Origin of the sequence: Bacteroides sp. Phil13 (genome assembly GCF_001940965.1) — a bacterium.
GTDB lineage: Bacteria > Bacteroidota > Bacteroidia > Bacteroidales > Bacteroidaceae > Bacteroides > Bacteroides intestinalis.
Map to the genome: position 1 here is coordinate 1 of NZ_MSHA01000042.1, position 115,343 is coordinate 115,343.

115 protein-coding genes, 1 tRNA gene and 1 pseudogene (1 of these 117 running past the window's edge) are annotated in these 115,343 nt (G+C 43.3%); 56 read left to right on the forward strand and 61 right to left on the reverse strand.

Going from position 1 to position 115,343, the window contains the following annotated elements; all coding sequences use genetic code 11:
* The first annotated feature begins 470 nt into the window (after positions 1 to 470).
* Genes BWI44_RS07105 through BWI44_RS07115 form a run of 3 tightly spaced genes read left to right on the forward strand, consistent with a single transcriptional unit; the run spans position 471 to position 2,396 of the window.
* Entirely contained in the window at positions 471 to 1,055 is a 585-nt protein-coding gene (locus tag BWI44_RS07105; protein WP_195209981.1) for a metallophosphoesterase, read from the forward strand.
* A gap of 15 nt (positions 1,056 to 1,070) precedes the next feature.
* A complete protein-coding gene (locus BWI44_RS07110) occupies positions 1,071 to 1,613 on the forward strand; it encodes a hypothetical protein (protein ID WP_195209980.1) in 543 nt (180 codons plus the stop codon).
* A gap of 15 nt (positions 1,614 to 1,628) precedes the next feature.
* Complete coding sequence (locus BWI44_RS07115; protein WP_195209979.1) at positions 1,629 to 2,396, forward strand: metallophosphoesterase; 768 nt, start codon at positions 1,629 to 1,631, stop codon at positions 2,394 to 2,396.
* 858 nt (positions 2,397 to 3,254) lie between these two features.
* Here BWI44_RS07115 and BWI44_RS07120 read toward each other — a convergent pair.
* From BWI44_RS07120 to BWI44_RS07155, 8 genes are all read right to left on the reverse strand, one after another.
* On the reverse strand, positions 3,255 to 4,058 hold the full coding sequence (locus tag BWI44_RS07120) for a TrmH family RNA methyltransferase (protein ID WP_195209978.1): 804 nt from the start codon (positions 4,056 to 4,058) through the stop codon (positions 3,255 to 3,257).
* A 141-nt stretch (positions 4,059 to 4,199) separates the two neighbouring features.
* A complete protein-coding gene (locus BWI44_RS07125; RefSeq protein ID WP_286812611.1) occupies positions 4,200 to 5,249 on the reverse strand; it encodes an alcohol dehydrogenase in 1,050 nt (349 codons plus the stop codon).
* 14 nt (positions 5,250 to 5,263) lie between these two features.
* On the reverse strand, positions 5,264 to 7,315 hold the full coding sequence (locus tag BWI44_RS07130) for a DUF3352 domain-containing protein (protein WP_195209976.1): 2,052 nt from the start codon (positions 7,313 to 7,315) through the stop codon (positions 5,264 to 5,266).
* Positions 7,312 to 8,544, reverse strand: a complete 1,233-nt coding sequence (locus BWI44_RS07135) for a Cof-type HAD-IIB family hydrolase (RefSeq protein WP_195209975.1) — start codon at positions 8,542 to 8,544, stop codon at positions 7,312 to 7,314. The genes BWI44_RS07130 and BWI44_RS07135 overlap by 4 nt, the downstream gene beginning before the upstream one ends.
* 225 nt (positions 8,545 to 8,769) lie before the next feature.
* On the reverse strand, positions 8,770 to 9,177 hold the full coding sequence (locus BWI44_RS07140; RefSeq protein WP_007665862.1) for a hypothetical protein: 408 nt from the start codon (positions 9,175 to 9,177) through the stop codon (positions 8,770 to 8,772).
* Between the two features lie 79 nt (positions 9,178 to 9,256).
* Positions 9,257 to 9,439, reverse strand: coding sequence for a type II toxin-antitoxin system HicA family toxin (locus BWI44_RS07145; protein WP_021967148.1), 183 nt, complete (start codon positions 9,437 to 9,439; stop codon positions 9,257 to 9,259).
* Between the two features lie 241 nt (positions 9,440 to 9,680).
* A complete protein-coding gene (locus BWI44_RS07150; protein ID WP_021967149.1) occupies positions 9,681 to 9,773 on the reverse strand; it encodes a smalltalk protein in 93 nt (30 codons plus the stop codon).
* 70 nt (positions 9,774 to 9,843) lie between these two features.
* Complete coding sequence (locus tag BWI44_RS07155; protein ID WP_117706916.1) at positions 9,844 to 10,332, reverse strand: HU family DNA-binding protein; 489 nt, start codon at positions 10,330 to 10,332, stop codon at positions 9,844 to 9,846.
* Between the two features lie 361 nt (positions 10,333 to 10,693).
* Here BWI44_RS07155 and BWI44_RS07160 point away from each other — a divergent pair, with 361 nt between their 5' ends.
* Positions 10,694 to 11,125, forward strand: a complete 432-nt coding sequence (locus BWI44_RS07160) for a HipA domain-containing protein (protein WP_249929270.1) — start codon at positions 10,694 to 10,696, stop codon at positions 11,123 to 11,125.
* Positions 11,126 to 11,487: 362 nt separating this feature from the next.
* Here the strand turns inward: BWI44_RS07160 and BWI44_RS07165 are convergent, their stop codons facing one another.
* Entirely contained in the window at positions 11,488 to 12,522 is a 1,035-nt protein-coding gene (locus tag BWI44_RS07165; protein WP_195209974.1) for a hypothetical protein, read from the reverse strand.
* A 402-nt stretch (positions 12,523 to 12,924) separates the two neighbouring features.
* On the opposite strand from BWI44_RS07165, the gene BWI44_RS07170 reads away from it, so the two are divergent.
* On the forward strand, positions 12,925 to 14,067 hold the full coding sequence (locus BWI44_RS07170) for an OmpA family protein (protein ID WP_118216017.1): 1,143 nt from the start codon (positions 12,925 to 12,927) through the stop codon (positions 14,065 to 14,067).
* Between the two features lie 120 nt (positions 14,068 to 14,187).
* A complete protein-coding gene (locus tag BWI44_RS07175) occupies positions 14,188 to 15,411 on the forward strand; it encodes an NAD(P)/FAD-dependent oxidoreductase (protein ID WP_195210049.1) in 1,224 nt (407 codons plus the stop codon).
* A 247-nt stretch (positions 15,412 to 15,658) separates the two neighbouring features.
* On the opposite strand, the gene BWI44_RS07180 is transcribed toward BWI44_RS07175, so the two are convergent.
* Positions 15,659 to 15,865 (reverse strand): hypothetical protein, encoded by a 207-nt coding sequence (locus BWI44_RS07180; protein WP_286812628.1) that lies wholly within the window; start codon positions 15,863 to 15,865, stop codon positions 15,659 to 15,661.
* Between the two features lie 63 nt (positions 15,866 to 15,928).
* A complete protein-coding gene (locus BWI44_RS07185) occupies positions 15,929 to 16,279 on the reverse strand; it encodes a YtxH domain-containing protein (RefSeq protein ID WP_118216014.1) in 351 nt (116 codons plus the stop codon).
* A 682-nt stretch (positions 16,280 to 16,961) separates the two neighbouring features.
* Between BWI44_RS07185 and BWI44_RS07190 the strand changes: the two genes are divergently transcribed.
* Positions 16,962 to 17,477, forward strand: coding sequence for an outer membrane protein (locus tag BWI44_RS07190; protein ID WP_007665883.1), 516 nt, complete (start codon positions 16,962 to 16,964; stop codon positions 17,475 to 17,477).
* 238 nt (positions 17,478 to 17,715) lie between these two features.
* Here the strand turns inward: BWI44_RS07190 and BWI44_RS07195 are convergent, their stop codons facing one another.
* Positions 17,716 to 18,639, reverse strand: coding sequence for a YihY/virulence factor BrkB family protein (locus BWI44_RS07195; protein WP_118216013.1), 924 nt, complete (start codon positions 18,637 to 18,639; stop codon positions 17,716 to 17,718).
* A 1-nt stretch (position 18,640) separates the two neighbouring features.
* The gene (locus tag BWI44_RS07200) at positions 18,641 to 20,086 is read right to left on the reverse strand and encodes an alpha-amylase (RefSeq protein ID WP_118216012.1); all 1,446 of its coding nucleotides are present in this window, start codon (positions 20,084 to 20,086) and stop codon (positions 18,641 to 18,643) included.
* A 300-nt stretch (positions 20,087 to 20,386) separates the two neighbouring features.
* Between BWI44_RS07200 and BWI44_RS07205 the strand changes: the two genes are divergently transcribed.
* Complete coding sequence (locus BWI44_RS07205) at positions 20,387 to 21,460, forward strand: mechanosensitive ion channel family protein (RefSeq protein WP_016272765.1); 1,074 nt, start codon at positions 20,387 to 20,389, stop codon at positions 21,458 to 21,460.
* A 158-nt stretch (positions 21,461 to 21,618) separates the two neighbouring features.
* On the opposite strand, the gene BWI44_RS07210 is transcribed toward BWI44_RS07205, so the two are convergent.
* Positions 21,619 to 22,905: a histidine-type phosphatase gene (locus BWI44_RS07210; RefSeq protein ID WP_195210052.1), complete on the reverse strand. Its 1,287-nt coding sequence runs from the start codon at positions 22,903 to 22,905 to the stop codon at positions 21,619 to 21,621.
* Between the two features lie 454 nt (positions 22,906 to 23,359).
* On the opposite strand from BWI44_RS07210, the gene BWI44_RS07215 reads away from it, so the two are divergent.
* The 6 genes from BWI44_RS07215 to BWI44_RS07240 all read left to right on the forward strand — a co-directional run bounded on the left by BWI44_RS07215 (position 23,360) and on the right by BWI44_RS07240 (position 26,239).
* Positions 23,360 to 23,617 (forward strand): GlsB/YeaQ/YmgE family stress response membrane protein, encoded by a 258-nt coding sequence (locus tag BWI44_RS07215; RefSeq protein ID WP_016278377.1) that lies wholly within the window; start codon positions 23,360 to 23,362, stop codon positions 23,615 to 23,617.
* Between the two features lie 29 nt (positions 23,618 to 23,646).
* Positions 23,647 to 23,943 (forward strand): YtxH domain-containing protein, encoded by a 297-nt coding sequence (locus BWI44_RS07220; protein ID WP_120129981.1) that lies wholly within the window; start codon positions 23,647 to 23,649, stop codon positions 23,941 to 23,943.
* 83 nt (positions 23,944 to 24,026) lie between these two features.
* A complete protein-coding gene (locus BWI44_RS07225; protein ID WP_016272768.1) occupies positions 24,027 to 24,299 on the forward strand; it encodes a hypothetical protein in 273 nt (90 codons plus the stop codon).
* Positions 24,300 to 24,477: 178 nt separating this feature from the next.
* Complete coding sequence (locus BWI44_RS07230; protein ID WP_044534897.1) at positions 24,478 to 25,431, forward strand: manganese catalase family protein; 954 nt, start codon at positions 24,478 to 24,480, stop codon at positions 25,429 to 25,431.
* Positions 25,432 to 25,698: 267 nt separating this feature from the next.
* Complete coding sequence (locus BWI44_RS07235; RefSeq protein ID WP_195210053.1) at positions 25,699 to 25,989, forward strand: YtxH domain-containing protein; 291 nt, start codon at positions 25,699 to 25,701, stop codon at positions 25,987 to 25,989.
* A 58-nt stretch (positions 25,990 to 26,047) separates the two neighbouring features.
* Positions 26,048 to 26,239: a hypothetical protein gene (locus BWI44_RS07240; RefSeq protein WP_016278380.1), complete on the forward strand. Its 192-nt coding sequence runs from the start codon at positions 26,048 to 26,050 to the stop codon at positions 26,237 to 26,239.
* A gap of 184 nt (positions 26,240 to 26,423) precedes the next feature.
* Here BWI44_RS07240 and BWI44_RS07245 read toward each other — a convergent pair whose 3' ends face one another.
* The 7 genes from BWI44_RS07245 to BWI44_RS07275 form a co-directional block, all read right to left on the reverse strand.
* Positions 26,424 to 28,754, reverse strand: a complete 2,331-nt coding sequence (locus BWI44_RS07245; RefSeq protein ID WP_195209853.1) for a DUF4906 domain-containing protein — start codon at positions 28,752 to 28,754, stop codon at positions 26,424 to 26,426.
* Positions 28,755 to 28,765: 11 nt separating this feature from the next.
* Complete coding sequence (locus BWI44_RS07250; RefSeq protein WP_195209899.1) at positions 28,766 to 29,572, reverse strand: FimB/Mfa2 family fimbrial subunit; 807 nt, start codon at positions 29,570 to 29,572, stop codon at positions 28,766 to 28,768.
* Between the two features lie 121 nt (positions 29,573 to 29,693).
* Positions 29,694 to 30,827, reverse strand: a complete 1,134-nt coding sequence (locus BWI44_RS07255) for a fimbrial protein (RefSeq protein ID WP_195209854.1) — start codon at positions 30,825 to 30,827, stop codon at positions 29,694 to 29,696.
* Positions 30,828 to 30,866: 39 nt separating this feature from the next.
* Positions 30,867 to 32,384, reverse strand: a complete 1,518-nt coding sequence (locus tag BWI44_RS07260; protein ID WP_195209855.1) for a DUF3868 domain-containing protein — start codon at positions 32,382 to 32,384, stop codon at positions 30,867 to 30,869.
* An 82-nt stretch (positions 32,385 to 32,466) separates the two neighbouring features.
* Positions 32,467 to 33,042: a DUF3575 domain-containing protein gene (locus BWI44_RS07265; protein ID WP_195209856.1), complete on the reverse strand. Its 576-nt coding sequence runs from the start codon at positions 33,040 to 33,042 to the stop codon at positions 32,467 to 32,469.
* Between the two features lie 19 nt (positions 33,043 to 33,061).
* A complete protein-coding gene (locus BWI44_RS07270; protein WP_195209857.1) occupies positions 33,062 to 33,436 on the reverse strand; it encodes a hypothetical protein in 375 nt (124 codons plus the stop codon).
* A gap of 451 nt (positions 33,437 to 33,887) precedes the next feature.
* Complete coding sequence (locus BWI44_RS07275; RefSeq protein WP_195209858.1) at positions 33,888 to 34,823, reverse strand: tyrosine-type recombinase/integrase; 936 nt, start codon at positions 34,821 to 34,823, stop codon at positions 33,888 to 33,890.
* Between the two features lie 380 nt (positions 34,824 to 35,203).
* On the opposite strand from BWI44_RS07275, the gene BWI44_RS07280 reads away from it, so the two are divergent.
* The 8 genes from BWI44_RS07280 to BWI44_RS07315 all read left to right on the forward strand — a co-directional run bounded on the left by BWI44_RS07280 (position 35,204) and on the right by BWI44_RS07315 (position 45,471).
* Entirely contained in the window at positions 35,204 to 35,656 is a 453-nt protein-coding gene (locus BWI44_RS07280; RefSeq protein ID WP_044532340.1) for a hypothetical protein, read from the forward strand.
* A gap of 354 nt (positions 35,657 to 36,010) precedes the next feature.
* The gene (rhuM, locus tag BWI44_RS07285) at positions 36,011 to 37,408 is read left to right on the forward strand and encodes a RhuM family protein (RefSeq protein WP_115502989.1); all 1,398 of its coding nucleotides are present in this window, start codon (positions 36,011 to 36,013) and stop codon (positions 37,406 to 37,408) included.
* A gap of 157 nt (positions 37,409 to 37,565) precedes the next feature.
* Positions 37,566 to 38,483 (forward strand): helix-turn-helix transcriptional regulator, encoded by a 918-nt coding sequence (locus BWI44_RS07290; protein ID WP_117691524.1) that lies wholly within the window; start codon positions 37,566 to 37,568, stop codon positions 38,481 to 38,483.
* Positions 38,484 to 38,556: 73 nt separating this feature from the next.
* Positions 38,557 to 38,886 carry an HIRAN domain-containing protein gene (locus BWI44_RS07295; RefSeq protein WP_044532394.1) on the forward strand — a complete coding sequence of 110 codons (330 nt, stop codon included), beginning with the start codon at positions 38,557 to 38,559 and terminating at the stop codon, positions 38,884 to 38,886.
* 39 nt (positions 38,887 to 38,925) lie between these two features.
* Positions 38,926 to 40,365, forward strand: coding sequence for a DUF3375 domain-containing protein (locus BWI44_RS07300; RefSeq protein ID WP_044532395.1), 1,440 nt, complete (start codon positions 38,926 to 38,928; stop codon positions 40,363 to 40,365).
* The gene (locus tag BWI44_RS07305; protein WP_044532396.1) at positions 40,365 to 40,955 is read left to right on the forward strand and encodes a DUF4194 domain-containing protein; all 591 of its coding nucleotides are present in this window, start codon (positions 40,365 to 40,367) and stop codon (positions 40,953 to 40,955) included. Before BWI44_RS07300 ends, BWI44_RS07305 begins: the two co-directional genes overlap by 1 nt.
* Entirely contained in the window at positions 40,952 to 44,326 is a 3,375-nt protein-coding gene (locus BWI44_RS07310; protein WP_195209859.1) for an ATP-binding protein, read from the forward strand. Before BWI44_RS07305 ends, BWI44_RS07310 begins: the two co-directional genes overlap by 4 nt.
* Complete coding sequence (locus tag BWI44_RS07315) at positions 44,323 to 45,471, forward strand: Wadjet anti-phage system protein JetD domain-containing protein (protein WP_044532398.1); 1,149 nt, start codon at positions 44,323 to 44,325, stop codon at positions 45,469 to 45,471. The genes BWI44_RS07310 and BWI44_RS07315 overlap by 4 nt, the downstream gene beginning before the upstream one ends.
* Positions 45,472 to 45,533: 62 nt before the next feature.
* Here BWI44_RS07315 and BWI44_RS07320 read toward each other — a convergent pair whose 3' ends face one another.
* Genes BWI44_RS07320 through BWI44_RS07340 form a run of 5 tightly spaced genes read right to left on the reverse strand, consistent with a single transcriptional unit; the run spans position 45,534 to position 53,603 of the window.
* The gene (locus tag BWI44_RS07320) at positions 45,534 to 47,282 is read right to left on the reverse strand and encodes an SWIM zinc finger family protein (RefSeq protein WP_044532399.1); all 1,749 of its coding nucleotides are present in this window, start codon (positions 47,280 to 47,282) and stop codon (positions 45,534 to 45,536) included.
* Between the two features lie 48 nt (positions 47,283 to 47,330).
* Positions 47,331 to 48,200, reverse strand: a complete 870-nt coding sequence (locus BWI44_RS07325; protein WP_044532400.1) for a hypothetical protein — start codon at positions 48,198 to 48,200, stop codon at positions 47,331 to 47,333.
* Positions 48,197 to 51,859 (reverse strand): ATP-binding protein, encoded by a 3,663-nt coding sequence (locus tag BWI44_RS07330; RefSeq protein ID WP_195209860.1) that lies wholly within the window; start codon positions 51,857 to 51,859, stop codon positions 48,197 to 48,199. Before BWI44_RS07330 ends, BWI44_RS07325 begins: the two co-directional genes overlap by 4 nt.
* Entirely contained in the window at positions 51,843 to 52,394 is a 552-nt protein-coding gene (locus BWI44_RS07335) for a condensin complex protein MksE (protein WP_195209861.1), read from the reverse strand. Before BWI44_RS07335 ends, BWI44_RS07330 begins: the two co-directional genes overlap by 17 nt.
* 12 nt (positions 52,395 to 52,406) lie before the next feature.
* Entirely contained in the window at positions 52,407 to 53,603 is a 1,197-nt protein-coding gene (locus tag BWI44_RS07340; protein WP_195209862.1) for a hypothetical protein, read from the reverse strand.
* 199 nt (positions 53,604 to 53,802) lie between these two features.
* Between BWI44_RS07340 and BWI44_RS07345 the strand changes: the two genes are divergently transcribed.
* Positions 53,803 to 54,495 carry a COG1361 family protein gene (locus BWI44_RS07345; protein WP_195209863.1) on the forward strand — a complete coding sequence of 231 codons (693 nt, stop codon included), beginning with the start codon at positions 53,803 to 53,805 and terminating at the stop codon, positions 54,493 to 54,495.
* A 27-nt stretch (positions 54,496 to 54,522) separates the two neighbouring features.
* Positions 54,523 to 54,702 carry a hypothetical protein gene (locus BWI44_RS07350; protein ID WP_007665972.1) on the forward strand — a complete coding sequence of 60 codons (180 nt, stop codon included), beginning with the start codon at positions 54,523 to 54,525 and terminating at the stop codon, positions 54,700 to 54,702.
* Here the strand turns inward: BWI44_RS07350 and BWI44_RS07355 are convergent.
* The 3 genes from BWI44_RS07355 to BWI44_RS07365 form a co-directional block, all read right to left on the reverse strand.
* On the reverse strand, positions 54,695 to 55,552 hold the full coding sequence (locus BWI44_RS07355; protein ID WP_195209864.1) for an MBL fold metallo-hydrolase: 858 nt from the start codon (positions 55,550 to 55,552) through the stop codon (positions 54,695 to 54,697). The genes BWI44_RS07350 and BWI44_RS07355 overlap by 8 nt on opposite strands.
* 39 nt (positions 55,553 to 55,591) lie before the next feature.
* Positions 55,592 to 57,196, reverse strand: a complete 1,605-nt coding sequence (locus tag BWI44_RS07360; RefSeq protein ID WP_195209865.1) for a sensor histidine kinase — start codon at positions 57,194 to 57,196, stop codon at positions 55,592 to 55,594.
* A 206-nt stretch (positions 57,197 to 57,402) separates the two neighbouring features.
* Complete coding sequence (locus BWI44_RS07365; RefSeq protein ID WP_195209900.1) at positions 57,403 to 58,848, reverse strand: DEAD/DEAH box helicase; 1,446 nt, start codon at positions 58,846 to 58,848, stop codon at positions 57,403 to 57,405.
* A gap of 73 nt (positions 58,849 to 58,921) precedes the next feature.
* On the opposite strand from BWI44_RS07365, the gene BWI44_RS07370 reads away from it, so the two are divergent.
* The 5 genes from BWI44_RS07370 (at position 58,922) to BWI44_RS07390 (ending at position 65,739) form a co-directional block, all read left to right on the forward strand.
* Positions 58,922 to 59,863 (forward strand): VOC family protein, encoded by a 942-nt coding sequence (locus BWI44_RS07370; protein ID WP_195209866.1) that lies wholly within the window; start codon positions 58,922 to 58,924, stop codon positions 59,861 to 59,863.
* A gap of 229 nt (positions 59,864 to 60,092) precedes the next feature.
* A complete protein-coding gene (locus tag BWI44_RS07375) occupies positions 60,093 to 61,427 on the forward strand; it encodes a sensor histidine kinase (RefSeq protein ID WP_195209867.1) in 1,335 nt (444 codons plus the stop codon).
* Positions 61,428 to 61,446: 19 nt separating this feature from the next.
* On the forward strand, positions 61,447 to 61,863 hold the full coding sequence (locus tag BWI44_RS07380) for a DUF3788 family protein (protein ID WP_138292018.1): 417 nt from the start codon (positions 61,447 to 61,449) through the stop codon (positions 61,861 to 61,863).
* A 62-nt stretch (positions 61,864 to 61,925) separates the two neighbouring features.
* Positions 61,926 to 63,551 (forward strand): RluA family pseudouridine synthase, encoded by a 1,626-nt coding sequence (locus tag BWI44_RS07385; protein WP_195209868.1) that lies wholly within the window; start codon positions 61,926 to 61,928, stop codon positions 63,549 to 63,551.
* An 889-nt stretch (positions 63,552 to 64,440) separates the two neighbouring features.
* A complete protein-coding gene (locus BWI44_RS07390; protein WP_195209869.1) occupies positions 64,441 to 65,739 on the forward strand; it encodes a rhamnogalacturonidase in 1,299 nt (432 codons plus the stop codon).
* Between the two features lie 114 nt (positions 65,740 to 65,853).
* On the opposite strand, the gene nfo is transcribed toward BWI44_RS07390, so the two are convergent.
* Entirely contained in the window at positions 65,854 to 66,690 is an 837-nt protein-coding gene (gene nfo / locus BWI44_RS07395; protein WP_007665986.1) for a deoxyribonuclease IV, read from the reverse strand.
* A 69-nt stretch (positions 66,691 to 66,759) separates the two neighbouring features.
* Positions 66,760 to 67,062 (reverse strand): GNAT family N-acetyltransferase, encoded by a 303-nt coding sequence (locus tag BWI44_RS07400; RefSeq protein WP_195209870.1) that lies wholly within the window; start codon positions 67,060 to 67,062, stop codon positions 66,760 to 66,762.
* A gap of 101 nt (positions 67,063 to 67,163) precedes the next feature.
* Here BWI44_RS07400 and BWI44_RS07405 point away from each other — a divergent pair, with 101 nt between their 5' ends.
* Positions 67,164 to 67,607 carry an HD domain-containing protein gene (locus BWI44_RS07405; RefSeq protein ID WP_009128806.1) on the forward strand — a complete coding sequence of 148 codons (444 nt, stop codon included), beginning with the start codon at positions 67,164 to 67,166 and terminating at the stop codon, positions 67,605 to 67,607.
* A gap of 43 nt (positions 67,608 to 67,650) precedes the next feature.
* On the forward strand, positions 67,651 to 68,826 hold the full coding sequence (locus BWI44_RS07410) for an MFS transporter (protein WP_195209871.1): 1,176 nt from the start codon (positions 67,651 to 67,653) through the stop codon (positions 68,824 to 68,826).
* Here the strand turns inward: BWI44_RS07410 and BWI44_RS07415 are convergent.
* The 3 genes from BWI44_RS07415 to BWI44_RS07425 form a co-directional block, all read right to left on the reverse strand.
* Positions 68,816 to 69,133, reverse strand: coding sequence for an MGMT family protein (locus tag BWI44_RS07415; RefSeq protein WP_009128808.1), 318 nt, complete (start codon positions 69,131 to 69,133; stop codon positions 68,816 to 68,818). The two genes, BWI44_RS07410 and BWI44_RS07415, sit on opposite strands and share 11 nt — an antisense overlap.
* A 9-nt stretch (positions 69,134 to 69,142) precedes the next feature.
* Positions 69,143 to 70,903 (reverse strand): AAA family ATPase, encoded by a 1,761-nt coding sequence (locus BWI44_RS07420; RefSeq protein WP_138292010.1) that lies wholly within the window; start codon positions 70,901 to 70,903, stop codon positions 69,143 to 69,145.
* Positions 70,904 to 71,001: 98 nt separating this feature from the next.
* Positions 71,002 to 71,190, reverse strand: a complete 189-nt coding sequence (locus BWI44_RS07425; RefSeq protein WP_007665993.1) for a hypothetical protein — start codon at positions 71,188 to 71,190, stop codon at positions 71,002 to 71,004.
* 167 nt (positions 71,191 to 71,357) lie between these two features.
* Between BWI44_RS07425 and BWI44_RS07430 the strand changes: the two genes are divergently transcribed.
* Complete coding sequence (locus tag BWI44_RS07430) at positions 71,358 to 72,050, forward strand: hypothetical protein (RefSeq protein WP_229036249.1); 693 nt, start codon at positions 71,358 to 71,360, stop codon at positions 72,048 to 72,050.
* A 605-nt stretch (positions 72,051 to 72,655) separates the two neighbouring features.
* Here the strand turns inward: BWI44_RS07430 and BWI44_RS22365 are convergent.
* A complete protein-coding gene (locus tag BWI44_RS22365) occupies positions 72,656 to 74,149 on the reverse strand; it encodes a leucine-rich repeat domain-containing protein (protein WP_394368931.1) in 1,494 nt (497 codons plus the stop codon).
* A 7-nt stretch (positions 74,150 to 74,156) separates the two neighbouring features.
* Complete coding sequence (locus BWI44_RS07440; RefSeq protein ID WP_195209872.1) at positions 74,157 to 74,369, reverse strand: hypothetical protein; 213 nt, start codon at positions 74,367 to 74,369, stop codon at positions 74,157 to 74,159.
* A gap of 290 nt (positions 74,370 to 74,659) precedes the next feature.
* Between BWI44_RS07440 and BWI44_RS07445 the strand changes: the two genes are divergently transcribed.
* The 5 genes from BWI44_RS07445 (at position 74,660) to BWI44_RS07465 (ending at position 77,416) form a co-directional block, all read left to right on the forward strand.
* Positions 74,660 to 75,112, forward strand: a complete 453-nt coding sequence (locus BWI44_RS07445; RefSeq protein ID WP_138292005.1) for a GNAT family N-acetyltransferase — start codon at positions 74,660 to 74,662, stop codon at positions 75,110 to 75,112.
* A 33-nt stretch (positions 75,113 to 75,145) separates the two neighbouring features.
* Positions 75,146 to 75,892 (forward strand): GNAT family N-acetyltransferase, encoded by a 747-nt coding sequence (locus BWI44_RS07450; RefSeq protein ID WP_195209873.1) that lies wholly within the window; start codon positions 75,146 to 75,148, stop codon positions 75,890 to 75,892.
* A 38-nt stretch (positions 75,893 to 75,930) separates the two neighbouring features.
* Entirely contained in the window at positions 75,931 to 76,203 is a 273-nt protein-coding gene (locus tag BWI44_RS07455) for a zinc ribbon domain-containing protein (protein WP_007666010.1), read from the forward strand.
* 158 nt (positions 76,204 to 76,361) lie between these two features.
* Positions 76,362 to 77,105, forward strand: a complete 744-nt coding sequence (locus BWI44_RS07460) for a GrpB family protein (protein ID WP_195209874.1) — start codon at positions 76,362 to 76,364, stop codon at positions 77,103 to 77,105.
* A complete protein-coding gene (locus BWI44_RS07465) occupies positions 77,102 to 77,416 on the forward strand; it encodes a nitrous oxide-stimulated promoter family protein (RefSeq protein WP_195209875.1) in 315 nt (104 codons plus the stop codon). Before BWI44_RS07460 ends, BWI44_RS07465 begins: the two co-directional genes overlap by 4 nt.
* Positions 77,417 to 77,599: 183 nt before the next feature.
* Here the strand turns inward: BWI44_RS07465 and BWI44_RS07470 are convergent, their stop codons facing one another.
* Positions 77,600 to 78,064: a MaoC family dehydratase gene (locus BWI44_RS07470; RefSeq protein ID WP_007666016.1), complete on the reverse strand. Its 465-nt coding sequence runs from the start codon at positions 78,062 to 78,064 to the stop codon at positions 77,600 to 77,602.
* Between the two features lie 26 nt (positions 78,065 to 78,090).
* On the reverse strand, positions 78,091 to 78,861 hold the full coding sequence (locus BWI44_RS07475; RefSeq protein ID WP_138292001.1) for an SDR family oxidoreductase: 771 nt from the start codon (positions 78,859 to 78,861) through the stop codon (positions 78,091 to 78,093).
* 191 nt (positions 78,862 to 79,052) lie between these two features.
* Between BWI44_RS07475 and BWI44_RS07480 the strand changes: the two genes are divergently transcribed.
* The 6 genes and pseudogenes from BWI44_RS07480 to BWI44_RS07505 all read left to right on the forward strand — a co-directional run bounded on the left by BWI44_RS07480 (position 79,053) and on the right by BWI44_RS07505 (position 83,193).
* Entirely contained in the window at positions 79,053 to 79,910 is an 858-nt protein-coding gene (locus tag BWI44_RS07480) for an ion transporter (protein ID WP_195209876.1), read from the forward strand.
* A gap of 55 nt (positions 79,911 to 79,965) precedes the next feature.
* The gene (locus tag BWI44_RS07485) at positions 79,966 to 80,391 is read left to right on the forward strand and encodes a secondary thiamine-phosphate synthase enzyme YjbQ (protein WP_138291999.1); all 426 of its coding nucleotides are present in this window, start codon (positions 79,966 to 79,968) and stop codon (positions 80,389 to 80,391) included.
* 9 nt (positions 80,392 to 80,400) lie between these two features.
* Positions 80,401 to 80,553 (forward strand): annotated as a pseudogene (locus BWI44_RS07490) (GNAT family N-acetyltransferase); the annotation flags it as partial.
* A gap of 10 nt (positions 80,554 to 80,563) precedes the next feature.
* Positions 80,564 to 81,289 carry an SDR family NAD(P)-dependent oxidoreductase gene (locus BWI44_RS07495; RefSeq protein WP_007666028.1) on the forward strand — a complete coding sequence of 242 codons (726 nt, stop codon included), beginning with the start codon at positions 80,564 to 80,566 and terminating at the stop codon, positions 81,287 to 81,289.
* 83 nt (positions 81,290 to 81,372) lie between these two features.
* Positions 81,373 to 82,353: a lytic transglycosylase domain-containing protein gene (locus BWI44_RS07500; protein WP_007666030.1), complete on the forward strand. Its 981-nt coding sequence runs from the start codon at positions 81,373 to 81,375 to the stop codon at positions 82,351 to 82,353.
* Between the two features lie 171 nt (positions 82,354 to 82,524).
* On the forward strand, positions 82,525 to 83,193 hold the full coding sequence (locus tag BWI44_RS07505; protein ID WP_007666033.1) for an MgtC/SapB family protein: 669 nt from the start codon (positions 82,525 to 82,527) through the stop codon (positions 83,191 to 83,193).
* Between the two features lie 5 nt (positions 83,194 to 83,198).
* Here the strand turns inward: BWI44_RS07505 and BWI44_RS07510 are convergent, their stop codons facing one another.
* From BWI44_RS07510 to BWI44_RS07520, 3 genes are all read right to left on the reverse strand, one after another.
* On the reverse strand, positions 83,199 to 83,969 hold the full coding sequence (locus BWI44_RS07510) for a TIGR03915 family putative DNA repair protein (RefSeq protein ID WP_007666035.1): 771 nt from the start codon (positions 83,967 to 83,969) through the stop codon (positions 83,199 to 83,201).
* A 14-nt stretch (positions 83,970 to 83,983) separates the two neighbouring features.
* Positions 83,984 to 85,249, reverse strand: a complete 1,266-nt coding sequence (locus BWI44_RS07515) for a putative DNA modification/repair radical SAM protein (protein WP_007666037.1) — start codon at positions 85,247 to 85,249, stop codon at positions 83,984 to 83,986.
* 169 nt (positions 85,250 to 85,418) lie between these two features.
* Positions 85,419 to 85,592 (reverse strand): BF3379 family histone-like protein, encoded by a 174-nt coding sequence (locus BWI44_RS07520; protein WP_007213067.1) that lies wholly within the window; start codon positions 85,590 to 85,592, stop codon positions 85,419 to 85,421.
* A 155-nt stretch (positions 85,593 to 85,747) separates the two neighbouring features.
* Here BWI44_RS07520 and BWI44_RS07525 point away from each other — a divergent pair, with 155 nt between their 5' ends.
* From BWI44_RS07525 to BWI44_RS07550, 6 genes are all read left to right on the forward strand, one after another.
* Complete coding sequence (locus tag BWI44_RS07525) at positions 85,748 to 86,389, forward strand: AlbA family DNA-binding domain-containing protein (RefSeq protein WP_007213065.1); 642 nt, start codon at positions 85,748 to 85,750, stop codon at positions 86,387 to 86,389.
* A gap of 285 nt (positions 86,390 to 86,674) precedes the next feature.
* Positions 86,675 to 88,066, forward strand: a complete 1,392-nt coding sequence (locus BWI44_RS07530; RefSeq protein WP_130069769.1) for an alanine/glycine:cation symporter family protein — start codon at positions 86,675 to 86,677, stop codon at positions 88,064 to 88,066.
* 121 nt (positions 88,067 to 88,187) lie between these two features.
* Positions 88,188 to 88,814, forward strand: a complete 627-nt coding sequence (locus tag BWI44_RS07535; RefSeq protein ID WP_007213063.1) for a DUF8491 family protein — start codon at positions 88,188 to 88,190, stop codon at positions 88,812 to 88,814.
* 497 nt (positions 88,815 to 89,311) lie between these two features.
* Entirely contained in the window at positions 89,312 to 91,405 is a 2,094-nt protein-coding gene (locus tag BWI44_RS07540) for a KamA family radical SAM protein (protein WP_130069770.1), read from the forward strand.
* 108 nt (positions 91,406 to 91,513) lie between these two features.
* Entirely contained in the window at positions 91,514 to 92,089 is a 576-nt protein-coding gene (locus BWI44_RS07545; protein WP_195209877.1) for a uracil-DNA glycosylase family protein, read from the forward strand.
* A 75-nt stretch (positions 92,090 to 92,164) separates the two neighbouring features.
* Positions 92,165 to 92,237 (forward strand) — tRNA-Trp (locus BWI44_RS07550).
* A gap of 81 nt (positions 92,238 to 92,318) precedes the next feature.
* Here the strand turns inward: BWI44_RS07550 and BWI44_RS07555 are convergent.
* From BWI44_RS07555 to BWI44_RS07565, 3 genes are all read right to left on the reverse strand, one after another.
* Entirely contained in the window at positions 92,319 to 92,864 is a 546-nt protein-coding gene (locus BWI44_RS07555) for a 7-carboxy-7-deazaguanine synthase QueE (RefSeq protein ID WP_007666059.1), read from the reverse strand.
* A 30-nt stretch (positions 92,865 to 92,894) separates the two neighbouring features.
* Positions 92,895 to 93,227 (reverse strand): 6-carboxytetrahydropterin synthase QueD, encoded by a 333-nt coding sequence (gene queD / locus BWI44_RS07560; RefSeq protein WP_007213057.1) that lies wholly within the window; start codon positions 93,225 to 93,227, stop codon positions 92,895 to 92,897.
* Positions 93,228 to 93,342: 115 nt separating this feature from the next.
* A complete protein-coding gene (locus BWI44_RS07565; RefSeq protein WP_195209878.1) occupies positions 93,343 to 94,200 on the reverse strand; it encodes a phosphodiester glycosidase family protein in 858 nt (285 codons plus the stop codon).
* A gap of 109 nt (positions 94,201 to 94,309) precedes the next feature.
* Between BWI44_RS07565 and BWI44_RS07570 the strand changes: the two genes are divergently transcribed.
* A complete protein-coding gene (locus BWI44_RS07570; protein ID WP_007666073.1) occupies positions 94,310 to 94,669 on the forward strand; it encodes a YbaN family protein in 360 nt (119 codons plus the stop codon).
* 4 nt (positions 94,670 to 94,673) lie between these two features.
* Here the strand turns inward: BWI44_RS07570 and BWI44_RS07575 are convergent, their stop codons facing one another.
* The 10 genes from BWI44_RS07575 to BWI44_RS07620 all read right to left on the reverse strand — a co-directional run bounded on the left by BWI44_RS07575 (position 94,674) and on the right by BWI44_RS07620 (position 100,443).
* The gene (locus BWI44_RS07575) at positions 94,674 to 95,258 is read right to left on the reverse strand and encodes a 5'-methylthioadenosine/S-adenosylhomocysteine nucleosidase family protein (protein WP_044533874.1); all 585 of its coding nucleotides are present in this window, start codon (positions 95,256 to 95,258) and stop codon (positions 94,674 to 94,676) included.
* 50 nt (positions 95,259 to 95,308) lie between these two features.
* On the reverse strand, positions 95,309 to 95,902 hold the full coding sequence (locus BWI44_RS07580; RefSeq protein ID WP_007666079.1) for a hypothetical protein: 594 nt from the start codon (positions 95,900 to 95,902) through the stop codon (positions 95,309 to 95,311).
* Positions 95,892 to 96,362, reverse strand: coding sequence for an RNA polymerase sigma factor (locus tag BWI44_RS07585; RefSeq protein ID WP_007666083.1), 471 nt, complete (start codon positions 96,360 to 96,362; stop codon positions 95,892 to 95,894). The genes BWI44_RS07580 and BWI44_RS07585 overlap by 11 nt, the downstream gene beginning before the upstream one ends.
* On the reverse strand, positions 96,363 to 97,205 hold the full coding sequence (locus BWI44_RS07590; protein WP_195209879.1) for an alpha/beta fold hydrolase: 843 nt from the start codon (positions 97,203 to 97,205) through the stop codon (positions 96,363 to 96,365).
* 96 nt (positions 97,206 to 97,301) lie between these two features.
* Entirely contained in the window at positions 97,302 to 97,796 is a 495-nt protein-coding gene (locus BWI44_RS07595) for a GNAT family N-acetyltransferase (protein WP_138291991.1), read from the reverse strand.
* Positions 97,796 to 98,080, reverse strand: a complete 285-nt coding sequence (locus BWI44_RS07600; protein WP_007213050.1) for a winged helix-turn-helix domain-containing protein — start codon at positions 98,078 to 98,080, stop codon at positions 97,796 to 97,798. The genes BWI44_RS07595 and BWI44_RS07600 overlap by 1 nt, the downstream gene beginning before the upstream one ends.
* 36 nt (positions 98,081 to 98,116) lie before the next feature.
* Positions 98,117 to 98,698, reverse strand: a complete 582-nt coding sequence (locus BWI44_RS07605; RefSeq protein WP_115502688.1) for a hypothetical protein — start codon at positions 98,696 to 98,698, stop codon at positions 98,117 to 98,119.
* Between the two features lie 185 nt (positions 98,699 to 98,883).
* The gene (locus BWI44_RS07610; protein WP_115502435.1) at positions 98,884 to 99,441 is read right to left on the reverse strand and encodes a hypothetical protein; all 558 of its coding nucleotides are present in this window, start codon (positions 99,439 to 99,441) and stop codon (positions 98,884 to 98,886) included.
* On the reverse strand, positions 99,438 to 100,064 hold the full coding sequence (locus BWI44_RS07615) for a hypothetical protein (RefSeq protein WP_007213046.1): 627 nt from the start codon (positions 100,062 to 100,064) through the stop codon (positions 99,438 to 99,440). The genes BWI44_RS07610 and BWI44_RS07615 overlap by 4 nt, the downstream gene beginning before the upstream one ends.
* A gap of 4 nt (positions 100,065 to 100,068) precedes the next feature.
* Positions 100,069 to 100,443: a DUF2141 domain-containing protein gene (locus BWI44_RS07620; protein WP_195209880.1), complete on the reverse strand. Its 375-nt coding sequence runs from the start codon at positions 100,441 to 100,443 to the stop codon at positions 100,069 to 100,071.
* Between the two features lie 804 nt (positions 100,444 to 101,247).
* Between BWI44_RS07620 and BWI44_RS07625 the strand changes: the two genes are divergently transcribed.
* The 5 genes from BWI44_RS07625 (at position 101,248) to BWI44_RS07645 (ending at position 105,401) form a co-directional block, all read left to right on the forward strand.
* Positions 101,248 to 101,541, forward strand: coding sequence for a coiled-coil domain-containing protein (locus BWI44_RS07625; protein WP_115502689.1), 294 nt, complete (start codon positions 101,248 to 101,250; stop codon positions 101,539 to 101,541).
* 8 nt (positions 101,542 to 101,549) lie between these two features.
* A complete protein-coding gene (locus BWI44_RS07630) occupies positions 101,550 to 101,840 on the forward strand; it encodes a cell division protein ZapA (protein ID WP_115502437.1) in 291 nt (96 codons plus the stop codon).
* A 144-nt stretch (positions 101,841 to 101,984) separates the two neighbouring features.
* Positions 101,985 to 103,520, forward strand: coding sequence for a ribonuclease Y (gene rny, locus BWI44_RS07635; protein ID WP_007215675.1), 1,536 nt, complete (start codon positions 101,985 to 101,987; stop codon positions 103,518 to 103,520).
* A 132-nt stretch (positions 103,521 to 103,652) separates the two neighbouring features.
* Positions 103,653 to 104,414 carry a copper homeostasis protein CutC gene (locus BWI44_RS07640; protein ID WP_195209881.1) on the forward strand — a complete coding sequence of 254 codons (762 nt, stop codon included), beginning with the start codon at positions 103,653 to 103,655 and terminating at the stop codon, positions 104,412 to 104,414.
* Positions 104,415 to 104,429: 15 nt separating this feature from the next.
* A complete protein-coding gene (locus BWI44_RS07645) occupies positions 104,430 to 105,401 on the forward strand; it encodes a hypothetical protein (protein WP_278706487.1) in 972 nt (323 codons plus the stop codon).
* A gap of 50 nt (positions 105,402 to 105,451) precedes the next feature.
* Here BWI44_RS07645 and BWI44_RS07650 read toward each other — a convergent pair whose 3' ends face one another.
* From BWI44_RS07650 to BWI44_RS07665, 4 genes are all read right to left on the reverse strand, one after another.
* On the reverse strand, positions 105,452 to 108,115 hold the full coding sequence (locus tag BWI44_RS07650) for a transglutaminase-like domain-containing protein (protein ID WP_195209883.1): 2,664 nt from the start codon (positions 108,113 to 108,115) through the stop codon (positions 105,452 to 105,454).
* A gap of 53 nt (positions 108,116 to 108,168) precedes the next feature.
* Complete coding sequence (locus BWI44_RS07655; RefSeq protein WP_022209559.1) at positions 108,169 to 108,582, reverse strand: DUF2141 domain-containing protein; 414 nt, start codon at positions 108,580 to 108,582, stop codon at positions 108,169 to 108,171.
* An 85-nt stretch (positions 108,583 to 108,667) separates the two neighbouring features.
* Positions 108,668 to 110,608: a TonB-dependent receptor plug domain-containing protein gene (locus BWI44_RS07660; RefSeq protein WP_195209884.1), complete on the reverse strand. Its 1,941-nt coding sequence runs from the start codon at positions 110,606 to 110,608 to the stop codon at positions 108,668 to 108,670.
* A gap of 149 nt (positions 110,609 to 110,757) precedes the next feature.
* The gene (locus BWI44_RS07665) at positions 110,758 to 111,708 is read right to left on the reverse strand and encodes a LytTR family DNA-binding domain-containing protein (protein WP_195209885.1); all 951 of its coding nucleotides are present in this window, start codon (positions 111,706 to 111,708) and stop codon (positions 110,758 to 110,760) included.
* Between the two features lie 286 nt (positions 111,709 to 111,994).
* Between BWI44_RS07665 and BWI44_RS07670 the strand changes: the two genes are divergently transcribed.
* The gene (locus tag BWI44_RS07670) at positions 111,995 to 112,129 is read left to right on the forward strand and encodes a hypothetical protein (protein ID WP_007215668.1); all 135 of its coding nucleotides are present in this window, start codon (positions 111,995 to 111,997) and stop codon (positions 112,127 to 112,129) included.
* Between the two features lie 65 nt (positions 112,130 to 112,194).
* On the opposite strand, the gene BWI44_RS07675 is transcribed toward BWI44_RS07670, so the two are convergent.
* From BWI44_RS07675 to dinB, 3 genes are all read right to left on the reverse strand, one after another.
* The gene (locus BWI44_RS07675; RefSeq protein ID WP_138291985.1) at positions 112,195 to 112,569 is read right to left on the reverse strand and encodes a YccF domain-containing protein; all 375 of its coding nucleotides are present in this window, start codon (positions 112,567 to 112,569) and stop codon (positions 112,195 to 112,197) included.
* A gap of 42 nt (positions 112,570 to 112,611) precedes the next feature.
* Positions 112,612 to 114,540 carry a heparinase II/III family protein gene (locus BWI44_RS07680; protein WP_195209886.1) on the reverse strand — a complete coding sequence of 643 codons (1,929 nt, stop codon included), beginning with the start codon at positions 114,538 to 114,540 and terminating at the stop codon, positions 112,612 to 112,614.
* 130 nt (positions 114,541 to 114,670) lie between these two features.
* On the reverse strand, positions 114,671 to 115,343 hold the 3' portion of the coding sequence (gene dinB / locus BWI44_RS07685; RefSeq protein WP_138291983.1) for a DNA polymerase IV. Its footprint extends 431 nt past the window's final position; the window shows 673 of its 1,104 coding nt (coding positions 432–1,104); the start codon falls outside the window, past its right edge — the gene reads right to left on this strand; it ends in the stop codon at positions 114,671 to 114,673.

Consider the following 115,343-nt stretch of genomic DNA (forward strand, 5'->3'; position numbering starts at 1 on the left):
GGGCAATGGTGAGTGAATTTTCCACATAATCGAAAAAATAAAATCCTATATCATAGTGTTTTGGCAAAAGAATTTAATGAAAAGTGATGCGAGAATGGGATTTATTTGCTAATTTTGCATTGTTTTTGAGACAATAAAACATTAACAATGCAAAGAAACAGAATGAACATATTACCAACAACAACCATAATTCAGAGCAACAAACGCACTGAATCTGTGTCGAGTGTTCTTGTTTCACGCATTGAACCTCGTATAGTAAACACTTTCCAACGAACATAGCGAGTACATTATTGTACTATGAGAGAATAGAAACTGAATAGTTGGAGGGTCCTTACCAAACTTTCCAACTATTTTGTTTGTATGCCCATTTGTGACAGTCGCCTTCATGATGCTCTTCTGCCATTTCCGTCTGATGGGCTGTTGGTAACCAGATTATTAACGTGCAGTGATACACATAAATTAAGAAGAAAATGAACTACAAATTTGATGGCAGTAAGGTGCTCTTTACATCCGATACCCATTTTTATCATGGGAATATCATTCGTTTCTGCAACAGACCGTTTAAGGATGTGGAAGTGATGAATGAAACTATAATCTCCAATTGGAATAATACAGTCGGGCAGGATGACATCATCTTTCATTTGGGCGATTTCTGTCTTGGCGGTTCAGCCGAATGGACTAAAATCCTTGACAGGTTGAACGGAAAGATATATCTGATTATGGGTAATCACGATTTGAAGAATATACGCCAAGGCTACATTGACAGATTTGAATATGTGGCAATGCAGATGCACATAGAGATTAGCAAACAGAGGATATATTTGAATCATTATCCCTTTCTATGCTTTGATGGCGGATATAAAGATGTGTGGCAACTATTCGGACACGTTCACACAAGAAAGAACAACACCGGAATAGACGCTGCCCGGCTTCAGTATCTTTATCCAACGCAATATGATGTAGGAGTAGATAACAACAACTTTACCCCTGTTTCATTTCAACAAGTGAAGAGAATAATTGAAAATCAAGTGGGACAATTTAATAAGAATAAATGATAAGGAGGATTAACAATGAGTGAATATACTACCATTTATTTAAGATGCAAGGAGATACCTTTGTTGAAGTACAAAGAGCATCCTTCGTATGAGGAATATCAAAAGTTATCTAAGGAAGATTTAATGAAAGTCAATCGTGAGATTGATGAATATAACAAACAAGTCACCAAGTCTTTGGGATGTAAATTGTTTTATCTTAGCACTACTCCAAGCCGAGAGTTGACGATGCTTCCATGGAGTCCTTCTCCGAGTATACTAACCAAAGGCCTGCTTGATGAGATTCTTTATTTCTACCGAGAAGAGATTGATAATTACAAAAATGCTATTGCTAAAAATAAAGAAGATATAGCCAAGTTGGAAGTCCGTATATCCAAAGCAAATGTCAATTTGTACGGTAGAATCAGCAAGGAGATAGATGAATGCTATGAAAAGATAAACTTTGAGGAAGAAGAACTCGAACACTACCAATACTTGTACAACAAATTTGCTTTCTGTAGCAGTATCATAAACAACGAATCAAATTCAGAGTATTATGAACTGATTTACACAAAAAGTTAATAACATAAAGAGATTATGAAGATACAATATATGAGTGACCTGCATTTGGAGTTCAGCGATAACAGCAGATGGATGAAACATAATGAATTACCGGTAACGGGCGATGTTCTAGTTCTTGCCGGAGATATATTCTATTTGAAAAACAAGGTCGCACCTTTGGCTAACTTTTGGAAATGGACATCTGCGAATTATCGTCAGGTGCTCATTGTGCCCGGGAACCATGAGTATTACAATTATTGTGATGTGATGGATAAGGGACTGCAATGGAATTGGATGTTCAAAAACAATGTAGGATATTATCAAAATCAAGTAGTGCGGATTGATGATACCGACTTTATCATGAGCACTTTGTGGTCTCGAATATCTCCATCTGACGAGTATTTTGTGTGGAAGGGCATGAACGACTTTCGGCAGATAATGTATAATGGCAAATTGCTCCAAACAGAGGAATTCAATCAGATGCACAACTTCTGTTTGGATTTCATCAAGCAAAGTCTGGTGGAAACCACCGCCAAACACATTGTGGTAATAACGCATCATCTTCCCACATTGGAGGTTGTTGCATCTCACCATAAAGGTTCTGTGTTGAATAGTGCATTTGCAACTGAACTGAGTAGGCTTATTGCCGACAGTCGCATTGATGCATGGATTTATGGGCATTCACATACCAACATTGATGCTGAGATAAACGGAACAAAGGTAGTTTGCAATCAGATGGGATATGTTTTTGAGAACGAACATATCGCCAATGGTTTTAATCCGGGCAAGTGCCTTGTCTTGTAAAAGGCATGAACTCGTCAGCAATACGCTAAAGCCTCAATATATCATATAGTAACTAAAAACGCTCCTTTTTGTATATTATATGATATGTTGGGGCTTTAAAAATTCAGTTATTCGAAAATTTCCAATAACTGAATTTTTGCTTACCAAAAGAAAAAGATATGTCTCCACTCTCAACTTGACTTTAATGACCGTTATTATATACACGGGCAATAAAGTTAAGTCAAATAGAGAGAGAGAAGAAAATTAGCCTACTGGGTATTTTTTCTTTTCGCCAGCAATCAATATCAGTCACTCCGTGTTCAATCTTGGAGGAGCAACCAGCAATATAGACATAGGCATAACACTAGATGAAATGCTATGCAAAATCTTCCGAAAACCTCATAGTACAGCTGGCAAATTTGCCCCCAAAACCACCTTTTTTATCAAAGTCTTTTCATTTGTTTTCCTGTACCGGAAAAACGCATTATCTTTGCATCAGTTCAGCGAAGAATAAAGAGTAAAATAAGACTTTCCTACCGTTTAATTTTCAAAACATTGGTAGACAATTAGTCCAATATGCTGCATCGTCGTAAGTAATCTGTAATAAATTATCAATTAAAAAACAAGAATTCTCAACATTACGCACTGAATAACAAAATACCATTTCACGCTTATAGAAAGAGCGAGGAATGGTATTTTAATCTATTGGCTCATTCTTTGATAATGCACCAAGTTTCTCTTTTATATTCCTTACGGTCATACTCTTCCTCTCTACACATCCAACAGCCACATGGAATTCCTTCCTTAGAAATATTTATCCGCAAGTAATTCTTTATACATCTGAAGATTATCCATATCGAAATTAAAACAAGAATAGTTTTAATCCATAATCCTAAGTTGCCAAAACGCCACGGCCGCCGCCACCGCCACATTGAGCGAATCGACCCCATGCGCCATCGGAATACGGACTACATAGTCCGCCGCGGCAATCGTATCGGGTGGAAGCCCCTCTCCCTCCGTTCCCATCACAATGGCTAGCCGGGGTTCGGACGTCAAGACAGGATCGGCAATGGAGATAGAATCGTCCGTAAGTGCCATGGCGGCGGTGCGGAAGCCGTGGCAGGCCAGATCACTGAGAGTGCCGTCCAGCCACGTCCAGGGAACCAAAAAAACCGAACCCATGGACACCCTGACCGCACGACGGTTCAACGGATCGCAAGAGTTACGCGTCAGCAACACGGCATCCATCCCGAGAGCAGCCGCCGAACGAAAAATGGCACCAATGTTCGTAGTGTCCACCACACCGTCGATGACGACGATGCGCCGGGCATCCCGACATGTGTCTTCCACCGTGCGGGGCGCGGGGCGACGCATGGCACACAACACTCCGCGCGTCAGGACATAGCCCGTCAGCGTAGCGAGCAACTCCCGCCCGCCCGTATAGACGGGCACGTCGCCGCAACGACTGATGATGTCGGCGGCATCACCGGTGATATGTTTTTGCTCGCACAAGAGGGCCAGAGGTTCATATCCGGCATCCAATGCTACACGGATCACTTTCGGGCTTTCGGCTATGAACAGGCCTTTATCGGGCTCGATGCGGTTGCGCAACTGGGCCTCGGTGAGGGTGGAGAACACCTCGATTCCGGGGTGCGACAAGGAGGATATTTCAATAATGGGCATAAGGTTGTATTCTTTTTAATATGGTTATGAACAAAGCGTGGTAAAAGTGGTAAGGTGATAGTGGAATAACGCTCTGTGATATATAGCGCAGCTACTTTATCGCCCTATCACCTTTACCACTTTTACCACCCTATCACTCTCTTATTCCTTTCTTTCTCTTTCAGACACCGCAACTTTCATCACCCCGTCCAGTTTATTTTCAAAAATCCGGTAAGCCTCCTCAATCTCATTCAACGGGAAGCGGTGTGTGATAAGCGGCGTGGTGTCTATCTTGCCTTCTTCGATCAGGCGAAGTATCTCGGCGCAATCGCACCCGTCCACGCCACCGGTCTTGAAGGTCAGGTTTTTTCCGTACATATCGGGCAAGGGAAGCACCTGGGGATGATCGTAGAGGGCCACCACGGTGACGATGGCATTGGGGCGTGCACACTCCCACGCCAGACGGAAGGTGTCGTTGGTTCCTGCCACTTCGAGCACGACGTCGGCTCCGCCATGATCGCTACTCCGCAACACAATCTCCCGGCAATCCTCCGGTTCCACCACCTGTACGTCCGGATAATGTTTACGCACAAGGCGTATTCTTTCAGGAGATTTCTCGCAAACAATGATGCGGCGGGGGTGCTTGAGCATCACGCAAAGCAGGGTGCAGATTCCGGTAGGGCCGGCGCCGATGATGAGCACCGTATCCTTTTCGGTAATCTCCGATATGCGAGCCGCCCAAAAGCCCGTGGCAAGCACGTCGCCCACAAAGAGCGCTTTTTCGTCGCTCACCGCATCCGGAATACGGTTCAGTCCCTGGTCGGCATAAGGCACGCGGACGTACTCGGCCTGACCTCCGTCGATACGGCAACCCAGTGCCCAACCGCCATTGGCATCGGTGCAATTGTTCACATATCCGTGTCGGCAAAAGAAGCATTCTCCACAAAAGGTTTCTACGTTCACCGTAACCCTGTCGCCGGGCCTGATGGAAGTGACGTCCGCGCCCACTTGCTCCACGATGCCTACCATTTCGTGCCCCACCGTGGTTCCGGGCAAGGCACGCGGCACGCTACCGTGCTTGATGTGCAAATCGCTGGTGCAGATGCTACCGAGCGTCACGCGGACAATGGCGTCTCGGGGGGCTTTCAACCCGGGTTTCGGTTTTTCTATAAGTTCAAATTTTCCGTGTTCAATATAGGTATATGCAAGCATTGTTTTTCTCTTTTTTAATACTTCTCTTTCCGTTCAAACTCTCCCTCCTCCGTATAGTACTTCCATGTGCCCTTGGGTATGTTATCTCCGTATTTTCCGCGGAGTTTCAGTTTGCCGTTCTCATAATATTCGCGATAGCGTCCGTGGCGCTTTCCATCCTTCACTTCCGCTTCACTCTTCAGCGCTCCTTCGGGATAAAACTCCCGCAAGACGTTGCCCTCAAATTTCTCAACATAGAAACGTTGCAACTCATTCATTTGCTCCTTCTCCGTTTCGGCATCTTCGTTCATTACTTCGTCGGCTTCATCATCCACTACCACCGCTACGGCCGCTTCTTCCGGTTGATAAAGTTTATAGTCCATCACGCATTGCAACGAGGCGGACTGACCGTCTCCCGTAATCTGCATGGTCCAATAGGGAAATGAGTAGACAATGTCCTTGTCTGATTGTATCTCTCCCCACGTAACGGCATTCATCATAGGCTTCAACTGGTAATAAAACTTATGCACATCCGTATATAAGAAAACGGTAGAACTCGAATTCAGGTACGAGAAGGCATTTTTAAAGCCCGGATTATCCTTCAACAGGTTCTTCTGATCGTAATCTTCTATAAATGAGAGCAGAGACGAGGCTTTGTTGCTAAACACCACATAATCGTCCACGTACGTGTAATAGGGTTTTTCGAACTTGTCGAACAGCCCTCCAAAGAACAAACGAAAGAAGCCTTTCATTTCCACATAGTTGATTTCAAATCCCTTATAATCAACCGTCTTTATCCGGAGCGGGGTGCGCCGCCTGAGCTTTTTTTCTATAAACTCCATATTCTTACGGGCGTCCTTGATGCTTTTGGTGCCGATGGCCAGAATCAGTTCCGGATCGTGCCCCAACAGCCCCGGTTCGGATTGGGTGATGGCAAATTCTCCCGACATCCAGCTCAGGAAGTTTTCTTCCAGAGAGATGTCGAACAGGCTTTCAATCTTCTTCCGGGAACTCCTATAAGATTCGCACCATTGCGGATCGTGGACCGCGAGTGCATTCTCCAGTTCCTTTACAAAAGTCACCGGATTGCTGAAACCGATGTTGGTATAGAGTGCCGTCCGGCTGGACAGGATTTCGTGTGCTTTCATCCGGTGCTTACCCGAGTTCAGCAAGGCCATGATGTACGGATCGACGGTGTCTTTCCGCAAGGTATATCCTTTCACCTCCATCCGTTTGTGGTCGGTATTGAAATAGAGTCCGGCAAAATCCATGGAATTGCTGAACATATCGATGTACTCGTTCCCGGTTCCCAGATAAATATTCAGGAATTGGGGCAGGCGTGCATAATTGATAAAAACGCGGACAAGTCCTTTGCCGGACACCAGTTTTTCGGCTTCGATAAAAGAATGATCGAGACCGATTTTGGGCTTGTTGCGTGAGTCGATGGCCGATTCTACAAGTTTGGAGGTATAGGAACCTACAAAATGGTTGTCCACGAAGGCGCAATAAAAAATATCGCGTGTATCCGGATCGCGCATTTCGAGGATGTTAATCCCGTTGTGCATCCGGTTGGTTACGGAACTGCCCGCCATGGTGAGCACCGTTTCAAGCTGATCCTTCAACAAGTCCATCTTGGAGGCCTTTTGCATGTCCAGCACAATCAGGAAATCCCAATCGCGGGCACGGACTTTATGGATCGAGATGAGCATATCCCGCTTGCCCACAAGCGATAACAACATTTTATTGCTTCGGACCACAGTGTCGAGCGTTTCCACATTCCGGGTAACGTCCTCGAAGGCTTTCGCCCGCTTCAGGCATTGCCAGGTTGCGCTTCCGCTGAACTTTGCCCAATCGTCGATGGGCGCCGAGGACTGGATGATAAATGCCGCGTCTTCGGGCACCAGGTAGATTTGCTGAATGTTGCGGTCGGGCGAAACAAACAGGTGAACAATGGAGTACAAAAAATATACAACCAAGGCTAAACCGGCAATCGCAAGTGTTCTTTTTACGAGGGTCCGGGTATTGTTCTTCTTAACGGATTCAACGGGTAGTTCTTGTGGCCCGTTGTCCAATTCATTTTCGATCATCCCTTTTTCAGTATGCTATTGACTACACGCACCGAAGACACCAGCTTGGCCGTGGAAGTAAACACATCCACATTCCACACATGCGAGGAGCGGCCTTTATGCACGATAGTTGCAACAGCCCTTACCGTATCCCCCTCATGGGCGGAGGAGATATGGTTTCCGCTGACCTGCATGCCGACCACTATTTCGTCCGGATTGCAAAGTATCATGGAACCCAGTCCGGCCACGGTTTCGGCCAATGCCAGGCTGGCACCTCCGTGCAGGATGCCGAAAGGTTGGCGCGTACGTTCGTCCACGGGCATGGTGGCCTCTACCCTATCTTCGGAGGCGTAAGTGTATTGTATGCCCAGATTTCCCATCAATGCATGGCGGGCACGCTGGTTGAGTTGCTCCAGGGGCACGTCGGCGGGGCGGATTTCGGCAAGTATCGCTTTCTCCACGGCTTCGGCCACGCCGTCTTCATCGTTGGAGGCGGTGATGCGGTCGGCACAGACCTTCACCGAGTCTTGGGCGTTTCCCATAGCGATACCCAGTCCGGCGGATTGTATCATGGAGACATCGCAAACTCCGTCGCCGATGGCGATGACTTCTTCAGAGTTGATGCCTAACTTCTCAAGCAAGGCGCCCAGCGTATTGGATTTATCAATGGAGCAGGGCACCACTTCCAGGAAATAGGGTTCTGAACGAAATACATCCAGCGCTCCGTTCAACCTCCGGCGCCAGTGGTCTTCCAGTCCCACGAGGGCTTCTTCGTCATCGCTTACCAGCATGCACTTGCAAGGGGCAAAGTCCACCGCTATCGAGAATTCGGTTTCGGCAATTATCTTCAAGCCATTCAGCTCGGCTTCGCGGCGTATGTGCTCGTTTTCAGGCGAGTCGGTGATAATGGTATCTTCGTGATACGTAAAAATAGCAAACCCGTTCTTACGGGATTTCTTTTCAAGATAGGGCAGCATTTCGGGGTTTATCCTACGCTCAAAGAGTAGTTCGCCACTTTGCGCATTGATAATTTGCCCGCCATTGTAGGAGAGGATGAAGCCTCCGTAATTGCCCAGTTCCAGAGTTTTGGCAATAGGCATCAGGCCATACGTCGGTCTGCCGGAAGCCAACACGATACGCACGCCCATCTGTTGCACCTTCAACAAGGCGGCCAGCGTGCGCTTACTGATTTTCTTTTCACTATCGAGCAGGGTTCCGTCCACATCAAGAACTAATAATTTGTATTTCATGACTTACCGGTTTTTGAGTTAATGAAACAAAGGTAAAGTTATTCGAGAGAAAACACAATAAGTGACGGGGTTTTTCTCGTGCATTTTTATTTATTATTTACATAGGGGGACTTTAGTATAATTGCTCAGGTATCTAAAGAGTGTAGGTAGTAAATATTTTCCTTCAAAAGAAAACCCGTGCAAGAATAATCCTACACGGGCAAAGCTTTGTCTAAAAGTCTTTGATTATAGTGAGGCTGAACTTAATTCAGTCCCCATTTTCTTTATAGCTGTTAATATTTTGTTAGTGGTTCTTTCTCCCGCAAAGGCTACACCGCTTTTATATTGCCTCATTTTGCTTTCATTGATACCTGCATACTGGGCAAACTTACTAACATTAATCCAATCAAAGTAATTAAAGAAAGAGGCTATATCAAATTTGAAAGTTACCTGTAAATCGGTAAATTCATTTGGTAATGTGCCTGTTTCTTCTTTTACCATTTCTTTAGCCTCATCTATACTTAGCATAAAATCAGCCTTTGCAGCTTCAACGCTTTCGCCATACCCACCAAAGCTATGATTATTTATTTCCTGCTCTGAATAGATGGAATAAAGCCCGTCACTGCCTTTTTCTACAATAGCCGTTACTTTCATATCCTTTGCTTTTTATTTGGGTTAAAACTAAAAGTTCTTATTGATATTAGAATACAGAATATAAGGAAGTGCAGGGGGATTATACCCCTGCTTTCTTCCTGATACTTTTTTCTGTGCCTTTGGGTATTTCTTGGCTATCATGTCGTGGAACTACAAAGGTTTTACCTGTTATAGGTGAAAACCACTGGTCGTGCCTACCTCCATGACTGACAAAATAACAGCCGTTTGCACTTAGCACCCTTTTCAGTTCTGATGTTTTCATATCTCAAAGAACTTTTAGACGCTACAAAAGTAACATATTTGTTACTTTATGCCAAATAAAAGAGTAACAATTTCGCTACTTTAACATAGATAAGGCTTCCAGATACAAGTTAGTAATCTACAAAAGAAAAGAGGCTCACCGCTTCTCTGTAGCAAGGAAAGTCCCGTAAAAGTAAAGGGAAGTGCCTGAATTCCGACACTTCCCTTTCTCTTAGTTTAACTCGGCCTTTACATCCTCGCTATCATTTCATCGCACCGCCTCCCAGTGCTCCCAGTGCGGCCGAAACAATAGCCATCACCACTTTCAGGATTTTCTTCCAAACAGACTTCTTCATAAATACAATTGTTTAATTATTAATTCTTTAATTGTTAATTGTTAATTTTCAACGTCTTCGGCTTTAAACCCTATCCCAGTGGATTTTCTTCTATTCCTCCGTCACCTGACGACGAGCCGCCTTCTTCGGTCGGAAGTTCATCATTGATGCGGTCCACATCCTTGAGGCTAAGTCCTTCGGAACGGGTGCTTCCGTTAGCCGTAATACGGATTTCCTTATTGGCACGAAAACAGACGCGCAAACCGGTGATATCATTCGCCGTAAACGCTTCTGCCGTCTCCGTACCCTTGCTACGGGCGGCAAGATAAAAATATCCCAGTCCGTCAATGTTTACCGACCTTCCAAAGAGTAGTTCTTCTTTCAACTCCGTGCGGAAATCTTTCAACACAGAGTTCACCACACCTTCACTCACACCGGAAAGTCGGCTGATCTTTTTCGCAATCTGCTTCAGATCCATCGCCACACCATATTTATAGGTGATTACCGGATATACTTTCTTTATCGACTTCTTGTCCAGCGGATTCAGAAACCGCCAAACCTTCTTGTACAAAATACTCATAGTTGTTCTACTTTTTAAATTAAATAAATCATGTTCAAAATCTCTTCGCTAACGTTAACGTTGCAAAGATGCGGCAACTTCTATAAAGCTCAAATGAACACTTACTATGGCATTTTCATACTTATATTTTTCTCGTATAACAGGCTACATACCTTGCAGGAATGAATCATCATTTACCCATATACACCATATCGTAAATTTACCCACAAAAAAAGGAAGAAAACACAGTAGTATATCCGGAGAATTCGGAGTATAAAATGACGAGGACGACAAAAGAGGCAATTCGCAATGTGGGACGTATCTCTCTGTCGAGTGTACAACCCCAATTTGCTATAGTGGTAGATACGGAGAGTTTATATTTGTGCTTTGTTTTTTCAAGAATGATGAAGCAACTTACATTACTCGCCATTTTGACTTTATCACTCTCAATGGCGATGCTCATCTAAAGAATTTTTCGCTGATTGATAGAAATGAGGAATATGGTCTTTCGCCAGCTTACGATTTGATAAACATTTCCTTACATTTAGTAGAGCCCCGCATTTTTGCCCTTGACAAAGATTCGTTCCGCAAAGGCATGAAACTTTCGGATAAGTATCAAGTGAGTAGAACCGATTTCGAAGAATTCGGTTGCCGTATTGGACTTCCAGAGCGGGTTGTAAAACGAGAATTAGATGCATTTGCAAAAGAAAATCAGATGGTAAAGGCGTTGATTGAGCGTTCTTTCTTGTCGGATACATTAAAACGTCAATATTGGCTATCCGTGGATTATAGGCGGAAGATGTTAGTGTGGTGATTTCAAAAAAGTTATTTACTCATCAAGGCGTTTCTTTTACGCAACGCACCGGAAATTCCATGTACTCTCCATGAAGTACCATTGGTGCAAAATACTTCCGTGAAGTACTTAAGAAATATTACAATGTAAGCCCAAGCAAATTTAATAAATTTGCCAGAAGATTGATGGATAATAAAAATCCCACTAACCTACCCCCAGTGTCTTGACCAGTTCATTCCTCCTTAGTTCTAATCTTTCCGGTTTTCCTGACTGGAACGATGTGCAAGACATACCGGGATTTTTTAAGGAGTAGTCTAGCCAAGACACATAGGGATAATTCAGATAAGACTATAAGAGATATTCTACCTAATTCTTTCCAATTATCAGATATCGACTCTTTCCTGTGTTTTTCTGCTACCATAAGCACCAGTGGCGCAACACAATACAGCCCCGAACAAAATAGCGAAGAATGAAATCAGGGCAGACCGCGCGGCTGCGTCCGTTGCTTTATCAGCAGCCACCAGCGCTTTGTGTTTAATCTCTTTCCATTCTTGTACGGCTTTCTGCAAATTTGCTTCCAAGTTGTCCATCTGTTTTCCTGCTTCTATACGTGCATTATCTATCAGATTCATATACTGTTCGACTGTCTTATCCGCTTCCGTCTTAGACATATTAGTATTGTTAGCTATAGCCTTAGCCAAATCATTCCGGTCTATATTTTGGCTAAGATTTTCCGCACGTTGTTTCAAACGTTCCAAAAAATCATTAACCGCCTCGTCCGTATCCTGAGGAGAAGCAACAATTGTCTTGACGGATTTGCTTAAGTCATCTTTTACCTCCTCCAATTGCTTCTTGAGATAGTCCGGGTGTAATTCTTTCACATTGCTCTTGACAAGTGCAGCACGTATATTCTGTGGTATGTTTTCTTCTTTCAGAGTTGCATTGAAATGAATCTTTCCAAATACTTCTTCCGCTTCTTCAGACAATGCAGAAATACCACTTCCGACAACGTTACCTGTTCCGGACAAGACACTGCCCGTAACTGATGAAACAGCCCCAAGTGCATTTGCAGTCATTTTTACCGCACCAGCTGCCAAAAAAACACCTAATACGACGGCAACAATCAGTGTGGTAGCCCAAACTAAAAATCCATGTATCATTCCATCCATACCGGCCAGTTTTCCAGCAACAAAACCACCTGCAGCCATGCCAGTAATCAGAATGACGGCGGAACCAATCCCTACAGCAGTACCTATGCCTGAAGCCGGATGTCCAGACAAAGGATCAAACATAAACAATCCGATACTTGAATTTAGAATAGACAACAACACGGATATTGCCAATACAGTCATGACACCGCCAAAAACACTGCCCCAGGACACTCTGCCCTTCAGTTCTGCGAAACTTAATTTTTTCATAATTGTCAGGTTTTTAATTAATACTATGATTTGTATCTCTATAAAAAAACAGTATTGAAAGAATATTTGTTTGATAAATATTTGTCATTTAAACAGACATTTGTGTTAAAAAACGCATGTATATATAAAGTTGTATTTGATACCGTTATATATAAATCCAAGAATTTGCACCTTATATATCTATGATGTACTTTCACTGCCAATACAGGTTTCTGGCACCCTCCGACTTCTTAAATAGATGTTAAATCCATTTCTATTTTTCGAACCATCCTTTTTAACGGGCTGTTTTTTAAACAAAGGTTATGACAAAGTAATTCATTAGATTATGCACAGTCATAACTACACAACAGACAGTACAACGTGTGTGACATATTTATTGTATTACTATTAATTTATTTAATTATGAAAAAATCTATCTTTGTTTTAGCACTAAGCATGAGTATTCTTACCATGCATGCGCAAAATGACCGTACGGCCCTTGAAGGCACACGCCCTGGTGATAACTGGTCTATTGAACTGAAAGCTGGTGCTGTAACCCCTTTGACTCACAGCTCCTTCTTAAAAAATGCCCGACCGGCCTTCGGATTCGGAATCGGAAAACAACTTACTCCTATATTCGGTCTAGGTATTCAAGGTATGGGATATGTAAATACCTCAGCCAGCAAAACTGCATTTGATGCTTCCGAAGTGAGCTTACTCGGTAAAGTCAACCTGATGAATCTCTTTGGAGGTTATATGGGCGAACCACGCATTTTTGAAATCGAGACTCTGACAGGTATCGGCTGGCTACATTACTATCAGAATGGCCCCGGTGATACAAATTCCTGGTCTACACGCCTTGGTCTAAACTTGAACTTCAACCTAGGCGAGGAAAAAGCATGGACACTCGGTATCAAACCAGCTATCGTATATGATATGCAAGGAGACTTCAGCAAAACTAAAAGCCGTTTCAACGCCAACAATGCCACTTTTGAACTGACTGCCGGACTGACCTACCATTTCATGTGCAGCAACGGCTCACATCATTTCACAACAGTGAAGCCTTACGACCCAGTAGAAGTAGGCGAGCTAAATGATGCAGTCAACCGCCTGCGGTCGCAACTGAACGACAAGGACATGCAACTGAGCAATGCCGTACAACAGGCCAACAACTTACAAAAGGAATTGGCAGATTGCAGAACCCAAGCTGCCAACATAGAAACCGTGGTAAAAACCAACCGCATTCCAGAATCCATCATTACCTTCAGACAAGGAAAGTCTGTGGTTGATGCTTCCCAACTGCCTAATGTGGAACGTGTAGCCATTTACATGAAAAAACATCCCGAAGCTAAAGTCGTCATCAAAGGATATGCCTCTCCCGAAGGTAACCTCGCTTTCAATGAGAAACTGGCAAAAGCACGTGCTCAAGCTGTGAAGTCTATACTTGTAAAAAAATACAAGATTAACGACACCCGCATTACCGCCGAAGGACAAGGAATCGGTGATATGTTCTCCGAACCGGACTGGAACCGTGTCAGCATCTGTACTATCGAAGAAGGCAAATAATCTACTACCGTAAACGGAAAGCAAATTTCAATAAAACGGCTTTCCCATTTCTCACTCCCCCCTTACTTCACTCCTGTTTCTCAACAGGAAGAAAGTAAGGGGGAATTAACAAAATATATTATGGACTTACATTCAGGTTTACCCTATTGGATCGTCAGAAATTCCCTATTGGACTATTTCCACCCTTTGGAGGATGATCTGTCAACAGATATCGTCATCGTAGGTTCGGGTATAACAGGCGCTTTGATGGCACACGAATTGTGTCGTGCCGGAATAGAATGTTGCGTGATTGACAAACGCAGCATCGCAACCGGAAGCTCTGCTGCAAGTACCGCTTTACTACAATATGAAATAGACGTACCTCTCTGCCGGATGGCAAAAATCATCAGCGAAGAAAATGCAGCAACCGCCTATCATGCATGCCTGCAATCCATTTCTGATATAAAGAAAGTACTAAAGGAAACAGGTGTCGATGCCGGATTTGAGCAATTGTCCAGCGTCTTTTATGCCAGCTGCTCGGCAGACAACAAACTTCTGGAACAAGAATACGAAATACGGCAAAAGCATGAATTGCCGGTCAATCTGCTCAAAAAACAAGAAATCAGAAAACGATATAAGGTGAAAGTGCCCGGCAATGCCCTGGTGAATGAAACATCCGCACAGATGGATGCCTACAGAGCTGCAACCGGACTGCTCACCTATCATATGAAGGAGAACGGTCTGAAGGTCTTTACCCATACCAACATAAAAAAGTGCACTGAAACATCTGATGGCTGTATCATGATAACAGACAAAGGAAATAAAATTAAGTGCGGATATGTAATCGTAGCCACCGGATTTGAGGCCGGACAATTCCTTCCCCAAAAAATTATGGATTTGACTTCTACTTATGCACTCATATCACATCCGGTAGCCCCCGAATATCTCTGGCCGGAACATTACCTGATTTGGGAAACAGCCGATCCATATCTTTATATCCGTACCACCGACGGAAACCGTATTATTGTAGGTGGTGAGGATGAAAAGTTCAGCGATCCAGAACACCGTGACTCACTACTCAGAAAGAAAATCCGTATCTTGGAGAGAAAAATCAGAAAACTATTCCCCGATATCCCTTTCAAAACAGAAATGGCATGGTGCGGTACCTTCAGTAGCACCAAAGACGGGCTACCTTTCATCGGCAATTGGCCCGGCAAGGAACGAATATTTTTCGATCTGGGATATGGCGGAAATGGAATCACTTTCAGCATGATCGGAGCGCAAATAATTTGTCATAAGCTGCAAGATATCAAAGATGAACGTAGTCACGTTTTCGGCTATGATAGAATCGAAAAATATTGGTAAGACAGACAAGAAGAAAATACCTCTCTCTGTGCATTCTTTTAGGTACGGATTTCACGGTTTTAATTTACCCCGCGTAATCCGTACCTAAAATATTATCATAATGACAAGTCTCATATACTTTTGACATTACCTTTGTATACTCCTATACAAACATCCCAAAACAAAAATAAATCGGTCACTTCTATCAACCAACACATTTTTATTTTGGGATATTCCTATCTATTCAACATAAACAGCTATGTGACCATCAATACCTTTCAAGACCGGTGCCCAGCCACTGTGCCATACGAAGCTTACCATAAAAGTAATAGAACAACAATCCTACCCAACTGGTCAAAACTACCAGGATAATGGCTATTAACCTTCTTTTCGCCGGCGCATGAATACACCATATTTCTAGAGTAGCTTTGATAGTTAAGACCAATCCTATAATCCATATTACAAATCCAATCATAATTCTTCTTTATATAAGATATTACTACTAACAGAATGATATATAAAAAAATCAATTAAGTTTTCACTTGCTTCTTTTTTTTACATCTTCATACCCTTCCTTTATTTCTGTCTTGGCCTTTTCAGCTCCTTGTTTGACATCTTTCTTCGCATCTTTCAATGCGTCCTTTACAGCATCAGCGCCATCTTGAACTTTATCGGCTGCCTTATCCACTACAACTTTTCCGGTATCCGCCACTTTTTCCTTAGCTTCATCTAACAGGTCTTCCGTCTGACCGGTTATCTTATGAAAAGCGTTAAATACTTTTTCCTTCAATTTCTTGGCTTTTGAAGTACGTGAGAAACGATAAGCCAGAGTACCGATGACCGTACCTATTCCCAGGCCGATCCATAAACTAGAATTTCTATTTTCCATAATTAAGTTGGTTTTAAACGATTAAAATAATTAAAGTTCAATTTTCTTTCTGTTATAAGTCCCGATAATAATGTACCATAAAAAATACATAAACTATTTTTTAAAGTAACACACTCAGTTCTGAAATTTACATGTAAATATATAGATAGATATATCATCCGCTTATTTCCAATATAAAGGCATATCCTGCGATCCTTTATTTTATTATCACTTTACCTACCTGCGGGAACTTGAAAAGAAATAAACGATTGCCCCGATGACAGAACTGGCTATTAGCCTGATCCGCAAATCAAAACTTAGACTTTTCATGGCTGTAGATTTTAATAATGAAACAATCCTGATATTTTATCCTTTCGTAACAATGCAGGTTCAGTCAGTTACGACAATGTAATATACCACTTGCTCCTTTCTCTACAAACTGGCAATTCAAATGTAACCAACTTTAATCCCTGCCATATACTAAAAACACAGCATTAAAAAAAATGGTTCGGGGCATAAAAACGGAATTAACATCATTTTTTGCTTTATAAAAAATTGAGAAAAGCGCTCGTATCTTAACATCAAAAATCTTTGTATATGTAACAATATATAGCAAACAAATGTAAGCAAACGTTTGTTATTTCCATTAAAAGGAGATCATTCTTCTTTTAAATAAATATTTTATTAACTAAATGCCTTAATTATGAAAAAATTATTCTTGCTGGCCATGATTGCATTGGCATCTGTGGGCATAAATGCCCAAACAGTTAAAGGTGAAGGCTCTTTGATGGGCAACATCGGTTATCAAACGAACTATGAGAGGTTCGGTTTGGGAGTACAAGGACGTTACGCGATAGCGAATAATCTCCGGATTGCTCCGGATGTAACTTTCTATTTTCCTAAAGACAAGATTACCGGATTGGATGTGAGCGTGAATTTCCATTATGTATTCAATTTCAAGAAAGACGGTCAGGGATTTTCCGTATACCCTCTTGCAGGCATCGGCATGCAAAATAATTTCTATGGGAAAAAGAGTATGGAAGTAGACGGTAAAGAAATAGAAATAGACCGAAGCAACTCCACCAAATTCGCCTTTAATCTGGGAGGGGGTATTACACTACCTATCTCCGAACGTAGTTATCTGAATGCCGAGGCTAGGTTTATGTTTGCCAAGGATGACAATGTAGCTATCATGCTGGGATATGGGTACAGATTCTAATGAACTACCCCAAAAAGTTTGACAGTAAATTGTTTACTCATTTGAGAAAGAGTCCGATATTGCATTGGGCTCTTTCTCTTTTACCCCAAAAAGAAATTCTTAACCACGGTATTATTTAGATGATTACTTTTACGGGGGTATACTTTGTATGACATGATATTCTTTAAGTCGTTTATGATATCCCCCAGTACTAATATTACTATTATTGACCGGAATGCAAAACAAGGGCCTCCACTTGTCAAGGCTCACGTACTTCAACCATTTTCGTTGCTACCGCATATTCATCCGGGAAAATTTTGCTTCCCATTTCATTAGCCCATGCTTTAGTGAACTCTGCACCTGCGTAGACAATAATGGCAGAATAATAAATCCATGTAATAAAAACAACCATGAATGCCGCTGCACCATAGATAGTTCCTACATTCGCAATTCCGATGTAAAAGGATATTCCCCATTGCCCTACCAACAATAATAGCGTTGTCACTACAGCTCCAATAAAAACATCCTTACTTTTTATTTTTGCATCAGGCAGAACCTTAAAAATCAATACAAAAATAATAACTGTAACACCTATGTTTAATACTTGTCCCACAACTTTCACAATAAACCCTGCCACTTCCGGATAGCTGGCCATAAACTTATTGCTCAAGTCTCCAATAATATTGGTTATACTAAATGTTATCAGAAGCACGAAAGCAAATACTAAAATTATCGAGAATGAAAGTAACCGATTCTGAATATATTTCAGCCAACTCTTCTTTGGCACGGCCTTTATTCCCCAAATCGAATTTAAGGAACTTTGTATTTCTGCAAAAATGGTAGTAGCACCAAATATAGAAATTCCCAGGCTAACAATAGCTGCAGATGCGGAAGAGTCCGTTCTTTCTGCATTTTCTATAATTAAGCGAAGTGCCCCAATTACCTCCGCTCCCACTATCGGTTCCAACTGAATATACAACTGATTAGCCAAATCCATATGCAAAGCTACCCCAATAGTAACTAAAAGAGAAAGAAAGGGGATAATTGAAAATAGTGTCGCATAAGCTAACGATCCGCTTAATCTAGTGACACTATCATCAATAAACCCTTGTCCGGTATCCTTTACAATCTTGATTAATAAGGATAGGCTTAACTTTTTCTTTCCTATGAATTGTTCCGTCATCTCATGCTTTTTTTACCCAAACAGCAAGATTACGCGCATCCACAGAGAACTCTCCATTTCCTTCTTTATCCAAAGTTACTTCATCCGGAATACTTCCGGTAATTTCGCACCACACTTCACCTGCATGTTCTTTCCCTAAACACATCGTTTTACTTCCCGCTTCATCATTCGAGATTAAAAATACCAAGCCTGAATTAACATGTTCCCCATCTCCTGTACGAATAAAGCCTACGGTTGATGGATGGTCGAAATAATCAACTTGATCACCATACGCATACTTTTTCCTTGCATTCAATAGAATATCTATAATTTTAGTATGTGGCGATTTCTCTCCTTTCACCCCATAATAATCACCATAGAACAAACATGGATAACCATCCTTCATCATAAAAATAAGACCATATGCCAATGGCTTGAACCAATCTTCAACCTGTGATTCCAAAGAACTTCCATGCTGCGAATCATGATTATCAACAAAAGTCACAGCAAGTTCACAATGGTGCTCCACTAAAGTATTCTTCAGAATATTCCGCAAATCATAATCTTTTCCTTCTTGTGATGCCTGAAACATATTATAATGTAACGGAACATCAAACAAGTTAACTTTATGCCCTACTGCTTCCAGATAATTATCCAATCTTTCCAAGTCACCGTTCCAATATTCTCCCACAGCATAGAAGTCATCACCTCTCTCACTTCTTACCGTATCCAGAAACTGTACAACGAACTGATCTTTCATATGCTTAATTGCATCCAAACGCATTCCATCAAGATCAAGTTCATTTGAAACCCATTTGCCCCAACGATTCAGTTCGGCGACAACCTCAGGGTGATCTAGGTCAATATCATTACATAAAAGAAAATCGTAATTGCCATTCTCTCCATCTACACCATCACTCCAGGCTTTTCCTTCTCCTTGAATCTGAAATATACCACTTCGCTTTCGAGCATCATCAAATCCAGTCCCGGAAAAATGATAATAATGCCACTTAAAATCCGAATATTTATCTTTACGTCCATGAAAGCTATATCCGGTCCATCCTTGTATTTCATAAGGTTTCCCCAAAGCTTTATTTCTTTGATCAGGATCTACTTCCACCACCATAAACTTTTCCGTAAAATCACCACCTGCTTTATGATTCAAAACGACATCCAGATATACAGCAATCTTATTTTTGTGAAGTTCATCAATCATCTCCTTCAATTCATCTTTCGTTCCGTATTTAGTCCTCACAGTTCCTTTTTGTTCAAACTCACCCAAATCATACAAATCATAAGTAGCATATCCTTCATCCTGCTGTTCATCTGCTTTATATGCAGGTGGTATCCAGATCGCTGTCACACCTATTTCATGTAGATGCGACGCATCCTCTCTCAACTGTTTCCACAACTTTCCGTCATTCGGAAGATTCCACTCAAAATACTGCATCATTACTCCATTTTCCATAACTATTTAATTTAAAATTGATGAGTAACTTAACAAAATAAATAATAAGATAGTTCCCACTATAAATGTAAATTATAGTTTAGTAAGAAAAAAGTATAACACAACATCACATTAAGCATTATAAAAACGCCTCCAATGTTTTTAACCATCTCCAATGGAGTAATGCAAATTATCTTAATATTTCTTTTCATATACATAATTTACTTGATTATGAATAGGAATTTTTCTTTATCCGTTTGTTTTTACATAATCCAAAATCAAGGATATTCCATAAAATGTTTAATTAAAAAATTTCCAGCTATGTTAGAAAGAGAAATCTGGGGAAATACTTTAGAAGACTGGGGTATTTCCATACTTATTATTTTAGGAACAATTGTTTTGATGAAGTTAATATCATTCTTCAGCAGAAAAGTACTCAATCCATTTATCACCCGTACCAATAATCGGCTGGATGATATAATTTATTATTCTTTAGAATCGCCCGTCAAGTTTGCAATTATGTTATTAGGTATTTGGATAGCTATTCACAGGCTTGTTTCTCCGGATAGTTTTGTAAAAGTAATAGATAATGCTTACAAGATACTGATTATTCTGGATATCACATGGATATTTGCCCGATTATCCAGTAGTTTATTGCAAATCTACTGGGGACGACAATCGGATGGACAAAACAACAAAATGATGCCCATTATCAGACGGACAATACTGGTCATTGTGTGGATAATCGGTCTTGTAATGGCCTTAAGTAATATTGGAGTCAATATTGGTGCATTATTAGGTACTCTGGGTATTGGAGGTATCGCATTTGCCTTAGCAGCCCAAGACACTGTAAAAAATGTGTTCGGCGCTTTCACTATATTGACAGATAAGCCTTTCAACATAGGTGATACGATTCGCGTGGATAATATCGAAGGTACTGTGATTGATGTTGGAGTTCGAAGTACAAAAATCATGGACTACAATAAACGTATCATCACTTTCCCTAATTATAAAGTTACAGATGCTTCTATCATAAATATCTCTTCCGAACCGATGCGTCGAGTCGTCTTGAAACTTGGATTGACATACAACACAACATCTGAAAAAATGAAAGAAGCTTTAAATATACTGAAAGCCATTCCTAAAAGAATAGAAAATGTATCTTCCAAACCATCAGATACCACAGCTGTTTTTACAGAATACACAGACTCTGCACTGAACATCATGTACATATATTTTATAGAAAAACAGGGAGATATTTTAATGGTAACTTCAAATGTAAATATGGAGATTCTAGACTCATTCAATAAAGCAGGCATTGATTTCGCATTCCCAACACGAACGATTTACGTTGAGAAGGATGAATTGGCTGATTTGGCAAAAGAGAAAAAATAGTACGCACACTTTATCCTCAAATCACCCCACTAATATAAATCCAATGTAACAAAAAAAATCCCGACGGTATATAATGATTTCTATACCGCCGGGATAATACAGATACTTTTTCAATTCTATCACAATCATACCACACCAATACTCAACCCATATCTACCTTATTTACAATCATCTGAAAAAGATTCAAGTACCTTTTTCGCCATTTCAACCCGTTTCTTTAAATACATGCAGACAGTTTCCCATCGATAATAAGGAAAACGGGAAGTTGAAACAGGAAGTGTCATTTCTTTTTCATTCAAAAGAAATTTCACCCATATTTCTCGAGCCTTGTCATGATAAAAAATCCACTGTACATTAGCAGCCATCGGAGCAATCTCATAATCTTTCCAATATTTAGATACAGAATCAAGAACAACAACTTTAACATCCGTTCCTTCTATACCCATTAATGCTACAAAAGGAATAACTGTCTCTGCATGAGCAAAACGAAAGTTCGCCCTGGTATCCGACTTGCCCTTTATCACTTCATCAGCTGAATGAATAAATTCTGATAGCAGAGGCCATGCAATTGCAACAGGCAACATTCGCCCAACCGGCGAAGAACTTTTACTCATATATTGTCGCAAATTCTGAGTCTGCCAGTAATTATCCCATTCACCTATTGTGAAAAGACCATCCAAATTTATCGGAGTACCTGTATCTGGTAGTATGGCAGCAATGGAGAATAAAGCCATGACAAATTCCTCTGCCTCCTTATCTGTTTCCTGCCCTGATTCCAGAAAGAAGTTTTTCATAACAGAAGCAGGAGAAATCTTTCGTCGCATAAAAGTCTCGTATATAGGACGCCAATCACCATTTTCTTTATAATCAACATAAGATTGGTTTAAATCGAAGAAACGAAGAATATCATTATATTGCTTCCCTTCATTGCGTTGTATGTGTAAAGAAGAATTAAACTCCACCATACAAGCAAGAAATGCATCCATACTATGTATGCAACGGGGAACATTTGTCGCAATTGCCTGCACTTTGGCAGAATCACTGAATAACTGTGGATAGCGTTCTATCATACGTCTGGCAATACCCCGTTGTTCCTCCTCTCCCACCACTGATAACTTCCCCCATTGTCCGTCAAAAGTTTCCGATAGATTCTGTATTGTAGAAAGCAAGGTTACCCCTCCTGATGTTAGCCTATTTTCTCGCTGAGCCAATTCCAAAATCTCCTTCACTCTATTCAAAGCCTTTCCTGAAGTTGGAAAACGCGCTCCATGTCTTCCCAGATGATTAATATAAAACGGAACCATACTATCCTGAAAAAAGCCAAACGAGTCTTTCACAACAGGATACGGCATGGCTGTCCCTGCGTATTGCTTTATCCTATCCTGTCCCCATAAGATGGAAACGGGGCAAAACATAAAAATTCCAATTAACAATAATCCTTTCATATCATAAATTTTATATGTGTAGATTATAACGATGAAAGAAGGATTATGTTTACTTATAAACAACTCTGAGAGAATTCAATACCATAGTATCAAGGCATCTTCGGTTGTTATACATCTTCAGCCAACGGCCATCAGAAAGAACGACATATGGAGTTATATCATTTATTATCAAAATATTAAGCCACAACTTTTATCTATTACAAGTTTGAAATATTGACTGCATGACATAGTTACCTGGCAATAAAACACTACAGAGGATAAACATATAAACAGTACTAATATGGCCAGCCAGCCTATTATTAAAATGAAAATTGTTGTTAAATCCTTTTTTACACCCAAACCATTTTCTTACACAGCATGTTTTTTTTTCAAAACGGGACCGATGGTTTTCCGTCTAATATGATTCCTCAAGCCATCTGTTCCAACAGTATTATTTTAACTAAAACTTAATATTATGTATTTTATTTGGTACATTATCATTGGAATCGTTGCCGGACTCATAGCCGGCAAGATTATGAGAGGAGGCGGTTTCGGACTTCTCATTAACCTACTCGTAGGTATTGTAGGTGGCGTATTGGGTGGCTGGGTATTCGGCTTGTTGGGAATTACTACCACAGGCCTTCTGGGTAGCCTTTTCACCTCTGTTATCGGTGCAGTTCTATTATTGTGGATCATATCCTTCTTTCGTCATCCCAGAAGAACTGATATTTAATTTTTTATTAACCTAAACCCTTTTTAATTATGGAAACTAGTAAATCTAACTTTTTGATTGGGCTGGCAATAGGTTCGGCTATCGGAGCACTTGCTCAACGTTTTTCACGTACGGCAAAAGCCAAGATGCTAAAAAAGAAAATTCACAATGCCATGGCAAAGATTGCCGATCGTGCTGAAAGCCTTGCAGAAACCGTGAGAGACAAAGCACTGGATGCAGGGACCAAAACCGCCGATAAGGTTGCAGATGCGACCTTTGACGTTGCCGAAAAGGCTGACACCCTGAAAAGTAAAGTCCATGCAGCTGCTTTAGAAGCCAAAAAATAGGCTACTATAACAAGCAACTAAAATTACGGGATGTATTTTCAATGCTTCCCGATCCATTTCACCTGAATTAATGATTAATGAATATGAAATGGAACAATAAATGCCAATATACTCCCGCATCCCTGCGGGAAAAGAGTTATGAAGAATTGTACACGCTATGCCTGTCCGCCTATACAGAGGGCCGTACGGATGAGAGGAATAAAAGCTTGGAAGCGTATAGACTCAGGTGCAGCTGTCTGTTCGGAAACAAATGTATGGACTCTTCCCTTTCCGTGGGAGTGCGGAAAAGGATATGCGACGGAAATTGTCATTATATAAAGAAATATATGTCTGAACTGGACAAACTGGAGGAATAAAATTTATTTTCTCCGATCCTTTCTCATTTATATCTCTACCGACAACTTTACCCTCTTGACTTGATTGGACAAACCTCTTCCGGTCTGTATATACGGCCCGGCAAGGATATTCCTATCTTTAATATACAGATGTACATCTAAAATTAACCTGAATTATTAACTTAAAAATGAATCTGTTATGTTTTACCATGTAAAAGATCTTCAGTTCAATGCCCGTGTATCACAGCCGGATCCTCGTTTTGCTCGTGTGATGCTTGAGGCATTCGGAGGGGCCAACGGTGAGTTGAAATCCGCTCTACAGTATTTTGTACAGGCATTCAGTTGCCATAACCCCTACCCTGACAAATATGACATGCTCATGGATATTGCCACTGAGGAGTTCGGTCATCTTGAAATCGTAGGTGCAACCATCCAGATGCTCCTCGGACCAGTAAACGGAGAAATGAAGGATGTGTTGGAAGATACTCCTCTGCGTACCATGATGGAAGGAAAAGCAGGCAAAGAGGATCTTATCCACCAAGCCTTCACCAATCCTGCCTTTCTGGTAACAGCTCCCGGCAGTCCCGTACTGACCGATAGCAACGGGAACCCATGGTGTGCCACCTATGTATCGGCCAATGCTGACCTGACAGTGGACCTGCGTTCCAACATGGCGGGTGAAGCACGTGCCAAAATAGGTTACGAAAACCTTATCCCACTTACGGATGACCCACTTGTAAAAGAAACGCTCACGTTCCTTATGACTCGCGAAGTGACCCATTTTCAACAGTTTGAGGCCGCTCTGGAAACTATTCAGCCTAACTTTCCTCCGGGAGTATTCCAAACATCCCCCCGATACAGCAACCTTTATTTTAATGATTCCAAAGGAAAGGAAACCCGCGGACCATGGAACGAAGGCAAAAGTACGAGGCTCAAAGAAGAATGGCAATATATTGAGAATCCACTGGAGGAAGTCAGAAGTACCGACGGATTACTCCAACGTAAACCTGAAGGCACCAAACGTACGGAAAAGGAAGTACGCCAAACAGATGAAAAACTAGCCAAGGAACGGAGCAGCGAGATACTCTCCCATATCCCTAAAGGAGAAATGCGTTGGTGTGAATATGGAAATGCTAAGAACGGAAACAAATAAGACTTCCGGTTCTACTATTGTTTAACTTAAAAACTAAATTTTATGACAACAAAGAACGAAAAAAAACAGATGGAAGCAAAGGGTAGCAAAAAGTGTACCCAAAGCAAAGCTAAAGAAAGTAAGCCTGCTGCTTCAAACAAAAAATCGGAGAAGAAATAACTTGATCTTCCGACAGTATGAAGTCTAAATCTTCATCCCGGTGGAGAACTGGTTTCTCCACCGGAAATCCTAAAGCATATTGTATAACAAGCAAAAATAGAGAACTATATGAAAAAGATAATGTTTATCACACTAACAATTTTATTTGCACTGTCCGCGCCATCCTGTCGGGACAAAAAAGAACAGAACCGGACAGAACAGCAGATTGAAAATGCAAAAGAAAACGTAAATGACGCATTAGACAAGGCCTCTAACAAAATAGAGGATGGTGCCGACAAAGTCAAAGATGCCTGGAAAGAAACCAAGAAAGACGTGCAACAAGGTACGGAAAAGGTAAAAAAAGAAGTAAAAAAGGATTATAATAAAGCTAAAGATGAAGTAAAAAAGCAGCTTGATTAAGACTGTCATATAAACCTTTATATCTCGATTTACTATCTCTCATTTAATTTATACAGGTATGAATATTCTTGCTATTTGGGTCGTTGGAATAGTTCTGACTATAAGATGCGCCTGGGAAATAGGTTGCCTGAGAATACCGAAAGAAAAAAAACTTATGGCAATCCTGCTGGTAGTCCTTACAAGCTGGATAGGAGCATTCCTCTATACTTTCTTCTTTAAAGAGAAGGTAGGAGCATGGCTAGACAGGTAATGACGAAAACCAAATTGGTAAGATATTCGGGTGTTTAAAGTTCTAATAAGAAAAGGACAGTGCGTGATGCATAGTCCTTTTGAATTAGATAATTACTTATCTATAATAAGGCTATGTTTATTAAAGTATACAAAAGCCACATTCCTATCCACATCTTTATAGTCATCCGCTTGAACGTATTTACTTATAAAGATGTTTTTTTGACACAACGCACAGGAAATGCGCTCGCCCTGCCAACAAAGTTAACAGGCAATACAGCTTCATTATTTGATAGAAAAAAAGTGCTGTGAGGCAATGAATTAGCTCGTGTAGGAGCTGATGACCATGCTGAACAGAAATAACCAACATTGTATAGTTTTCCATCCAAACCATATCGATAGCCAGCAGCCGGATAGAAAGCTAATGCTCCTGAAGTTCCGGATATATAAAAACGGCGGCCGAAAACCGGAGCACTCTTAAAACCATTTTGAGGCACAACACTCCAATTCTTCTTATCCTCTGTTGGAGAGTTGTAAAAAGAGGCATCTTCTGTAGAATAATCGCTGGTGGCACTCTCTGAGATTGTAGTTGTGAAATTAGTCCAAGTATCCTGAGGGGGAACACACCAACCCAAAGGACAGGGATCATAAATTGTCTTACCTGTGAATTTAGTGTCAAATAGTAGCGTTGTTGTAGCACTATTAAAGTCACTCCCCCATAACTTATCGGAAGCCTCACATACCGATGTTGTTAATAGAGCACCATATATCCAGTTTCCAGTTCCATCCGTATATGTAACAAAGGTCAATGGATGATTGATTGTATAATTTATCATAGTTGTCATTACACTATATGATGGTATTTCATTATTCTTTACGCAATTGCCAATAATCTCGTCAGTACCAATACATGTCCCGTTTGTGTCATATATTTCTATGTTCCCAGCTTTATCCTTAAGAGGAGGAAATGGATCTTTACGACCAAATTGATAATAAAGACCAAATGTTTTCGCAACAGCATCTGCATTAGAAGCAGTATTATCCGCCGCACCTATATCACGATCCATCATAATCAAATTACGGGAAGTCAAACTATTGTAATAGAGAAAAGGATTCATTATTCTTGGATTCGTCTTATACGTTTGTGTAGGCATTTCCGCCAAATTAAAATGAGTTTTCCAGATATGCCAGCTCCACAATACGTTGCCACTTCTGTCTTTTACTGCAATCACCGCATTCCCTTCAGCTGTCGGACCGGTTTTGAAATAGACATATCCGTCTTTTAAAATCACTCCTTGAATGATTTTCCCATGGCCATTCGTTTCCCAAACGAGCTCTGTACTTGCAGGGCTGATTGCAGCATTAGCCGCCAAAGCACTTCCGGTTGGAGAAATCAGTGCTGCGGTGGCAGCTCCATTTCCTCTCACCGTAGCTTTAAACTTATACCATGTGTTTACCTTTTTAGCAAGATAACAATTTGCCGTACCTGCACTACTCAAATCTTCTGTCCCCGCAAAATCGACAACAACCCTTGTATCTGTTGCCGCAACGTCATTCAAAGTAATGTCATACCTATAATTACCATTCCGTTTGATATTAAAGTCACTCGTATTGTTCTCGCCAAGATACACGGTCCACGTCACGGTTACAGCACCCACCAATCCATGAATGACTACGTAAGTAGCTTTGGCAGGTGCATTGGCAGTCGTTTTATCCTTCTGGGCGGAAATGGATTTAGTCCCCCTACGGTTCTCAAACATATAAAAAGTCTTGTTCACCGAAGTTGCTCCGGACGTAGTGATAACACCGCTTTCTTTCCAATGTGCGGCAGTAGCAGTCTGAACGGCATCTTCCGATGCGCGGGCAATATAATAGGAAAGTGAAGGGGTATTCTTTACGGAATAATCCGTAATGGTAATCCCACTGCTTTCTTTCACCTTGATTTTCAACTCAACTCGTGCAACCATGCGGGTCAATACCAGTCGTGTTGATAAAGTCTGCGCTCCCGCCCTGATATTCACACTCTTCATGCTTCCGGTCATTAGCAAATTAGTACCTTTACCCAGGTCGTCCCAATTGGTAAGACTATATACCATACTTTTCAGATATGACTCCTTATGTATGGCATATCCCTTGAACAAGTCAGCCTTACCCGTATTAGCAACGGCATAGATGGTACATCCGGTAGCACTACGGGTATTCATGGTAACCGTAGAACTACCCGTCTGATATTTCTGACCGATCAGTTCTCCCGAACTGTTATACACCAGAATATGAAGATTACTGACCACACTCTCATTAATATCACGGGTAGCGATATTCACCAGTTCCTCACCCTGCACTTCCAGCCGGATGGTAGCAGGCTGGTCTTCCTCCACACCTATAGCCTCCATATCCTCTTCCGGTTGGCAGGAACTGCACACGGCCGCCATCGCCAGTAGCGTGCCCAGCATGAACAGCACGAAAAGCACTTTCCAGCAGAATGGAACAGGCTCTTCCTGCCTACGGTATACTCTGTATTCAAATAACCTGATCATTGTATTCTTGCTTACATTTCCACATCCTGACTGACCGTACCCCAGGGAACCACACTCGCAACGACCTGAACCTCCGCATAGCGGAAGTCAATATCTATATTGGTCTGTTTGCCCACAGGAGCATACAAAGGGCGGAATTCATTGTCTTCGGTGATAGTCAACAATTTCTCCCCTTTCCGGCAGATGTCAATTTCCAACGGCCTCCCCTCTCCGGTAGGGAAGATATGGAAAGGCGGCGCATAGACATCCCCTTTAGCGTCGGTAACGGAAGCCGGTTCATATCCGGCCCCGCTCCCGGCAGCCTCACCCGTGAAATCCATTTCCGTACTGGTGCAGTGCACTATGAAGCGGTACGCTTCACCCTTGTAAGGATAACGTTCGGAAAGATAACGCGTGCGTATGCTGAGACCCGCCACCATACGTTCCATTACAACCGTAATATCCGTTCCTTCCACACTCCGGGTCTCCGCCTCACCTATTTCCCTGCGGCAATAAAACAAGTCCGTGAGCGGAATATGCGTGCCGTGAGCATGCTGCCTAAGTTGAAGTTTTGCCTCCTTCAAGGGTGTGTCTGGCGCTATCTCCGTAGTAATCAGGGTATCTTCTTTCAGATTTCCCCAGGCTACCAGCGTGAGACGTTCGCCTTTGTCCTCTCCAAAATAAAAGTCCGAGAAGCCATCGGAGGGAATCATCCTGACGAACCCCTGCTCATTAAAGAGGTAGATATCCGATTTCTGCAAGGCCCCGCTTCCGGTGAGATCGTTCCCGTCAGCATCCACCGCGCGGACATGCAGTTCGTAACGGGCACAACCTTCCATATCCTCACGCACGCACGAGGTACAGCAGAGGAGAAAAAGAAGGAACAGAAAGACAGGGGAGATTCCGGATACTCGCATAGCTGCTACGGATTGGTTTATAATGTCAGTCTCGTATAAATTATCACTCGAAAGTTACATTTTGACTGATGGTGAGTGCCCAATCAGCAACAGTGACCGTGAGTTGCAGGGTGGCGGGGTCTATATCCGTGTTATCGTCGGGGGCGCCTTCACCCTTGATGACAGCGGTAAGCACGTAACGGGTATTAGCAGCTATACTGCCTTTGTCCGTACCCGCTCCTCCTGAAATGGTGGTGTTCGCCTGTTTCTTGTTAATAGTAATAGGATAATAACGGGCTATGGGAGCACTGGTAGAACCGCTCCCATCCGCATCAAACAATCCTTTAATGATAAGTTTAGTCGGCTTACTTGAGTCAACATTCGGAAATGTGTAGAAGTAGTACGGGGTAGTAAGCTCTGCATTGGCTGTATGGCCGGTCACCGCCTCGTACAGGTATTGGGTAACGACTGCACCCTCATGTCCCCCGTTAATGGGGGCACCGCCTGTCTTGTCCGCATTGACGGAACTGTCGACATTCTTCAGGTAAATCGCATCCACCTTGAACGTCGCGTCCTTGAACCGTCCCACCGGATCGAAAGCCGTCTTGACGCTGCTGATAGATACCCTCGCCACAAGACGGGACAGGGCTATGTTCGCCTCGGTTTCCGTTCCCGCCGTGAAATCCTTTCCGGTGGTACTTCCCAGCATCGGGAGGTTGTTGGCCTTTTGCGTATCCGTTGCCGCACCGGCTCCCGCAGCCTTGGTGGTTTCCGAAAGTAGCATCAGCTTGGCTTTGAAACCGGCAAGGTTGGTAACTCCCGCAAAAAGTCCTGTAGAGGCATTGGCCACCACGTAAATGGTCTGTCCGTTGCCGGGTTCGCAAAGCATCGTAATCTTCTTGCCGGTACCACCTGTTGCAGCCTTGATGTCATCGCCCGTGAATTCCCGCAGGGCATTGACAGGGTTGCCCGATGCTCCGGTGAATACAGCCACCGTCAGGCGGTTGATCTGGGATTCATCCGTGGTAGGCAAAGTCCCCGTAGCGCGGCTGTCAGCAGGGGTACCCACCAAGGTCAGTTCAAGTTTCGCAGTCTTTTCCTTCGGCTGAATTACATTCTCGTTTTCATCGCTGCCGCATGCGGACAGTGAAAGGGTGGCCGTTGCCAGCACCGCCCATAGGTAGTTACTCGTTTTCATATATTATACCGTTTATGGTTATTTTGTATTACCCATCTCTTAATTCTCTGCTTTTAATTTCTCCAATGCCTTAACCGCCTGTTCCACTCCGGCCGCGGCAGCCATCGTAAGGTACACCTCTGCCTTGTCACGGTTACCTTCGAGCAGGCAGAGGATGCCCATATTGTTATAAGCCATCGGGAGGGTGGCGAAACGTTCCAGATACCCGCGTGCCCTGGACAGTTCCTTTTTGCTCAAGGCAACCGCAGCGGCATTGATGTTGGCTTCCGGACTGTCCGGGAAAAGTCGGGCAGCAAGGTCAAGGACGTCATTATATTCGGTGGAGCCTGCCGGATAGCTGCCGGCTACGGCGAAGAACTCGTTCAGGCGCAGGGCGCGCTGCTTTCCGCTGCGCAGCAGTTGGAGGCTTTCGGTAGCATCCAGAGGCTTACGCGTATATTCTATCCGGTAGTCCACGCGCATCACCGCCGGGAATATCTTCTCCGAGAGATACCTGTAAGGCTTGCCGTCAGCAAGAGACATCAGCATACGTTCGCGGCCTTTGGAGATCTCCACATTATCAATAAGGTCGAGGGTGGCATCTTTCAGCATCATATCGCTTCCCCGAACCAGGCTGGTGATCGAGTCCCAGTCTTCAGGAATCCAGTCCACTTCCAGCAGGGCTTTGCCCGACAGACGGTTTTCACGCAGGTATTCCTTCAGCTTAAGAGCACGTATCAGGGCGTTGGTCTCGTTCTTCTTCAGGTTACCCACGGGCGCGCCATAGCCCGTTACGCGGACTTTAGCCAGTTCCGTGCCCGTCTCCTGACGTACATCACGAAGAGCGTCACGAAGACGGTAGTAAATCTCGAAGTTCTGCTTTTCCTCGGAGAGTTCACCCAGTTGCTTGCCGTCCTTCCGGTCTTCCTCCCGTTCAAAGTACGGGATAGAACCTGTGATGCAGTGCAGCGTGTCCTTGTCCGGTGCGGGCTGGATGAAATTCACCAATGAAAGGAAACCGACGTCGGTGCCCGCATCCCACGGGGATGTCCTCAGCTTCGGCAGGCGGAGGCCGTCCGCTATCTTATCCTCGTAAATATCCCCTTTCTTCCCGTGGCAGGCACATTCCTGAGAGCGAAGCAGGAGGACGGCCTGTTCCATCCACTCTTCGTAAGGGATAGAAACCTTATAGGTAAACGCGCGGGAGACCGCAGCGTCGTCACGGATTACGACTGCCGGAATGGGCGAAGTACGCGCCTTGCCGTTACGTTTGCCCGCGGACAATGCCTGTGTACGCTGATACACTTTCTGTTTCTCCGCACCGTTGATGAGGACGGAGGGGAGTTCCTGTTCGGATTCACCGCTTTTAAGCACGGGAGTCACGGTCAGGGATTCGTCAGAAGGCATTTGCAGGCTTTCGAAGTCTACGGAAAGTTCCACGTTCAGGTGTCCGTCAGTCAGCGAGAAATGCTGTCCGGTGACAAACAGTTCTCCCCGGTAGAACTCCTGCCCGGGGCAGAAGCTGCATATGGCGAACAGAAGTGCCAATGTAAGAGGAATACGGATTAAGTTTTTCATGCTCTATGTTCAATTACAAATTACTAATTATAAACCGCTTTCAATTTTCATCTTCCAGCTCTCAACTCTCAATTCCCAACTCTCAATTTATCAGGTATACCAGCGATACCGAGGCACGGGTCGGAGCCATGAAGTTTTTATGACCGCCGCCGGTCTGCTCGCCGCAATGCAGGCAGCGGTAGCGTTCATAGCCCGAGTGCAGGAATCCGACACCGAGGCTTGCCTCGATGCTCCAACGGGGTGAGAGGATGAAGTGGTAGCCGTATGATACGCCCAGTCCCAGGAAGTCACCCTCGTATCTTGAAGAGCGGATGCCCTTGAAGAGTCCAAGCGGGAGTTTCAGGCCGCCTACATTATATACCCCGTACATCAGGTGCGCGCCGAAGAAGTGGCCACCGAAGGGCTGGCACATCCAGTAACGAAGTTCAGGCTGTACGAACCAGTGTTTCCAGCGCTTGTCCCCACCTGCCGGAAAAGGGTTGTAGTGAAAACCCGCTTCCAGCGTGAACTGCTCGGAGAATTTGACTTCCACGGAAAGGTTGGGCGAGGAAAGCGTTCCCGTCAGCAGGTCGCTCTTCACGGCAAAGGTTTGGGAATGCAGGTCTGCAAGGCAGGACAGCAGCAGGAACAAGGGCAGTATGTAAGCGATGCTTTTCAAAGGATTCTTCGGATTACGTCTACAACTCAAACAGCTTGATTTCCTTCAGATATTCACGCGTGATATAGTTTACTATACCGAGTTTCTGCGCGGCTTTACCGTAGCGCATGTGGAACTCTTCAGTAGTGGGATGGTTGCAGTTCAGATGCTCGCCAGTGGCTTCGAGGATGTCGAGAAGGGAGACATCGGAGGATTCACGCGCGGGACTGTACGACCGTATACTACGGGGTTCTCCCTGGTCGGACAATTTGATAAGTCCGGCTCTTAGAAGCTTCGACAGCAGGATATCCAGGTCTTGCTCCATAAGACGGCAGGCGTCCGTACGGGCTGTGTCGCCTCCCGCATAGATGTCGTTGAGTACTGCAATGGCAGCTTGTGTCATGGGTGTTATCATGATATTTGTTGGGTTTTATCCATTACACACACCGACATTACCTTGTAGGTAACAGATACGCACAGATACGATAAGAAACAAGGCTCATAAAATCCCGGTATATATAAGAATTTATACGTACATACGGCTCACGGTGTACAATATCCTTTTCCCGTCTCCGAATTTCGGAAACGGGTAAGGGAATTTATATACGGATTTGAACGAACAAGTCGAAAAAACTCCTTTCCATCCCATATGCTGAAAAAGAAACTTGTAGAACCTGTAGTATTTGTTTCCTAATATAAATCGCCGGTTAATTAATCCATGTAAACAGGCAAATAAAACATCTTTCTCTTGGGAGTTAGAAATATATTATCTACTTTTGCGCCATAATCACATCTCCGTTACCTACAAGGTAATTTCCTGACATTACACTACATATCAACGAATTACCATTCATACCCGTATTAAGTCACCCCTTATATATGTAATTCATTATAACCTTATTCGCCCGGTCCATCCGGCTGTTTCCGAAGCCTTTCATATACCCCTCGGTAGTGGTTACGGAAGCGTGTCCAAGCCCTTCGGAAATGACCTCGATGGGAATGTGGCAATACCTGCCCACCGTAGCCCATGTATGCCTTGCACTGTACGAAGTCACTTTGCCCTGTACCTTCTTCCATAAGGCAAGCGCGCGCAGTTTACTGTTAAGCAGGCGCAATATCCGCTGGTAATCCCTGTAAGCGGCCATACCCTTCAGGTTCCCGTCCAGGAAACAAAGCAGGTAGGGCGAAGTGTCGTCCCGGTTCCGGTAGCGTTCCAGCAATTGCATGGCACGGCCGTCCACACGGGCGGATAGCGGCATACCCGTCTTCCGGCGGCGCAAGGTCAGATAGCCATCCTTCAGATCGGACTTCCGCAAGTGGGCAAGATCCACAAAGGGCATGCCGTGGAAACGGAACATCAGTTCCAGGCACGCGCGTGCCCATGCCATGCCGGGGGAAGTGATGTCAGGCTCCCTGTCCAACAGTAACTTCTGCATATCGTCCCGTTCCAGCACACGCCGGTGATCCACCTTACGCCCGGTGAACACGTCACGGAACTGGTGGGGGATGAAAGCCGCCAGTTTACGGACCACAGCCCGGTTATAAACCGCCTGGAGCATACGCATATAGGTCGAGACGGTATTCCACGCCAGACCCTTCCCACCCTTATGGAGCAGGTAACCCTCATAGGCCTTCAGCCACAAGGGCGTGATGCCGGACACGGGCAGCCCCTCGCCGTCGAAAGCCATCACCGACCGCAGCACGCTACCGCATACATGGGCGGTGCCATACTGCCCGTTCATTTCGAGTTCAGTGACCACCGAACTCATAAATTTGTTTAAATAGACTGTTTTCATATTCATTCATTTTTTCGCACGTTGTCGCACGCGAATATACTACGTCACAAACAGGCGGTAAAGACAAATGTTTCATTACAATACCATCTTTAAACACCGCCTTCCTATTTTGCCTGAGATGTTAATTTGACAGATATTTGCACCAAAGGTCAGAGGCGGATACTTTGACCCGTAGAGGAACCGTGCGTTCCTCTACGGGCAAGACACCCTTCCTCGTAGAGAAACGACCCGCAGGTCGTAGAGCAACATCGACATACCGTAATCATTGGATTTTCCATCGTTTGCCGGAGTAACACATCTGCCTTTTTCCACTGCTCCGAGGAACAATCCCCGCCACAGGGACACAAACGTATGGAAATATTTTTCACTTCAAAACAATATACAAAATGATTACAGTTACCATTCAGGTGAAGCCCTATCTCGCGGCTTACCTGCAAAGTGCATACGCGCACTGCACAGTGGAGGGTGCCATCCGTTTCACCAAAAATCAGAATCTTTACAGTTGCCTGCTACAGCTCACCACTCCCCGCCCAAAGGGCGTGTCATGGCGGGACCGGGGGAATGTCACCCTCTCTCTGCCCTGCCCCAGCGTGGGGAAAGATCCGAGGACTTATAATTATCTGGGAGAGGAGGCCGTGAAGGTTCTGGAGCAGGAAATCAACTATGAAATGAGAATGGATTATTACCGCTTCCTGCGCAGAAACAAGTTTAAGAACGGGATGATGTTCACAAGGGCCACGGAGCTGTATCTGGAAGAGCACGGGATGAGGGAACTTATACCGGAAGAGACATTGTTGAAGAGTTATTTCCTGTGGGTGAAGAAGGTGGAAAGAAAATAGAGCAGCAAGCCTTTGTTGTATAATACAGAATATGACAGATGCGAACATATTAAAAACATCTCCGAAAAGAAAAGATTCATTACTGTGTTAGATCATAGGTTAAAGAAAAAAGGAGGAGAACAGAGTATTACATAGTGAGGATGCAATAAGATAAACTATATCTATTGAAAACAGATAAATTCTTTTTCTTCCTTCATATAGTAAATTCTTTTTCTTAACTTTGTAGCATTATGTACACAAGTAAGTTGTACTAAATTTCGTTTCAAAATATGCGATTATCAATGATTCGTGATACATTATTGCCAAACTCATGTCTGGTGAGTTAAAAGTTAATGATTTAAATAGTTAACACATATGGGAGAGAACAAGATACCTGAAATGAAGCCTCAACTTGAGCTAATAAAGAAGTACAGTCAAAATGGAAAGGAATATTGGACTTCGCGTGATTTATGTGGAGCTATGGGTTATACGACCTATTACAGATTTGCTTCTGTAGTAAAGAAAGCTATTGCGATTGCTCAAGCAAAAGGAATGGATATAAACGACCATTTTCACCTTACTGTAGAAATGGTTAAACTTGGTTCCGGAGCATACAGAAATGTAGAAAACTTCCATTTATCAAGAATGGCTTGTCTTATCATTGCCGAAAATGCAGACTCCAAGAAAGCATTAGTACAACAAGCGCGTATCTTTTTCAAAAATCAGACAAGTTTATTTGAGCTAACCTCCAATAATCTATCCTCCAATATCTTACTCTATAAAACAAGTCAGGGAGAAGTAAAAATAGAAGTGATATTCAATAATGAAACCTTCTGGATGTCTCAAAAGCGGATGGCTGCTCTTTTTGGAGTAGATGTAAAGACAATCAATTATCATTTAGGACAAATATACGAGTCTGGAGAATTGCAAGAAGAAGCAACTATCCGAAAAATTCAGATAGTTCAGCAAGAAGGAGAAAGAGAAGTTGAACGTTCTCCTATGTTCTATAATCTTGATGCAATCATTGCTGTAGGGTACCGGGTAAATAGTTACCAAGCCACTCAATTCAGAATTTGGGCTACCGGAGTTCTAAAGGAATTTATCGTCAAAGGCTTTGCTATGGATGATGAACGCTTAAAACAAGGCCGCCATTTCGGAAAAGATTATTTCGATGATTTACTGCAACGTATCCGTGAAATCCGCACTTCCGAACGCAGGTATTACCAGAAAATAACAGATGTATATGCTGAATGTAGTGCAGATTACGATGCTAAATCAGAAATAACCAAACTGTTTTTCAAAATGGTACAAAATATGATGCATTGGGCAGTAACCCACCATACAGCAGCAGAATTAATCTACAATCGTGCTGATGCTGAAATGCCCCACATGGGGTTGACTACGTGGAAGAAAGCCCCTGATGGAAGAATACAAAAGTCAGATACAATAGTTGCCAAAAATTATCTGTCAGACAAAGAGGTATCACAGTTAGAACGTTTGTCATCCGCTTTTCTCGATTTTGCAGAGCTAAGAGCAGAGCAACAGCTCATCACGACCATGAATGATTGGAAAAACAAATTAAGCAATTTCCTAGCAATAAGCGACTATGAGGTTCTAAAACATTCCGGCACAATATCTAATGAGGAAGCACAAACGAAAGCTTTCTGTGAATATGAGAAATTTAAACTCATACAAGATCGTGAATATTTGTCAGACTTTGACAAGGAGCTAAAACGTCTGAAGGATAAAGGGCTTTTTAATGACGAAAATTAGCAATTTGAACCGCTAAATCCTCACCTTTACGCTTCTTCTTACGAGTATAAAGTTTCTGCGACAAATATAATAGTTTATTCTAAAAATCAGAGAAATAATATCTACATTTACGCATTAAAAGGATCTATCATCCAACAACTTAAAACAAAAAAACACAATGGACCAACCCAAACTCGAACGACTGCTGCATCTCATGATGCTACTAACAGCCAACACCCGATATACAGTAGATGAACTGGCCGAACGTATGGAAACATCTCCTCGTTCCATCTATCGCTATCTTGATACATTCAAAGCTGCCGGATTTGCTATTTACAAAGAAGGATCTCATATACGAATGGGTAAAGAATCACCCTTCTTTAAAGATATTTCCCAACTCATTCACTTCAGTAAGGAAGAGGCATACATGATTCATCAAGTGATTGAAGCTATTGATAACAATAATTTAATAAAACAAAACTTAAAACGGAAATTGGCGTCCGTCTATAATAGTAAAATCATTGCAGATTCTGTCATTAAAGGAAGAGATGCTGATAATATTCGAAACCTGATTGATGCTCATGAACAGAAAAGGATGGTTATTCTACACAATTACTCATCCGCTCACGGTCAAACCATTACGGACAGATATGTGGAGCCTTTTGCTTTCACCACCAATTATGTAGAAATATGGTGTTATGAACCGGATAGTCAACGCAATAAACTATTCCGCATTTCACGTATTGAATCCGTCGAAGTCACCACCACCACTTGGAAATATGAAGAATCACATCTGGAAGGTTTCACGGATATATTCCGCATGAGCAGTTACAAAGGAGACAAATTCCCCATTACATTACAACTAACCCGAAGGGCTTATAATCTGCTTATCGAAGAATACCCATTAGCAGAGCAAGACACACAACAAATATCACCCGACCATTGGTTGCTGAAAACACAAGTCAGTAATTTTATCGGCGTCACACGCTTTGTCCTTGGTTTGGCTGCCGATATTCAACTAATAGACTCACCGGAATTGAAAGAATACATTAAAAAATATGCTTCTAAGTATATAAATTCACTCATACAAGCCTAAAAAAATAGATTTGTGACAGAACCTGTCAAAACAAGTCCGTTCCTTTGTACCATCATACTCAAAATACAAAGTTATGGAAAGAAGACATTTCATTAATTTCGACATTGCCGGTTTCACCTATTGGGATGGAACATTGGCTTTTCAGGAACTCATTATCGGAACTAAACTGCAACTGAGAAGAGAAGAAGACAACAAATTTGCCCCCTATGCAGTAGCTATCTATTACAAAGATTACAAGTTAGGTTTTATCCCCCGTGATAAAAACAAGGAAATCAGTAAACTTTGCGAACAGGGATATACAGGTATATTCGAAGCGCGAATTAACCGGATTTCGCAGGACGAGCATCCGGAAAACCAAATTGGAGTCATTATATATATTAAAAAATGTAACGATAACAAGTAGAGAAGCTCCATATTGTTCCACCATAAAAAGCCATCGTATATGACTTATGAATATATAAGCCAACTGCTTAAAAACCATACTTCTATCCGATTATTGAAAGCTGATAATGCCCCACTTATTATCAGCTTTCTATTCTCTACCTTCAAGGAGGAGTTCTCCAATCAGGAGGAAGGTGGCATTCTTGAAAAAGAACTGTCTAGCCGCCTTTCAGATATTCTCTATGTACTGAATGAACCGAATAAAACCTATCCCAAACCGCCGACTGAATATCTGACCGACTGGAGTAACGCAGGCTTTCTTCGCAAATATCCAGGAAAAACAGACGAATTTATTTATGAATTGACACCAGCTACGGAACTGATATTCAAGTGGATTGACAGTCTGGAGAAACGAGAATTTATCGGTACTGAGTCACGCCTGAAATATCTTTTCGAACGAATGCAAAGGTTGGTAGGTAAAACTCAAATGAATGCTTCGGAAAGATTAGCCCAACTAGAAGCACAGAAGCGGATTTTAGAACAGGATATTGAGGATATCAAGGCTGGCAAACTGGAAATGCTGAACGAACGACAAATAAAGGAGGAGTATTTCTTGATAGAAGATACAGCGAAGTCATTGCTTGCAGATTTCAGGGAAGTAGAACAGAACTTCAGGGACCTGAACCGTAATTTCAGAAGACAAATCATTACCACCAGCCAGTCGAAAGGAGAAGTTCTATCAGACTTGTTTGAACAACAAGACTTTCTGACACAAACCGACCAAGGTAAGAGTTTCACTGCCTTCTGGGAATTTTTGCTATCACAATCCAAGCAAGTTGAACTTGAAAAGTTAATTGAACTCATGCTCAATATACCTGTTGTGCAAAAGATGAGAAATGATAATTTCCGTATGGAATTATTAAGAAATAGCCTGATAGAAGCGGGAGATCGCACCAACAAAACAACGAATTCACTTTGGAATCAGTTGCGTAAATATCTGGAACATAAGTCTTTTTTCGAGAACAAGCGAATTCACGAACAGATAGACGAAGGACTCAAATTAATCTTCGAACATCCGGAGATTGACTTTACCAGACTCCCGGCATTGGAAGTTGAAGATATCATCCGCATCAATCTTATATGTGACCGACCACTTTTCTCACCTCCCGAACAAGTCAAATTCAAAAAGCAACAGTTACAAGAAGGGCAAGCATCCGGTGATAATGAATTGTTGTACGAACAATTTGAGATAAATATTCCTAAGCTAAAAGAAAATATCAGGCAATTGCTCAGATATCAACCTCAAGTCTCTTTACAGGAATTAATAAAGGTGCATCCAATTGAAAAAGGAGTGGCAGAAGTAGTAGCCTATCTGGACATTGCAACTAAAAACGGAGAACGACATTCGGTTTCTACAAGCGAACAAGAAGAAATACAAATCTGCAATTCACAAACCGGACAAATATTTAAAGTAAAAATCCCTAAAATCATATTCAGCTAATGAGAAAGACTTATTCCAACGTACTGATAGCCTTATTAAAAGGTATTGTATATAGCCATCAAGAAGAAATATGGAACACGTTGATGCAACCCGAACATGAACGGGATGTGCGAAATTATTTTGCCGATATCCATCTGGATGTCATTATCGACAAGGCAGAAGGCTATGCTTATCTAAAACAGCAACAGTTGCAGACAACCTGTGAGGAAGAATCTCCGGAACAGGAAACTGCCCCAAAGTTAATCAGACGACGACCGCTCACTTTTCACGTTTCACTCCTTTGCTTGTTGCTACGCAAACATCTGATAGAAAATGACCAGGAAGGAGAATCTACCAAGGCCATACTGAGCCGCGAAGAGATTGACAATCTGATGAAGTTGCACTTGAAAGAGAACACCAATGAAGTAAATACCCAAAAGCAGATAGACAGTGCCGTCAGAAAAGTGATAGACGAAGGATTTTTACGCCAAATGAAAACAGACCAAGAACAATACGAAGTCAATCGTATTATTAAAGCATTTATTAATGCAGACCAAGTCAGTGAGTGGTTAGAACGATATAAAGAATATGTAAAACAGTCAAAGAAATGAAGAATAAAATCGAGCAAGTAGGCCATCGCCTGCAATACATGGAATTATTAAACTGGGGAACCTTTAATAACAAGATATGGAAAATCACTCCAGAAGGTGAAAACTCATTGCTAACCGGTGCTGTAGGATCGGGGAAATCGACCGTTGTTGATGCTCTGACTTGCCTCTTGGTACCATATAACCGCATCACATTCAACAAAGCAGCCGGTGCCGAAAGCAAAGAGCGTAATCTGGCCTCATACATCAAAGGAAACTACAGTTCCAAAAGTGACGAACTGACCAATGGCAGTAAAGCCGTTTCTCTGCGATATATAAAAGCTGGTGAAGCTACATTTACAGTAATCATCGCCAATTTTTATAATGAAGGATACAACATACACACTTCCTTAGCGCAACTCTTTTGGATTGAAAACAACAGTAATGTTCGCAAATTATTACTGATTGGAAGCGAGCCGCTCAGTATCAAAGAGCATTTCTCTGGATTTACGGACATTAAAGAACTGAAGAGAAGACTGCGTACCAATAACCACATCGAAATATTTGATGATAACTTCTCACGATACAGCCAGCGGTTCCGCCAGTTATTCGGCATGAATTCCGACAAAGCAATCGAACTATTTTATCAAACAGTTTCTATGAAATCTGTAAGTAGCCTTACTAGCTTTGTGCGCGAACAAATGCTGGAACCAACCAATATACAAGAACAGATAGAAGAACTGAAAAAACGGTTCGATAACTTACATCAAGCACATGCAGCCGTAATGGAAGCCCGCAAGCAACGGGATATTCTAAATCCTTTGACCGAACTGGACCATGACTACTCTCAGACAGAAGAACTGTTGCACGAAATTGAGGTATTATTATCGGATGTTATACCATCCTACTTTGCCGATAAAAAAATAAATCTATTGCAAAAAGAGATTGCCAATTGCAAGCGCAAACTCGTGCAGTTGGAAAGTCAAATCAAACAAGCAGAGGCTGAACTTGATACATGTCGCAATACGATCAATGAACTTCGGCAGGCCATCCGTGATAACGGAGGCGCACGCCTGGATCAGATAAAAGTAGAAATAGCGCAAGCCACTAAAGCTCGACAAGATAAAAAGAAGCAACACGAAGATTATCTCCAACTAACCCTGCAATGCGGACTCCCCACAGCCAACACTGAACAAACCTTCTATCGCAATTTAAAAAGTACCGAAGAAAAGCAGGAGGAGATGCGGAAAGAGAGGGAAAAACTGACCACTTTGCAAGGTTCAAGGATAGCTGAGCATCTCAATACCGAACAAGAAATAGAAATACAAAAGTCAGAAATAGAGTCTCTTCAAACACGCTCCAACCAATTACCCTCCGGCATATTGGAGATAAGAAAACAATTGGTTGAACATTTGGGCATCTGCGAAGAAGAACTTCCTTTTGTGGGCGAACTGTTACAAGTTCGCTCTGAAGATAAAGAATGGGAAGGAGCTTTGGAACGATTATTGCGAGGATTTGGCATCAGCATGTTAGTCCCCGACAGATATTATCACATTGTATCAGGGTTCATAAACGCCAATAAGCTGCAGGATAATCGACATAAAGGAATCCGTCTGGAATATTTCCGCATTCCCGAAGAGAGCAAACAATACAACACGCTCGTTGAAGATTTATCACCCTCATCAGCAGTCAACAAAATCAATATAAAGTCAAATACTCCATTCTACAACTGGCTGGAAAAAGAATTGGTACGTCGTTTCAATCTACAATGCGTATCTTTAAATGAGTTTCAAAATGTCAGCGATGGAATCACGAAAGAAGGACAAATAAAAACCGGCCGCTTGCGACATGTGAAAGATGACCGCCGAGACCTCTGGGATCGCAGAAATTTCATATTGGGCTGGAGCAACAAGGAGAAAATACAGGCCATTCAAGCCTACTTGAAATCGCTTCTATCTCGATATGAAATAGAAAAAAACGAAATTAAAGAGAAATCAAAGGCAATTGATTTGTGCAATGCCACCTTGTCATCACTAATGCAAATAAAAAGATTTCAAGATTGGAATGAGCTGAACTGGCAGCAAGAAACAGAACATATATCCCACCTACAAAAGGAAAAACAAGAGTTATCAGAAAGCAATAATCTGATAAAAACACTGGCAGAACAACAGAAACAAATGGAATACAAAGAAAGTGAATTAAGGAATCACATAGATAAACTAAAAGATAACCGCGGACGGTTGAATAATCAAATAGAAACAGCCCATAATCAATTACCGGAACTACAGCTGCAATCAATTGTTTGTTCGCCGGAGGACAAAAGCATCTTTTATTCTAAAATAGAATCAGCACAGCCTGACACTTCTTATACACTCGGCAACATAGACAATTTAAAAGCGGAGCTATCTAAAAGTCTATCAGGCAAGCGATTGAACATACAGAAAAAGCGAGATACGACACGAGAAAAAATAACCCAAATCATGCGTGACTATCGAAACGCTTTTCCTTTTGATGCCTTGGAATTACCTGAAGATATTGAAGCTCGGAAAGAATATCTGAAGATTCTCCAACAAGTAGTTAAAGAAGGACTACCTGCACACGAGGCTAAACTAAAAGTCCTATTAAATCAGGATACAATAAAAAGCATTGTTACCTTCGACAGCAAACTTGATTTACACGCCAAGCGGATTCAGGAAAAAATAGGAATAATCAATAAACATCTGGAAGCTATCGAATTCAACAAAGATACTTACATCAAACTACAAGCCGTAACCAATCCCAACCGAGAAATCCTTGACTTCAAAGGAGATCTGAAAGCTTGCTACAACAATATCCTCAGTACAGATGATGCTTATACTGAGGAACGTTTTGAACAAGTACAACGCATTCTGAACCGGTTCCGCAGCAATGAGAACAAGGATATTGAATGGACCACACAAGTCACAGACGTACGCCAGTGGTTTCTCTTCAATGTCAGTGAACGCTATCGTGCAGATGATGCAGAGAAAGAGTTTTATGCCGGTACTTCCGGTAAGTCGGGCGGTCAAAAAGAAAAACTGGCCTATACCATTCTAGCTTCTGCCCTCGCCTATCAATTTGGACTGAACTATCAGGAAGAGCGAAGCCAATCATTCCGGTTTGTAGTCATAGACGAAGCCTTCGGACGTGGTGACGATGAAAGTACACAATTCGGACTTGATTTATTCAAAAAGCTGAATCTGCAACTGTTGATTGTCACTCCCATGCAGAAAATACATGTCATTGAGAATTATATCCATTCCGTACACTATGTATCTAATCCGGAAGGCAATGAGTCGCAGATTCGCAATTTAAGCATTGAAGAGTATAAAGCAGAGAAAAAACAGCATCACTCACTAATAGAAATTATCCAATGATTACACCACAAGACATAAAGAAACAAAGCCTGAGTTGGTGGAAAGAGTTACTCCTGTCAATCACGACAGGAGAATCTTTCTTTCCGAAAGAAATTAGTCGCATAGGAAAGATAACAGCCAAAGATATTCTGCTAAAACTGACAGAATACAAAGCTTCTATCGCAGAACTACAAAAAGGTGCATCCCTATGGGGATACACAGTAGAGATGACAGAAAAGAGTTTTGAAAAGATTGGAATTCAAAACATTCCGACTTGCATACAAATTCCATCTTTAGAGATTTACTTGCATATTACTCGCAAACGAAACGAATTGGATATATTCATCCGAAATTGGCAACTAATCACCAATGAAATGCCGCAGCTTATTGAATGGAGTCAAAGAAATCCTCTCCGACTTATCAGTCACGACACATGGAGAGATACAATCAAGGTATGCAAGTACTTTACAGAACATCCCCGCCCTCATCTTTACATCCGCGAGTTGCCAATTGAGGTACACACCAAATACATCGAAGAAAACAAGGATTTACTCAAATCCTTACTCGATGAATTATTACCCGCATCTACTATCACTCTCAATGAAAAAACATTCGAAAAACGGTATGGACTGAAATGTGCCGAACCATTAATCCGCATACGTTTTCTGGACAGTACCTTGGCTCCAGGCTTCTGCTGGACAGATGTATCTCTTCCATTACCAGATTTCCAACGTCTGAACTGCGCTTGTAAATACGTATTTATCATGGAAAATAAAATGAATTTCCTAACCTTACCACTGCAACCTGACAGTATTGCCGTATGGAGCGGGGGAGGCTTCAACATCAGTTTCCTGAAAGAGATTCCATGGATGACTCATGTACAAAACTATTATTGGGGAGATTTAGATGCGCAGGGGCTGCAAATTCTCAACCAGTTCCGCAGCTATTACCCATCCGCAATTGCACTGATGATGGACTGGGAGACATTCCATACTTATCGACACTTGGTAAAAGAGGGAACACCGGCTTTATTGCAAACATTACCTCAATTAACTTTGGAAGAGTATGACCTATATCGTTTCTTGCAAGAAAACAATTTTCGGTTAGAGCAGGAACAAATACCAAATGAAGACTCTATAAAGAAGATAAAGCAGACTGTCGTTTAGTAGATAGTCTGCTTTCATTTCCGACAAGTTCGAATAAAAGATAACAGGCAAATAAGATATGGCTAGAACTCTCCCAACTCCTGCATCATCGCCGGACGACGTTTATACAAAACCCTGAATTCTTCCACCAATTGTTTCACAACATCCTTCCCGCCATTCAATTTCCGCATACCCCGTAGCACCCGAGCTATGTACTCATAATGACTCCGTCCCAGATTTTTCTCCGCATAAACGCGAAGATCATCCGTAAACAAAGAAAGTATTTGAGAAGAATGGGTGGCATTCAGATGGGAAGCATACTGCACTAAAGCGTCTAAACGCCTGTATTTCACAGCAGACAAAAAGCTAAATAATTTATCATACTCTTTTTCTTCTATATAAATATCTGCTTTATTATTTCCACTCCCCCAGTAATCATAGAAAGTCGTTTCTTGCATCAATGTACTCAAATACTCCTTCCAATCCGTGGAAGATATCAACGACTTAAGCTTATGGTAATAATCCAAACTTCCATTCGTATGAATAAACAATAACTGGCACATTTCAATGACCTTGGCCACATCATGCACTTCTTCATAAATGAAAAGTAATTGTTCCTGCCATTCTCTTAATGTGCCAAGATTTCCTCCTCTTTCAGCTATCACTATTCCTTCATTCAGCATACAGATAGCCTTCTCATAACATTTTTCATCCAGTAGCTTTGCAACTTCCTGTCGTCTGATTTCAGGTAAATAAAGAAATTCAGATATAGTAGCTTCAACCTCAGTTGTCTTATCCAATTCTTTCAATATTTCTATTTTCCGAAGCACTAACTTATAGAGGTCCCAACGTTCTGTTCTCTCCTTTATAAGCTTATCCACACTCAACAAAGCCTCCTCTTTAGATTGCACTGAAAGCATAATCTGTTGCACCAATTCATCCATATCGAAGATTTCATATTCACGATATGTTGCCAGTTTGGATATTTGGATAATTTCATTCAATACATTCTCTTTCAATGCCTGTGATGCACCCGAATGCTGAACTACTTTGAGTAATAAATCTCCGGCATCTTCACAAATGATACCAAAATCAATATCACCATCATTATATAAAAAGTCTTCGTCAATATAATTCCCCCCTATAGAGCGAAGTACTTGAAGAGCAATTGTTGCCGCCTCTTCCAAAGCCTCCCGTTGAAACAACAGAGTGGCTTTAGCCAAATATCCATCTACTTTATCAGATATCTCATTCCAGTCTAGCTCAGGTTCATAATATCGTCCTTTCTTAGAGTACTTTCTATATGAAGAATTAAAGCAACTCTCTATTTCATTTCGATAGTCCACCTTTTTCGCCGGTCTTTTCGGCAAAAAAGCCTCAACCAAAGCTGACTTAAAATCAGAATGTGAAGCAGCATATTTCAGAATAAAATCGGATAACTTGTCCGATTCCGCAAACAAAAGGATTTGTTCTATTTCTTTATCCTTCACAATTTGGGGCATACTCTTTCCCAACAACCCCAACTGTGTATTTGCTTCCTTAGCTGACAAGAAACGACCGGCTTTGCCTCGACTGTCACGAATTGCCAGAAGCGTAGCTATCACATGTTTACAAATATTTCCATCGTAGGGACAATCACACTCCCAAGCAACAATCTCATTCCCTTCCATCGATACAGTTACCTCATAATTCTCCGTACCGCAAACTGTTGCAATCCATTCACCCGTAGATTCCTCTTCGATTTCTAACACAGCGCCGGATTCATAATAGTCTTCACCACGCACCAAAATCTGCGGAAGAACATACTTTTCAAAGTTAGATATTGTTATCATAAAATATTGACTCTAGTTATTGTTATTATCAAAATCAGCCATCTCTCGTTACCCGATTATATACCCCTCTTGCTCATATCCCTTCCCATATCTATGGATCATCTCAACAAGAGGCAACAATCGTTCATCCATAATATCCATAAATTTATACCGGGCATACTGCACATCATAAAGCTTACGATTACCATTCTTCAGCCGTTCCTCTACATCTGCCGGGATAAAAAACTCAGAACGTTCTCTCAGAAAAGCGTAAAACTCTCTCTGAAAAATGTCAATCCCTGCCAGGTCAAAGTCACCAAAATGAATATAACGATTAGGAATCATCTGCAACCAAGTACGCAAATCTGTTGATTGAGGGTAACGGGACACAAAAAGAACTTTCAAGTCATCAAATAAATATTGCTGCCCACGAATCCGCTGAAAATTCTCTCCATTTTCCATTCCTACCACAACCACATCATCGGGAATTCGAAAGTGCTCATAATCTTCTATAAAAATAGAAGTACCCTGCACAGGCTCAATCACTAACGGCTCCTCACACAAAGTTGCCTCTATCGGACTATAACTATTTACGAGAAACCCTTTAAACCCACGAGTTTTCCGAACTTTAGAATTGCCTGCCATCGCCACCTGCTCCGCACGAGATACCGCCTCCTGACGAGACATCATCTCAATCCACTCCTCCAAACTCCCGCTTATGGAATAACGTTGGGCCAGAAAAGTGCGACATCCTTCCACATCACATATCCGATAACTGCCACGCCTCCCATAAGAACTTTGCACCAAAACACCTTCTTCCAATAGTTCTTCTGCCAGTGATGCAGGAAACGAGGAATACCCCACCGATTCACCGTTCAACATCCGCGCAACTTTACGCGCCGCAGCCACGGTCATGACATATTCTTTTCCATTTCTCATGCCTTACTATATTTTAGCAAAGGCACCACCTGCGTATTAGAATGCCCATCTTTATTCAATAAATAAGTATATTTATAATCCTCCACATTATACGTAGTAGGCGAACTGTTCACCAACAGGATATTCCGGCAATTGGCAAAGTCCAGAATTCCTTTCACGTTGTTGGGATGCAATTTACCTATCTCATCCATCATGCAGTGTATCTTGAAGTCACCGAATTTACGGGATGCCTTTTCTTTGAACACATTGATAAGCATAATATTTACCATAGCCTTCACCAGAATATCCGTTCCATCAGAACCCACGTTGGCAATCTTTTCCACCCATCCCGTATCATTATCATTCTCCTTAACCCGAAACTCCAGTTTGAAAGTATCCGCCAAAGCCAATTGTTTTCTGCCCGGATCGTCCAATAAATGTTTCATGAACGACAACAGATAACGTACCGCTGTCGCATTGACATCTTCACGGGAAGCCTGCGAGAATAAATCCGCTTCTCCCATATTATTTTGGTTCTCATCACTGAATTTCTTTATCTCCAGTAACAACTGCATCAGCTTGTCACTACTTGGCAAGGGACGGAGAGATATTTCCCTTATCACCCCGGCAAAGTTCCGCTCTATAAAATCATCGTTGATATCACCAATGGTTTTACGAATTTCACTCTCATTCCGGGTCAAGTCTCCCACCTCCTTCGATATACGCCGGATGATATCAGTGTATCGTCCACTGATATGCTTCTGATAATCAGAAATTTTATCATTATCTACAAACTCGCATAAGTTTGAAGCAAAGTCATAGTAATCCTGTTCGCCAATCAGTTCAGTACGAAAATGAAATGTATTCTTCGCAGAAAAATAACCTTTGAATTGCATCACGGCTTTCTTGAAATCTTCCGTCTTTCTGATAAAAGAGACTATGAGCGACTTAAGTTCCTTCACAAGAGTATCACAGTTTTTCCTGGTAGGCTTCTCTCCCACTTCCATCGCTCCGGCCGGACAAAAAGTTTCATCATTCAAAAAGGCATCTGCTTCTGCTAATCCGGTTTCCAGCATTTGCAATTCCTGCTTTAGCTTTTCCAGCGCACTATTTATTTCTTTCAGCCCGTTTTGTTGTTTCTCCCGTCGTAGTGCAAACCGCTCGTCCAAAGCCGAAAGTTTGGCCTCATATTCTTTCTTCCGACTACGCATGGCAGGTTCTTTATCAAAGAGTTCTTGCTTATCCTTTTCATAATAAGCCACCTGATTGCGATGCTCGCTGATATACCTCAATTCTTCCCTGATCTCTGCCAACCTCTCATCATATTTACGAATGGTTGCCACATCAGCTCCCTTGCCATTCAGTTCAGCATCCTGTGCCTGCCGGAGTTCTCTCTTCTGATCTTCAATCAATTGCTTATGACGATTCATCTCCTGCCGAACTTCGTTAACATAACGGTCCAATTCAAGCTGAAGCTCTGTCTTAGCATCTTTATAGTTCTTCTGACAAGCCTTCAACTGTTTCTCACGCTCAGACAGATATTTCTTCTTCTCTTCATCCGCCAGATAGAACCGATGAGCAATCTCATTCAGACTAGCCTGAAATTCTTCCATCTGTACTCTTTTCCACTCTTCTTCCTTCGTTTTCCAAGTGACATGATCCGCTTGCAGATTCTTTAGCTTATAAGGAATTTGCCCCCGCTCAGCTTCCATCAGATGTTGTTGCTCGGCCATTTCCCTAATTTGTTTGGAGTACTTCTTCTCCAGGAGACTTATATTTTCATTCAATTCCTCGGCCAATCGTGTCAGTCGGTTGCAATGTTCTTGATAAACGATCTGCTTCGCTGCCCGCTCTTGTTTCATCTCTTCGGGAGTACGGATGCTTCGATCAATGGCCGACAAGTTCAATGAAACGCCGAATAAAGTCCCGGCATCATCCGTCAAACGGGGATTCAATTCATGATTGTACAACACCGACTCCTCATCCGCCACCTTGCCTATCGTTTCTTGCCAACCGGGATTATGCTGTTCCAGCCAATCGCAAAAAGAACCTTTCCGCTTCTCTATCAATGCGTCCAGTGCCTGCAACTGTCCTTCAACATCCGCCTTTTCCCTACGCACTGCATCCATGCTTCTCTGAGCCGCCATCTCCAGTTCTTTGCGTTTTAGCTCACATTCATTCCTCCGTTGACCGATATCCATTTGCTGCCGGCGTATCTGCAAATCCAGCTCCTTATCCCTTCTGCACAATTCATCAATGCCAGCTTCACAATCTGAAATTTCTTTCTTATAGTGTTCTTCATGAAGCATTTTCTGCTGCTTCAATTTCATCTGCATCTCCTCGCCACGCAGTTGCGCCAATCGTTGCTCCACCGTTTGCAGCTTTTCCTCAGACGCCGTCCGCACTTTATCCTCTTCAGCGCGAGATTGTGCCATAGCTTTCTCCTGACGTTCGGCAACAGATGATCTTTTTTCAAGAATCTGAGTCTGCTTATTATTTTCGAACAAACTCAAATCGGCATCCAGATTCTTAAACAACGAACTGTATTTGGACAGCACATCCTGATAGGCCCGTGTCAGTTCTTCCTTCATGGTCGAGATACGTGCCAATTCTCCGTTTTGTAATCCCTCCTGTGCCACCCGCTTTATGATTTCCTCTATGTTGATTTGCTCATAATGGAGTCGTTTTTCATGCACCTGCTTCAACAACGTCTCAATGCCACCTTTGCCACTAACCAGAGTATCTCTTTCCTTATTATATTTCTCTCTCAATTCATCAATCAGCCGGATAGACCGCTCACGCTCAACCTCCGTTTTATTTATTTTCTCTCTGATATGAGGGATTTCCTGCAACGCCCGTTTCTCTGCATAGTTCAACTCGGCACGCTCCTCATCTATCTGTTTGTGGGAATAAATCAGGTCACGATACGAATTTATCACTTTATCCGCTATCTTCCGCACGGGAATCTCGCCATTCTTGTTTTTGGTAAACCAGAGCATCACGTCATTATACTCCTGCTCAAACTCTTTAATCTGGCTTCGATAAAAACTCAAGTCAACAAAAACCTCTTCATCAGTCATGGAACGGATAATGGTATCTTTTATAAAATCGGCATCCAGCTTAGAGTTGAGGAAGACGTTCTGTATGGTACGCGGAATATTCTGGTACTTGGCACTTTCCACGATGGCGAATTTCCGGTAAGGAGTCATGTCCTGCTTACGGTTGTTGCCGAAGATAATGTCACGATACATCTCGTAGACGGTGATTTGCGAGGTAATCTGGCGTTTTCCACCGATACGTTCGCGGATACGCCCCCACTCCGGATACACCTCATTATGTTCATTGATGAACCAATCCCTCTCAAACGAAGCATCTACAAAACGGAAAGCCACTCTCCCCTGCGATTTGGCAGCCACCACACAGTAGGCTCCATTCTCACGCATCACTTCATAGATGATGTAAGAATTGGAATATGGGAAGTAGAATGCATCAAAACTCTTCTTCTCCTTGGGGATGCCGAGCTTAAGTTTATCGGCATTGTAGAAAAACAACAAAGCACGGAGCAATGTACTCTTCCCCACTCCCTGCGTACCAATGAAATGTACATTGCCATCCAGTTTCACCTCTGCATAAGGAATATGGGCACTGTTTAGAAAAATAATCTTATTCAGGTATCTCATCTTGCACCTCCTCCGATATAGTGATACAGTCAATCAATTCTTCCATATAATGAAAAGCAGTCAACACTTTGTATGTCCCGTCCACTTCATTTTCTTTTTCTATAAATCCCATCTTTTCCAGTTCATTAATCAGTTTAGCCACTACTTCCTCATGCTTCTTTTTGTCGGAGAACAGTTTGGAAGCTTTCTCCTTCAACTCCATATCACAACCGATCTGAATTTCAATATCAGCCGCACGAAACAGGAATCCGGGACCGAAAACCGAATGATAGGTTTTCAAGAAACTCATATAATCAATCCATTTCAAGGCAGCCTCCAATTTGCGCTCCAAATCCACTTTCGCCTCTTTGCGCGTAAAGTGATAGTAACCGTCTCCCCCTTCCAGATAAAGTCCGATTCCCTGATAGTATTCGTAATAATCGGGTAAGTCTTCTTCAATAGCATCATAATAACGCTTCACCTGAGTGGAAATACTGTTCGAGGAAATAAACCCTCCTTTACTAAGTATATTGAAAATCTCTTCAGTATATTTCATATTCAAAAAGTTTTATTTGGCGTAAATCAAAGGATATTCCACATTGCCCGAGCACTCATAGCTTTCCGTAAAATTGAGTTCATCAGCATATTGGGAAGCCAATTGACAAAAATAAATCAGTTTATCTCCGCGAGGTACTTCCTTGCGGAAGCGATAGTTCATCACGAAACCAAACAGATGCATCCCGGAGGCCGTAAAAGCGTTGTACACTTCTCGCAAGTTTACTGCGTCAATCCGTTGCGACTGATTATCCAGATACCCTTCGGGGATAGCTTCAGCCAGATTTTTCGGACCATACTTCCTGTTCTTTTGCTGTGCTGCCAACTTCCTGACGGCTTGAAAAGCCTCATCCGAAGTTCGCAGATAATCTATCGACAATTTTATGCGGTAGTTCGTCTGAGGTTCCATCCATAACGGATGACGTTGCGAAACAACTTGCCGGATAGTCGTGTTCTCTTCCAACAGGAACTGGTCTTTCAGATACTTCAGTTTCCTTATCTTTTCAAAGATACGGTTCTGATAGTCTATCAGGTTCAGGTAATGGACAATCTGCCGGTGAATTTCGAGCAGATTATGATAAGAATCGTTCAATTGCAGCTTGACGTCGCTCACCACATTCCGCATTTGCACATCCATGGCTACGCGGAAAAAGACCGGTTGCTGGTTATCAATCAGCTCCTCACTTTTAGTTATCAGCAAAGAGATGTTCTTAAGTTTTTCACTTAACCTCATCAACTTCGCCTTTTTTATTTGGTAGTTGGGTTCATTCTTATAAGTATTATCCATGTTCCTTTTCAGGTCCATTACATTGCGGACAGTGGTAAGGGCAATGTTTTTCAGGCAGCGTTTCACTTCGCGTTGATAATTATACTTGCGCTTTTCATTACTCTCTTTCAGGTAATAATCTATATTTTCATTGAGGCGGGTAAGATAGTCCTGTACAAAAGACACGTTGATTTCTTCATTCACTTCCAACACGTCTTCAAAGAACTTCAGATAGAGATCTTCCATTTCAAGAAAGTCACCCGTGTCACGTATTACACCGTAGTCTATCAGATAACGGATACGCTCTTCTTTATACTCTGTCATCTCAAGCGCATAATCATAGCGAAACGAAAGCGACTTCCGCTTGGCAAACATTTCTTTCAGTAGTTCTTTCTCGCGTTCAAGACTCTTCACTAATTCTTCTATGGAACGAAAAGTACTCATTGTCCTTACATTTTTATTTCCCGTAAAAATAGACTATATCCTCCAATCCCACAATATTCTAAAAAACTTTTGTTCAATAAAACCACCTTTTCCAGCCAAAGTGAACAATAAAAACAGAAGCCGCATTTCAGCAAACAAAATTTTATCCATACCTTTACAGAGTTCTAATGCGCATATACATACTAAATAGGATTTTGATATGAAGAAACTGGTTAGCATGCATTTTATAGGAATATTGGCATTAGCCATATTGTGTAGCGGATGTAGCACCAACCGCATGGCGGCGGGTGACCCGGGCGCCGTATTGGCGGGAGCCGCCATCGGAGGCAATGTAGGAGGCGCCATCGGCGGACTGATAGGCGAAAACAACCGAGGATGGAGAGGAGGTTACCGTGGCTCTGCCATCGGCACCATTGTGGGAACCATTGCCGGAGCCGCCATTGCCAATGCCGCCACCGCCCCCAAACAAACGGAAGAATACAGCTACCGGGTAGAGAGAACCCAGCCCACCTATAATCCCCGACCGGAAGCGCGCCCCTCCGCCATCAACAACCTGAAGATACGCAATATACGTTTCATTGACGATAGCCGCGACCACGTAATCAATGCGGGTGAGAATTGCAAAGTCATCTTCGAAATTATGAACGAGGGAAACAGGACCGCTTTCAACGCGGTGCCGGTAGTGGCGGAAGTCACGGGCATGAAGCACATCTATATCTCGCCATCCGTCATGATAGAACAAATCGCTCCCCGCGAAGGCGTGAAATACACCGCCAACATCAGCGCCGGAGAACGGATAAAGACGGGAGAAGTCATCTTCCGCATTGCCGTAGCCGACGAAAACGGAGAGGAATATGACTGGCAAGAGTTTTCATTGCCCACCCAACGATGAACAATCTCTCATTAAAACAATAAAATCATGGCCGACAACTATTTAGAAAAGCAATACGAAGCATACGAAGCAAGAAAAGCCGCTTGGGAAAAAGAACGCAAATACGGGAAGAAGCCCTCCCCTGCCAAGCGCCCGAAAACGGAGGAAAAGTCAAAAGGGAGTGAAGAAACACCCCCTATCACGTCCCATCCGGAAAGTACTATTTAAACCCCGGAGGCGGCAAATGCATTCCCGCCATTGTCAATCCATTTTCCTTGGCATACCGGAGGAAGTGTTTACGCGACTTCACCGCCGCATCCTTATCCATATCGTAGGAGGCACAGATTTCGGGATGTTCCAATTGAAGAGCGGCTCCGTGAATCAAATCGGCTATCACCAATAGCTTGCCCGCCTGATAAACCGTATGGCCGGGAGTGTGCCCTTCCGCATTCATGGTAACCACATTCCCCGGCAAGGTTTCACCAAATTCAAACAGGTGCAAACGGTCCTTATAAGCGTTCATGGTCTTCACCACTTGCGCATTCCTATCGGAAGGCATCTTGAGCCAGGCATCATACTCCGCTTTCGATGCATACACCTCGGCATTAGGGAAGACAATGCTATCTCCCTTCATCATCCCTCCGATGTGGTCGCCGTGAAAGTGGGTGAGATACAGGTACTTGATGTCAGCCGGATTCATGCCCAAAGAGGCAAGCCCAGGCAATAAGCGGCTATCCGGCGCTCCCATTCCCGTATCAAACAAAATCCGGACACCATCCGTTTCTACCAGAAAAGTGCTCATGGACGAAGGTATCCCATCCGCCAACTTCAAGCTATCTATCAGTGCATCACTGGCATCGGCGAAAAGCGTCCTCTCCATAAGACGTTCTTTTGCATTATCCTGTATCCAAGTGACCTTCACTCCATCCAGTTGTAGGGTTTTCAAACCGTCACATGTCATAGTTATACTATCCATACTTGCTTCCTCATTAGTTTGTTTCTTTGCACCGCCGCCACAACCTACCAGCAACAATGCAATTGATGCAACAACCCAATATTTCCATGTTTTGTTCTTCATTGGTCTACTAATTTTTTAGTTCATGAATAATAGTTTTGATTATGCCGACTCGGCACAAGGATGCGTAAACCAGAAACGGCTACCGACGCCTACCTCAGACTCAAGCCCGATAGTGCCGCCAAGATGCTCGATAATACTCCGGCAGATGGACAATCCCAGACCGGTGCCTTTGGAAAAAGTATTAAGTTTCACAAAGCGGTCGAACACCTGCCCCACCGCATCCGGAGCGATGCCGATACCCGTATCTGTTACGGAGAATTCTATCTCATTGGTATCCTCCTTAAAGTGATACTCGAGAGTGATTTGCCCTTCGCTCGTAAACTTAAGGGCGTTATTGATAAAGTTGGTGACAACCTGCATCAAACGCTTCTTATCTGTATAAATACGATAATCGGGCAAATTAGAAGCCAGCAATACGGGCACGGGCTTATCTTCCTTGATTTCATAACCGCGAAGTATGTCTTCACAAAAGTCTTTGATGTTCAGATACCCCATATTAAAGTCAAGCGTCCCCGCCTCTATCTTCGACAAATCCAGAATATCGGATATCAATTGCAAGAGCAACTCTGTGTTCTCCTGCATGATTTCAATATACCCCTGACGTTCTTCTTTATCCTCCTCCTCAACGAGCATACTTGCAAAACCGACAATCGCATTCAACGGAGTACGGATTTCATGACTCATATTGGCCAGGAAAGCCGACTTCAGGCGGTCCAGATTCTCCGCCTTCTCCTTGGCTATCCTTAATTCTTCTTCTATCTTTTTCTGATGGTCGATGTCGACACTGGTGATGACGTGCGCCATCTGTCCGTCTATCCAGGGGAATGCAGCACTAAACACGCGAAACCAGCATTTGTCAAACGGGCGTTGATAGTCCCAGGAGTAAACCCTGGTGGGCTGACCGCTTTCATCAATCAGGTGTCTTTTAGGACAGAACTCACACTCGCCCGTTTTATCGGTGTAGAGGGCTTGCCAGCACTTCTTCCCTTCGAAATGCCTGATGCCGCCATACGGGGCGGCCATAGATGCATTGGCATATAGCATGTCATGAGAATCGAAAGAGTTCACATAAATATCCACTCCCATATTGTTCATAATGCTACCCAGCGTGTTGCTTGCCCGCACTTCTCTTTCCTTATATTCCCTGACCGCTATTTCCTTGGAGAGCGAGCCCAATATCAGATGAATCATCTGGAGCTCGTCTTCGGCGAAAGGTATCGAGACTTCTTCCCTATCCGCAAACCCGATAAATCCGATAATCTTGCCTTCGGAATCTTCAAATTGCCTGATTAACAAAGAATCCACTCCATAAAAATCCAAAATATCAATATCAGATAAAGAAATATTCTCACCCTTACTGGCATAGAAAGGTCTCTTTTTAGCCTCTATACGACCAGAATGTTGTGTAGTCATCTCTCCCATTTCAAAACGAGACCTCAGAATATTGTCTTCATTTCCAATGGTTTCCTTCAAAAAGAAATAGCGGAAGCCATCCGTTTGATAAACAAACCCTTTCTTGAATCCATAGTAATTACAAATGTCTATCAACGACTTCGTGATTTTCCTTTCAATAGATTCATGGCCATTCAACCGTTCTAAAAACTGAAGTAGAAATACACTTAAACTTTCCTTGCTTTTGGTCATATAGTCTTTAGTTCCTTAAGTTTAGACTACTCGGAACGAATTCTCGTTTTTTCCTCCAAGCATTCAAGCCGCTAATATACAAACTTTTAAAGACAATAGAGAATTTTCATCAAGTTTTTAAATATTAAATATTTTCCTTTTCACACAAAGCAAGATAAAGGGAAAACTATTTTATTTTACAAGTACATCAAAAGCATATACAACTTTCAATCATAGTTTTCGTAACGCGAACGCAACTTTGCCGGACTTTTGGGTGACGGCTCCGGCTTCCCGGAACCCGACTTCTTTTGCCCGGATTGCTGGACAGGTCGAGGTCTTTCGGGACGGTTATTATTCCGCTTGGGCTTTTCGGCAGATACCACCGCCTTTTGAGTGCTTCCGGTTGGTTCGACCGGTCTCTTTCTGTCCTCCCGCCTCCTATTATTCTGAGATTTTCCTCCCTGAGTGCGGCCTTGCGATTTCGATGCAACGTTTTGGGTAGAAGAAGTAGTAGGAGAAGCGGCAGGCTCTCCCAAAGAAGGCAAATTGTGCTTTTGTTGCACCAGCTTTATACCCGTAAGTTTCTCTATCTCACGTAGCATGGGGGCTTCTTCGCTTGAGCAAAAAGCAATGGCACGTCCTTCGCAACCCGCACGTCCCGTACGTCCGATACGGTGCACGTAGGTCTCCGGAACGTCGGGCAAATCAAAATTGAGAACCAGGTCCAGACCTTTTATATCGATGCCCCGGGCAGCAATATCCGTAGCAATAATCACATTGGAGCGCCCTTCCTTAAAGTTGCTCAACGCACGTTGGCGGGCATTCTGTGACTTGTCTCCATGTATACTTTCGCAAGCAATGCCACGACGAGACAGGTAGCGGGCAATGTTATCCGCCCCATGCTTGGTACGGGAGAAAACCAGCACCTGATGGCCTGCCTCTCCGAGCAACAATTGAGCCAACAATTCTTTCTTCTGAGGTTTTTCTACCCGGTAGACGGACTGGCTGATAATCTCCACAACACTGGATGCCGGAGTTACTTCCACACGCGCCGGATTGTGCAACAAACTCTTGGCAAGACGGTCGATGCTATCGGGCATGGTGGCCGAGAAGAAAAGGGTTTGCTTCTTGGGCGGGAGCTTGGGCAAGAGGCGTTTGACGTCATGGATAAATCCCATGTCGAGCATACGGTCGGCCTCATCAAGAACAAAGTGGCGAACATCGTCGAGGCGGATAAAGCCTTGCGACATCAGGTCGAGCAAACGTCCGGGAGTAGCCGTCAGGATGTCCGTCCCGGCACGAAGTTCATCGGTTTGCGACTTTTGTTTCACTCCGCCGAAGATAACCGTGTGGCGCAAGGTCGTATAGCGTGTATAGTCCGCCAACGATTCATCAATCTGAATCGCCAACTCCCGGGTTGGAGTCAGGATAAGCGCACGGATGCTACGCGGGGCACCTTTGCGTTGGGGCACAGGGGCGGCAAGCAATTGCTCGATGATGGGTACGGCGAAAGCGGCGGTTTTGCCGGTTCCGGTTTGCGCCAGTCCCAACAAATCACGGCCGGTCAGGGCTTCGGGTATAGCTTGTTCTTGGATTAGTGTAGGGGTAGAATAGTTTTTTTCGAGGAGCGCACGGCACACCGGCTCCGAAATATTCATCTGTTTAAATGTCATCATTTCTTTTTATTACGGCACAAAGGTACGATTTTACAGGGAATTATCACTATATTTGCATGAAAAAGGAATCATGAGAGTACATCACATCGCCATCTGGACCTTCCGCCTGGAAGAATTAAGGAACTTCTATATCCGGTATTTTAGCGGAAAAAGCAACGAAAAATACATCAATCCCAAGAAGGGTTTCGAATCATACTTCATCTACTTTGATGAAGGTCCGTCATTAGAATTAATGAGCCGCACGGACGTGCAAAACACTCTGATAGAAGAAAACAGGTTAGGTCTCACCCACTTCGCCCTTGCCTTTCAAAGCAAAGAAGATGTGCTCAAGACTACGGAACAACTCCGGGCAGACGGTTATACCATAGCCGGAGAACCGCGCACTTCAGGCGATGGTTATTTCGAAAGCGTCATTCTTGATCCTGACGGTAACCGCGTAGAATGTGTCTATCGGAAAGAAGAAACTTCGGAAGAACCCGACGCCCCAATTGAAACGGAACGGTTGCTACTACGGCCCTTCGTGGAGAGCGATGCAGAGGCTCTCTTTGCCTGTTGCCGAAACCCCAACATAGGAAACAATGCGGGTTGGCAACCTCACGCAAGCCTGGAGGAATCACGGGAAGTACTTCGTTCCGTATTCTTATCCCAGAAAGGGGTATGGGCCATTACCCTGAAAGACAACGAGCAATTGATTGGCTCCATCGGCATCATCGCCGACCCCAGACGCGAAAACCCGCAAGTACGTATGCTGGGATATTGGCTCGACGAGGCTCAATGGGGAAAAGGCTATATGACGGAGGCGGTAAAAGCGGTACTAAACTACGGTTTCGGCACGCTAAAACTAAGTCTTATCACCGCTAACTGTTACCCCCATAACGAGCGCTCTCAACAAGTATTGAAACGCCAGGGCTTTGTGCATGAGGGTACGCTTCATCAGGCCGAAGTGACTTATGACGGACATGTATACGACCATCAATGCTATTACCTGACAAATCCGGAATATCAAGAATAAGTCTATAAAAGGGAAAATAAGATTTACATACATACAGTCTTTTTTTAAGACATCATAAATTCAGTGTTACGAAACAATTGAAGTTAATTCTCACATTTTTATCCATTTGTGTGGGATTTCAAAATAATCGTGTAACTTTGCGAATGGGATTTTCTTTAAGATCTCCACTGGTAACGGACATACGTACGTGTTTTTATGACAAATAATATAGCTCAAAAAAAATGACTCTATGAAAAAACGATATTGGGTACTCAAAAGGGTATCCGTCATTTTAATTCTCTTTGTTCTATTCACCAAAATGCATGCGCAAAAAGTGCCGACGAACAATATCCCGAAATTGGAAATCAGTGCGGAAAAACTTCTGATCGCTTCCGCCATTTGTTTTTTCATCCTATATCCGTTGTTCCTCTATTTCAGGGAGTCCAAACGGAAACGTGCCACCCAAAGAGAATCAATCAGGGAAAAGGAATTGCTATCATTATTACTCGAAAAAAGCGATATCTATACCTGGAAATATGTGGAATCCACAAATACTTTCTCATGTGATAAAGAGTTCTTTGAGCATCTGGACATGCCTTTCCGAACTTTCACTTTACAAGAAATGACAGAAGCCATACACCCGGAAGACCGGACAGACGTCCTGGCTACTTTCTACCGCATAAAAACCCAGCCGGACTCCAAAACACATACTCAATGCCGATATAACTTTAATGGTAAAGGTTACATCTGGTATGAACTACGCTATGCCAATCCTACGGAAACAATGTCAGAATCCGCCTCCATCATAGGTCTGATTACCAATATACAGCACTTCAAAGATAAAGAAGAAGAGTTAATGAAGGCCAAAGACCTGGCGATAGAAGCAGAGCTTAAACAATCATTCCTTGCCAATATGAGTCATGAAATACGCACACCGCTCAATGCAATCGTAGGTTTCTCCAACCTACTGGTCAGTGAAGACGACTTGTCCGATGACGAGAAGGCGGACTTTATAAATACCATCAATAGCAATTGTGAACTTCTTCTAAAACTCATAAACGACATATTGGAATTATCCCGTATCGAGTCTGGCAAAATGGCTTTCTCCTTTTCAACTTGCAATCTGAATAGTTGGATTGATAATATGTACATGACTCATTCCCTATTGATACCCAAGGAGATTGAATTCATAAAGGAAGTGCCTGATGCCACCTTCTTCATCCATACGGATGTGAACCGGTTAAGTCAAATTATTACCAACTTCCTGAATAATGCCGCCAAATTCACCCAATCAGGGTATATCAAATTGGGATATGAAATTGATTTCTCGGAATACAAAATCTCCATCTATGTGGAAGATAGCGGAAAAGGCATTCCGAAAGAAGAACAACGGATGATATTCGAACGTTTCTACAAGCAGGACGAATTTGTTCAAGGCACCGGTCTGGGGCTTTCCATAAGTATGGTTATAGCAGAGAAGCTGGGTGGAAGAATCTCCGTTAGCTCCGAGGCTGGAAAGGGAAGCCGGTTCACCTTCACCCTGCCCTATCATAATGAAAGTGAGGAGTTTTTCTCCGTCGGATAACAAATATAATCATAGAACTATGAACGCATTAATCTTAAAAGACAAAGAGGTGTTTCCCACCGATGAAGTACTGGAAAACGTATTGAAGAACAGCTACCCGGCATTTGCCAGATTGCGCGATGAATTGACCGCCACCGATGTCCGCATCGAATGGAATTACTACAATGACGGAAAGGCCTGGATGGGTAAGATGCTATTCAAAAAGAAGAACCTGGGATGGTTACAAATATACGACGGCTATTGTACCACTTCCTGCTTCTTCATGGAAAGGCATCTCGAAGCGATAGACGGATTAGATATCACCGAAAGCATCAAAACAAACTTTTATCAGCAAAAGTCCAGTGGCAAGCTGACGCCAATGACGGTAAATATCCATACGGCGGAAGACATTGACGACACATTGAAGATGCTGGATTTCAAAAAGAAGCTGAAATAGGTGGTCAAAACGAACGGTGCCATGATACGCTTATTATAAGAAATGAGTATCTTTGCGCCATCATGTTGCACCGTTTCAAGACTTCCATAACAGATATTCCACTTCCGGAAAGGTTTACTTATCCTTTCTGCTACACTCCCCATCCATTATGCGTGATGGCGGCGGAAGAGGTGCAACACTATCTCAACCGGCAACATGAATGGAAAGAAGAACTAAGTCGGGGGAAGATGTTCGGAGTGCTGGTGGTGCAGACCGGAAATGGGGAAATTGGTTACCTGGCGGCGTTTTCGGGCATATTGGCGGGGAAGAACCAACACTCCTATTTCGTTCCGCCCGTATATGACTTGTTGCAACCGCAAGGCTTCTTCAAAGTCGAAGAGGAAAATATATCCGCCATCAACCGGCGCATCAAGCATTTGGAAGAGGACAAGGGATACACTTCTTTGTTGTCCGAACTCACCCGGACTCACCAACAAGCCCGAGAAGCACTGGACATAGCCAAACAACAATTAAAAGAAGCGAAAGAGAAAAGAGAATTGCGTAGAAAGGAAAACGGGTTCACAACCGAAGAAGAAGCCGCCCTGATACGCGAAAGCCAATTTCAAAAAGCGGAATACAAACGGCTGGAACGTTCCTGGAAAGAAAAGATAGCCGCTTTGCAAGTGGAAATCAATAACCGGGAAGAACAAATTCAAGAGTTGAAGGTGGAACGCAAAAGCCGTTCCGCCGCCCTGCAACAACAATTATTCGGGCAATTCAGAATGTTGAACTACCGGAAGGAGATGAAAACCTTGTGTGATATATTCAGCCAAACCGTGCACAAAACTCCTCCCGCCGGTGCCGGAGAATGTGCAGCCCCTAAATTGTTGCAACAAGCCTATCTGCATGGCTGGAAACCCATTGCTATGGCAGAGTTCTGGTGGGGCAACTCTCCCAAAGCCGAAATCCGCCATCATGGTTATTATTATCCCGCTTGTAAAGGTAAGTGCGAGCCTATCTTGCAACACATGCTTCAAGGGCTGGAAGTAGAAGAAAATCCTATGCTACGACTTCCAGAACAGGGCTACGGGAAATTAAAAATAGTCTATGAAGACGAATGGTTATTGGTAGTCAACAAGCCTTCCGGAATGCTCTCCGTGCCCGGTAAGGGTGAAAAGGAGTCCGTATATAGTCTGGCAAGGCAACTCTATCCGGAAGCCGACGGGCCGATGATTGTGCACCGGCTGGACATGGCTACATCGGGACTTTTAATCGTTGCCAAGAATAAAAAGGTGCATCAACACCTGCAAGCCCAGTTCAAGAATCATAGCATCCGAAAGAAGTATATAGCCCTGCTCGATGGCATCATTCCCCAAGACGAGGGAACCATCGAGCTTCCCATTTGCCCGGATCCGCTGGATCGTCCCCGGCAGGTGGTGAACATGGAGTATGGCAAACCCGCCATCACTCATTATCAGGTTCTTGAGCGGAGGGACAAATGCACACGCATAGCTTTTCATCCGCATACAGGGCGCACTCATCAGCTCCGTGTGCATGCCGCACATCCGTTAGGTCTGCATTGTCCCATCATAGGTGACGAGCTTTACGGGAGAAAGGATAAACGCCTCTACCTGCATGCCGAGTCCATCGAATTTACCCATCCCGCCGACGGACGGATTATCCGTATCACGGAAAAGGCTGACTTCTGACTATTATTTCTTCCAGTCTACACATCTTCCTTCCGATTAATCACAAACATATTTTACTGTTTTAAGATAAGAATCCTACTATTTGATTATCAATAGAGAAGAAGAGGGGTATAATGAAGATACGAGTGAATGGCAATGAAGTAACGACTGAAATAGGATGAGGTAACGAGTGAATAGGGATAAGGTAACGAGTGTTTTCGCAATCAGTTATATTTGTAATAAAATTTACATAGCTATATAAAATAAATAGTTATAATTGGATTTCATTCATTTGTCTGAATTTATCAACAACAGCACAAACTTTTATAACTTTCTGATTATCAATATTATTAAACCACGCCCTATTCAGTATACGACTGAACCCTATTGAGTATACGACTGAATGGCATTCACTATACGACTGAATTAGGTTCAGTATACGACTATTTTAGGAACATACATCATTTGTAAACAATATACACCACTACCCTGTTTTTTAGTTCAAACTTGTGCAGAAATGAGGCAAATGATAATCAGTACTATCTCCATTCTCCTCCTCCCGGGAGGAGGAGTACCCGTAGGGGGAGGTGGTAGGTAAAACAACAAAGTACCTATAAATAAGAACATTAAGAAATTTCTTTTCTCACCTACCACCCCGCCCTTTGGGCACCCCTCCTCCCAGGAGGAGGGGAATTGAGATAGTCCGTTTGATTCATAGCCGCTCAGAAAGTAGTTAAAGATAAGAGTCTCTTTCCTCAAAACAACTAAGGGTCAAAAAGCCTATATAAACTGACAAATAGCTTAGGAATTGAGCCTTTTCACACCCATCATATCCGGATTATATTGATTATTTTTGCAAACGGATAAATCTATCCAATCAAACACTATTAACCAACTAATGATTAAAACCATGAAATTCGTAATTTTAGCATGTAGTTTACTATTCTGTCTGTCCTCTTTCGCACAAGAGAATTTTCCTGACGGAACTCCTATTCCGGACTGGTTCAGACAAAACGAAATCGTAAACATTGAAACACTGGGTGGAAAGTACAAGATTACAGACTATAGCGTTGTGAATGACAGCACTCTGCTCCAAACAGAAAAGATACAGGCAGTCATCGACCAGGCTTCATCCAAAGGTGGTGGCGTGGTCATCATCCCGAAAGGTACTTACCTGAGCGGTGCGCTTTTCTTCAAACCGAAAACCCATCTTTATCTGGAAGAAGGAGCCGTACTGAAAGGTAGCGATGACATCAGCAATTTCCCCATTATCAATACCCGCATAGAAGGGCAATCACTGAAGTATTTCGCCGCACTGGTGAATGCTGACAAAGTCAACGGTTTCACCATCTCCGGTAAAGGCACAATCAACGGTAACGGTCTGCGCTACTGGAAATCTTTCTGGTTGCGCCGTTCTGTCATTCCTAAATGTACCAATATGGATGAGTTGCGCCCACGACTGGTGCACGTTTCCAATAGCGATGATGTACAGATTTCAGGAGTACGCCTCATCAATTCTCCGTTCTGGACAACGCATATTTATAAATGTAATAATGTGAAATTGCTGAATTTATACATCTTCTCTCCGGCGGCTCCGGTCAAGGCTCCCAGCACGGACGCTATTGATATTGATGTATGTAGCAATGTATTGGTTAAGAATTGCTATCTCTCGGTTAACGATGATGCCATTGCCCTGAAAGGTGGAAAAGGCCCGTGGGCTGATAAGGATTCCAATAACGGAAGCAACACTAATATTATTATAGAAGATTGTACGTACGGTTTCTGCCATAGTGCATTGACTTGTGGTAGCGAGTCTATTCATAACCGTAATATTATCCTCCGCCGTTGCACAATCAATCAGGCAAGCCGCTTGCTATGGTTGAAAATGCGTGCCGACACTCCTCAGAATTACGAGTATATTCTTGTTGAAGACATCAAAGGAAATGCCAAGAGCTTCCTCTACGTCAAGCCGTGGACACAGTTCTTTGACCTCAAAGACCGGAAGGATGTTCCGATGTCCTACTCAGACCACGTGACGATGCGTAATATTGACTTCGATTGCGATGTATTCTTCAACGTAAGTGCATCCGAACAATACAAATTATCGAATTTCAAGTTCGAGAATCTGAATATCAAGGCGAAGAATGGAGATTGCGATAAGTCGGTGATCTCATTGTTTGAATGGGATAATGTGAAGGTGAATCAATAAAGGATACGCGGACAACGCAGAATAAACGGACGAACACAGATTTTAGTTCATAATGAAAAATCCGTGTTCGTCCGTTTATTCCGCGTTGTCCGCGTATCTATATTATTCTACACGCTATTCAAAGCTACGCAACAACTTTATTTCTTCCGCCCAGAGCGTTTCATCCGGTGTTTCCAGAATGACAGGCATGTTATCGAAACGTTCGTCTTTCATAAAACGCTTGAAGAAATCAATTCCCAACAAGCCTTTCCCGATGCTATCATGGCGGTCTACATGGCTACCCAACTCTTTCTTCGTATCATTCAAGTGAATGCCCCGCAAATAATTGAAGCCAACTACCTCGTCGAACTCACGGAATACTTTATCATATTCCCCTACTATATCATAACCTGCCGAATAGGTGTGGCAAGTATCCAGGCATACCCCTACACGTGATTTATCTTCTACCCGGTCGATGATATGCTTCAATTGCCAAAACTCATTACCTACATTGCTACCCTGCCCTGCCGTATTTTCAATAACGGCCGTTACCCCTTTCGTTTTGCTCAATGTAATGTTGATGGACTCGGCAACCTTATCCAGACATTCCTCCACCGAAATCTTATTGAGATGGCTTCCCGGATGAAAGTTCAGGAGTTGCAAACCTAATTGCTCACAACGTTGCATCTCATCCAGAAATGCGGCACGGCTTTTCTCCAATCCTTCTTCTTCCGGATGCCCCAGATTGATCAGATAACTATCATGAGGCAGGATATAGCGGGCATCAAAAGAGAATTTCTCACAATTGCCCTTGAACTCGCGGATGCTTTCCTCCGTCAACGGTTTGGCTACCCATTGCCGTTGATTTTTTGTGAACAAGGCGAATGCATTCGCACCTATCTCATGGGCATTAACGGGAGCTATTTCCACTCCACCACTTGCACTCACGTGCGCTCCAATATATTTTTTCATATCTGTTCTTTATATGATGATTAAAAACGGAAGCAAGATAGAGAAAAATCCGAAGATAGCAAAATCAATTTAGAGTGCACACGTCCCTTCTCCGGCATAATCCTTTCCTGTTTTTCCATTATATTCGGGATGTCTTTCCAGCCAAACCACGGCATAAGAGCAGGTTGCCACCGGCGTCAATCCATTAGCCAAAGCATAGTCATAGGCCGCTTTTGCCAAAGCAGAGGCAATGCCTCTCCCGCTGATTTCATCGGGAACAATCGTATGGCGCACATCCAGCGCACCATCAGTGACATGATACATCAGACGGGCAGTTTCCCCATCCACCGTTGTCTGAAAAACTTTTTTCTCGGGATAATGTTCTATATTCATAATCTGTTTCCTTTATTGGGTGAATAAATAAATAACAAGACTCTCTATATTAAATAACAGATTTCAGTAACTTTGTATCGAACACTTCTAAAAAAAATCTTATGGACAATCATCTTCTCTCTCACGCCATCGCCCTCGCCACCGAGGCTCATAAAGGACAAAAAGATAAATACGGACAGGAGTACCTGCACCACCCCATCCGCGTCATGAATATGGGACGTGACCTGAAAGAAAAGATTGTCGGCATTCTCCACGATGTAGTGGAAGACACGGAATGGACGTGCGAAGACCTGAAGAAAGAGGGTTTCCCGGATGAAATCATCGAAGCCGTGCGGTGCGTCACCAAGCTATCCGATGAAGAAGACTACGAGGAATACATCGGAAGATGCGCCACCAATCCCCTCGCGATTGCCGTTAAGATTCACGATCTGACGGATAATATGGACGTCCGTCGTATGCCCTGCATAGGGGAAAAAGAAATCAGTAGATTGAAGAAATATCTGAAAGCCTATCACCGCTTGATGCCTTTCTATATGAATCATTGATAATATATGCGTTCGTTTTTCATGAAATGGTTACCTTTGCGGCATGAAACATGAACTAAAGGAAAATCAGGGAATACCGTCGTCCTTACTTTGGACACTCGCCATCATTTCAGGAGTAACGGTGGCTAATATATACTACAATCAACCCTTACTGAACCGTATCAGCCGCGATCTGAACATCAGCGAGTTCACCGCCAATCTGATAGCCATGTTCTCGCAGATAGGCTATGCGCTCGGATTGCTTTTCATCATTCCATTGGGCGACTTATACCGCCGGAGGAACATCATCCTTGTGAATATCTCCGTGCTGGTGGTCTCCCTGCTCACCATTGCCCTAGCTCCCAACATCCACCTGATACTTTTTGCCTCCCTGCTGACAGGTGCATGTTCCGTCATTCCGCAAGTGTTCATGCCCCTTGCGGCGCAATACTCCACCCCCGAAACCAAAGGGAAGAATGTGGGCATCATCCTTTCGGGATTGCTGACCGGTATTCTGGCTTCGCGCGTAGTGAGCGGCATCGTAGGCGAATACATGGGCTGGCGTTTCATCTACTTCGTTGCCGCCGGACTGATGATTGTCTGCCTCATCGTCATCATCAGGATACTTCCGGACCTCCCTTCCAACTTCCAGGGGACATACTTCGGCTTAATGAAATCCCTGTTCTCCTTAGTCAGGAAATACCCCCAGCTACGCATTTTTTCGCTACGTGCAGGTTTTTCATTCGGTTCCTTCCTCGCCATGTGGAGTTGTCTGGCTTTTAAGATGGAGCAAGCGCCTTTCTTTGCGGGAAACAATATCATAGGTATGTTGGGGCTTTGTGGCATAACCGGAGCACTGACGGCATCGTCCATCGGCAAATACATACACATTCTCGGAGTGAAACGGCTTACTTACATCGGTTGTACGCTGATTATCAGTGCATGGATCACCCTGTATGTGGGGCAATACAGCTATGTAGGCATCATAGCCGGTATATTATTGATAGATATAGGGATGCAATGCATTCAGCTTAGCAACCAGACAAGTGCATTCGCCCTTTGTCCGCAAGCCTCCAACCGCATCAATACGATTTTTATGACTACTTACTTCATCGGAGGTTCCACGGGGACTTTCCTTGCCGGAACTTCGTGGCAATATTTCGGTTGGACAGGAGTGATAGGGACAGGTATTTTACTGACAAGCTGCTCATTGGTTATCAATATCTTTGCTAAGAAATAGATTCTTTCAAGATTTCCCAGCCACATGCCTTGAGGTCGACGCATCCGTTTTTTCTGAAAGCGACACCTTCCTTTTCCAATAGTTCGCGCTGTTCCGGCCAGAAAGGTGCCAGTCGTCCCTGGCTGTTTACCACCCGGTGACAAGGGAGATTCCGCTCTTCGGAAGCATTGTGCATAGCCTGTCCCACCATGCGGGAACATTGGGGGCGGCCTACAAGATAGGCGATTTGCCCGTATGTCAGTACGCGCCCCGAAGGGATGGAGGCGACTACGCTATATACTTCATTTCGGAATGATACCTGATCCATAACGGCTGATTAAATAACTTCTTCGCACACCCGCATTTCCATACCTTTATATACAACCACAATCTTGTGCAACTGGGTGTTGCCGATGGCACGCTTCACCGTATCCGTATCGGCGTAGCGGTTGGCTTGGGCGATGGCTTCCTGACGGAGTTTTTCCACAAGGGTTTCGGGGTCTTTGTACTTGGCATATTTCAGCTCCACGATATAACTGTGCGTCATGTCGGAGTAGATGTCCAGCAACGGGCAGAGGAAGATATCGACATAGCCCGCTTGCGTGTCCTGTTCGGAGACGGGGCGGTAGAAGCGGTTCTGCGCGGTCATGGCAAGGGTGAAGCCATGAACAAAGAATTCGCCCTTCTGCTTATCGCGTTGCGAGGCATACGTCTTCAGGCAGTCGGCAATATAGCCGAAGTAGGCTTGCCAGTCGCCATCATAAGCGAGTTGGCTTGCCAGTTCACTCTTTTCATAGCTGCTGAAACTCAGGTCTGCATCGTTGTAAGTGTTTAAAAGATAGGTATAGAGTTGCTCCTGAACCACCAGATTGGGGATGGTCAGTTTGGTTTTTCCTCTATGCATTCCGCTGATGGTGAGCATACCGAAATAGTAGAGCAAGCTCACGAAGTTGTCGGGGTTGGTGATGCTGGAGGCGGGGAAGCCACTCTTCAGTTCACCGGTGATATAGCTCTGACTCACCAGCGTCTGAATGACGGAAGCATCGTGGGCAAACTCCTTGTCCTTGCGAATGAGCATGCGCAGTTTCTCGTAGTCGATGCGAATGTTATCTTCCACCATATTTTGTGGTGCCTTGCCACGCATTATATAATTTTTAACGAAGTAGAGCACCATGTTTGAATTATACATCGTGGTTTCACCGTAACACTCCTGTGCGAAGCAATAGTTGTCATACCACGGCTTCATGATTTCTATCAACTCGTCAACGGTGTGATTGAAGGGGCTGGTGGTTGAATAGTAGGTCAGCATTTCCCGCACTTCCTCTTCCGTGAATCCCATCATCTGGTTGAACTCCGGCGTGAGGGAATAGTTGGTTCCGATGTTGAATCCACTGGTGAGGTCGTCCATCGTCACGGGGCTTACACCGGTGATGAAGCAACGCTTGATGCTGGAGTAAGTTCCCGCTTTCACTTTGTTGAAGAAAGCACGCAAGTAACCTTCGCCATGCGTTTCGTTGGTATAGCGGTGCAGGCTTTCGGGGTCGGCGAGGATGGCGTTGGTGAAGTGGTCGTACTCGTCGATGAAGAGATACATATCCCGCCCGGCACGCTCGCACTCATGATAAAGGAAGTCGAACTGGTTGACAGCTCCTTCTATTGCGTCCAACTTTTTTTTAGTGCCTTGCGGCAGAAGGTCGGCATACACCTCACAGAAGAAGTCGAAACAGATTTGGCAATGCGCATCCAGTCCTTTGCGGTAATTGTTCAACTCGCCGGTGATGCCGGAGAAGTTGAGGTATAGCACCAGATAGCTGTTGCGGTCCGGTGTGGGATGCTGCCCGATGTAGAGGTCACCAAAGAGTGCCTCAAACTGGTCGCGGGTTCGCACGTCGTAGTAATGTTGCAGTAGGTTCAGCGTCAAGCTCTTGCCGAAGCGGCGGGGGCGGATGAAGAAGAAGAAGCGGTCCGCCTCCTCTATCATGGGGATGAAGCGGGTTTTATCCACATAATAATAATTGTCGAGGCGAATATCCGCAAAGTTCATCATGCCGTAAGGGAGACGTTTTCTGCCGGGTACTATGTATTTCATTGGGTCCATAATCTGTCCTCCTGCTATTTTAAAAAGTAATCCAATTTTCTATTTGAATATTCTCTATCCTATTAAGATGCTTCACATTTTCCGTGACCATAATACAATCAATAGTTTCTTTCATCCTTCCATTTACCGAGATGCTTTTCTATCATCTCATCAGTCCTGTTTTTGCGGGCATCTTTACCAGCAATAACAGAAGCGGTCAACCGGGTGGCTAATCGCAATTTTATATCATCATTCAGTGACTTTAGCATTTCCCAATAGGTTTCGGTCAGCTTTAATGTATTGTCCATAACGCTCTGTTTTTTAATGTAACAAAGATACAGGTTTATCCCCAATATACAACAAACCCGATATAAAATAGTTATTCATGCCAATCAGTAGTTGAAATTCATATTAACCTGATTAATTGCAGTTTGTTTTGGTTACCTTTGCGGCCGCAATATCAATCACTAAAAAAATGATAACAAGAGCAATGAATCCCTTCGCACTTAGAAGGGAGATGCAAAACGATATATTTGAAAATATAGTTCCTTACCTCAGAAGAAATTATGATTCAAAAATACGCAGGGCGATTATTAAAAGCCTTCATTTGCCGATGATATTTAATCCGATTCACTATTTCAGCAAGACAACAAATAATGATTGGTTTATATTCTATTATGCAATAACCAAAAAGTTGGCCGAGGATGCCGCGTGTATCGCTATATCCCAGGTGCAAACCGAAGAAGGAACTTATGTTTACGAATACATTATTGCCGGCGATCATAACATCTATATTTTCCCTCCTCATTTTTTCTCCCGCTATCATTCAAGGTTTTTAAAGGGTGCCGCGATTGGCAAACAAGAACTTATTAACCAATATATAAAGAATAATTATTTAGGCTTTATTCTTGCTTTAGGCTCAGGGCGGGATAAATGTGCACTAAGTTCTCAAGACGGATATGCAATCGGAGACGTTATTAGCTGGCAAGAACGTATTTTTATGTTCAAGACGTTTATCTCTAAAGATTTACTGAGAAAAGACCAAACGTTTGCGAAGTTATATGACCAACTTCAAGAGCAAAATCTGCTAAATTACATTGTAAGCTTAAAGAATCCCGATGATTTTTTATTGAAAGAATACAACCTTTATCTGAACGCAAAGTTATAAATGCAGAATGAAGAAGAGTCCGGTGACTGCTCCGAAGCTAAAAAATCTTTCGATCGCCTATAATTTGCAATCCGCCGGTATTGCATTTTGTCCTGACTTTATTGCATTTTGTCCCGATTACATTGCAATACACCCTTCTCAGACACTTCTGGGGTATGTGGAACAAAAAAGCACGGACGAACCGTGCTTTTTCCCAAATGCCATAATTATAAGTTTTTAAAGTGAATATATTGTTGCTCTATTATCTGTTCCGTCTCCTCCCGCCACTATTACTCCGGGCAGGTGAAACTTCCCGAAGGAGGAGGCTGAGCCTTGACTGTGCCGAAGTTAAACTTTGACGATGCCAATGTTAAACTTTGACCGCCTCAAAGCTTAACTTCGGGAAAAGGCTTATTCCGTGTCGGGAGAGGGAATGCCCCCCGATGTCAATCATTGAAAGCCGATGCTTTTCCAAATAATGTATTCGGAAGACCATCTGTTACCATTGGAGACTTTGGGGACGGCACTGCCATCCTCTTTCTTGTCGGCGTTCAGCACGAGGGCGCACTCGGCGGAATTAAATGCCTCTTCTCCGGAATGGAATTTGTTCTGAAAAACAGCTTCGTTTATTGTCTGCCGACATCATCTATATCAACGAAATCACCGGCTGCGGTGGCTTCTATCCGGGTAAGAGAGCTGCATCCCGTAACGATATAATAGCCGAACCGGGTGCACTTCGGTATTTTGAGCGTTTGCAGACTCGTACATCCCCAGAAAGCATTTTCGTCTATCGCCGTCACATTATCCGTCGCGAGTTCCGCCAATGAAGTACATTCATAAAATGCGCTTCCATCAATCCGGGTAACCTGCGAAAGATTCACCGCAGTCAGCGCAACGCAGTAGACAAAAGCATACTCTCCGATTACCCGCACGTCATCGGGCAACTTCACCTCCCGCAAGGCAGTGCAACCCCTAAAGGCGCGGTCGGGCAGTGTTGCCGGTGTTCCCCAGCCCGTCACTCCGGTGAGGTCGCATTTCGTGATTTGTGTATTATCGGCAAATGTACCTTTCGTACCGCCCATTCCCGCCTTGGCAAGGTCGCCCTTGAGCTTGATTTCGGTGACGCCTGCGTCGAAGATGGCTTGGATAGCGGCCTTTATCTCAGCGGTAGAGGCATACTGGTCCACATCGATAGGTTCGTCGGGTACTACGCTTTTCAGTGTTACTTCTGTCACGTATACGTTTCCCGCTTCTATTGTGATAGTGGGCAGGGCGGCTATATACTTTTTCCCTTTGTTATCGATGGCGGTTATCATCATCATCTCGGATATATAACAGGGCACGAGGGCAGTATAGAAAACATTATCCGATGAGGTAAGGGAGAGGTTTTCTATTTTCTCCATGGGTATTTTATTTAAATAGAAGTTGTAGTCGGGAGGAAGGGAGTACAGAAGCACGTCTGCCTCACGAGACAGGTTGCTCAGTTGCAGGCCGGTGATGGTTGTTCCGGCGGGTATTCCCTGTATGGTAAGTTTCAGCGCCGCCGTCAGGGGAAGGAAGCTGAAGCTGACGGTGGGTTCTCCCTGATAGGTGGCCTCGGCACAGATGGTGTGCTTTATGTTCTCCGGAGTTCCGTCGCTTGTGATGTCGGGGATGCGCAAACTTGCCGTTTCCGGCATCCCGGAGGCAGGGTCAGCCGAAACATTCGTGAGAGTAAAGTTCATGTCGGGCAAGCCGTGTTGGTAACAGGTGTACAGTTCATCGCCCGTTTCTGTTCCCGCAGGCAAATCCCCGGTGAATTCGGTGTTTTTGCCATCCGGGCTGAGTGAATTTGCTTCTTGTTCAAGGATGGATGACGTTTCTCTAGTCCTATTATAAAGGTATATCTTTTCGCCACTTGCCGCCCACTTCACTATGAGTTGTCCGTTGCCTTCCGTGTTGGTTTGGTCGTCGTATGTCAGGCGAGTATCTACTCCCGTACCGGACATGGCGGCGGTGACGGTTATCTGTTTTCCCGGGGCGTTGCCGTTATCGGGAGTTTCCATTGCCGGTTCGTCCTGGCTGCATCCTGCCGCCATTGTCAGGTAGAAGAGGATGGAGGGTATGATGATTTTCTTCATATAGCGCTTATTTTTCAATGGTGAGAATATCGTTGATAAGGTCTTCCAGGTCATTGCCGGATGCGGCGCGGCCATAGCCGGTGGAACGGGTGCGGCCGGTGCTACTGCCCCAAGGTCTTTGCGGCATGTCGCCCAGACTACTTGCCATAATTCCCTCGCTTTCCATCCGTATCACTTCGATGGCGGGGGCGGTGTACTTTTGCTTTTCTTTTGGTTTCATACTCGTTGTCTCCTGTCTTTTGTATAATGAATACTGAATTGTTTGCCACGAAATTACCGCACAGACGTATTCATGCCAAATAATATCAATTATCTTTCGTTCAATCGAACGAAAGATAATTTCTCATACGCTGAAAAGGTGGAAAATCAACGAAAGATAATTCAAATCATCGGCGATAATGTTATAAATGAGAATTTATCAGTTGACAGCCAATTAACACAAGAAAATTGTCCGTCTCGTTTCAATTGCCTATCTTTGGGGAATTTGAAAACAATTCAGTCAATACTGTCATGATTAACATCGTACCTATCTTAAAGAACAAGAAAGAATTCCTCGAACTTCTCCTTCTCGCAGACGAACAGGAATCCATGATTGACCTCTATCTGGAACGCGGAGAAATGTTCGCCCTCTACGACGGAGACTTAAAAGCCGCCTGTGTAATCACCGACGAAGGGAACGGAACCTACGAAATAAAGAACATTGCAACCTATCCGCATTATCAACGCAAAGGATATGGAACACGGTTAATAAAGTTTTTGCTGGAACACTACAAGGACCGTTATCAGACGATGTTAGTGGGCACGGGAGACAGTACCTATACCATACCGTTTTACGAACAGTGCGGCTTCACCTACTCCCACCGTATACCCGATTTCTTCATCAAGAACTACGACCATCCCATGTATGAGGACGGAAAACAATTGCGGGACATGGTTTATCTCAAAATCAGCAAGAATGGATAACAAAAATCTATATACCAATACCAAAAGAATAATATGGAATTTATCACATTGAGTCCGGATAACGTTATGAGCGAACATTTATGTTGCGCCATTTCTGATAAGAAGCATCAAACAGGTGTAAATGATAAGCGGAACTGGTTGGCAGAACGCGTCAAAGAAGGGCACGTCTTCCGCAAACTGGATGTACAAGGCAAGGTGTTTATCGAGTATGCCCCGCTGGAAAAGGCTTGGGTGCCTGTAACGGGGGATAACTATCTGTATATCTACTGCCTGTGGGTGGCAGGTAGCTACAAGGGAAAAGGATATGGAGAAGCTTTGTTGCAATCGTGCATTGACGATGCCAAGGCACAAGGAAAATCGGGTATCTGTGTGCTGTCTTCCAAAAAGAAGAAGCCTTTCTTGTCCGACAAGAAATTTATGCTGAAATATGGCTTCAAGGTAGTGGATGCCATTCATGACGAATACGAATTATTAGCCCTTTCCCTTGACAGCAGCCAACCGCAATTCACGACGGATGCACGGAAACAGATTATTGGAAACAAAGAACTGACTATATATTATGGTATGCAATGTCCGTACATCCCCAACTGCATCGAGCAGATTTATAATTATTGCGAGAATAATCAGATACCTTTGCGGTTGATAGAAGTCGATACACTGGAGAAAGCCAAGCAACTGCCTTGCATCTTCAATAATTGGGCGGTATTCTATAACGGAAAGTTCGAGACTGTGCATCTACTGAATGAAGGATTGCTAAAGAAATTGCTGCAATTGAAATAAGAATACATATTTATAAAACTCTAAAATCAAGAACAATTATGGAAATGAAATTTTGCCAGAGCTGCGGAATGCCGCTGACATCCAATGAAGTTTGCGGAACAAATGCTGACGGTAGCCTCAGCGCAGACTACTGTACTTACTGTTATCAGAATGGAAAGTTCACTCAGGACTGCACCATGGACGAAATGATAGAACACTGTGCTCAGTTTGTTGAGGAATTCAACAAAGACTCGGAACAGAAAGTGACTAAAGAAGAGGCAATTGCCATGATGAAGCAAGAGTTTCCGAAGCTGAAACGCTGGCAGAATTAATTGCCAACATCTTGCCACCGTATTGACAACATTTTGCCAATGCGATGGCAAGAAAAGACAAAAGAATAACCTGCCGAAGCATAAAAAAAGCCCGTAATAATGTCCCCCTTTACCAGGAAAAGCGTACTTTTACAACACAAATAAAAACGAATCCCGTTATGAAACAATTGACAGAAATGTCCGATGAAGAGTTAGGAACATTGTTTCCCATCATCTTGACTGAGCATAAGAAAGACTGGGCTAAATTATACGATCAGGAAGAAAGAATACTTTACGATATTATTGGCAAAAACATCTACCGCATTGGCCATATAGGAAGTACTGCCGTCGAACAACTAATCGCAAAGCCAACCATAGATATATTATTAGAAATCAATGGTGAAACCAACACCAACGAATTAATCAAAAGTCTAGAGAGCATAGGTTATATTTATTCTCCACAGCCTCAAAAACCTGCCCCGCACATGATGTTCATGAAAGGATATACCCTACAGGGGTTTCAGGGACAGGCTTATCATATCCACGTAAGATATGTCGGACATTGGGATGAGCCTGTTTTCTGCCACTACCTCCAAACTCACCCGGATGTAGCTCATGATTACGGAGAACTCAAGAAGAAATTAAAAGAGAAGTACGAGCATGACAGAGAGGCATATACGGAAGGGAAAACAGAGTTCATCAGACACATCGTTCAATTGGCAAAAATGCTACCCAAAGAGAAGAAAAGTGTATCTGCTGAAAAAGAAAAATACGGAAATGCTTATCTACCCTGGGAAGAAAAAGCTGATAACTACTTGACAACATTATACAATCAAGGAAAAACAATTGCGGAACTATCTGATATTTTCGAACGGGGAAAAGGGGCTATCCGCTCACGATTAAAACATTTGGAACTTATATGAAACACTCCCGCATCGAAAAGGAAAAGCAAACCGTAGAACAGATGATTCGCCTCTACTGCCGGAAGAAAGAGGGGAACGGAACACTGTGCCCGCAATGCAGGGAATTGTTGGAGTATGCGCAGACACGGCTTTCACGTTGTCCGTTCGGAGATGGGAAATCAACTTGTCGGATTTGTACCGTGCATTGCTATAAGCCGGAAATGAGAGAACGGATGAGAGTAGTGATGAGATGGGCAGGACCGAGAATGTTGTTCTATCATCCGGTGGCGGCTATCCGGCATTTGTGGCAGGAATATATTAGGAAGAAATAAGAAGGAGTATCAATTCATATCTGTGCAGAAATGAGTTTTCACCACAGAGTAACACAGAGTCTCACGGAGTTCTATTCTTTTGATTTCAAATTGATTAAACTCTGTGATACCCAGTGCTACTCTGTGGTGAATTAATTCATAACCCTACAGATATAAGTTAATCCCAATGGAGAAAAGGACACCTCAATTGAAATAATACAAGAACACTGCAATCCCCTCAAGCGCTTTCTTAGGCTGATCCTTTATTTCAATTGTAAACTTAATCTCTGCTTTCGCCACACCACGCAGATTTGCCAGCGAATGTAACTTCGCCACCAGACGCACGCTTTGTCCCGACAACACCGCCTGCCCGAACTTCATCTGCTCCATACCGTAATTAACCATCATCTTCAGGTTGTTTACCTCAATAATCTGGTTCCACAAATGCGGAAGCATAGACAAAGTGAGATAACCGTGCGCAATGGTAGTCTTGAAGTGACTTTCTGTTTTTGCACGTTCCGTGTCTACATGTATCCATTGATGGTCCAACGTAGCATCTGCAAACATATTGATGCGCTCTTGCGAAAGTTCTACATAATCAGAAACGCCAATCTGCTGGCCTACCAGCTTTTCAAATTCCTCGTACGAGTTGATAATTACTTTTTCCATTATTCTCTTTTTATATTTAATAGTTTCTACGGTTGATAATCCCAACCATAATCATTATGATAAATCATTAGTTTACTCATGCCTCCGTCAATCGTAATGTTCTCCCCATTGATAAAGGAGTTCCGTTCGTCACAAAGGAAAAGAACTGCACGGGCTATATCAGCCGGTTCTCCTACCCTTTGCGAGGGATGCTGCATGATGTCTCCTTCCGTATATGCCGGCACATAATCCTCTTCATGATAGCTTCCCGTATCAATCCAACCGGGAGCAATAGAATTCACACGGGCAACTCCCGAAAGACTGACCGCAAGCGCATGAGTCAGAGCCGTTATTCCACCTTTGGCTGCCGTATAACTTTCCGTATTGGCCTGCGACTGAAAAGCACGGGTAGAAGAAATATTCACAATAGCACCTGCACCACTGAAGTAGTCTTTAAAAGACAGAGCCAGGAAATAAGGAGCCACTACTCCCACACGTTGCACATACAGGAAGTCTTCATACGAACAGTTGCTCAATATACCTCCATTTGTCAGGCAAGCATTATTTATCAGACAGTCGATCTGATCTTCTATGGATAAGACAAAGTCTACAAAATCCCGCAGCGTCTGTTCCTCGGCAATATCTCCGACAAAGCCTGTAACCGAAAGCCCTCTTTCCGACATCTTTCCTTCCGCCTGTTCCACCGCCTCGGGTGTCTTATCAATGAAATACACCGTATATCCCGATTCCGCAAACATCTCGACAATGCAACGACCGATACCGGCAGCTCCACCTGTTACTACACATACTTTATTCATACGCTCTTTATTTTAAGTATGATGAACAAAACCCCGATAACGAAGGTTATTATTCGATTCATGGTTGTTTACTTTTAAATCGTGAAAACAGGTAACAAATATACTCCATATTCCAGCAAGTTACAAAAAGTCAAGTACCCTTTTTCTCATTCGGAAAGGTTTTCCTACTTTTGTAACAAACATTGTGAAACATGAAACTGAAAGATAAATTCACAGAACTGATGCATAATCAGGCTTTGAAGCGAAAACTATATGTCATCATATTCGAAGCTGACACACCTGCCGGGAAGCTATTCGACGTTACCCTGATCTGGTGCATATTGCTTAGCGTGGGACTTGTTATCCTGGAAAGCCTGCAAGGATTACCGGTATGGCTGAAAACTCCATTCATTGTTATGGAGTATTTACTGACCGCCTTCTTTACTTTCGAATATATCACCCGGTTGTATTGTTCGCCCAAACCTTCCAAATACGCTTTCAGTGCTTTCGGAATCATCGACTTGCTGGCTACACTGCCGCTTTATCTCGCTTTCCTGTTTCCCGGAGCACGCTATCTGCTTATTATACGGGCATTCCGCCTGATACGGATATTCCGCGTTTTCAAGTTATTCAATTTCTGGATGGAAGGGCAAATGCTACTGACAGCACTACGAGACAGTAGCAAGAAAATCGCAGTTTTCTTTATGTTTGTGGTGATTCTGGTGATATCTATCGGAACAGTGATGTACATGATTGAAGGAGGAAAACCCAATACACAGTTCAGCAATATTCCCAACAGTATTTATTGGGCCTGCGTCACCCTTACCACCGTAGGTTACGGAGATATAACTCCTGTCACCGCCTTGGGGAAATTCCTTTCGGGTTGTGTCATGCTGATAGGTTACACTATTATTGCAGTACCCACCGGCATAGTTTCCGTATCGCTGATGAAAAGACATGAAAAGAATGTAGCAAGAGAGTGCCCCAACTGTCACAGGCGAGGACACGAAGAAAGTGCACAGTTCTGTAAGTATTGCGGATCATCACTTGATAAAGCCTCTAAAGAATAGAAAGACTTTCATACTAAATCATATCGGTAAATAATAACGCATAGAAATATATAAAATGGAACAATTTTTTGTTACTCAAAGAGAATTTACCCTACGTCCCCGTACACGTGGCTTTCACCTGATAACGGATGAAATAATACGTAACCTGCCGCGTCTGCCGCAAGCCGGACTTTTACATCTGTTCATCAAGCATACCTCTGCCGGACTTAGCATCAATGAAAATGCTGATCCGGATGTCCAGACGGACATGGAAGCCATCTTCAACCACCTGGTGAAAGAACGGGAACCCTACTATATGCATACCTGTGAAGGAGATGACGACATGCCCGCCCATGCTAAATCGACTCTGACAGGTAATAGTCTCAGCATACCTATCACTGATGGTAGACTGAATATGGGTATCTGGCAAGGTATATACCTCTGTGAATTCCGCAATCATGGCGGTGGAAGAAAAATAGTAGCAACCGTCATCGGACAATAAAATATATGAAAACAAAGTTTCCGCAAAGTGGATGTCAACGAACAAAACGAACAGGCTTTCCGCTTCTACCGTAACAGGGGCTTTGAAGTAATAAGCCGGGATGAAACAGATGCACAAGGCAAGCCCTTTCCCATCCTGCACATGCAATTAACAAACTACTAATACAGTAATTATGAAACGAGCCATTATTATAGGAGCCACCTCCGGCATAGGAGAAGAAGTTGCCAAACTGCTAATTCAGCAAGGTTGGCACATCGGTATTGCCGGAAGACGGGAAGAAGCATTGGAGAAACTGCAAGCCACCGCCCCCGGGCAAATCGAAATCCAACGTCTGGACGTAACAGATCCAGATGCCCCTACCCTACTGGAGACACTTATCCGGAAGTTAGGTGGCATGGATTTGTTCTTCCTCAGCTCCGGCATAGGAAGTCAGAACCCAGACCTGAAACCGGAAATAGAACTAAATACCGCCCGTACCAACGTAGAAGGATTCACCCGCATGGTGACCGCCGCCTTCAATCACTTCAAAAACGAAGGAGGTGGGCATATCGCTGTCATCAGCTCCATTGCAGGCACCAAAGGATTGGGCATCGCCCCGGCCTATTCCGCAACGAAACGCTTCCAGAATACTTACATCGAAGCCTTGGCACAACTCTCCCGGATGCAACACTTGAATATCCATTTCACAGACATACGCCCGGGTTTCGTCGCTACCGACTTACTGAAAAGTGGCAAGTTCCCCATGCTTATGCAAGCCAATCAGGTAGCGAAGAGTATCGTCCATGCCTTGAACCGGAAAAAACGGGTCATTGTGATTGACGGTAGATACCGTGTAGTTGTCTTTTTCTGGCGAATGATCCCCCGGTGGTTATGGGAAAGATTGCCTATAAAGAACTAAGATTCGTTGTAAAGACACCATAGTTCTTGCCTCATTCCCGTAAATATTGTATATTCGACCTCGAACCAAACAAACTTTTGAAAATGAAAAAAAACTCAATACATATCCTGATAGTTACCTCAGTTGCTCTATGCGCCGGTGCCGCACTTCCATTTCTGTTTGGGCACAGCACGATAGATCCTGAACAGCAATCCGTTAAATCCGAAGTTCCCTATTGTGTCACCTCCCCTTCCGTACCGGATAAAATCACCTTTGCCGGACAGGAAATTGACCTGACACGCTACGATCATCGTGAACGCATGGACCGTGAACAAATGTCGTTCACCTATATGCACTCCACCACCATGCTCACCATCAAGCGTGCGAACCGCTTCTTTCCCATCATAGAACCCATATTGAAGGAAAACGGTGTACCCGACGATTTCAAATACCTCGCCGTAATAGAGAGTAACCTCAACACCCTTGCCCGTAGTCCGGCAGGAGCAGCCGGAATGTGGCAGTTCATGCAAACTACCGGACGCGAATTCGGCCTTGAAGTAAACCCCAATATCGACGAACGTTATCACGTGGAGAAAGCCACCCGTGCCGCATGCCAGTATCTGAAAGATGCCTACCAAAGATATGGTAACTGGCTTTGCGTAGCCGCTGCTTACAATGGTGGACAAGGCCGCATCTCCTCTGAACTGAAAAAACAGCTCGTAGATCAAGCCGTAGACCTTTGGCTTGTAGAAGAAACTTCCCGTTACATGTTCCGTCTGCTTGCCGCTAAAGCCGTCATCAGTAATCCGCAGCGCTATGGCTTTTTACTGAAACGGGAACATCTTTACCCTGTCATTCCCTATACAGAGATCAATGTAACAACAAGTATCGACAATCTGGCACAATTTGCTAAGAGTAAAGGTATTACCTACGCCCAACTGAAGGATGCCAACCCATGGCTGCGCGATAGTTCTTTACAAAACAAAAGCGGACGTACATACGTTCTTAAAATACCGACACAGGCGGGAATGCACTATGATCCGAAGAAGACTGTGCCGCATAATAGGGCATGGGTTATAAATTAAGTACTTTTCTTTTGTCTTGAGACAAAAGAAAAGATACCAAAAGAAAAACTCAAGGCTGCACTTCCGGAGCTACTCCGACACTGCCATTGCCTCTTTCTTTTTGGTATCTTTTTCTTTCGGGGCAAGCCGAAAGAAAAAGTACAGTAACTTAAAACACAGAAAGGAGCCAATATGACATTAGATTTCGATTTCGTACTCAGACTATTAGTAGCCGGCATCTTAGGTGCCATCATCGGCCTGGACAGAGAATACCGTGCCAAAGAAGCAGGATACCGTACTCACTTTTTAGTATCATTGGGCAGTGCCCTCATCATGATTGTTTCCCAATATGGCTTTCAGGACATTATCAAAGAAAACAGCGTCTCGCTGGACCCGAGTCGTGTAGCGGCCCAGGTAGTCAGCGGTATCGGTTTTATCGGTGCCGGTACCATCATATTACAAAAGCAAATAGTCAGAGGATTGACTACTGCTGCCGGAATATGGGCTACAGCAGGCATCGGTCTGGCGGTTGGAGCCGGAATGTATGTAATAAGTATAGCCGCTACCCTGCTCACTCTGGCAGGATTGGAACTGCTCAGCATCCTGTTCAAAAGTGTAGGGATGAAAAGCTCCATGATAACATTCTCTACCGGAAATAAGGATATCCTTAAGGAAGTATCCGATCGCTTTAACTCCCGAAATTATATGTTAGTCTCCTACAAAATGGAAAGATTAGGTTCCGGAGATACAGAAAGGTATATAGTGACTATGATTATCAAATCCAAGCGGAGTAATGACGAAGGACACATGCTGTCACTTATGCAGGAATGGCCGGATGTGACAGTAGAACAAATCGAATGATCTTGTTACTGCTTCTCTGTCATGTGTTTCCAGTAACGTATAGGCATATCTTGTTTATGCTTCCGCGGATTTAGCCGTTCTTTGATACAGATGGCTTTAAAGTATGTCTTCCAGAGTTGCTGAAAAAGTTTCTCGTCTTTATCCATCAGGCTTTCATCCAGCATACCTGTGACCAGATGTCGCTCGCATGAACCTTCTTCAAAAGTGACCTGACGTACTTCTTTCAAATCATAATAGAAACCATACGCCCGTTTTATGTCATATATCAGCCAGGGCTGATCGGCAAAACGATCCTTAAAATGATCGATAGCCAGTGGTAGAGCATTCTTTTCCGGCTCTACCGCAGCAAAGAAGGTGCCGTCGGCAGCTTTCTGAAAACGGATAAACTGGAGCATACGAAGACGTTCCCAATCCACCCGCTTCCACATACGCGAGAATTCCAGTACATCCGGATCGGCAAAATTGGTTTCAATGGAACGGGGAGCATCAATCGCCTTACGAATATAGCGAAACAAAAGCATCGGAGTTTCCTGTTCCTCCGCCAGCCAACATTGGGCGAGGCAAGACAGAGCACCGGAAGAGAGTTTCTTTTGCAAACCACGCCATACTCGCTTCGCCTTTTCTTCTTCGGTGATTACCGTGAAGACTTCATCATAAAATAAAGGTAATGGCTCTCCTTCCGGAGACAATGCATCAGGAAAAACACGACGGGAATAGGCTTCAAAAACAGAAGTCAGCAAACCCTCGAAAGTATTATCAAAAACAAATATATTCATGGAAAAAAACTCTCTTAGTCGCGGAAATCAAGCAACAACTGCCTTTCGTCCACTTTCTTCTTGTTCGGCTTCGTAATCAGCAAACTGCGCACTGCTTGCGGAGTCATTTCATTCACTGTCTTCATAGGGAGTTCATGGCAAGTAATAAAGTACTGCGCTTTTTTCATCACCACTCCTATCTTCTTTAACTCATAGAAACCTAACTTAGAAAAACGACGGGATGCCACGATCAATCTTGCCGACTTCACTCCTACCCCCGGAATACGCAATAACATCTCATAATCCGCCCGATTGATATCTACCGGAAACTGCTCCGGATGGCGTAAGGCCCACGACAGTTTAGGATCAATCTCCAAGTCCAGGTCAGGATATGCATCATCCACAATCTCTTCCACCTTAAACTGATAAAAGCGCATGAGCCAATCTGCCTGATACAGGCGATTTTCACGTACCAGCGGTGGTTGCTTCAGAGCCGGCAAACGCGTATCATACGTATTCACAGAGATATAACCGGAATAATAAACACGCCTCATTGTAGGTCCTTTGTAAAGAGCTGATGAAAGAAAAAGAATATCTTTGTCCGTTTCCGCTGTAGCCCCTACAATCATTTGTGTGCTCTGTCCGGCAGGAGCAAAACGTGGTGCATGACGGTGTTTTTTCCGTTCCTCCGAACTTTCCAGTACGCCTTGCTGAATATAGCGCATCGGTGCATATACACTCTTATGGTCTTTTTCCGGGGCAAGAAGTTTCAGATTCTCCTCTTTCGGTATTTCTACATTGACGCTGAGGCGGTCGGCATACAGCCCCGCTTCATTCACCAGTTCACGACTGGCTCCGGGAATACTTTTCAAATGGATATAGCCATTGAAACGATGCACTGTGCGCAAGTCTTTTGCCACGCGCACCAAGCGTTCCATGGTATAATCCGGACTCCGCACCACACCACTGCTCAGGAATAATCCTTCTATATAATTGCGGCGATAGAACTCCATCGTCAGATCTACCAACTCACTGACAGAAAGCGTAGCACGCGGCAAATCATTAGAGCGACGATTGATGCAATATGCACAGTCGTAAATGCAATAGTTCGTCAACATCACCTTCAGCAGTGAAATGCAACGTCCGTCCTCAGCAAAACTATGGCAAATGCCCCAACCACCGACAGTATTACCCAACATACCGGGTTTGTTGGAACGCACGGTACCGCTAGACGAGCATGAGACGTCATATTTGGCCGACTCCGCCAGTATTTTCAGTTTATTGAGGACGTTTTCATTCATATCCACTACACAACTTATAATTGGGTCAAAATTAGCAATTCGAAGAGAAGGAAACAAATAATGGGAAGTTAAATAATGAATAACTATTCAGAGTATCTTCATACCTGTAAAACCAAAAAAGACCGCTCTCATTGAGACGGTCTTTCAATTCTTTCAGTAAGCGTGCTTATTATTTAGCAGCTTCCAAAGATGCTTTGCGGAATGCTTTCATTGATTTTTCAATTTCCAAAGAAGCCTTACGTGCACGAGTACCGGCAGCTTTGTTACCATTTTCAATCTGAGCTTTTGCATCTTTCTCGAATGCTGCATACAATTCAGCAACTTTTTCAACTAATTCTTTCATAATCCTTTTCTTATTAATATTACTTCGTTAATAATGTCTGGCAAAAATACACTCTTTCTTGAAATAAATGCAGAAAAACAATATTTTTTTTGAAATAATCCGCAAAAATTGCACAAAAAAACGTCCTCTGGCGTTTTTTACCTACTTTTGCAGGCATGAAACCCCTTACAGATACGGAATACATACACTTGCTCATAGCCGAAGGCGAACACCAAAGGCAGGACTTTAAGTTTGAGATTTCCGATGCCCGTAAGATCGCAAAAACGCTCTCCGCCTTTGCCAATACGGACGGCGGGCGGTTGCTGATCGGGGTAAAAGATAACGGAAAGATTGCCGGAGTTCGCTCCGATGAGGAACAATATATGATAGAGGCGGCAGCACAAATGTACTGTCAGCCGGAAGTGAATTATACCATGCAGACCTTTCAGGCGGAAGGACGCAGTGTGCTGGTAGTGCAGATTGAGGAAAGTTTGCAAAAACCCGTATATGCCAAGGATGAAACTGGAAAACCGTTGGCTTATCTGCGCATCAAGGATGAGAATATACTCGCTACACCGGTTCATCTGCGTGTATGGCAGCAAAGTGGTAGTCCGCGGGGAGAACTGATAACTTATACTGAACGCGAACAGTTGTTGCTTGACTTGTTGGAAGAAAATGACAGTCTATCGTTAAACAGGTATTGTAGGCTGGCACGCCTTTCCCGACGTGCAGCGGAACATTTACTTGCCAAGTTCATCCGGTTTGATATTGTAGAACCGGTATTTGAAGGTCATAAGTTTCACTTCAGACTAAAATAAATGATTATTCTTCTATCCTGACTTTTATTTCTTGGGGATGAGTAGAAAGTTATTTACAGAAAAGAGGAGCCGGACACAGTCGTTACCTTAGGGTATCTCTGTCGTTACTTGAGGGTGCCTCTGTCGTTACCTTAGGGTACCTCAGTCGTTACTTGAGACAGACTCAATATAACACACTCACAATCAATCAGTTATAAGCGTATCTTTTGTAATCCTTAGAATCATAAATTCAGACAGAAGAACCGACTGTTTATCATTAAACAAGTAAATATAAAACAATATAGCATGAATATAATCAATTCAATCAACGATATTCTCTGGACCTATATCCTTATCGCTCTGCTTTTGGGATGTGCCCTTTGGTTCACGCTGAAAACCCGCTTCGTACAGTTCCGCATGATAGGTGAAATGGTACGTTTACTAGGTGACTCAGCAGGAACAAACGGCAAGCCAGGTGAAAAGCATATTTCTTCATTTCAGGCATTTGCCATCTCCATTGCCAGCCGTGTAGGTACGGGCAATCTGGCGGGTGTGGCCACTGCCATCGCTGTAGGCGGACCGGGAGCAGTGTTCTGGATGTGGGTCATTGCCCTGTTTGGTGCTGCCAGTTCATTCGTAGAGTCCACATTGGCACAATTATATAAGGTGAGAGGCAAAGACTCTTTCATTGGCGGTCCCGCCTATTATATGCGGAAAGGATTGAAACAACCGTGGATGGGTACTGTGTTTGCCGTACTCATTACGATAACTTTCGGCTTCGCCTTCAACTCCGTGCAAAGCAATACACTGTGCGCAGCTTTTGAACATGCGTTCGGTTTCGACCACGCCATTGTAGGAGGGGTTATTACCATAGCCACGCTGCTTATTATCTTTGGTGGTGTACAGCGCATTGCTAAAGTAAGCAGTATCATTGTCCCCATTATGGCATTGGGATATATTGCTTTGGCACTGATTATTGTAGCTATCAATATCACCGAACTTCCTGCCGTTATCAAACTCATCGTCAGCCATGCCTTCGGCTGGCAACAGGTATTGGGTGGTGGTGTAGGTATTGCATTGATGCAAGGCATCAAGCGGGGATTGTTCAGCAATGAAGCAGGTATGGGTTCCGCTCCCAATGTGGCAGCCACCGCACACGTCACACATCCCGTAAAGCAGGGGCTGATACAGACCTTGGGCGTTTTCACCGATACATTAATTATATGTACCTGCACCGCGTTCATTATACTTTTCAGTGGTGCGCCGCTGGACGGCTCTACCAACGGGGTACAACTTACGCAACAAGCATTGACGAATGAGATAGGTTCAGCAGGAAGCATTTTTGTTGCTATTGCTTTGTTCTTCTTCGCCTTCAGCAGCATTCTGGGTAATTATTATTATGGAGAAGCCAATGTACGTTATCTTACCCGTAAAAAATGGATATTGAACATTTACCGTATTCTGGTAGGTGGTATGGTGCTATTTGGTGCACTCGCTGCACTGGATGTGGCCTGGAGTCTGGCAGATGTCACCATGGGATTGATGGCGCTCTGTAACCTGATTGCCATCAGCCTGCTCGGTAAATACGCTTTTAAACTACTGGAAGACTACCGTGCACAGAAGCGGGTGGGTATCAAAGACCCTGTTTTCACAAAAGACCGCCTCAAAGAGGTAGAAAATGACATAGAGTGCTGGTAAGAGATTTATGATTTATAAATTATGATTTATACAATTGTTGGTGTAAATCAACTTATTTCGTACTTTTGTAACCGCAATTGCCCCGGCAATTATAAATCATAAATCATAAAACATAAATAAGATGGGTATATTTGCCAAACTATTTAAAAAGAATTCCGAGGGTACTTCCTCCAAAAACGTGGAAGATTTCGTGTCACTGACACGCGTTTATTTCCAGTCCGTGATTGCCGCTAATCTGGGAATTACGAACATTCGTTTCGTGCCGGATGTAGCCAACTTCAAACGCCTGTTCAAAATACCGACTCAGGGCGGACGACTGGGACAAGCCGAAAAGACTGCTTCACGCAAAATGCTGATGCAGGACTATGGACTGAGTGAAAACTTCTTCAAGGAAATCGACGCTTCCGTAAAGAAGCATTGCCGCACGCAGAATGATGTGCAGGCATACTTGTTTATGTATCAAGGCTTCTCACAAGACCTGATGATGTTGATGGGTAACTTGATGCAATGGAAGTTTCGCGTGCCCTCTGTTTTTAAAGGCGCACTGCGCAGTATGACCGAAAAGACCGTACATGATGTCTGCACCAAAACCGTATGGAAAAAGGACGATGTACATAAGACGGCTATGGCAGTCCGCCAATATAAAGAGCGTCTGGGATACTCCGAGCAGTGGATGACAGAATACGTGTACAACGTTGTATTACTGGCTAAAAAAGAACCGAAAAACAAAGCCACGGAAGAGAAATAAGCTTGAAATATCTATCAGGTAAAAACTGTTATCAAAAGAAAAAGTTTTCTAAAGAAATAATCAATAGAAAAGGCGAGAAATGATTTTCTCGCCTTTTTTTGTTATTTTTATGCAACTTTTTTGCTCGAAGGAGCAACAACACTTTATGCAAAGAGATTGTTGTAAGATATAGCGGACTTTATCCGCTAAGCCACAGGCAACAAGCTATCAGTGACAAACTATTGCACTGGGTAAGTTAAAAAACTCTGATAAGTTGATAGTTCAAAACCTATTAGTTCAAGTAATCTGATTATTCAGAAGATTTCATAATTTAGAATATCCGATAACTCAGAAGATTTGATAATTCAAATAGTTTGATTTAGGCTCAGTAAGTCAGGCAACCTTTCAGGCTATCAGAGTTACCCGTAGCTTATAACTTTTAACTCAGCTTGTTACTTGCAACTTGTAGCTCGTAACTCGTAGTTATTTCAGTATTAATCATTAAAAAACAACCGCTTATGAAACAAAAGAAAATGCTTGCACTCACTTTATCCCAGTTGAAGCAACTTTATCGAAATGAACTTCCCGAAATTGTACGCATCGCCGAACAGAGCGACGGTACGGAAAGCTTCAAGCAAGGCATTTCGGAATTCATTACCAATCAGGCTGATACGGAAAGTGAAGTTGTCAGGCAAATTCGACTTCTGATTGAATATGACGGCCAGGAAGTCCATGAACTTTCTACCGATGAACAAATGATTGTTTCTACCCTGTCACTTCTATACGTGTTTCTTATCGGAAATCTGGAAGAAGATGTGGAAACAGACGTGTTCCTGGATATTTTCCAGCAATTCAAACGCTTACAGCATCCTGCTGCCCCACTCCCCGCACCCCAACGCGTCAAAGCGTGGACCGAGCGCTGGCCCAGCGGACTGGACGAAGACGTACAACTGATCCATGCCAAAAATAAAGAGCGTATTCTGCACGCATTGATACAGAAGATAGAGCACCGTACCGCTGTTTCCCGCTACCACTTTGAAGAGGGCATCAGCTACGAAGAGAAATACCGCCTCGTCAACGAATGGTGGAACGATTTCCGTTTCCATCTGGCCATGGCTGCCAAAAGCCCTACAGAACTGAATCGCTTTCTGGGCAATTCACTTTCTGCTGAAACCATGTATCTGTTATCTCGTGCCCGCAAGAAAGGAATGCCTTTCTTCGTTACACCTTACTATCTGCACTTGTTAAATCCCGGCAGTACAGGATACAACGATGAATCTCTGCGCAGCTACATCCTCTACTCCCCGCAACTGGTGGAAACCTACGGACAAATCCGCGCTTGGGAACGTGAAGACATAGTAGAAGCCGGAAAACCCAATGCGGCCGGCTGGCTCCTGCCCGACGGGCACAATATCCACCGTCGTTATCCGGAAGTAGCCATCCTCATTCCCGATACCATGGGACGCGCTTGTGGCGGGCTTTGTGCTTCCTGCCAGCGTATGTATGACTTCCAGAGCAAACGACTCAATTTTGAGTTTGACTCCCTACGTCCTAAAGAAACATGGGAAAAGAAATTGCGCCGTCTGATGACTTACTTCGAGGAAGATACCCAGTTGCGTGATATCCTCATCACAGGTGGAGATGCCCTCATGAGTCAGAACAAGACGCTGAACACAATTCTGGAAGCCGTTTACCGTATGGCTGCCCGTAAACGGAAAGCCAATCAGGAACGCCCGGAAGGAGAAAAGTATGCCGAATTACAGCGTATCCGCCTCGGATCGCGTTTGCCAGCTTATCTGCCAATGCGTATCAACAATGAATTGGTAGAAATTCTGCGAACTTTCAAGGAGAAAGCATCCGTCATCGGTATCCGTCAGTTCATCATTCAAACGCATTTCCAAACTCCATTGGAGGTTACTCCCGAGGCAAAGGAAGGTATTCGCAAATTATTATCGGCAGGCTGGCTGATTACCAACCAACTTGTGTATAACGTAGCTGCCTCACGTCGGGGACATACCACCCGCCTACGCCAAGTACTTAACGAACTGGGAGTTGTCTGTTACTATACATTCTCCGTAAAAGGTTTCGAAGAAAACAACGCAGTCTTTACACCAAACAGCCGTTCCATGCAGGAACAGCAAGAAGAAAAGCGTTTCGGCAAACTAAATAAAGAAGATGCCTTCAACCTGTCTGCATCGCTCGAAACCGCACTTGATCCTGCATCCTGTATCCGCCACTTCCTGAAGATACATCATCTTCCGTTTCTTGCCACAGACCGCAGCGTGTTAAACCTGCCCGCCATTGGCAAGAGCATGACGTTCAATCTGGTAGGAATGACCGAAGACGGAAAGCGCATCCTTCGTTTCGACCACGACGGAACACGTCGCCACAGCCCGATAATCAATCAACTCGGACAGGTATATATCGTAGAGAATAAGTCCATAGCCGCCTACCTGCGACAACTGCGTGCCATGGGAGAAGATGTGGAAGACTACGCAAGTATCTGGAATTATACGGAAGGCAAAACCGAATCACGGTTCAGCCTGTACGAATATCCGGACTTCCCCTTCCGCATCACAGAAAAAATGAGTAATCTGGAAATAGCAGAGTAACTTCCGGAAATAATCTATACTTTTGCATAAGAAAATCACAGAGTCGTCTGAGAAGTCTGAATCATATTCCGGGCTTTTCAGACATTTTTTATCCTAAAAATAGTAAGTATGGAAATCGAACGGCACCCTTTAGAACCCTTTCTTCCTGCTAACGCCCGTTTGCTGATGCTGGGAAGTTTTCCACCTCAAAAGAAAAGGTGGTCGATGGAGTTTTATTATCCGAACTGGAACAATGATATGTGGCGGATTGTAGGACTCTTGTTCTTCAATGATAAGAACCATTTTCTGAACGAAACGGCAAAAGCTTTCGACAAAGATCGCATTATCCCTTTCCTACAAGAAAAAGGCATTGCCCTATTTGATACAGCTACCGCCATACGACGGTTGCAAGACAATGCATCCGACAAATTTCTGGAAGTTGTAGAACCTACGGATATCGAGGGCATGCTCCGTCGCTTACCGGAATGTAAAGCCATAGTTACTACAGGTGAGAAAGCAACGGAAACTTTATGCGAACAATTCTCTCTTGAAAAGCCGAAAGTGGGAGATTTTACAGGGTTTGTTTTTGATGGCAAACCTATGCGACTCTATCGGATGCCTTCTTCTTCGCGCGCTTATCCGCTTGCTTTAGAAAAAAAAGCAGCAGCCTACCGCATTATGTATCAGGACTTACAGATGTTATAAGACGAGAGAGCGTTAAAATAATCGCTCATCTCTCTTGCATATTTGAAAGTTTACATTACCTTTGCAGCCGCAAACACGGGAGTAGCTCAGTTGGTAGAGCACTGGTCTCCAAAACCAGGTGTCGGGAGTTCGAGCCTCTCCTCCCGTGCAAGATGAAAATAGCTGCAAGTAAAAACTTGCAGCTATTTTCATTTATTACCCCTGTCATCCTATAACACTACCCGATTCATTAACGAATGTCAATCAGTTTATGTGTTTGCAGACTTAACCGCCATTTAGGATGTTGCATGACGCACGCCACTGTTTCCGCAGTATTACTACATGAACATGGTTGCAGAAAGAAATATTCAGCAGGAAGCAACTCGTAGACTCCAATATCCTGACCTTCGTAAACGACCTTCACCTCATCCATACGGGTAATCCCCAACTTCACCCCTTGCTTGGGAGAACAAGTCACCCAATCAATATTTGGGGGCAATGGATTCGTTCCATTCGTTTCGATACAGACATACTTTCCCGCCTGGTGCAAACGGTCGATAAAAGCCTCATCAACCCAGAGAGAAGGTTCTCCACCCGTCAAGATAACCGTAACAGCCGGATACTTTCCTACTTCGGCAATAATTTCATCATCGGACATCAGCACACCTTCTTCATGCCGTGTATCGCAAAAAGAGCATTTCAGATTGCAACCGGAAAAGCGGATAAAGACAGCAGGCGTGCCGGTGTGATAGCCTTCACCTTGCAAGCTATAAAAAATCTCATTAATCTTTCTCATAAAAAATATTTGTGCCGGCTTTCAGTAGGGTTATTCTTTCTCATAAGTGGCTACATTGGATTCAGATTCCTGCACCTCGACTTTGAAGCAAGTAGGTATCTGCTCACATATCCAGCGGGCTATATTCTCTGCGGTAGGATTGAATGGAAGAACTTCATTCAAATTACGATGATCTAACTTTCCTTTCACCGTTTCTTTGATGTGACTGAAATCAACTACCATTCCATCGGCATTGAGTTCCCGGGAACGGCAGTAGACTGTGATAATCCAATTGTGACCATGCAGATCCTCACATTTGCTGCGATAGGAAAGTTTCAGGCTATGGGCAGCTGATATTTCCATGCGTTTGATAACTGTATACATATTCTTGTTAATACGCTAATTAAGAAAATACTTTGTCTGTTGTCGCACCTAATGTCACCTCGGCACGGCACAAAAGTACAAAAATTCTAAGGATTACAGTTTAAATCTTCCGCTTTTATTCATAAACACAAAGTGAATTGGCAACCTTACGCTCCCCTTTATTATCATAAAGTTTATTGTCAGTAAGCTTGTTTACAATTCCATTATCCGGTGCAGAAGCACTCCAGAGTGTAGTAGAACCACCACCATCCAGGTTCAAAGCTTTCCTTGCACCCAATACACGAAGAAGATGTGTCAACTCAGGGATATTGATACCTTCCGCCTTACCTTCGAAACGGCCCGCAACCGCAATCAGAAATACCGTTCCATCCTTCATCAGAGCTACGGCACTCCGTGGATGTTTAGTCTGAACGAATGACCGGTTACAAGCAGACAAGTCACAAGTTTTTCCATCCAGCAGCATCAACGGGCCGGAAACGAGAATACTCCCTTCTTTCTGTTCGCAAGTTTTCTCATCCTGTTTCTTCCAAGCTATGATGTCCAGTTTCCCTTTATCTATTTTCACGGCACCATTGGATACAGTACTGAGTACACCGGTCGCAGTAGTATCCACCACCACCCCGTCTTTCCTCAAATAGCAGATAGAAGTTCCTTGCTTGATATTGAAATAAGAACCGTTAATAGCCACCACTGCACCGGAACGACGGGCAGCATTACTGGTTTCTTCTTTAGGAGAATGAATTAAAATGTCAAACCGATGTTGTTCCGGTTTGATTTCAAGAATAGCAACATGCTGCGGAACACCATACAAAGAAACGAACTCCGCTTCGCGACAAAGTACACCTTTTCCCATAGAAGTTACATTCCAATGAGCAGTAACAAGTGCTAAAGAATCTGCAGTGGTCTGTGCCACCACAACAAATACATTACACAGTATCAGCAATAGCGTGAAGACGGATTTTCTCAAATACATGTTTTGACTTTATTGAAAATTCTTCGCAAACATAAGCATTTAAAGTGAATGTCAGATAACAAAGCAAACAGAACTTTCTCCGTAAACAAAAAAAGAGTACTTTTGCGGCATGAAAACCCTTTATATAGCACTTGGTACACTCTCTTTGGCACTTGGTATCCTCGGCATTTTTCTGCCGTTGCTACCCACTACTCCATTTCTGCTACTCACGGCTGCACTCTACTTTAAAAGTTCGCCTCGCCTGTATAACTGGTTATTAAATCATAAGCATCTCGGCCCTTATATCCGCAACTTTCGTGAAAACAAAGCCATCCCTCTACGCGCAAAGATAATTTCCATCTCGCTGATGTGGATCACCATGCTCTACTGCGTGTTTTTTATCATACCGTATATATGGGTAAAAGTAATACTCCTGATTATTGCAGCAGGAGTAACCTATCATATCCTTTCGTTTAAGACGCTGAAGTAGATGCTTATTTTACCGCTCCACCTATCTGTTCAAAGAATTCCCCCAACCCCTTACGTGCATCAGCCAGTTTATCCTCCCAATGCTTCACGGAGTTCTGTCCTATGATATCCGTCACATACTTCACAGCAATAAAAGGCACGTTCTTGACACGGCAAACAAAGGCTTGCGCAAAAGCTTCCATATCAACCACATCGCCTTTCACATCCGAAAGTTCTGTCAGAAACGTATCACCTGTATTACAAATGCCTTCTCCCGCCCAATGCGTACAATATCCCTTCTCTGCCAACAAGGCAGAAGAATCAATCTCATATTCCAAGCCCATATCGGCTAACTTCTGCATATCACGATCTATAAAATGACGGCACACCAGAATATCCCCTACCTGGCAATCAATGCTTCCCGCCGTACCTACGTTGATCACCAAGTCCGGCTTGGCCTGATTGAGCACTTCAGAAACATAATAAGCTGACTTCACTTTGCCTACTCCTGTACGAATATAGCCGATGTGAACTTCTTCCTCTCCTATCAATCCGGGAAACTTTAACTCCGTAAACTCACCCTGTACGGCGTAAGTAACTAAAATTTTCATACTGCATCTTTTTATTTTGAGCGAGTAAATGTACAACTTTTTTTTAGAAACTAAAATTCATCCACTTGCGACTTAATCTTTTCGATCTGTCTGATCAAACAATCCATCTTCCGCCTATTCTTTTTAATCATTACAGGACGCAGAACAAACCAATTAAGGGCAATCCATAAAAACAAAACAGAATACGCTATCAGTCTGAACGTAAAAGATGAATTAAGAGTATATTCATACATATAAAGAAGGATACCGAAGGATAGCAAAATGAAATATAAACTCATTACCTTAGTCTGCATGAAAGTTTCTTTCCCTTTCAGCATAAGCAAATTATTCAGATAATCGATATTCGACTGTTTCTCGTCCAATGACCTATACAAAGAAGTTATCTTCCGATTGACCACCACCACAATACACATCGGCAAGATTCCCACAATGATTCCAATCTTAGTACTCAAGAATTGCGGTTTGAAATAGATCCAGATAAATATCATAAAAAGGATAGTCAACACTAAGATAACATCAAGAAATATCCCACTTTTAAGACCGCTCTTTCTGAAACGGCTGATCTTATTCAATATTTCAGATTGATCGGCAGCCGGAACAGCCTGCCTGTTCCACAATTCTTTTATATCAATATTACTCTCCATATTCTTTGAATTTTCTTGTTAACTGGGCTTTTATACGATGAATTCTTACACGGACATTACTCTCCGACAATCCAATGATTTGCGCTATATCCGCTTGCCTGACATCTTCCAGCTCCAGCGAAATGATAATGCGGTCTATCTCCGAAAGCTCTGCAATAAACTTGTATAGTAACTGAATCTGCGGCTCAATATCCGTCTTTTCATCTTCAAATAAATCGGCAGGAAACTGCGTAGATAAGATTTGCTTCTTCCGTTCCAGTTGACGCAGGCAGTTATTGGTTGCAATACGAAATATCCAGGTATCAATATTGGCTTCATTCCTGAAGGTGGGTAGATATTGCCAGACTTTAATAAAAGTTTCCTGAGCCATGTCCTGAGCTAAGCTGTAGTCATTTACATACCCCATGCATAAGCGGAATATTTTATTCCAGTACCTCCTATATATATCTTCAAATTCCACTTAACGCTCTTTTATAAATTCACAAATTTGATGAATGAACCATTCCCTATCATCAAACATCACAAAATGCAAGCCTTTATCTGCATATCTGATTTGCGCTACTGACAAATTCTTATATTGATTCTTAATGACCGTATCTATATGTTTGAAATAAGGTCCCAAAAGTACGAGAGAAGGGACAACTATATTCTTTATACATTCCCTTAAATCTGTATTCGAGAAATCACAGAATAGTTTAGCATACGTCTTTCTGTCAGATGCCAATCCCCAGTTTACGATTTCGGCAAATCTCAATGAATCAGTGGTAAGCGTTGCCGCACTCATTCTTTGCATCTGTGCAAATTGCTCCTCATCCATAGCTGTAATCCTATCAATTAAATCTGTGCAATCATTATCAGAAGCAGATTTAAAATCAGGAACTGTCAAAGCCATCAGACAAGGCAAGGCATCTACAATCACAATCTTTCCTGTAAGCTCCGGGAATTCAGCCGCAATTGCAAGTACCAAACCACCTCCCATACTATGCCCCACGAGAATAGGTTTCTCTATCCGCTCCTCTTTGATAAACTTTGCAATCTGCATTTTCCATCTTTCGAATGATGGACACTCTTCAGGTGCAACGCCCGAAAAGCCCGCCATTGTCAGCACATAGCAGGTATAGCTGTCTTTCAGTACGCTGACTGTTTCCGTCCAGACATCACCCGAGCATGCAAAACCGGGTATAAATATAACCGTTTGTTTTCCTGTTCCCGATTTTACTACCGAAAAAGGATAATCCTGTGCAAAAATCAAAAGAGAAGTTCCCAATAACATCAGGATCAAAAGTAATCTTTTCATCACCATATATTCTAAAGTTTTTCCTTTAGATACGGGTCACTCCGAAATGTTACAAGAAAAAGAGAATAGTATCGGAAAACTTCAATCTAATTTTTGTCTATTCTATAAGTTTTTCGGACATATCACCTGTTTGGCCATCCAGAAATTAGTAAGAGAAAGCTGATTAGCCTTGCGCTTTTGCTCTTCCTCCACTATATAACCTTTTTTTTCAAAGAAAGGGCGGGCTGTTAAACTCACTTCAGATGTAATCCGCATAATTCCATTTGTAATTGCATACTGTTCTATTTCATTCAAAAGCATTGTAGCAATGCCTTCACCCTGAAAATCCTTGTGAACAAACATAGAGTGTAAATAACCTTGCGGAGTGATAGATGAAAAACCTACGATTTCCGACTGTTGATTAACAGCTACAATAAAATAGTGGGTCTTTATCATATCTTTTATATTAGCAAGGTTATCTCCGCACGATGCCCAGTCTTCAACTTCCGCCTGTAAGTAATCGCGCCTATTTATCGCGAGAACGGTATTCTGAAATAAATTTTTCAACTCAACAGCATCCGACTGCAAAGCTGCTCTGATTATAAAGTTCGCTTTCATTATTTTATAATATACGTTTTCAGTGCTTCCACATATTCCTCAAAAGCGTCTACTCCTTGTGGCGTAATCTTACAGATAGTGCAAGGCATCTTTCCCTTGAACGTCTTCGTCACCTCCACATACCCTGCTTTATTGAGTTTATCAATCTGCACGCTGAGGTTGCCCGCCGTTGCCCCCGTCTGTTGCCGGATAAAGACAAAGTCTGCCTCTTCGACACCAATAAGCAACGACATCACCGCCAGGCGCAGTTCGGAATGTAGTAAGGGGTTCAGTTCTTTAAACATGCTTTCTTTCTATTTTTATAGTGCAAAGATAATACATTAAACTCCTCGTTTTGACATTATGTTCAAATAGTGTCCCGGGATGACCATCATGAAAACAAAGGCTAAAGCAAAAAGCAAAATCTGGTCAAACTTGTCTATATACAAACAACCCAATGATGCAAATATACCCAGCACACCGCTTACCGTAACCAGCCTCATGTTTATAATCAGCCCGGTTAAAGTAGTTCCCATCCCCATCATCAACAGGATTACAAAGAGTATAGGCAGACTCCAATAGATCATAGATACACATGAAATCAGCAATCCGCATAGCCCGAAAACGACCCATACATATCCTACTATCCGGTCGATATACGTTTTTGCCATCCTTTGCTTTTTCCTCTGGCTATAGATAGTGACCGGGTAAGAAACAGCCGGCATCAGAAACCATAAAAACTGCCAGTTATAATTGCCGGTTTCTTTCAGGAGATACCAAACCAGCAAAGAGGTCACCACAGTCATGTATCCCCATACTAAAAAAGGAGTTCCGGCGTTTTTCACCATCTTGAACTTTGTATTCTGTATCATTTGAGTGATGAGTTCTAAACTCTCCTGCTCATTCAATTTCTTATTGTCCATATTCAATACAAATTATTTTAATCATACACATTCCGGATTCTTTCTCTTCTGTCTGCTACCTACCAAAGCATAAAGATTCCCTTTCTTTAATATATCACTTTTCCCAATCATATACATTTAATATCAAATAGAGCATTAAAGCCCAATTTCCCGCAAGCATATATATCACCCAAGCTCCCATTTTTTCATTCTGTTAATAGATAAAATAAAGAAAATAACAACAATAATAAGACAACGCCCAACACAAGAAACAACCTTTTCGTTACGGGATATTGTTTAGTCATCAATTTTTTCTTTAATAAGCACGCTTCACCCAAAGCCAGTATGGCTAACCAGGCATAACCATAGAATGTAGTAATGTGCCATACGTCCTTCGACTTCATATATACTGCAAAAAACAGATAGTCGGAAAGCAAAGATATTCCTACCGCAATCAAGGCTAACAGAAGAGCTTTCTTCATCAGATTCCTTACTCCACTTTCGCAAGCCAGACAAACATATATGCCTACTCCCCAAAAGACGGGATTTACAGTTAACATCAAAATGATACCCAATTGCGTGCTATGACTCCAAGGTACCCATAACACCACATTAGAAAGCCAATACAGGCAAAATACCATTAGTGAGGTAACTGCCAGCCAAAGTTGATTCTTCTTGCGATTTTGCATCATTCGGGTAATAGCCTCTATATTACCCTCTTCAAATATATCAGCTTTTTCTGCTGTTAATGATCCGGTACTCATCGTTTATTATCCTTTCTTGCACAATAATTCAGAATATGCCCGGGAATAATCAATGCAAAAACAATCACCAATACAAATTCTAACAATGACAAATAGGAAGAAGTCTTATCCAGAATGCTGAATAACATATTCAGTCCCAATGCAATCCCAAAAGCAGGGAAACCGGAAAAGAGTGTATAGCGAATTATGCTCCCGGTTATAATGCTACTTAGAGAAATAAGGATTGCGCATATCGGCAGAATTATCTCATAATGATTGGTAAACGTTGCTCCAAGTACAATCGCAATACAAAGCAGCCCCATGATTTGCCACATTTCATTCAGTACCTTATCGCCATACGACTTTGCGAGCTTACGTTGCTTACGTACCAGTATGAAGCTAAAGAGATAACCTAAAACCGGAACTCCCCAAAAGCCCCACATCCAAACAGGATTTCGCGTCCAATAGATTCCTGCAAAAACTACCAACGTCACTATTGCAGAAACATATCCCCATAACAAAAACATATTTCCACTACCCGTATCTAAATTACGTCGGGTATTCTGTATCATTTGAGTAATGAGTTTCAAACTCTCTTGCTCGTTCAATTCTTTGTCTTCCATAATAATGTCTTTCTCTTCCATAAAATTATTTTTTAGCTTTATTCCGCAGATCGGCCAACTCGACATCAATTGTTTTTGCTTCAACTGTCATGTCTAAATCCACAATCGCACAATTCTCTGTCGGTACACCGTCTACTCTGTCCAATTGATAATTACCGTTTTCATCGTGGTATACATACAATTTGCATTTTCCTTCAGGTACTTCTTTCAATACAAGTGTTGCTGTATCACCCATAGCATCCACCATTGCATATTGCCCCTTATCGGCAGCAATCATCACCTTTCCTTTTGCAGAACGAATGTTCTTCACTTTCACTGTCAAGTCGCTCTGTGCTGATACCGAAACAGCACATACGCATGCAACAAATAATGCAACCCATTTAAAACCAATTGTTTTCATAACTGTACATCAATTAAAATTCTACAATAATCATACATTTCGGGTTCGAACTCCGATGCAAATATAAGTAGTTTATTTTATAAACCAAATTATTTAATAAATTAATTTATAAACAACAGAAAGAAAGTTTTCAGAGATGCGCAAATACTTTGGAATTAATTTATAGGAGAGAAAAAAGAATCAAATAATCAACAGTACTATCTCCATTCTCCTCCTTCCGGAAGGCGGAGTACCCTGAAAGGGGGAGATGGTAGGAAACAACCGAGTATCTGATTATTAATAGGAATAAGGGACTTTTTCCCACCTACCCCCCCGCCCTCTGGGCACCCCTCCTCCAACTGAAGGAGGGGAATGATGATAGTCCGCGTATCGGTTCTCCTGACTTTGATTAAAATTCGCTCCAAAAAGAATTAATTCCGCAACTATAACCAACTAATCCCGACCTTGCAGGAAACTAATCCCGGCACTGCGATAAACTAATATTTTCCTTGTATATTATTATTCGTACAACAGATATAAAAGTTTCCTACAATAGTTATATTTCTTTCTTACAACAATTATTGTAAGAAACTATAATAATTATTGTATGAATAATAATATACAAGGAAAATATTAGTTTATCGCAGTGCCGGGATTAGTTTCTTGCAAGACGAAGATTAGTTTTTAGGCACCGCCCGACAAGCCCTTTTCAGTCCGCATAAGTACCGTTTTCATGTTATTTCGACACACAGGCAACATTTTTCCCTGAAAAGTTTTTGTAATCTCCAAGTTAATTGTATTTTTGTGTACAATTTTGGTATAGTAATGACTGACGAAGAAAAGAAGCGATTAAGTACCTTTGAAGCGAGACTGCGTCATTTAGTCTTTTTACATGACGAATTGAGGCGCGAAAATGCTGAACTAAAGCAACTTCTAAAAAACAAACAAGAAGAATGCGAACAGGTACATGCTGAATATGAAGCTTTGGAAGATGACTATACGAACCTAAAAACAGCAATGACAATCAGCCTTAACGGCAGCGACGTAAAAGAGACGAAACTGCGATTGTCCAAATTAGTGCGTGAAGTCGATAAATGCATCGCTTTGTTGAATGAATAACGAGATGTATGAACGATAAAATAAAGATAAACCTGCAAATGGCAGGCTCAACCTATCCCCTCACCATACCGCGTGAAGAGGAAGAAATGGTAAGAGAAGCCGCCAAACAGGTGGATATACGGCTCAATGCGTATCGAGAACATTACCAGAATGTAACTCCTGAGAAGATTATAGCCATGGTGGCCTATCAATTTGCCTTGGAGAACCTGAAAATGAAAAACCGAAACGATACTCGTCCGTATGCCGACAAGATAGAAGAACTGACAGAGGTGCTGGAAACATACTTCAAAGGACTGTAAACGTCCGGAAGCTTTTCCTCAGAACACCAAAGCCAGCAAAAGAATTAGAAAATCCACGCACTGTGTGAAAGTGTCCCTTTTAAAAAGCATGAGGGTGGCTTTCCTGCAGTGCGTTTTTTATTTATATACTTAAAACAAATTGAAATGACAGTAACAATACTAGTATCCATTGCCTGTTTCATTATCGGTGGATTTCTGTCGTACATGTTCTTCAAGCACGGTTTGAAGTCCAAATATGACAACATTCTGAAAGAAGCCGAGGCTGAAGCGGAAGTGATTAAAAAGAATAAGTTGCTCGAAGTAAAGGAGAAGTTCCTGAACAAAAAAGCAGACTTGGAGAAAGAAGTAGCGATCCGTAACCAGAAAATTCAGCAAGCGGAGAACAAGTTGAAACAACGTGAGTTGGTGCTGAACCAACGCCAAGAAGAGATACAGCGTAAGAAATCAGAAGCTGAAGCGGTGAAAGAAAACCTGGAAGCCCAACTGGTTATTATCGACAAGAAGAAAGACGAACTGGATAAACTGCAACAGCAGGAAATTGAAAAACTGGAAACCATTTCCGGTCTTTCGGCCGACGAAGCCAAAGAACGTATGATCGAGTCTTTGAAAGAAGAAGCCAAGACGCAGGCCCAGTCCTTCATCAACGACATCATGGACGATGCCAAGCTGACTGCCAGCAAAGAAGCAAAGCGTATTGTAATACAATCCATACAGCGTGTAGCTACGGAAACTGCCATCGAAAATTCAGTGACCGTATTCCACATTGAATCAGACGAAATCAAGGGACGTATTATCGGTCGCGAAGGCCGCAATATCCGTGCGCTTGAAGCCGCAACAGGTGTGGAAATTGTGGTAGATGATACGCCCGAAGCTATCGTATTATCAGCTTTCGACCCTGTACGTCGTGAAATAGCCCGCCTGGCACTGCATCAGTTGGTGACTGACGGACGTATCCACCCGGCACGTATCGAAGAAGTTGTATCTAAGGTACGCAAGCAAGTGGAAGAAGAAATCATCGAAACCGGTAAACGTACTACGATTGACCTCGGTATCCATGGTTTGCATCCTGAACTGATCCGTATTATCGGTAAGATGAAATATCGTTCTTCTTATGGTCAGAACCTGTTGCAGCATGCCCGCGAAACAGCCAACCTCTGCGCTGTGATGGCATCGGAACTGGGTCTGAACCCCAAGAAAGCAAAACGTGCCGGATTGCTGCATGATATCGGTAAAGTGCCCGATGAAGAACCGGAATTGCCGCATGCACTCTATGGTATGAAGCTGGCTGAGAAATTCAAGGAAAAACCGGATATCTGCAACGCTATCGGTGCCCACCACGATGAAGTGGAGATGACGAGCCTTCTGGCACCCATCGTACAGGTATGTGATGCTATCTCAGGTGCCCGTCCGGGAGCACGCCGCGAAATTGTTGAAGCTTACATCAAGCGACTGAACGATCTGGAACAGTTGGCAATGGCCTATCCGGGTGTGACGAAGACGTATGCTATCCAGGCAGGTCGTGAGTTGCGCGTAATCGTTGGTGCCGATAAGATTGACGACAAGCAGACTGAAAACCTTTCCGGTGAAATCGCGAAGAAGATACAGGATGAGATGACGTATCCGGGACAGGTGAAGATCACAGTAATCCGTGAGACACGAGCAGTAAGTTATGCGAAATAAATTGTAAAGATTGAAACTAGTGATAAAGAGGTGGGGAAACAAAAAATCCCTGCCTCTTTTTGTTTTCTTTGCCATTCACGAAACTGTTTCTTATTTTTGCATCTACAAACCAAGTAATCCTGATTATCAATTATGGAACAATATCAATTTGAAGTTTGTGCCAACTCTGTGGAAAGTTGCCTTGCCGCACAGGCAGGAGGAGCAAATCGGGTGGAATTATGCGCCGGAATACCAGAAGGGGGTACTACCCCATCCTACGGAGATATCGTCATTGCCCGGGAAGCCTTAACAAAGACTCTTTTGCACGTCATCATCCGTCCCCGTGGCGGAGATTTTCTGTACTCCCCCATCGAGCAACGCATTATGCTGAAGGATATCGACAACGCCCGCCGATTGGGAGCAGACGGAGTTGTATTCGGTTGTCTTACCGCTAAAGGAGATGTAGACCTGTCCTTAATGAGGCAGCTGATCGAAGTTTCACAAGGTATGTCCGTTACGTTCCATCGTGCTTTCGACGTATGCCGCAATCCGCAGGAAGCGCTGGAGCAAATCATAGAGTTAGGTTGTAACCGTATTCTTACTTCCGGTGCACAGGCCACGGCCGAACAGGGCATCCCTTTATTAAAGAAATTGCAGCAGCAGGCAGACGAGCGCATTATCCTGTTGGCAGGTTGCGGAGTAAATGAAAATAATATCGCTCACATCGCCATGGAAACCGGTATCCGGGAGTTCCACTTCTCAGCAAGAGAGACCATCGAAAGCAAAATGCTGCACAGGAACGGAACAGTTTCGATGGGGGGTACTGTGAACATAGAAGAGTATCGTCGCCCCATCACTACCGCAGAACGCGTAAAAAAAACAATAAAGGCGTTGACCGGTCCAATTAAGAATTAATTTAAAACAATCAATATGAAAGTATTAAGTGTAATCACTTTATTAACTCTCCTCAGCATTTCATGTGCGCATGAAGCTAAAAATCAAAGTTCCTCAAACTCCACTTCCGACAGCATTGCCCCTACTTTCTTGAAACAGGAAGAAGCCGCACTCCTACTTCAGAAAGAGGACGAGCATATCCGCAGATGGAGCTCATTTGACTTGGCTTCACACACTGTTGGTATCGAAGGCGGAAAACAGGGATATTTGCAGTTTGCCGGCGCACAGACCCGTAATTGGAATGACGCGGAAATGGCTCTGCTTCAGAAGTCATCTCAATCCATCAATCAGATTATCCGTGAAAAAGAGCTGAAACTTCCTTTCCCGGAAGAAGTCAGATTAATAAAGTCAACGATAAAAGAAGAAGGTGGTGCGGGAGGATATACCCGAGATACTTACATCGTACTTATCGACAGGTTGCTCGAACATCCTGAATATGTAACCAAATTGTTGGCACATGAAGCATTTCACGTCCTTACCCGGAACAATCCGGATTTCCGTAAGAAGATGTACAGCATCATCGGTTTTAATATTCTTCCAAAGGAAATAGAATTTCCCGAAGAGTTGAAAGAACGGTTTATCTCCAATCCGGATGTTATCCGCCACGACAGTTATGCTACTTTTACCATCAACGGCGAAGAGAAAGATTGCTGCATGGTAATCTACGCAACAAAACCTTATGAAGGTGGAAACTTTTTCCAATATCTTAATATCGGCCTTGTTCCTATTAACAAGAACGCAGGAAAAGCAATAGAGGAAAATGGAAAAGCAATCATTTATTCTGTGGAAGAAGCCAGTGATTTCTATGATAAGATGGGCCACAATACGAGCTATATCATCGATCCGGAGGAAGTACTGGCAGATAACTTCAGCTTTCTGTTGACAAACCAGGTGGAAAACTTATCTTCACCCGAACTGATACAAAAAATGGAAGAGGCTTGCAAATAAGCCTCTCCTACTCTACTGTTTCTTATCTTATAGCCCTTGTTCCGCTTTCATCATAGTCCTTTCACCGTTTTCATCAACTGCTCACCCAAGCCGATGGTATAACCCTGTGAAACAAATACCACACGATTAAAGGTATCGGCAATGATAAATATGGGCAATGTATCTTTACGTTTCAGCTTCATATTCTTCACAATCTGCTGAGCTATGTCTTCTGTGTCGATTCCATAAATCACAGTATTGGGTAAACCGGGGAAGTCAGCAGCACGATATTTGCCGGCCTGTTCCTGATTCGGGAAGAGTAATACAAGCTTTCTACCCCATTTCTCCAGGTCGGTTTTCAAAGCAGAGATATCCCGTAAGGCATGGTTTGTAGGCTCCTGGTTCACTCCAAGAATACCGATAACGAAGTATCCACGGCCACAGGCTTGAAGCAGGCTTTGCTTATTGCCACCTTCCAATGTTGTGAACAAGCTCTCCGAATTGAAGTTTCCGATAACCTGTACTTCATCTTTGTTTTCACGCATCACCAGTTTCGTTTCTGTACGTCCACCTGCTTTTATATTCAATGATGTCATTTGCGCCAATACACCACCACTTGCCAGACGGGTACCGGTTACCAGAATATAATCTCCGGCATCCAGAGACGTTCCCTCCTTTAGCAAACTGCTCCATGTAACGCCGCCACCCATATCCGTGTCGCCTTCATCGTAAGACAGTAACTGCAAATTACCCTGCGGAGTTACTTTGGAAATGGTAAAATGAGAATAATATTTCGGATTATCCAGTGACTGAATCGGTGTATATTTAGCTGCAAGCCTGCCCCTCTGCGCAGGTGCCTGTCCGGCTGCTTCGAAGTTCACATCTATGACTCCGTCGTCAGTTATCAGCTGTACCTTACCCGTCACCTCATCAATGCGTGCAGGAACTCCCATGCTGCGTGCCATGGACACGAAGAAGATATCGCGACTGTGGGCATCGGCCAAACGTGCTTTCCACACACCTTCGGGAGATACAGGAGGTGCCCCCAGATTACATTCCTTGTTCACCTGGATGTTCTTTGCCACCCATGCAACCATCTTCATAGGCTCTGCCACATAAGCCTCAACATCTTCTTTCGAGATCACCTTGCCAAAGAAAGTCTTATACGGAGTCAACATTTCATTGCTTACGCGCGGGTTGCGCACATATTTACGGAAATATCCGGCATTCGTCGTACGCACACGAGACTGCATGTGATCTATCAACACATCCAGACGAACATCACGAAGGTCTTTTGCCGAAATCTGCTGCAAAAGGTCTATTCCTCCTTTCCTGGAGTTATCAGAACGCAAACGAGTCATGAACTCACGAATTACTCTGTAATTTCCACGGGCGTCAACCAGAATCTTGGCTACTGCATCCCGATCCAACTTATAATCTCTCGCAAAGTTGCGTGCTGCCTCTTCCGAAATGAACTTACCGACATAGGCATTACGGATAGAGTCTTCTATCGCCAGTCTGCGGTCATTTTCCGCCCGCTGTTCCGGCATCACTTCGGGCAAGTTGGCACTTTCTGCAGGAGGCACGATATCAATATCTACTGTAAAACTGTCACCCGCTTTCTTATCAAGAATTACGGTCAGTTCCGATTGCTTACCAACAGAAAGTTTAGAGAAGCCGAAACGGCCATCTTTGGAGGCCCAGACAAGCATATCCCCTTTTCCGGCAGTCAGTCCGCACATACCGCTGTCGTCGGTATGTTTCGTTGCTACGGTATAGAATTCCGCATAATTGTAGAGTTTGAACTCCACGCAGGCGTCAGGAACCGGATTTCCCGCTTCATCTTTCACCATAACCTTGGCTTGCGCTGTAGGCGCATAATTATCAATCACATTGATTTCCGTATACGTGGGGTTAACGGACATTACTTCTTCTTTTCCTTCATAACGTCCGAAAACCTTTGTATGCATCAACATTCCGCGACTGGCAGGTGCATTGAACCAACCAAGATCCAGTACCGGTTCCGGTTCGCAGGCACCCAGAAAATGCCATTTACCATCTGCCCAGGCTTCCACCCATGCATGGTTATCGTCCGTATGTGCCCATCGTGGTGTATAAACCTGCCGTGCCGGAATGCCTACCGAGCGAAGTGCCGCCACCAGCAAGGTAGATTCTTCGCCACAACGCCCGTAAGCAGTACTCACTGTTGCCAGCGGTGAACTGGTACGGGCATCGGAAGGCATATAGACAGCTTTCTCATGACACCAATGGTTCACTTCCAGGATGGCATCGTATAAAGAAAGGGACTTCACACGATTTTTCAACTCCTTATAGAACACTACCCGCGCACTATCCAGTTGTTCGTTGTTCACCCGCACCGGAAGTACAAAGTGTCGGAACAAATCTTCGGGAATGGTCTTTCCCCAAGGCATTTCCTCTGTGGCACGCTGGGATACGCGGATATTCATTAAGTGAAATTCACCGGGATAATCAGTAATATCCGCCAGTGGCATATAGGCATAAAGGAATTCCAAGGCTTCCTGCTCATAAGTGCTCAGCGAAGCATCATCCAGTATCGTAAATAGTTCTCCCTGCGGCATCAGAGCCTTCTTTTGCTGAAAGTCCTGCTCTACGCGCGAACGATACGAGGCATCGGTCATGAAATGGGATTCTCCACAGGCAGCAAGCAGACAAAGTAGCCAGCATATTCCGAAAAGTTGTGTAGCTCGTCTCATAATACTTACATTAATTAAGGTGTGAGCTACAAAGTTAAAGAATTATCTGAAGTTTATTTCAGATGTACCACTAAAGTTGTATCCTCAGAGAAAGTAATACTGCATTTTTCGTAGGAAGGGGGGCCCATAACACCTTCAGCATCATTGCTGAAACCAAACTTCTCCACAGGAATACCGAAAGCACCGGTATCCAATTTACCATTTCCATTCTCATCCTGATACATGGAAAAGGCATAAGTTCCTGCCGGAAGCCCTTTACAGGGGATAGACACAACTTTATCCTTCACCTCTACTGCAAAACCGGCAAGCGGCTTCTTCATGAATGTCTCCTGAGAGTTGTAGATGGCGACATAGAGTTTACCAGTCACATTTTCAATACCACGTACTTCCAGAGTAAGATTTTGTGCAGACAGACTTTGAGTTGCAAAAGTCAAAACACATACGAAACTAATAATCATTGCTTTCATTTGAATTGTTTTTAAAGAGTTTATAAATAGATACGCGGACAACACGGATTAGGCAGACGAACGCGGACCTTTCTTTTTAATTAAATTAGAAATTAGAAACATCATAAGCCGCCTTCTTCCCAAGTGTGATAAACACCCCGATATAGAAGAAATGATCGTTTGAAGCCAGAATAGCTTTATTATTCACCCGCCCAAACTCATTTTTCCGACAAAGGATATTGGTAGCAGAGGCATGGATAATCACTTTCTTACTGGGCAGGAATGTCAGTCCGAGATCAAGACTGTTATAAGGCTTTACATGATCATTCATCAAACCCGGCAAATCCGGATTATGATAAGGACGCCCACTGCTGAAACGGTTCGTCAAACCGACTATCGTGCCGATTCGCGGAATGGAATACTTCAGCACTAGGGATGCATTGTGCCGAGTGGCATATTGCGGAGTAGTCAGTTCCGTATATTCCTGAAACTTCCGCTTGGCAATATTATATGTATAGGAAAGTTGGTATTCCAGATTCTTCAGCAGGACACGGTCATTAAAGAATAAGTCGAAACCTTTACTGTAGCCATAACCACCGGAAGTCAGTACTTCCGCTGCATCTACCGTTCCCTTTTCCACCAATGCCAGACGGTCATATTTCTTATAATAAAGTTCAGCTTTGTAGAAACGTCCATCACCCTCATACTGTGCACCCACATTATACTGAATGCATGATTCCGATTTCAACTTGTTCTCCTGAGCCAGCAATCTGCTAACCGGCAACTGTGTATATCGTCCCGCCGTAGCAGAGAGTACTACATCTCCCAAATAGTAATTAACAGCCAGACGGGGTGAGAAATTCACCTTTTCATTCAATGAAGTATATTCTGTGCGGACAGAAAGTTCCGCCTTCAGTTGCTCCACCGGATAGTAAGTCGCCGAAAGAAAGCCTGCACTGATCGTCGGATTGATTTCATGATGGCTATCTATTCCCTCCGCCTCTTTCATCTGATATTGATAACGATTCTCATACCGGCGGATAAAACTCTCCACTCCCATATCCAGACGAAAAGCCGGAGAAATACGCTTGAACACTTTTGCCTTTGCATGAAGTTCTTGTTGTTGTTCCATCCAATGATCTGTCGAAAGTGATACATTACCTATCTTCTGTTCAAAGAAAGAGAATGCTACACCTGCAAACCAGTTCCATCCACCGGAAGTACGCTTACGGAAAGTTGTATTGAGATAGAAATTATTCTCATTCAAATCGAACAGTCTACGTTCAGCACCTTCATAATTGGAAAAATCAGTATGATCATAGCCGCCATAAATCTTGAAAAGCGTAGCATCATCGGGATGATAGCGAAATTGTGCCGATCCGGTCATCATCCGGTAGGGATCTTCAAAATCCGTACGTCCTGAATAGATATGATCATAGACACATAAGTCCTGATAATCCAGGTTCACCGAAAGCGAACCTTTATCGAAAGCCCGTGTACCTCCTCCACCGAAGCCTACCGTAGAGGCATTGATACCTAACTTATTGATAGGGCTCTTATCCTTTGTCTCCAACGGTAACACAGCCGAGAGTGCATCCCCGTATTCCAACGGAGCCCCGCCCGATTCCAGATTGACACCACTGAACATAAAAATGGAATAACGTCCTCGTGCCGATGAGTTTATACCTGTAGCCGTATAAGGATTCAAGACGTGCATTCCGTCAATGTATGTCTGTGTTTCATCACTACTTCCGCCGCGCACCAGCAGACGGCCACTTTCTCCTTGTACCTGCGTGCCCGGCAGTGTCTGCAATGCCTGATACAAATCACCGTTTGCACCTCCCACAGTCACCAGTTCCACCGGACTCATATCACTCCAACGACTGTTGGCAACAGGCGTTCTTTTACCTTTCACTACCACTTCCTTCAAATCTACACTGTCATTGTATAGTTGCAAGAAAATGGTATCCGTCACAGCTGTCTGCGCCTCCAAGTGCTGCACCGTCAGCAATACACTTACACTAAAAAGTAGAATCATTCTTTTCATTTAATCTATGTTCTTTACGATTTCCGTCAGCAAACATAGATTATGATTTTCAGGCAAAAAAATATCCGGGACAGACTGCCCGGATATGTGACAAACAGCACTCCTCCTGTGACGAATGGCTGTATTTTTCTTTATTCTGTGACGAATGACTACCCTTCCGCACCTCCTTCTATCAGCGTTTTTATCTCTTTTGCATAGCCTCTGGAAACCGGAACTTCTTCCGTACATCCTTCCAGTCTCAAACGGTATCCTTGTGAGTTTCCATCTACTTTTACCACAGTGCGTATGTTCACCAGAAAGGCCCGGTGACAACGGACAATGAACGAACAGGCAGCAACCGCTTCTTCTGCCTGCTTCATAGTAGCCCGCACTAACTTTTGCTGCATCTTATCCGCACTACTGTAAGCTACTCTTATATAATTCCCTTCTGCTTCTACATAAAATAAGGTATGGGCATCCACTTCCAGCATTTCTTTCGTTCCGCCGGAGAAAACCAACTGCATAGGAGTTTCTTCTTCTTCTACTACTACTTCTTCTACTGCCCTACCTTCTCCTATCTGTTCCTCATTCCTTGTCCGAATCTTCTCCTTCTGGGTATTCTCTCTTTTCGCAAGAGCGTAGTTAATCTCCGTTGCCTCCTTCAGATTACGTACCAGCTGCAAATTACGATTCCACATCAAAAAGAAGACAATAGGGAAAGGAGCAAGAACCGCCACCCAAGCCAAACTTATCAGAAATCCTTTCCAGCTCAATATGAATGAACCAAATACCCAAGCCGTATAGAAACAGTTACCTATCGCAATCAGCAAACAAGCTCCTAACGTTCCTAACAATTCGCGGCCTAATGTCCAGTTCTTCTCACTATGATAACGGGGAAACAAAGCAGGAAACAAATACGTGGAGATACTCAGTACCAATGAAGAAACCACTCCATAACCTAACACTACCCAGAATTTATAGCCTCCCATCATAGAAATGCCAAAAGGCTGCAACACAAAAAGGATCAGAAACACTATAAGTGAAGGTATTATCACGCTTTTCCATCTCTTCACCAATGATGGATAAGGGCTTCGTAAAAGTGTCAACAGTTTATTTATCATTATGACTTCCTGTTTGTAAGGGTTGATTATGTGTAAGATGCTACAAAGGTATACAAATTATTAATAGATCGTACATAGGTCATTTATCCCATTTTTAGTCACACTTTTGTAATATGCATATAGCAAAACCGGGCGTTTCTAAAGAAAAACGAGGAGAAAGTGCATTATTTTATGTTTTAAAACATGTTTATCGTGAACAATTCGTATCTTTGCAGCGTTAATAAGATAAAAGAAAAGATGTAAAACCCGCTTTCCGAAACGCGGAAAGCACAAAAAGATGACAATTATGAAAAAGAATGCAAATGAAATTTTTATGTTACAGTACCGTATTAAACGCTATCAAGCAATGGGAAACGGAACTATGTGCCAGGCTTTGAATGGCAAACTTCAAAAACTGCTCGCAAAGCAGGCTACCATGTAAAATAACACCTTTAAATAAAATGAATGAGGGCGGAAAACCGAAAAGTTTTTCGCCCTCTTCTTTTATCAGTCGCTTATGATGTCTTTTCCAAAAGGCGTCAAAGCTAATCCTGCCAGTTTGAAATGCTGTAGCCCGAAGGGGATGCCAATAATGGTGATACACAGCACCACACCGAATGCCAGATGAGAAAGGCAAATCCAGATACCTCCCCAAAATATCCACAACACATTCATCAGTATATACAGGCAACCAGCCGAACGTTCACCACTCCGCACCGTTTTACCGAAAGGCCATAATGCAAGTGAAGCCATTTTCAGAGTTTGCATACCGAACGGAATACCGATAATGGTAATCATCATCAATAAACTGGCTACAAGGTATTCTATAGCGGTAAAAATACCTCCGAACACCAGCCATAATAAATTCATAAAACATCCCATAATTTTGCGTTTCTTGGATTCTAATACGCAAATATAGTTTTTTTATTTAATAACAAACTTATACTTACCCGTTAATTGCGCATCTTTATCTTTCAGGGCAATACGGTAAATCTCCGGCCCCCAAACATTGGAAAGACGTGTATCAGGCAAATTGATCGTTTCAACGGTTGCTATGAATTCACCGGGATATTCCAAAGTTACTTTCTGTCCCTGTACATCTATCGTCACCTTTCCGGGCACGGAAATATCCACCTTTCCCCAAGTGAGGAAGTTCACCTGATTAGGTTCTTTCGCTGATTTCAGGGAGAAATTATCGATAATCGTCAGTTGCTTATCGCCTAATGAATAGGCACGTGTCCAGTTATTTACCTCGGCTTCTTTCGGATAAGCAGTCGCAATGTTCGCTGAGAAGAAACGTTTCTTCGGTTGGCAGACAACATCTGTAGCCTTATAATTCTGACCGAAACTCTGGGGTACTCCGTTAATCATCGGCAAGTTATGGTAATTACTTTGCATGGTCCAGATGGTATAACGTTCACTACTGAACGTCTGACGTGTATAAGTTCCTACCCCCGCATCAATCAGCACAGGTATCGTATTGACATACAATGAAAATGTGCCTACATCATTATGATTATGACTTTCATTATTGAATCCGCCTTTCGTAGCCAGGAACCAACCGGACTTATTGGTCAGATAGCAGAATTCCGTTTCAGGATACCAGGTACAAGCAGGTATGGTATGGGCAGCAGTCGTCTTTTCCAGTTCTCCATTCCATAATATGGACTGCAAGGAGCGGAAAGTATCATTACCCAAAGGCACAGAAGGACGCTTACCATCCAACAGATAGGCAGCAAACTGCATCATTTCCTCACTGCCGACCGCACGGCCATAACGGTAAATCAACTGTGCATCGCCTCCACCCTTGGCAGAAGCATCCGCAAAGTTCACTACCCAACCGTTTCCTACATACGTACGACTGATATATTCTCCCATCCGGCGAATCATCGGTTCATTGAAAAGAGATACTTTTCCGGCTGTTCCATCCGAAAGTATCTGAAGATAGTCATACATTTTCCCGGCTGCATGTCCCCAATAAGACGGTCCTTCTTCACAAGCACCGTCAGCCTTTACAAAATTGATGAACTTGTCTACCGACTGCATGCTGCGCCAAACAGCCTTTGCCAGGCGGTCACGGTCATTCTCTAATAAAAGATAGCATTGCAATACATTGGAGTTACACCAAGGATTCCAGTTATTGATAATCATTCCCGGTTTCCATTGGAAAGCCATCCACCATTCCCGGTCATTGTTCATATAAGGATCGAGAATACGTTCCTGCAAAGTATGACGCAAGCGCTGAGAGATTACAGGATCTATTTTATCGAACGAATCATGGAAGAAGTAATATACCCACGACAACATGGAACCGAAGTTTCCCGAACCCAGATCAATCACCTGTTCGCGATAATCGGGCAAAGAGCGTTTGGTACTCTGGCGTACCAGATGGGCGGAAAGTACCCAAGAAGTCACCTCGCAACTATAAAATGCTCCATTTATCAGTTGGTCGATAAACCGTCCTTTTCCTTCGGCAAGTTCGGCAAGCATCAAAACATTGATTGCTTTCCGGTTGGCCTCATAAGGGTTCTGCATGATATTGCGTTCGCCACTGCGTTCATATTCCAGATAGTCGGTGGCGCGGATTACTTTCCATTCGTAATTCAACTGTTTTTCACCGGCGCGGATAAGCGTTTCTTTATCAGCACCCAGCAAAGCATCCCAACCGGCACGGTCGGTATAAGCAGGATAAGGTACCCATTTCTGATTCATCACCAATACCTCTTTCAGTTGTTCTTCACTACCGGCAGCTTTTTGTAAAAGATTTCGTTCAGTATAGGCATGTGCAGAAACACCTGCTACAACAAGCAGGCAAAAAGAAAGGAAAATACGGAAAAGCGTGTTCTTCTTCATGATATTTAAAAGTTAGATTATCTGTTATATGATGAGGCAAAAGTACACAAGTTCCGCCAAAACAGTGTACCTGATTATCCGTAGTTGGGTACAAAATCATCCATTTGTATATCGGTTTAATAAACCAAGTTCATTTCCAATCACTAAACTCAAAACTCAGCTGTTCCCAAACGCCCTTCTCCTCTGTCTCTTCCCGCGGATTAGAAACAGAGAGGCCTATCAGCCGGATAGGATGATGTTCATAATCCACTTCTTTCAGTAATTGTTTGGCCAAGGGAAGAATCACATCAAGAGTAATTAATTCTTTGGATTGCGTAATACTACGGGTTATCTGGTTGAAATCATGAAATTTGATTTTCAGCGTCAGTGTGTTTCCTTTAAAATCCTTATGTTCCAGACGCCCAACCAGTTCCACCGCAGTATGATATAGCTCGATGATAACTGATGAACGTTGCGAGATATCTTTCTCCAATGTATGTTCACAACCGATAGATTTACGAATACGCACCGACTCCACCGGACGAAGATCAATTCCTCTTGCACAATCATAATACGATGAACCGACTTTTCCGAACTCACGCAGTAACATGGCTTGTGAACAGGCTCGCAACTGTTCTCCATTGTGAATCCCCAATAAATGCATCTTCTTTGCCGTCACCGGGCCTACGCCCCAGAAACTCTCGATGGGAAGACGGGCTATAAAATCCAGCGCCTGGTCAGGGTGGATGGTACACAGCCCATCCGGCTTGCGATAGTCCGAAGCAATCTTTGCCAGGAACTTATTATAAGATATACCGGCGGAT

Coding starts and splice junctions, on each gene's coding strand:
- BWI44_RS07555 (WP_007666059.1), bottom strand. CDS start 92,864: ATGAGAAAGATTAATGAGATTTTTTATAGCTTGCAAGGTGAAGGCTAT.
- BWI44_RS07525 (WP_007213065.1), top strand. CDS start 85,748: ATGAAACCCCTTACAGATACGGAATACATACACTTGCTCATAGCCGAA.
- BWI44_RS07425 (WP_007665993.1), bottom strand. CDS start 71,190: ATGGACAATACATTAAAGCTGACCGAAACCTATTGGGAAATGCTAAAG.
- BWI44_RS07175 (WP_195210049.1), top strand. CDS start 14,188: ATGGACTTACATTCAGGTTTACCCTATTGGATCGTCAGAAATTCCCTA.
- BWI44_RS07460 (WP_195209874.1), top strand. CDS start 76,362: ATGAAACAATTGACAGAAATGTCCGATGAAGAGTTAGGAACATTGTTT.
- BWI44_RS07245 (WP_195209853.1), bottom strand. CDS start 28,754: ATGATCAGGTTATTTGAATACAGAGTATACCGTAGGCAGGAAGAGCCT.
- BWI44_RS07130 (WP_195209976.1), bottom strand. CDS start 7,315: ATGATCGAAAATGAATTGGACAACGGGCCACAAGAACTACCCGTTGAA.
- BWI44_RS07180 (WP_286812628.1), bottom strand. CDS start 15,865: ATGATTGGATTTGTAATATGGATTATAGGATTGGTCTTAACTATCAAA.
- BWI44_RS07625 (WP_115502689.1), top strand. CDS start 101,248: ATGACTGACGAAGAAAAGAAGCGATTAAGTACCTTTGAAGCGAGACTG.
- BWI44_RS07630 (WP_115502437.1), top strand. CDS start 101,550: ATGAACGATAAAATAAAGATAAACCTGCAAATGGCAGGCTCAACCTAT.
- BWI44_RS07105 (WP_195209981.1), top strand. CDS start 471: ATGAACTACAAATTTGATGGCAGTAAGGTGCTCTTTACATCCGATACC.
- BWI44_RS07210 (WP_195210052.1), bottom strand. CDS start 22,905: ATGAAAGGATTATTGTTAATTGGAATTTTTATGTTTTGCCCCGTTTCC.
- BWI44_RS07675 (WP_138291985.1), bottom strand. CDS start 112,569: ATGGGATGTTTTATGAATTTATTATGGCTGGTGTTCGGAGGTATTTTT.
- BWI44_RS07305 (WP_044532396.1), top strand. CDS start 40,365: ATGAGAAAGACTTATTCCAACGTACTGATAGCCTTATTAAAAGGTATT.
- BWI44_RS07300 (WP_044532395.1), top strand. CDS start 38,926: ATGACTTATGAATATATAAGCCAACTGCTTAAAAACCATACTTCTATC.
- BWI44_RS07535 (WP_007213063.1), top strand. CDS start 88,188: ATGGGTATATTTGCCAAACTATTTAAAAAGAATTCCGAGGGTACTTCC.
- BWI44_RS07605 (WP_115502688.1), bottom strand. CDS start 98,698: ATGGACAATAAGAAATTGAATGAGCAGGAGAGTTTAGAACTCATCACT.
- BWI44_RS07390 (WP_195209869.1), top strand. CDS start 64,441: ATGAAATTCGTAATTTTAGCATGTAGTTTACTATTCTGTCTGTCCTCT.
- BWI44_RS07475 (WP_138292001.1), bottom strand. CDS start 78,861: ATGAATAAAGTATGTGTAGTAACAGGTGGAGCTGCCGGTATCGGTCGT.
- BWI44_RS07565 (WP_195209878.1), bottom strand. CDS start 94,200: ATGTATTTGAGAAAATCCGTCTTCACGCTATTGCTGATACTGTGTAAT.
- BWI44_RS07510 (WP_007666035.1), bottom strand. CDS start 83,969: ATGAATATATTTGTTTTTGATAATACTTTCGAGGGTTTGCTGACTTCT.
- BWI44_RS07640 (WP_195209881.1), top strand. CDS start 103,653: ATGGAACAATATCAATTTGAAGTTTGTGCCAACTCTGTGGAAAGTTGC.
- BWI44_RS07420 (WP_138292010.1), bottom strand. CDS start 70,903: ATGGACCCAATGAAATACATAGTACCCGGCAGAAAACGTCTCCCTTAC.
- BWI44_RS07470 (WP_007666016.1), bottom strand. CDS start 78,064: ATGGAAAAAGTAATTATCAACTCGTACGAGGAATTTGAAAAGCTGGTA.
- BWI44_RS07250 (WP_195209899.1), bottom strand. CDS start 29,572: ATGGAAGGTTGTGCCCGTTACGAACTGCATGTCCGCGCGGTGGATGCT.
- BWI44_RS07310 (WP_195209859.1), top strand. CDS start 40,952: ATGAAGAATAAAATCGAGCAAGTAGGCCATCGCCTGCAATACATGGAA.
- BWI44_RS07375 (WP_195209867.1), top strand. CDS start 60,093: ATGAAAAAACGATATTGGGTACTCAAAAGGGTATCCGTCATTTTAATT.
- queD (WP_007213057.1), bottom strand. CDS start 93,227: ATGTATACAGTTATCAAACGCATGGAAATATCAGCTGCCCATAGCCTG.
- BWI44_RS07165 (WP_195209974.1), bottom strand. CDS start 12,522: ATGAAAAAATTAAGTTTCGCAGAACTGAAGGGCAGAGTGTCCTGGGGC.
- BWI44_RS07610 (WP_115502435.1), bottom strand. CDS start 99,441: ATGAGTACCGGATCATTAACAGCAGAAAAAGCTGATATATTTGAAGAG.
- BWI44_RS07450 (WP_195209873.1), top strand. CDS start 75,146: ATGGAATTTATCACATTGAGTCCGGATAACGTTATGAGCGAACATTTA.
- BWI44_RS07225 (WP_016272768.1), top strand. CDS start 24,027: ATGAAATGGAACAATAAATGCCAATATACTCCCGCATCCCTGCGGGAA.
- BWI44_RS07350 (WP_007665972.1), top strand. CDS start 54,523: ATGGCCGACAACTATTTAGAAAAGCAATACGAAGCATACGAAGCAAGA.
- BWI44_RS07465 (WP_195209875.1), top strand. CDS start 77,102: ATGAAACACTCCCGCATCGAAAAGGAAAAGCAAACCGTAGAACAGATG.
- BWI44_RS07575 (WP_044533874.1), bottom strand. CDS start 95,258: ATGAAAATTTTAGTTACTTACGCCGTACAGGGTGAGTTTACGGAGTTA.
- BWI44_RS07220 (WP_120129981.1), top strand. CDS start 23,647: ATGGAAACTAGTAAATCTAACTTTTTGATTGGGCTGGCAATAGGTTCG.
- BWI44_RS07380 (WP_138292018.1), top strand. CDS start 61,447: ATGAACGCATTAATCTTAAAAGACAAAGAGGTGTTTCCCACCGATGAA.
- BWI44_RS07620 (WP_195209880.1), bottom strand. CDS start 100,443: ATGAAAACAATTGGTTTTAAATGGGTTGCATTATTTGTTGCATGCGTA.
- BWI44_RS07530 (WP_130069769.1), top strand. CDS start 86,675: ATGAATATAATCAATTCAATCAACGATATTCTCTGGACCTATATCCTT.
- BWI44_RS07280 (WP_044532340.1), top strand. CDS start 35,204: ATGATTACAGTTACCATTCAGGTGAAGCCCTATCTCGCGGCTTACCTG.
- BWI44_RS07170 (WP_118216017.1), top strand. CDS start 12,925: ATGAAAAAATCTATCTTTGTTTTAGCACTAAGCATGAGTATTCTTACC.
- BWI44_RS07415 (WP_009128808.1), bottom strand. CDS start 69,133: ATGGATCAGGTATCATTCCGAAATGAAGTATATAGCGTAGTCGCCTCC.
- BWI44_RS07110 (WP_195209980.1), top strand. CDS start 1,071: ATGAGTGAATATACTACCATTTATTTAAGATGCAAGGAGATACCTTTG.
- BWI44_RS07120 (WP_195209978.1), bottom strand. CDS start 4,058: ATGCCCATTATTGAAATATCCTCCTTGTCGCACCCCGGAATCGAGGTG.
- BWI44_RS07430 (WP_229036249.1), top strand. CDS start 71,358: ATGATAACAAGAGCAATGAATCCCTTCGCACTTAGAAGGGAGATGCAA.
- BWI44_RS07485 (WP_138291999.1), top strand. CDS start 79,966: ATGGAACAATTTTTTGTTACTCAAAGAGAATTTACCCTACGTCCCCGT.
- BWI44_RS07360 (WP_195209865.1), bottom strand. CDS start 57,196: ATGACCAAAAGCAAGGAAAGTTTAAGTGTATTTCTACTTCAGTTTTTA.
- BWI44_RS07325 (WP_044532400.1), bottom strand. CDS start 48,200: ATGAGAAATGGAAAAGAATATGTCATGACCGTGGCTGCGGCGCGTAAA.
- BWI44_RS07125 (WP_286812611.1), bottom strand. CDS start 5,249: ATGCTTGCATATACCTATATTGAACACGGAAAATTTGAACTTATAGAA.
- BWI44_RS07370 (WP_195209866.1), top strand. CDS start 58,922: ATGAGAGTACATCACATCGCCATCTGGACCTTCCGCCTGGAAGAATTA.
- BWI44_RS07365 (WP_195209900.1), bottom strand. CDS start 58,848: ATGACATTTAAACAGATGAATATTTCGGAGCCGGTGTGCCGTGCGCTC.
- BWI44_RS07400 (WP_195209870.1), bottom strand. CDS start 67,062: ATGAATATAGAACATTATCCCGAGAAAAAAGTTTTTCAGACAACGGTG.
- BWI44_RS07665 (WP_195209885.1), bottom strand. CDS start 111,708: ATGATAAATAAACTGTTGACACTTTTACGAAGCCCTTATCCATCATTG.
- BWI44_RS07570 (WP_007666073.1), top strand. CDS start 94,310: ATGAAAACCCTTTATATAGCACTTGGTACACTCTCTTTGGCACTTGGT.
- BWI44_RS22365 (WP_394368931.1), bottom strand. CDS start 74,149: ATGAAGAAAATCATCATACCCTCCATCCTCTTCTACCTGACAATGGCG.
- BWI44_RS07140 (WP_007665862.1), bottom strand. CDS start 9,177: ATGAAAGTAACGGCTATTGTAGAAAAAGGCAGTGACGGGCTTTATTCC.
- nfo (WP_007665986.1), bottom strand. CDS start 66,690: ATGAAAAAATATATTGGAGCGCACGTGAGTGCAAGTGGTGGAGTGGAA.
- BWI44_RS07600 (WP_007213050.1), bottom strand. CDS start 98,080: ATGTTTAAAGAACTGAACCCCTTACTACATTCCGAACTGCGCCTGGCG.
- BWI44_RS07335 (WP_195209861.1), bottom strand. CDS start 52,394: ATGAAATATACTGAAGAGATTTTCAATATACTTAGTAAAGGAGGGTTT.
- BWI44_RS07595 (WP_138291991.1), bottom strand. CDS start 97,796: ATGAAAGCGAACTTTATAATCAGAGCAGCTTTGCAGTCGGATGCTGTT.
- BWI44_RS07340 (WP_195209862.1), bottom strand. CDS start 53,603: ATGAGTACTTTTCGTTCCATAGAAGAATTAGTGAAGAGTCTTGAACGC.
- BWI44_RS07540 (WP_130069770.1), top strand. CDS start 89,312: ATGAAACAAAAGAAAATGCTTGCACTCACTTTATCCCAGTTGAAGCAA.
- BWI44_RS07270 (WP_195209857.1), bottom strand. CDS start 33,436: ATGATAACACCCATGACACAAGCTGCCATTGCAGTACTCAACGACATC.
- BWI44_RS07290 (WP_117691524.1), top strand. CDS start 37,566: ATGGACCAACCCAAACTCGAACGACTGCTGCATCTCATGATGCTACTA.
- BWI44_RS07650 (WP_195209883.1), bottom strand. CDS start 108,115: ATGAGACGAGCTACACAACTTTTCGGAATATGCTGGCTACTTTGTCTG.
- BWI44_RS07230 (WP_044534897.1), top strand. CDS start 24,478: ATGTTTTACCATGTAAAAGATCTTCAGTTCAATGCCCGTGTATCACAG.
- BWI44_RS07260 (WP_195209855.1), bottom strand. CDS start 32,384: ATGAAAAACTTAATCCGTATTCCTCTTACATTGGCACTTCTGTTCGCC.
- BWI44_RS07185 (WP_118216014.1), bottom strand. CDS start 16,279: ATGGAAAATAGAAATTCTAGTTTATGGATCGGCCTGGGAATAGGTACG.
- BWI44_RS07440 (WP_195209872.1), bottom strand. CDS start 74,369: ATGAAACCAAAAGAAAAGCAAAAGTACACCGCCCCCGCCATCGAAGTG.
- BWI44_RS07480 (WP_195209876.1), top strand. CDS start 79,053: ATGAAACTGAAAGATAAATTCACAGAACTGATGCATAATCAGGCTTTG.
- BWI44_RS07515 (WP_007666037.1), bottom strand. CDS start 85,249: ATGAATGAAAACGTCCTCAATAAACTGAAAATACTGGCGGAGTCGGCC.
- BWI44_RS07330 (WP_195209860.1), bottom strand. CDS start 51,859: ATGAGATACCTGAATAAGATTATTTTTCTAAACAGTGCCCATATTCCT.
- BWI44_RS07355 (WP_195209864.1), bottom strand. CDS start 55,552: ATGAAGAACAAAACATGGAAATATTGGGTTGTTGCATCAATTGCATTG.
- BWI44_RS07445 (WP_138292005.1), top strand. CDS start 74,660: ATGATTAACATCGTACCTATCTTAAAGAACAAGAAAGAATTCCTCGAA.
- BWI44_RS07505 (WP_007666033.1), top strand. CDS start 82,525: ATGACATTAGATTTCGATTTCGTACTCAGACTATTAGTAGCCGGCATC.
- BWI44_RS07145 (WP_021967148.1), bottom strand. CDS start 9,439: ATGAAAACATCAGAACTGAAAAGGGTGCTAAGTGCAAACGGCTGTTAT.
- BWI44_RS07240 (WP_016278380.1), top strand. CDS start 26,048: ATGAATATTCTTGCTATTTGGGTCGTTGGAATAGTTCTGACTATAAGA.
- BWI44_RS07195 (WP_118216013.1), bottom strand. CDS start 18,639: ATGACGGAACAATTCATAGGAAAGAAAAAGTTAAGCCTATCCTTATTA.
- BWI44_RS07235 (WP_195210053.1), top strand. CDS start 25,699: ATGAAAAAGATAATGTTTATCACACTAACAATTTTATTTGCACTGTCC.
- BWI44_RS07190 (WP_007665883.1), top strand. CDS start 16,962: ATGAAAAAATTATTCTTGCTGGCCATGATTGCATTGGCATCTGTGGGC.
- rny (WP_007215675.1), top strand. CDS start 101,985: ATGACAGTAACAATACTAGTATCCATTGCCTGTTTCATTATCGGTGGA.
- BWI44_RS07115 (WP_195209979.1), top strand. CDS start 1,629: ATGAAGATACAATATATGAGTGACCTGCATTTGGAGTTCAGCGATAAC.
- BWI44_RS07295 (WP_044532394.1), top strand. CDS start 38,557: ATGGAAAGAAGACATTTCATTAATTTCGACATTGCCGGTTTCACCTAT.
- BWI44_RS07500 (WP_007666030.1), top strand. CDS start 81,373: ATGAAAAAAAACTCAATACATATCCTGATAGTTACCTCAGTTGCTCTA.
- BWI44_RS07495 (WP_007666028.1), top strand. CDS start 80,564: ATGAAACGAGCCATTATTATAGGAGCCACCTCCGGCATAGGAGAAGAA.
- BWI44_RS07410 (WP_195209871.1), top strand. CDS start 67,651: ATGAAACATGAACTAAAGGAAAATCAGGGAATACCGTCGTCCTTACTT.
- BWI44_RS07315 (WP_044532398.1), top strand. CDS start 44,323: ATGATTACACCACAAGACATAAAGAAACAAAGCCTGAGTTGGTGGAAA.
- BWI44_RS07345 (WP_195209863.1), top strand. CDS start 53,803: ATGAAGAAACTGGTTAGCATGCATTTTATAGGAATATTGGCATTAGCC.
- BWI44_RS07590 (WP_195209879.1), bottom strand. CDS start 97,205: ATGGTGATGAAAAGATTACTTTTGATCCTGATGTTATTGGGAACTTCT.
- BWI44_RS07255 (WP_195209854.1), bottom strand. CDS start 30,827: ATGAAAACGAGTAACTACCTATGGGCGGTGCTGGCAACGGCCACCCTT.
- BWI44_RS07215 (WP_016278377.1), top strand. CDS start 23,360: ATGTATTTTATTTGGTACATTATCATTGGAATCGTTGCCGGACTCATA.
- BWI44_RS07660 (WP_195209884.1), bottom strand. CDS start 110,608: ATGAAAAGAATGATTCTACTTTTTAGTGTAAGTGTATTGCTGACGGTG.
- BWI44_RS07615 (WP_007213046.1), bottom strand. CDS start 100,064: ATGGAAGAGAAAGACATTATTATGGAAGACAAAGAATTGAACGAGCAA.
- BWI44_RS07680 (WP_195209886.1), bottom strand. CDS start 114,540: ATGAAGAAGAACACGCTTTTCCGTATTTTCCTTTCTTTTTGCCTGCTT.
- BWI44_RS07520 (WP_007213067.1), bottom strand. CDS start 85,592: ATGAAAGAATTAGTTGAAAAAGTTGCTGAATTGTATGCAGCATTCGAG.
- BWI44_RS07205 (WP_016272765.1), top strand. CDS start 20,387: ATGTTAGAAAGAGAAATCTGGGGAAATACTTTAGAAGACTGGGGTATT.
- BWI44_RS07670 (WP_007215668.1), top strand. CDS start 111,995: ATGAAAAAGAATGCAAATGAAATTTTTATGTTACAGTACCGTATTAAA.
- BWI44_RS07320 (WP_044532399.1), bottom strand. CDS start 47,282: ATGATAACAATATCTAACTTTGAAAAGTATGTTCTTCCGCAGATTTTG.
- BWI44_RS07455 (WP_007666010.1), top strand. CDS start 75,931: ATGGAAATGAAATTTTGCCAGAGCTGCGGAATGCCGCTGACATCCAAT.
- rhuM (WP_115502989.1), top strand. CDS start 36,011: ATGGGAGAGAACAAGATACCTGAAATGAAGCCTCAACTTGAGCTAATA.
- BWI44_RS07580 (WP_007666079.1), bottom strand. CDS start 95,902: ATGGAGAGTAATATTGATATAAAAGAATTGTGGAACAGGCAGGCTGTT.
- BWI44_RS07155 (WP_117706916.1), bottom strand. CDS start 10,332: ATGAGTATTTTGTACAAGAAGGTTTGGCGGTTTCTGAATCCGCTGGAC.
- BWI44_RS07135 (WP_195209975.1), bottom strand. CDS start 8,544: ATGAAATACAAATTATTAGTTCTTGATGTGGACGGAACCCTGCTCGAT.
- BWI44_RS07150 (WP_021967149.1), bottom strand. CDS start 9,773: ATGAAGAAGTCTGTTTGGAAGAAAATCCTGAAAGTGGTGATGGCTATT.
- BWI44_RS07655 (WP_022209559.1), bottom strand. CDS start 108,582: ATGAAAGCAATGATTATTAGTTTCGTATGTGTTTTGACTTTTGCAACT.
- BWI44_RS07405 (WP_009128806.1), top strand. CDS start 67,164: ATGGACAATCATCTTCTCTCTCACGCCATCGCCCTCGCCACCGAGGCT.
- BWI44_RS07275 (WP_195209858.1), bottom strand. CDS start 34,823: ATGAATATGAAAACAGTCTATTTAAACAAATTTATGAGTTCGGTGGTC.
- BWI44_RS07545 (WP_195209877.1), top strand. CDS start 91,514: ATGGAAATCGAACGGCACCCTTTAGAACCCTTTCTTCCTGCTAACGCC.
- BWI44_RS07200 (WP_118216012.1), bottom strand. CDS start 20,086: ATGGAAAATGGAGTAATGATGCAGTATTTTGAGTGGAATCTTCCGAAT.
- BWI44_RS07385 (WP_195209868.1), top strand. CDS start 61,926: ATGTTGCACCGTTTCAAGACTTCCATAACAGATATTCCACTTCCGGAA.
- BWI44_RS07645 (WP_278706487.1), top strand. CDS start 104,430: ATGAAAGTATTAAGTGTAATCACTTTATTAACTCTCCTCAGCATTTCA.